A 113,030-nucleotide genomic window follows, 5' to 3' on the forward strand; every position below is an offset into this window, starting at 1 on the left:
AGGAGGCCGGGCGGCGCGCCGTGCCCGTCTCGTGCGACGTTCGGGAGGAGGAGAACTGCCGGGCGCTGATCGACCGTGCCGTCGCCGAGTTCGGCCGGATCGACGTCCTGGTGAACAACGCGGCGTACCAGATGTCGCAGCCCGACGGCATCGAGGCGATCTCCACCGAGCAGTTCGACCGGGTGCTGCGCACCAACCTGTACGGCATGTTCTGGCTGTGCAAACTGGCCCTGCCGCACATCCCGGAGGGCGGCAGCATCATCAACTCCGCGTCGGTGCAGGCCTACAAGCCCAGCCCTCACCTGCTGGACTACGCGACGACGAAGGGCGCGATCGTCACGTTCACGCAGGGGCTGGCACAGATGCTGATCGACCGGGGCGTCCGCGTCAACGCGGTGGCGCCGGGCCCGGTGTGGACACCGCTCATCCCGGCGACGCTGCCGGACACCCAGGAGTTCGGCAAGCAGGCGCCGATCGGACGACCCGCCCAGCCGGCCGAGATGGCTCCGGCGTACGTCTTCCTCGCCTCCCAGGAGGCGTCGTACATCACGGCCGAGATCGTCAACGCCACAGGCGGTACGCCGCTGCCGTAGCGCCCCATGGAAATTCCGGGCCCGGATCGCGCTCCATGGGGCAGACTCGGCGTCATGGAGACCGCCGAGTACCTGCACGCGCTGGAGTCAGAGGGCCTGCTGCTGGCCGCGGCCGCCGAAGAGGCCGGGACGGACGCGAAGGTGCCGACCTGCCCCGAGTGGCAGGTGCGCGACCTGGTGCGGCACACGGGCGCGGTGCACCGCTGGGCCGCGTCGTACGTCGCAGAGGGGCTCACCGAGCGCCGCCCGCTGGGTGAGGTCCCGGACCTCGACGGCGCGGACCTGGTGGCCTGGTACCGCGACAGCCACCGCCACCTCGTCGACACACTGGCTGGCGCCTCGCCCGACGTGGAGTGCTGGGCCTTCCTGCCCGCGCCGTCCCCGCTGGCCTTCTGGACCCGGCGGCAGGCCCACGAGACGGCCGTGCACCGGGTCGACGCCGAGTCCGCACGCGGAGACTCCCCGACCGCAGTCGCCCCGGACTTCGCGACCGACGGCATCGACGAACTGCTGCGCGGCTTCCACGCCCGCTCCAGGAGCAGGGTGCGCACCCCCGAGCCACGTGTCCTGCGTGTGCGCACGGAGGACACCGACGCGGTGTGGACCGTACGGCTGTCCCCGGAGCCGCCCGTGACCACGCGGGGCGCGACAGACGAGGCGGAGTGCGAACTGTCCGGCCCGGCGGAGCAGTTGTATCTGGCCCTGTGGAACCGGGTCCCCCTGCCCGCCGTCACGGGCGACCAGGCGCTCGCCGCGCTGTGGCGGGAGGCGTCCGGGGTCTGACCGCTCCGCTGCCCCGGGCGGCTCAGTCCTCCGGCAGCATCCGCGCCAGCACCGCGCGCTGCACCGGCAGTACCTCGCCGTGCAGCGCGCGTCCCTTGGCCGTGAGCGCGACCTGCACGCCCCGCCGGTCCTCGGAGCACATACAGCGCTCCACGAGTCCCTCCTTCTCCAGCCGGGCGATGAGCCGCGACAGCGCGCTCTGGCTCAGATGGACCCGCTCGGAGATCTCCTGCACGCGGTAGGACGGAGTGCCCTTCGGCGTCCGGCACCCGGCGAGGACGTCGAGCACCTCGAAGTCGCTGGCGCACAGGCCGTGGCCGTGCAGAGCACGGTCGAGTTCACACTGCGTTCGCGCGTGCAGCGCCAGAATGTCCCGCCACTGTTCCACGAGCGCCTGCTCGGCCTGCTTCGCCGCCATGGGCCGCACCGTAACAGAGAGCAGAGTTTGTTGCACCTGAATTAAATGCACTTGCATCTCATGCATGCGCATGTAGTGTCTCGGGCATGATCTCTCCGCTCACCACCCCCACGTCCGACGGACGTTGGACTCCGCGACTCTGGGGCACCCTGCTGGTGCTCTGCGCCGCGATGTTCCTGGACGCCCTGGACGTGTCCATGGTCGGCGTCGCACTGCCGTCCATCGGCGCCGACCTCGGCCTGTCGACCTCGGCACTGCAATGGATCGTCAGCGGCTACATCCTCGGCTACGGCGGTCTGCTGCTCCTCGGCGGACGGGCCGCCGACCTGCTGGGCCGGCGGCAGGTCTTCCTGGTGGCACTGGGCGTCTTCGCGCTGGCCTCGCTGCTCGGCGGTCTCGTCGACTCCGGGCCGCTGCTCATCGCCAGCCGCTTCATCAAGGGCCTGAGCGCGGCCTTCACGGCCCCCGCCGGCCTGTCGATCATCACCACGACGTTCCCCGAAGGCCCGCTGCGGAACCGGGCGTTGGCCATCTACACCACCTGCGGCGCCACCGGCTACTCGATGGGCCTGGTCTTCTCCGGCCTGCTCACGGAGGCCAGTTGGCGGCTCACCATGCTCCTGCCCGCCCCGATCGCGCTGATCGCCCTGCTCGTGGGCCTGAAGCTGCTGCCGCGCAGTGAGCGCGAGCGCGGCCAGGGCGGCTACGACATCCCCGGCGCCGTCCTCGGCACCGCCTCGATGCTGCTGCTCGTCTTCACCGTCGTCGAGGCGCCCGAGGTGGGCTGGGCCGCGGCCCGGACCATCCTGTCCTTCGTCGCCGTGGCCGTACTGCTGGTGGCCTTCGTCGCCGTCGAACGACGCAGCCCCAGCCCGCTGATCCGGCTCGGGGTGCTGCGCTCGGGGCCGCAGGTGCGGGCCCAGCTGGGAGCATTGACCTTCGTCGGCAGCTACATCGGTTTCCAGTTCCTGGTCACCCTGTACATGCAGCAACTGCTCGGCTGGTCGGCGCTGCACACGGCCCTGGCGTTCCTCCCGGCCGGTGCGCTGGTGGCACTGTCCGCGACGAAGGTGGGCGCCGTCATCGACCGGTTCGGCACGGCCCGGCTGATGGTGCTCGGCTTCGCCCTGATGGTGGCCGGCTACGTCCTGTTCCTGCGCATCGACCTGAACCCCGTGTACGCGTCGGTGATCCTGCCGACGATGCTGCTGGTCGGCTCGGGCTTCGCGCTGACCTTCCCGTCCTTCAACGTCCAGGCCACCAACGGCGTGGACGAGCACGAGCAGGGCATGGTCTCCGGGCTGCTCAACACCTCGGTCCAGGTGGGCGGCGCGATCTTCCTCGCGGTGGTGACGGCGGTGGTGACCGCGAACAGCCCGGAGAAGGGCTCCGCCACCCCGCAGGCCGTTCTCGACAGCTACCGGCCCGGCCTCGTGGTCGTGACCCTCATCGCCCTCGCCGGCCTGCTGATCACCCTCACGGGCCTGCGGACCGGCCGGGACCGGCCGTCCGTCGTGGTCGCCAAGTCCAACCCCCGGGAGGCGGAGCGCGTCGCCGTACGCGACTAGGGAGTGTCTCCAGTCGCGATCAAGACGCCCCGCGTGACCGCGGAGCACACGCGCAAGCAATCGAAAAAGTGTACGTTTTATGCTTTTCCGGACTCCGAATGAGTTCTACGCTCGTGTACAGATGGCGGGCGGAGGGCCGGCCAGTCGACCCTCCGCGGCCTGTAACGAGCGGAGGCGGAGATGAAAGCGTCGATACGGCGGTCCGCGATCTTCGCAAGCGCGGCTGCCCTTGTGATTGCCGTCTGCGGTTCGACCGGCACTGCCCGGGCGGATCCGGGCGATGGTGAGCTCCAGTTCGGCTACGTCCTGCCGGAGACAGGACAGCTGGCCTACCTCGGCCCGCCCCAGATCGAGTCGTTGAAGTTCGCGATAGAGAAGATCAACGACGCCGGAGGGGTCCTGGGCAAGCCCGTGCCTCCTGTGGTCTCCAGTGACGAGGCGGGCCAGGAGGCCGTTGCCGCGCAGTCGGCGGACCGGGTCCTCGCGGCAGGCGTGGACGCGATCGTCGGCGCCGCGGCTTCCGGCATGTCGCTGGCGTTCATCGACCGGGTGACCGGAGCGGGCGTCGTGCAGTGTTCGGGCTCGAACACCGCTCCCACCTTCACCGACTACGAGGACGACGGCTTCTACTTCCGTACCGTCCCGAGCGACGCGTTGCAGGGGCCCATTCTGGCTGATGTCGTCCGTGACGACGGCCACGACCGGGTGGCCCTGGTCGCACGGGCCGACGACTACGGGCGCGGCCTGATGGAGGCCACCCGGAAGACGCTGGAGGAACGTGGTGCGACGGTGACGCTCGCCGAGACCTACGACCCGAAGGCGACCAACTTCGACCAGGTCGTCCAGCAGATGGAGAACTCCAGGCCGGACGCCGCCGTGGTGATCGCCTTCGAGGAAGGCACCCAGATCCTGCAGGGCATGATCGAGTCCGGACTCGGGCCCGACCGGATCGGCGTCTACGGCGCCGACGGACTGCGCAGCGAGGAGCTGCCGTCTCTGGTCTCCCCGGGCCAGCCCGAGAAGCTCTCCGGGATGAAGGGGACCGCGCCGGCGTCGGCGTCGAACGAGCAGTACGTGAAGGACCTCATGGAATTCGCGCCGGACCTGAAGGAGCTGCAGTTCGCACCGCAGGTGTTCGACTGCGCGACGACGATCGCGCTCGCCGCCGAGAAGGCGGAGTCCGACGACCCCGGCGAGTACGTGAAGGAGATGAACGGGATCACCAAGGACGGCGAGAAGTGCAACTCGTTCGCCGCCTGCAAGGAGCTGCTCGCCGACGGCAGGGACATCGACTACAACGGTGTGAGCGGGCCGCTCGACTTCACCGACAACGGCGAACCCGGCCAGGCGACGATCGAGGTGTACGGCTACAACAACGAAGGAAAGCTGCAGACCCTGCGTACCGAGACCAGCACGGCCGAGGAGTGACGGGAGGACCGCCGGCGGGAGTCAACGGACGCGGGCGAGCGTGCCGAGGTAGAGCTCGATCACCTTCTCGTCGTGCAGCAGGGCCGTACCCGTGCCGGTGTACGCGTTGCGGCCCTGGTCGAGGACGTAGCCGCGGTCGCAGAGCTGCAGGCACCTGCGGGCGTTCTGCTCGACCATGAGCACGGCGACGCCCGCGCTGTTGATCATTCTGCACCGGTCGAAGACGTGGTCCTGATGGAGCGGTGACAGGCCGGCCGACGGCTCGTCGAGCAGCAGCAGCTGCGGCTCCATCATCAGCGCGCGGGCCATCGCGAGCATCTGGCGCTCGCCGCCGGACATCGCGCCGGCCTTCTGCTTGCGGCGGTCGGCCAGCACGGGGAAGAGCTCCTCGACCGCCGCGACCCGCCGCGCGTGGTCCTTGGGCCGCAGATACACGCCCATCCGCAGGTTCTCCTCGACGGTCAGCGTGGGGAACACGTTCTGCAGCTGCGGTACATAGCCCACGCCCCGCCGGACCAGCTCGTGCGCGGGCCGGCCGGTCACGTCCTCACCGCGCAGCCGCACGGTCCCGCCGCGCACCCGCAGCAGCCCGAAGACGGCCTTGACCAGCGTCGACTTGCCGGCGCCGTTGGGGCCGATCACGCCGACCACCTCGCCCGGCCGCACTTCGACGCTGCATCCGCGCAGCACGTCGACACCGGGGACGTAGCCGGCGACGATGTCGTCGGCCGCCAGCACCGGTGCCTGCTCCTCGGCGGACATCACTCCTCCTCCTTTCCCTTCTCCTTCTCCTTCTCCTCGGTCGCGTCCGGTTCGTCGTGCCGTTTGCCCAGGTAGGCGTCCACGACGGCGGCGTTGCGGCCGATCGTGTGCGGTGGGCCCTCGGCCACCAGGCGCCCGTCGGCCATGACGGCCACCCAGTCGCTGATGCCCATCACCACGTCCATGTCGTGCTCGACGAAGCACACCGTCAGCCCCTCGTCGCGCAGCTGGGTGATGTGTCCGAGCAGCGACTGGGTCAGCGCGGGGTTCACCCCGGCCATGGGCTCGTCGAGCAGGAGCATGACCGGCCGGGCCATCAACGCGCGGGCCAGCTCCAGCAGTTTGCGCTGACCGCCGGAGAGCGTGCCGGCGTGGTCGTCGCGCAGGGGCCCGAGCCGGAACCGGTCCAGCAGTTCGTCGGCCCGGCGCTCGATCTCCCGCTCCTGACCGCGCCACACCGGTCGCAGCAGCGCGGGCAGCACCCGCTCGCCGCGTTGCCCGGGCGCGGCGAGCAGCAGGTTCTCCAGCACCGTGAGCCGGGCGAGCGCCCTGGAGAGCTGGAACGTACGGACCAGTCCCCGCCGCGCCACCCGGTGAGCCGGGGAACCGGTGAGCGGCTGCCCTTCGAACGACCACCGGCCGCCGTCGGCCCGGTCGAACCCGCTCACCACGTTGAACAACGTGGTCTTGCCGGCGCCGTTGGGCCCGATGAGCGCCGTGATGGCCCCGCGCTGCACCTCCAGGTGCTCGACCCGCACGGCGACGAGGCCGCCGAAGGTGCGGGTCACCTGGTCCAGAACCAGCAGAGGGTCGGGCTTGCGCACGCCCGGCACGGGATCGATCGCGGAGAGCCGGCCCGGGTGGGACACGACACGGTCAGCGGCCACTGAGCAGCATCTCCTTCCGGCTGCCGAGGATGCCCTGTGGCCGGAACGCGACCAGCAGGATCAGGGCGATCCCGACCAGGGCGAAGCGCACCGCGCCGACCTCCGACGTGCTGATGAGGTCCGGCGAGATGTACTCGGCGTCGATGGCCTGGCGGAGCGCGCTGTCGAGGAAGCTGAGGACGAACCAGAACAGGATCGAGCCGACGACCGGCCCGAGGATCCGCCCGGCACCTCCGAGCACGAGGAGCGTGTACAGGAAGAACGTGACGGCCGGGTCGTAGTTGTCCGGGTTCACGGACTGCACCTGGATCGCCTGCATCATGCCCGCGACAGCCCCGATGACGCCGCCGAGCACCAGGCTCTGCATCTTGTACGCGTAGACGTTCTTGCCGAGGCTGCGCGCGGCGACCTCGTCCTCGCGGATCGACCGGATGACACGGCCCCACGGGCTGTGGATCAGCAGGGCGAGCAGAATTCCGACCACGAGCACCAGCGCCCATCCGACGATCATCACCCAGAGGTCGCGGGAGCTGAACCTCACGAGCCACACTCCGTAGGTGCCGGGCTCGATGGGGCTGAGCGCGTAGAAGTCGTTCGCGAACCTCTGCAGCCCGAACACCCCGCCGGTGACCGGCTCGGCCCAGCTGGAGCGGTAGAACAGCCGTAGCGTCTCCCCCGCCGCGATCGTGGTGATCGCGAGGTAGTCGGCGCGCAGCCGCAGGGTGGGCAGGCCGAGGAGCAGGGCCAGCACGATCGCGCAGGCGATTCCGCCCAGGACGCCGAGCCACATCGGGCCGTCGTACGTCGACACGGTGATGGCGAGTCCGTAGCCGCCGACCAGCATGAAGCCGACCTGGCCGAAGTTCAGCAGCCCCGTGTAACCGAAGTGCAGGTTCAGCCCCATCGCGGCGAGCGCGTAGACGGCGGCGATGGGGCCGATTCCCGAGCGCAGGGCGTCGGAGAGGATGGCCGAGAAGTCCATGGCGCACCCCTCATCCGACGCGTTCGGCCCGGCCGAGGATGCCCTGCGGCCGGACGAGGAGGACGAGGATGAGGACGAGCAGCGCCCAGGCGTACTGCAGGTCGACCGGGAACCACAGGGTGGACATCTGGGCGACGACGCCGATGACGAGGCTGCCGACCATCGCACCGTAGGCGGAGCCGAGGCCGCCCAGGATGATCCCCGCGAACATGAGCAGCAGGAGCTTGAAGCCCATGTCCCAGGTGACGATCTCCACCAGGCCGAAGAAGACCCCGCCGAGCGCGGCCAGTCCGCCGGCGAGCATCCACACGAACAGCACCACCCGCCGCACGTCGATGCCCGACGCCTCCGCGAGGTCCCGGTTGGCGGAGACGGCCCGGACGGCCGTTCCGATCCGCGTCTTCTGCAGGAGCGCGGCGATGCCGAGCAGCACCAGGACGGAGAGCAGGGTGACGGTGAGGTCCCGTGGGGTGATGCCGGCCGGCCCGAGGCCGATCGTGCTCTGGATGTCGTACTGGGCGTAGGAGGCGGGCCGGGTTCCGTACAGCACGAGCACGATGTGCCGCAGCAGCAGCGAGAGCCCGATGGTGACGATGAACATGTTGATCAGCCCGGTGCCCCGAGCCCGCAGCGGGCGCCAGATGCCGCGCTCGACCGCCCCGCCGAGCAGGGCGCCGAAGACCACCGCGGCGAGGGCGGCGGGGATCAGGTGCCAGCCCGGGCCGGCCGCGGAGGCGTTGAGGAAGAACGCGACGGTGGCGCCGATCGTGACGAACTCACCGTGCGCGAAGTTGATCAGGTGGATGGTGCCGAAGATCAGCGAGAGCCCGACCGCCGTGATCGCGATGATCACCCCGAACTGGATACCGTCGACCAGCGCCTGCAGAGCGCGCGCGGCGAACGTGGGCCCGCGCGGGACTTCCTCGCCCTGTGCACGCGTGGAGATCGCGGGCACCATCACAAGGACCAGGGCGAGGGCCGTCACGAGCATCCGCTGATAGCGCACGGTGGTTCCGGTACGTCACGAACGTCCCTTATGGGCTCAGTGTAAGCGCAGGTCGGGGCGGTGACACGGACAGTGCGCCCGGTGTGGGTGCCCACGGACAGCGGAGGATGCGGGATGGGTGACAGCGGGGACCTCGCGAGTGCGTACAACGACGACAGTGTGCTCTTCCGGGTCCTGCGCCACCTCGGCTGGGACAGCCTGGTCGACATCGGCTACTTCACGCTGCCCACCCTGCCGATCGTGGTCCTGGCCGGGCCGGTGCCCTTTCAGCGCCGCCTGGCTCGCCGGTCGCTGGCCTTGCTGGACGCCCGGCCCGGACAGCTCGTCCTGGACGCCGGATGCGGTCGCGGTGACACCACGGCACGGTTGGGCGCCGCGGGATGCCGGGCGCTGGGGGTGGACATCCAGCCCGCGCAGATCGACCAGGCACGTCGCCGCTTCGGCGACCGCGCGCGATTCGCCGTCGCCGACGCCACGGCTCTGCCGCGGGAGGCAGCGGAGATCCCGCTGACGGATGGTTCCTTCGATCGAGTGCACTGCCTGGAGGCCGCCTTCCACTTCGGCCATGAGGGCCGTAGGTCGTTCCTGAGCGAAAGCTTCCGGCTGCTCCGCCCGGGAGGCCGGCTCGTCCTCGTGGATGTCACGTCCCGTACGGATCAGCCGATCGAGACCCTCGACCCGAACGCCCTCGTACGCGGGACGTGGCGCTTCGACGACATCGAACCGTACGAGCGGTACCCGCTGACGGCTTCCGCCGCCGGCTTCACCACACGCCGGATCCTCGACTGGACCACCCCCGTACTCCACAGGGCAGCCCAACTCTGTGCCCTGTTCGCCGGCACCGCGTCCACCCGGGCCGGCCGACAGGCCCTGTGCCTGCGGTGGCCCGGCCTCAGAACACTCGACGCACAGGACTGGGACGAGGTCATCGCCGTCGTCCGAGCTCACCGGGCCATCGGGCGCGTCACTCGCTACACGGCGTACGTCCTCGACAAACCCGCGGACGGCTTCGCCGACGTTGCTGCCCCCGAGTAGGGCTCGACGCCCGCGCCCTCCGGGGGGGAACGCCTCCCGAGTGCGCCCGGCGGGACGCTTGCCGACCGGGCGCCCTCCTGTTTGACTCGCCGTTTGACGAGTCACGGGGGACGGCGCACTCAGGCCGAACGGGACGCGGTCACCGTCGAGATCGGGTACGCGCTGTGCAGGGCGGCGTTCGCGGCTGCGGTCGTCTTCGGGGCCGTGGCCGGTCCCGCGCTGCTCTTCGAGCTTCGGGACACGCAGGAGACCCTGCTGCTGCGCGCCGGACCGGTACTCGCGCCCGTGCTCTTCGTCGCCCGGGTCGTCAGTGTGCTGCTCCGGTTCCGGTCGGGGGCTCAGCCCAGCCAGCCCGGCCGCACCAGCCCCGACTCGTAGGCGAGCACGACCAGTTGGGCCCGGTCGCGGGCGCCGAGCTTCACCATGGTGCGGCTGACGTGGGTCTTCGCGGTGAGCGGGCTGACGACCAGACGGCGGGCGATCTCCTCGTTGGACAGGCCGATGCCGACCAGGGCCATCACCTCCCGCTCCCGATCGGTGAGCCCCGCCAGGGCGTCGGCCGCCGCGGGCTCCTTGGAGCGGGCCGCGAACTCTGCGATCAGCCGGCGCGTCACCCCCGGCGAGAGCAGTGCGTCGCCGGCGACCACCGCCCGTACCGCGCGCAGGAGTTCGTCCGGCTCGGTGTCCTTGACCAGGAAGCCGGAGGCACCCGAGCGGATCGCCTCGAAGACGTACTCGTCGAGTTCGAAGGTGGTGAGCATGACCACCTTGACGTCCTTCAGTCCCGCGTCCTCGGTGACCCTCCGGGTCGCGGCCAGGCCGTCCAGCGCGGGCATACGGATGTCCATCAGGACGACGTCGGGCCGCAGTTCGCGGATCCGGCGCACGGCCTCCTCGCCGTCGGCGGCCTCCGCGGCCACCTCGATGTCCGGCTGCGCGTCGAGCAGCGCCCGGAACCCTGCCCGGACCAGTGACTGGTCGTCGGCGAGCAGTACGCGAATCACCGGTCCTCCTTGCGTCGTCGTCCGGCCCGCTGTCGGCTCACTCGCCGGCGGACGCCGTCAGAGGCAGTACGGCGAGCACCCGGAAACCGCCGTCCGGGCGGGGCCCCGCCTCGATGGTGCCACCCAGTGCGGCGGCCCGCTCCCGCATACCGACCAGCCCGTTGCCGCTGCCGCCCGCGTCGGTACCGGTCGCGGGCCCGTCGTCGTCGACCCGCAGCCGCAGCACGTCCGCGTCGTGCGCGAGGCGCACGCGCGCGTGCCGCGAACCCGAGTGCCGTACGACGTTGGTCAGGGCCTCCTGGACGATCCGGAAGGCGGCGAGATCCGTGCCGGGCGCGAGGCGCGGCGGCTCTCCTTCCACCTCGACCGTGAGACCGGCGCTCGCCGCCTGCTCCACCAGCTCGGACAGCCGGTCGAGCCCGGGCGCCGGAGCGCGGGGCGCGGCACCGGGCGCACGGAGGGTGTCGAGCACCTGGCGCACCTCGCCGAGCGCTTCTTTGCTCTGGTCCTTGATCGTGGTGAGCGCAGTGCGGGCCTGCTCGGGGTCGGAGTCGAGGAGCGCGAGGCCGACCCCCGCCTGCACATTGATCACGGAGATGCTGTGCGCGAGGACGTCGTGCAGTTCCCGCGCGATCCGCAGCCGCTCCTCGTCGGCCCGCCGCCGCGCGGCCTCGGCACGCTCGGCCCGTTCCCGGACCCACTGCTCGCGCCGCACCCGGAACAGCTCCGACACCGCCGTGATCGCCACCACCCAGGTGGCGACGACGATCTCCTCGCCCCAGGAAGCGGCGGAGTCCCCCGACGGCGGCAGCCACTGATAGAGCCAGTGCGCCACCAGGACGTGCCCGGCCCAGAGCGTTCCCATCGCGGCCCACGCCGCCCAGCGGTGCCCGGCGACGATCGCGCTGAAGCACGCGAGAGCGACGGTGAGGAGCACCGGCCCGTACGGATATCCGGCCCCCAGGTAGAGCAACACGGCGCCCGCCGTGCCGAAGACCACGGCCACCGGATACCGCTTCCGCCACAGCAGCAGCCCCCCGGCCACCAGCAGCAGCACGCGCGCGAACGGGTCGAGCGCCGCCCGCTCGCCCTCCTGGCCGTGTGCGGCGAAGGTCGAGCCGACCAGCACGAAGACCGTGACCGCGACGGTGGACCGCCAGGGCCACCGGGGCGCACGGTCCCCCTCCCCCCACCGGTCCCACCACGGAGGCCCGTGGCGCCACCACTGCGGCGGGCCGCCCCGCGCGCGCTGCTCGTCCATACCGGCCACGCTAGACGCCGCCCGCCCGGGACGGCGTCACCCAGGCGTGGTGATCACGCGTACTCCCCGGGAAGTACACCATCGCCCGTTGTCAGGCTCCCTGACTTGCGTGGAGAGGATGCGAGATGACGTCGTCGGAGTCACCGGAGTTCGACCACCTCCTGCACTGCGTGCCCGACGTGGGGTCCGCCGTCGCCGCCTACGCGGCCGCCGGGCTTCCCGGGCACACCAATCCGGCGTATCTGGGCTTTCAGAACGGTGCGTGGCGCTTGGACGTGCGCTACGTCGAGATCCTCGGCATCGTCGACCGAGCCGTGTTCGCCGGGTCTCCGTACGGCAAGGCCATGACGCCGATGATGCCGTTCGTCGACGAGCTCCTCGCGGCCGGCGGCGGTGCGCTCAACTTCGCGATCGACGTCACCGATATCTGCGCGACCGCGGACCGTCTGCGGAGCGACGGCCATGAGGTCGAGCTGGTGACGTTCGCCCGGGAGGGCTCGCCCGTCTCCTTCCGGGAGGCGTTCATCGCGGACGCCCCGCGCTGGGCGCCGTTCTTCATCAGCTACACGCCCGACCGCCAGGTCATCCTGGACACGTACCGCGGCGGCGGAGGCAACCGCGGCGACCACGACCTCGCGGGTTTCGTGATCGAGACCCCGGACCCCGCCGCGTCGGCCGCCTGGCTGAGCCGGCTCACGGGTGTCCCGGCCGCCGAGCCGACCGTCGTGCCGCTGCCCGGAGCGCACGTGCACTTCACCTCCGGTCCTGCGGACCGGATCACCACGCTTCTCCTGAGCGAGGGCACCCCGCCCAGCGCCGACATCAGCGGCCTGGCGCTGCGCCCTCGGTAGGTCCGGGTACCAGCCCCACTCCCCGGGCGAGTCGCCCCACCGCGTGGCGGAAGAACGGCTCCCGGTCCTCCACCACCCGGTGGAACTGACCGAACAGCTCGAAGCCGACCAGGCCGTACAGCTGAGCCCAGGCCGCGACGAGAGCTGTCACCGCCTCCGGAGGGAGGTCGGGCGCGAGGTCGGCGGCGATCCGTTCGGCCTCCGGGCGCAGCTCGGACGGCAGTGAGGGTCCGGCCAGGCCGGAGCCGCGGTGGGCGTCGCGTGCGATGCCGATGAGCAGGAGGCCGACGCGGGCGGCAGCCGGGACGGTGGTGTCGGGGGCGGTGTAGCCGGGCACGGGCGATCCGTAGATCAGCGCGTACTCGTGGGGGTGGTCCAGCGCCCAGCCCCGCACCGCCTCACAGACCGCGATCCATCGGCGGAAGGGGTCGGCCGCCGGCTCATGGGCCGCCTCGGCCCGCTCGCCGAGGGAGTCGTAGGCGTCGATGATGAGTGCGGTCAGCAGGTCGTCACGGCTGGGGAAGTAGCGGTACAGCGCGGAGGAGACCATGCCGAGCTCACGGGCCACGGCCCGCAGGGAGAGCCTGGCGGCGCCCTCGGCCGCGAGCTGTCTGCGGGCCTCGTCCTTGATGGCCGCGGTGACTTCGATCCTGGCCCGGGCACGGGCGCCGTGTGCGGTGCTCATGCGGGGAAGTGTGCCACGAAAGCAGAGCAGTGCACACAAACGAGAGCAGTGCTCTTGCTCTGAAGCGCCGACCTCGGGCAGACTGACCCCAGCGAGAGAGCAGTGCTCACAAAAGAGAGCAGCGCTCCCTGGCCGACGACAACGAGAGCACCGCTCCATCACACAGAGACCAGGGGGACCCCATGTCCACACACGTCCAGAAGCCCGGATGGGTCACCGTCAACGTCCTCAACCGCTTCGTGGCGTGGATGACCCGCCGCGGCATCAGCGTCTGGGGCTCCCGTGTCCTCGCCGTCCGCGGCCGCAAGAGCGGCCAGTGGCGCACCACCCCGGTCAACCTGATGACCCTGGACGGCCGGCAGTACCTGGTGGCGCCCCGCGGCCATGTCCAGTGGACGCACAACATGCGCGCCGCGGGCGGCGGCGAGCTGCACCTCGGCAAGCACGTGGACACGTTCACCGCGGCCGAGGTGGCCGACGACGACAAGACCCCGATCCTGCGCGCCTACCTCAAGCGCTGGAAGGCGGAGGTCGGGGTCTTCTTCAACGGAGTGGGCCCGGACTCCCCGGACGACGAGCTGCGCCGGATCGCGCCCGACCACCCGGTCTTCGAGATCACGGTGACGAGCTGACCTCGCCGTCCGTCGTGGGACGGCGGTCCACCGCCGTCAGCGCCCGCTGGGCCATGGGATGGGTGCGGACGATCTCGCCCAGCGACGTCGCGCCCCGCGTGATGTCCTTGAAGCCCTTCCAGGCCGGGCGGAAGCTCATCAGTGCCGCGTGGAACAGACCGGGGCGACGCTCGAACGCGGTCAGCAGCCGCTTGCCGACGCTCATCTCCACACCGAGCCCGGCCTTGACCGCGAACGCGTAGTTGAGGGCCTGCCGGCGCGTGTCCACGGCGTCGTGCGCCTCGGCGATCCGCACCGCCCACTCCCCCGCGAGCCGGCCGGACCGCAGCGCGAAGGAGATGCCCTCGCGGGTCCACGGCTCCAGCAGCCCCGCCGCGTCGCCGCAGACCAGTACCCGGCCGCGCGAAAGCGGCGAGTCGTCGGCCCGGCAGCGGGTCAAGTGCCCGGAGGAGATGCTCGGTTCGAAGCCGGCGAGGCCCAGCCGGCCGATGAAGTCCTCCAAGTACCGCTTCGTCGCGGCGCCTTCGCCCCTGGCGGAGATCACTCCGACCGTCAGGGTGTCGCCCTTGGGGAAGACCCAGCCGTAACTGCCGGGAATCGGGCCCCAGTCGATGAGCACCCGCCCCTTCCAGTCCTCGGCGACGGTCTCCGGCACCGGGATCTCCGCCTCCAGGCCGAGATCCACCTGGTCGACCTTGACGCCGACATGCGCCCCTATGCGGCTGGCGCTGCCGTCCGCCCCGACCACGGCCCGCGCGAGCAGGACCTCGCCGCCCTGCAGGACGACGGCGACGGTGCGCCGGTCCGGCACCTCCGAGCCGTGCTGCTCGACCCGCTGGACGGTGACGCCCGTACGCAGTTCGGCGCCCGCCTTCTGCGCGTGCTCGACGAGCCGCTGGTCGAACTCGGGCCGGTTGATCAGCCCGAACAGCATCTGCTTGGACCGGCGGGTCCGCGTGAAGCGGCCGTTGTGCGAGAACGTCACCGCGTGCACCCGGTCCTTGAGCGGCAACTCGAAGCCGGGCGGGAGCGCGTCGCGCGAGGGGCCGATGATGCCGCCCCCGCACGTCTTGTACCGCGGCAACTCCGCCTTCTCCAGCAACAGCACGCGTCTCCCGGCGACCGCCGCCGCGTACGCGGCCGAAGCTCCCGCGGGTCCCGCACCCACCACGACGACGTCCCACACCTGCCGCGCGTCGTCCGCCGAAGAGTTCTCGCTGCTCACGATGGTCTACTGCTCCCGATCAAGCCGCCTGCCCTGCTGTCTCCCGCATCCTACGGCGGACCTGGTCACAGCCCGCTGTGGGAGGATCTACAGCACCCACTGCTTCAACGTCGCACCCACAAGGAGCGTGCCCATGTCGTCGAATCCGGTCGCCGAGACCGTCGCCTCGCTGATGCCGAGGGCGAAGGCGGAACTCACCGAACTGGTGGCCTTCCGGTCGGTGGCGGACTTCGGCCAGTTCCCGAGGAGTGAGAGCGAGGGCGCCGCCCGCTGGGTCGCGGACGCGCTCGCCGCCGAGGGTTTCCAGGACGTGGCCCTGCTCGACACCCCCGACGGCACGCAGTCGGTCTACGGCTACCTCCCCGGCCCGGAGGGTGCCAAGACCGTCCTGCTCTACGCCCACTACGACGTGCAGCCCCCGCTGGACGAGGCCGGCTGGACCACCCCGCCGTTCGAGCTGACCGAGCGGGACGGACGCTGGTACGGGCGTGGCTCCGCCGACTGCAAGGGCGGTGTGATCATGCATCTGCTGGCGCTGCGGGCGCTGAAGGCGAACGGCGGCGTGCCCGTCCACGTCAAGGTGATCGTCGAAGGCTCGGAGGAGCAGGGCACGGGCGGTCTGGAGCGGTACGCCGAGGAGCACCCGGGCCTGCTGGAGGCCGACACGATCGTCATCGGCGACGCGGGCAACTTCCGCGTCGGCATGCCGACGGTGACCTCCACGCTGCGCGGCATGACCCTCGTCCGCGTCGGCGTCGACACGCTCGCGGGCAATCTGCACTCCGGCCAGTTCGGCGGTGCCGCGCCCGACGCGCTCGCCGCCCTGATCCGCGTCCTGGACTCGCTGCGCGCCGAGGACGGTTCGACGACCGTCGAGGGGCTCTCGTCGGACACGTCCTGGGAGGGGTTGCAGTACGACGAGGAGCAGTTCCGGCAGGACGCCAAGGTGCTGGACGGCGTCGAGCTGATCGGGTCCGGCACGGTCGCCGACCGCATCTGGTCGCGCCCGGCCGTCACGGTCCTCGGCATCGACTGCCCGCCCGTCGTCGGCGCCACCCCGTCCGTGCAGGCGAGCGCCCGCGCGCTGATCAGCCTGCGGGTGCCGCCGGGCGTGGACGCGGGCGCGGCGACCAAGCTGCTCCAGGCCCACCTGGAGGCGCACACCCCGTGGGGCGCGCGCGTGAGCACCGAGCAGATCGGCGAGGGCCAGGCCTTCCGCGCCGACACCACCAGCCCCGCCTACCAGGCCATGGCCGCCGCGATGTCGGTGGCGTACCCGGGCCAGGAGATGCAGTACGCGGGCCAGGGCGGCTCCATCCCGCTGTGCAACACCCTCGCCGCCCTCTACCCGCGTGCGGAGATCCTGCTCATCGGGCTGAGCGAGCCGGAGGCCCAGATCCACGCGGTGAACGAGAGCGTGTCCCCCGAGGAACTGGAGCGGCTGTCGGTGGCGGAGGCACTGTTCCTGCGCACCTACGCGGCGAGCTGACCGCTCTGCCCTGCGGTCAGTACCCCTCCTTCGGCTCCGCCAGCGCCGGGTCCAGGACGATGTCCTCGGCGCGTGGCGCGACCGTCGGCTCCTCGGGGAAGTGGCAGGCGGTCAGATGGCCCGCGGGGCTGCCCTCGACGCGCACCAGCGGCGGTTCCTCGGTGGCGCACCTGTCCTGGGCCTTCCAGCAGCGGGTGCGGAAGCGGCAGCCGGAGGGCGGGTCGATCGGTGACGGCACGTCCCCGGCCAACCGGATGCGTTCGCGCCGCTCCGTGGCGTCCGGGTCGGCCTCGGGTACGGCGGACAGCAGCGCGTGCGTGTAGGGGTGCCGTGGGCGGGTGTAGAGGGACTCACGGTCGGCGACCTCGACGATCTTGCCGAGGTACATCACGGCGACCCGTTCGGAGAAGTGCCGTACGACGGCGAGGTCGTGGGCGATGAAGACGAAGGCGATGCCGAACTCCCGCTGGAGGTCCTGGAGCAGGTTGACGACCTGCGCCTGGATGGAGACGTCCAGCGCGGAGACGGGCTCGTCGGCGACGATCAGCTTCGGCCGCAGGGCGAGGGCGCGGGCGATGCCGATGCGCTGGCGCTGGCCTCCGGAGAACTCGTTGGGGTAGCGGTTGTAGTGCTCGGGGTTGAGGCCCACGGTCTCCAGGAGTTCCTGGACGCGCCGCTTGTGGCCCTGGGACGGGTTGATGCCGTTGAGCCGCATCGGCGTCTCGATGATGGTGCCCACGGTGTGCCGGGGGTTCAGCGACGAGTACGGGTCCTGGAAGATCATCTGGAGGTTGCGGCGGGCCTCCCGCATCCGGGCGGCGGGCCGGTGGGTGATGTCCTCACCGTCGAACAGGACGGACCCGCTGGTGGGTTCGAGCAGCCGGGTGATCAGGCGGCCCGTGGTCGACTTCCCGCAGCCGGACTCGCCGACCAGGCCGAGCGACTCGCCGGGTCCGACCGTGAAGTCGATGCCGTCGACGGCTCGGACGGCCCCGATCTGCCGCTGGAAGATGATGCCCTGCCGGAGGGGGAAGTGCTTCTGCAGACCGCGCACTTCGAGGAGGTTCTCGCCGGTGGGGCGGTCGGTCGTTGGCCCGGTGAGGGGCTGGGTGGTGCTCACGGCATGCTCCCTTTCGTCCGCCGCCGTCACTGCGCGGCCCGTGCGGCCGCGGCACCGAGGTCGTCCGGGCCGGCTCCGCCGCGGATCTCCTGCTTGGCCTCGTCGGTGAGATGACACGCGGCGAGGTGCCCCGCGGTGCCGGAGACGAGGCGCAGCTCGGGCCGTTCCACGGTGCACCGCCCCTCCGGCACCCAGCCCTTGTAGGCGCAGCGGGGGCTGAAGGAGCAGCCGTCCGGCAGGTTGATCAGGCTCGGCGGTGTGCCGGGGATCGGATTCAGCCGCTCGCCGACGTCGCCGGTGAGGTGCGGCATCGACTGCAACAGGCCCCAGGTGTAGGGGTGCTGAGGCTGTTTGAGCACCTCGCGGGTGGTGCCGTACTCGATCCGGCGGCCGCCGTACATCACCAGGATGTCGTCGGCGACGTCGGAGACCACGCCGAGGTCGTGCGTGATGATGACGACGGCGGAGCCGAACTCCTCCTGCAGGTCGCGGATCAGGTCGAGGATCTGCGCCTGGACGGTGACGTCCAGGGCGGTGGTGGGTTCGTCGGCGATGAGCAGGGCGGGGTCGCAGACCAGCGACATGGCGATCATGGCGCGCTGCCGCATACCGCCGGAGAACTGGTGCGGATAGTCCCTGACGCGGCGCTCGGGCTGCGGGATGCCGACCCGCTTCAGCATCTCCACCGCCCGCTCCCTGCTCTCCTTCCTGGAGACCTTGTGGTGCACGCGGTAGGCCTCGGCGATCTGGGCGCCGACGGTGAAGAAGGGGTGCAGCGCGGACAGCGGGTCCTGGAAGATCATGGAGACCGTACGGCCGCGCAGTTCGCGCATCTCGGCCTCGGGCAGGGCGACGAGTTCCCTGCCCTCGAGGCGGATCTCTCCGGAGACCCGGGCGCGGGTGCCCTTGTGCAGTCCGAGCAGGGCCAGCGAGGTCACCGACTTGCCGGAGCCGGACTCCCCGACGATGCCGAGGGTCCTGCCCTTCTCCAGGGTGAAGGAGACGCCGTCGACGGACTTGACGACGCCGTCCTCGGTCGGGAAGTGCACCCTCAGGTCGCGTACGTCGAGGAAGGGTGCGGGTGCGGGCGTGACGTCCGCGGGCTGCGGTGAGGTCTGAACGGACACGGGTGTTCCTAAGGACGAGGAAGGGCTCAGGCGAGGCGTACGCGCGGGTCGACGAGGCCGTACACCAGGTCGACGACGACGTTGGCGAGGACGACGAACGTCGCCGCGAAGAGCGTGGTGCCGAGGATGACCGGCAGGTCGGAGTTCTGGACGGAGTCGACGGCGAGCTTGCCGATGCCGTTGATGCCGAAGACCGACTCGGTGATGACCGCGGAGCCGCCGATCAGGGAGCCGACGTCCATGCCGAAGATGGTGATGATCGGGGTGATGGCGGCCCGCAGCCCGTGCTTGAGGACGACGGTGGCGGCCGGCAGGCCCTTGGCGCGGGCGGTGCGCATGTAGTCCTCGGCGAAGACCTCCAGCATGGAGGAGCGGGTGAGCCGGGTGTACATCGCGAGGTAGACGATGACCAGGGTGGTCCACGGCAGGATCAGCCCCTGGAACCAGCCGGCCGGGTCCTCGGTGATCGGTGTGTAGCCGGAGGTCGGCAGGATCTGGAACTTGTCGACGAAGAGGTACAGCAGGAGCAGGCCGATGAAGTAGATCTGCACCGACACGCCGAACAGGGCCAGTCCGACCGCCGCCTTGTCGGCGGCCCTGCCCCTGCGGACCGCGGCGACGGTGCCGAGGCCGACCCCCAGGATCAGGAACGCCACCGCGGCGCCGAGACCGAGGGAGAGGTCCGCCGGGAAGTCCTGGAGCAGTGTCGTCAGGACGGGTGTGTCGGTCTGGAAGGAGACGCCGAGGCAGGGCGCGCCGCAGTGGATGCGGACGCTCTGGTCGCCGAAGTCACGGCCGGCGACCAGCCCCTTGAGGAACTCCCAGTACTGCGTCAGGTAGCCCTGGTCCAGGCCCAGCGAGTGTTTGATCTCCGCGAGGCGAGAGGGGGAGCAGGTCTTTCCGCAGGCCAGGAGTGCGGGGTCGGACGGCAGCGCGAAGAAGATGAAGAAGGTGATCGTGGTGATCACCAGCATGATCACGGCCGCTGCCAGCAGGCGTCTGATGAGGTAACGAAACATGGGGTGCCGGGACCTGACGTGAGTGGGAGGCCCGCCGGCGGCCGGAACCGCCGGCGGGGTTCAGAGGAGATGCGTCAGTGCTTGACGTAGACGTGGACCAGGCTCGGCTCGGCCAGGATCGTGTCGGGGATGACACCGCCGACCTTGGAGCCGGACATGTCGCTGAAGTTCATGTACATCAGCGGGACCACGGCGGCGTCCTTCAGGACCTGCTGGTCCATCCGGCCGTAGGTGGCGTTGCGCTGCTCGACGTCCGTCATCGTGGCGGCCTTGTCGATCAGCGCGTTGACCTTCGGGTCGTTCAGGTACGACAGGTCCTGGTTGGCCTGCGGGTTCTTCTTGATGAGCCGGCCGTCGAAGAGGGTGGGCAGCACCGTGGAGGCGTTCGGCCAGTCGGCGATCCAGTCGCCCCAGGTCAGGTCGTACTGGTTCTTCGTGTTGTTGACGGTGCTGAAGTAGTTCGACGCGTCGATCGGGGAGATGTTGACGTGGATGCCGATGCGCTCCAGGGCGGTCTTCACCGCGTCGGCGAAGTGCTCCTGGGTGGGTGTGTTCTCGACGGCGATCGACATGCTGGGCTTCGGGTTGCCCGCCTGCTTCATCAGCGCCTTGGCCTTGGCGAGGTTGCCCGCCGGGTTCGCGCTGTACTGGTTGAACTTCTGGTAGCCGCCGATGCCCGGGCTCAGCATGGTGGTGGCGTAGTCGCCGTACGCGGAGCCGCCGAAGGCGCCGCGGACCGTGGTCTTGTCGACGGCGTACTCGATCGCCTGGCGGACCTTGAGGTCCTTGACGCGGGTGGTGTTGATGGCCAGGTAGTTGATGCCGGGCGCGGGAATCTTGTAGTAACGGCTCTTCAAGGAGGGGTCGTTGGCGAGCTGGGACAGGTCGGAGCCCGCTATCGGCCACTGCTGGATCGAGGTCTGGGCGGTTCCGGCGTCGGCCTTGATCTGCTGGTCGATGGCCGACTCGTCCTGGCCGAACCTGACGTCCATCTCGTCGACGTTCTGCTGCCGGATCGGGTCGGTCGCCTGGGACCAGTTCTTGTTCCGGGTGAGGACCAGTTCCTTGTTCTTGGTGTACGACTTGATCATGTACGGGCCGTCGGACCACACATGGGTGTCATAGGTCGAGCCGGTGTCATGGGCCTTGGGCACGGCCGCCCAGCCGGTCATCGTGGTGGTCTCGTTGAAGTCGGCCACCGGCTGGTTCAGATGGAAGACAATGGTGTACTTGTCCGGCGTCTGGATGGAGTCGAGCTCCTTGCCCTGGTACGGGCCCTTGTAGTCGGCGCCGCCGACGAGCCACTGGGCCGCGTAGGGCGGGCCGCCGTTGATGTCGGAGGAGAAGAACCGCTCGACGCCGTACTTGACGTCCGGTGCGGTGACCTCGGTGCCGTCCTGGTACTTGACGCCGTGCCGCAGGTGGAAGGTCCAGACGGTGGCGCCCTTGCTGGGCGTTCCGGTGTCGGTGGCCAGGTCGCCGACCAGTTTGGGCTTCGAACCCGTCTCGTCCCAGCCCGTCAGGTCCCGGACGATCTCCTGGTCCATGCTCGAGCCCTCGGTCGTGTAGACGCGCTGGGGGTCGAGGTGGTCGAAGTCCGCCTTGTTCAGGACGGTCAGCGTGCCGCCCTTGCCGGGGGCGCCACTGCCGCTGTTGCTGGAGGACCCTCCGCATGCGGTGGCCCCCAGGGCGATCACCACGGCGGAGGCCGTGAGAGCGACCGTGCGCGATCTGCGCGTGCTGCGCGTCATTGAGGAAACTCCTTCTTGCTACGGGCACGGCGGCCGTTCGTGGGACCGCCGGGCCGATACTCGGGGGGGGGTGGTTCGGTCAGCCGCGCCGGGCGCGGGGATCCAGGGCGTCCCGGACGCCGTCCCCGAGGAGGTTGAGCGCCAGGACCAGGAGGAAGAGCAGGACGCCGGGCACGAAGAGGTACATCGGGTCCTGGAGGAAGAACTGGGAGGCGTCCGAGAGCAGGGCTCCCCAGTCGGGGTTGGGCGGGATGACGCCGACGCCCAGGTACGACAGGGCCGCCTCGGTGGTGATGTTCTGCGGGACGGCCAGCGCGAAGGAGATCAGGATCGGTGCCCACAGGTTGGGCAGCAGCTGCCGGAAGAGGATGTGCCGCCGGCCGGCGCTCATCAGCCGCGCGGCGTCGACGAACTCCCGTTCGCGCAGGGACAGCACCTGTCCGCGCACCAGGCGGGCGGTGTAGGCCCAGGCGAAGACGGCGATGTTGAGGACCAGGACGAGGAGGCGGAGGTTCTCGTCGGTGCCGCCGTGGGTGTTGGTCTGCAGCGCGTTCTGGATCACCGGGGTGAGCGCGATGATGAAGAGCAGCTGAGGGAACGCCAGCATCACGTCCATGACCCGGGACAGCAGGGAGTCGACCCAGCCGCCGAAGTAGCCGGCCGCGAGCCCCGCGACGACACCGACCACGGTGGACAGCACGGCCGAGGCGAAGCCCACGTACAGGGAGGTGCGCAGGCCGTAGACGATGCGGGCGAACAGGTCGTAGCCCGTGCCCGGTTCGACGCCGAGCAGGTGCTGGGCGCTGATGCCGCCCAGCGACCCGTAGGGGAAGTTGCCCGTGTCCGGGTTGATCGCCTTGTTGTCGGGGGTGATCGGTCCCCAGCTGGTCAGCGCGGTGAGGACCGGCGCGAGCAGGGCGATCACGATGAACAGGACGGTGGCCGCGAGGGCGGCCGTGGTGACCTTGTCCCGCCTGATCCGCCGCCAGGCCATGCGGGCCGGTGAGCGGCCGGCGACGATCGGGCCGCCGGGTCTGCTGTCCTGCGTCGACGGCTCGGTCAGCAGCGCGGTGCCGCCGCCGGTGTCGACCGGCTGGTGTTGCGTGGTCATCGTACGGACATCCCGGATCTGCCCCTGAGGCAAGGAAATTGAGTGGCGGTCGTGAGCGCCGCCGTGAGACATTGCGGACTTTCGCAATGCCGTGCGAGGCCGGTCAAGCCGCGCAGGGGCCAGAAAAGGGATTGTTTGCGGTCATGGAAGAGTGTTGACGAGAGTGGGGAATGTGATTACCCGCCGCGTGAAGGAATGAGGGCGATTCCTTGGGCAGTGCTTAGCATTGCCTCCGGGTGCGTTTCCTCTTGCTTTTCCCTCGGAATCCCCCGCGCCGGGTAAAGGGCACGACCACAGACCCCGGCTCAGCCGACCGGCACCCCGGCCTCCAGGTAGAACGCCGCTCCGCGTTCGCGCGCCCTCAGGGCCCAGCGCAGTCGCTCGTAGCGCACCGGTGGCAGCAGGTCGGCGGCCTCCTCCTCGGTGACGAACCGCCACTCGCGCAGCTCCGGCCCGGGCAGCTGCAGCCGGCCGGCCTCCGCGGAGTCGAGGAGACCCCCGTCGAAGAGGAGGCGCAGGCCGCCGAAGCCGGGGGGCGCGGGGCGCTCCCAGTCGACGACGAGCAGGCTCGGCACCTCGTCGAGGTGGATGCCGGTCTCCTCGGCGACCTCCCGCACACCGGCCCGCGCGGGCGCCTCACCCGGCTCGACGACTCCGCCGGGGAACTCCCAGCCGGCCTTGTAGGTGGGGTCGACGAGCAGCACCCGGTCCTGTTCGTCGAAGAGGAGCACACCGGCGGCGAGCGTCTCGGCGGTGGGCTCGGGCGTCTGCACGATGTCGCAGACGGGCACGGAGCCGTTGTTCACGGCCTCGGCGATGCGGGCGGCGGTCTCGTACGGCGTGAGGTCGCTGGTGTCGACCGGGTGCGCGTCCGCGGTGAGCCAGGAGGCGAGCGCGGCCCGATACGGCTCGATGTGGTCGGAGGACCACTGGCGTATTCGTATCTCGCCGTCGGGGAGGTCCCGCGGAACCTCGCGGCCCGCTATGCGCTCCCGCAGTATCGTTTCGGCCGGAGCGAGCAGGACGTGGCTGACCGGAATCCTGCGCGCGGCCAGGCCGCCGAAGATCTCGTCGCGGTACTCCTGCCGCAGCAGCGTCATCGGGACGACCAGGGTTCCGCCGAGCTCTGCGAGCATCGCGGCCGCCGTGTCGATCACGAGCCGTCGCCAGATCGGCAGGTCCTGGAAGTCGCCGACCTCGGCGAGGCGCTTGGGCGGCAGCAGGTACCGGAGCGCTCCGCCGATGACCTCGGGGTCGAAGAGCATGCTGTTCGGGATCAGTTCGATCAGTTCCTGTGCGGTGGTGGTCTTCCCCGCACCGAACGCGCCGTTGATCCAGACGACGGTCACAGGTCCCCCTCTTCTGTTGGCCCCCTGAGGCTTGCCCGCTCCACCCTGCCACGGAAACCAGCCCCAGTTGAGGGCGCATGACGACGGCGCCGGCGCTCCCCTCGCACGGGGAGCGCCGGCGCCGTGGGCCGAGGCTGTAGCGGCTCGTCAGCCCTTCTTCTTCTGAACGCCCTTCTTCTGGACGCCCTTCTTCTGGGCGCCCTTCTTCTGGAGGCCGTCCTTCCCGGCCACGGACAGCCCGTCCTTGCCGACGGCCTGGTTGAGCGTGTTGAGAGTCTCGTCCACGTTGATCCCGGGGAGCTTCTCTCCGACAGCGTGCGACGGGGTGACCGCCGCGACGGCGAAGCCGGTGGCCAGGGAGGCGATGGCGAGCATGCTGCGCTTCTTCATGACCGACTCAACTGCCGAACCCGCTCCGGGGTCACGCCACTGGGCCGTTCGGGCGACGCCACGGCTTCACTCGGGACCGGTGTCCCAGGTCCCGGGCCCGCCGCCGCGCCATTCGATCAGCCCCGACGCCGCCGCGTACGCCTCGTCCGCGTCCTCGATCCCCGCCCGCCGCAGGAACTCGGCGATGTCCAGCAGTCCGTACGCGATGCCGAGGAACTGGTCGTCCACACGGACCCGCCTGCCACCGTCCACGGCGGGCGGGTAGACCACGACGGGTTTCACGGACGCCATGGCACCAGGGTGCGCGGGGACGGCGCCGGGCGCTCGCCGGGCTGGGCCGTTCAGTCGCCTCTCGCGTCCGCGTCAGGCGCCCACGTAGGCCGCGAGATGCTCCCCGGTCAGGGTGGAGCGGGCCTCGACGAGTTCGGCCGGGGTGCCCTCGAAGACGATCCGGCCGCCGTCGTGTCCGGCGCCCGGGCCGAGGTCGATGATCCAGTCGGCGTGCGCCATGACCGCCTGGTGGTGCTCGACGACGATGACCGACTTGCCGGCGTCGACGAGCCGGTCGAGCAGTCCGAGCAGCTGCTCCACGTCGGCGAGGTGGAGGCCGGTGGTCGGCTCGTCGAGTACGAAGACGGAACGGCCCCCGCCCTTGTCTCCCATGTGCGTGGCCAGCTTGAGCCGCTGCCGCTCGCCGCCGGACAGGGTGGTCAGCGGCTGGCCGAGGGTGAGGTAGCCGAGTCCGACGTCCGCCATCCGTTCGATGATCCGATGGGCCGCCGGGGTGCGCGCCTCACCTGCGCCGAAGAACTCCTCGGCCTCGGTCACCGACATCGCCAGCACCTCGCTGATGTCGCGGCCGCCGAGGCGGTACTCCAGCACCGACGCCTCGAACCGCTTGCCTTCGCACACCTCGCAGGTGGTGGCGACGCTCTGCATGATCGCCAGGTCGGTGTAGATGACACCGGCGCCGTTGCAGGTGGGGCAGGCCCCCTCGGAGTTGGCGCTGAAGAGCGCCGGCTTCACGCCGTTGGCCTTGGCGAAGGCCTTGCGGATCGGGTCGGCCAGCCCGGTGTACGTCGCCGGGTTGCTGCGCCGGGACCCGCGGATCGCGGTCTGGTCGATCGACACCACGCCTTCGTTGGTGGGCATCGAACCGTGCACGAGCGAACTCTTGCCGGAGCCGGCGACACCGGTGACGACGGTGAGCACGCCGAGCGGGAGGTCGACGTCGACGTCGTGCAGGTTGTTCGCTGTCGCGCCGCGGATCTCGAGCGTGCCGGTGGACTCGCGGACCGTCTTCTTCAGCGCTGCCCGGTCGCCGAGATGACGGCCGGTGACGGTGTCGCTCCTGCGCAGCCCTTCCAGGGTGCCCTCGAAGCAGACGGTGCCGCCCGCCGTGCCGGCGCCGGGGCCGAGGTCCACGACATGGTCGGCGATGGCGATCGTCTCCGGCTTGTGCTCCACGACGAGCACGGTGTTGCCCTTGTCGCGCAACCGCAGCAGCAGGTTGTTCATCCGCTGGATGTCATGGGGGTGCAGTCCGATGGTCGGCTCGTCGAAGACGTAGGTGACGTCGGTGAGCGAGGAACCGAGGTGCCGGATCATCTTGGTGCGCTGCGCCTCGCCGCCGGAGAGCGTGCCCGAGGCCCGGTCGAGCGAGAGATAGCCGAGCCCGATCTCCACGAACGAGTCCAGGGTGTGCCGGAGCTTGGCGAGCAGCGGCGCCACCGACGGATCCTCGATCCCGCGGGCCCATTCGGCCAGGTCTCGGATCTCCATCGCGCAGGCGTCGGCGATGTTGACCTTGCCGATCATCGAGGAGCGGACCAGCTCGCTGAGCCGGGTGCCGTCGCACTCGGGGCACTCGGTGAAGGTGACCGCCCGGTCCACGAAGGCCCGGATGTGCGGCTGCATCGACTCGCGGTCCTTGGCGAGGAAGGTCTTCTGGATCTTCGGGATCAGCCCCTCGTAGGTGAGGTTGACGCCGTTGATCTTCACCTTGGTCGGCTCGCGGTACAGGAAGTCGTGCCGCTCCTTCTTGGTGTACTTGCGGATGGGCTTCTCCTTGTCGAAGAAGCCCGACTCGGCGATGACCCGCACCACCCAGCCGTCCCCGGTGTAGGTGGGGATGGTGAAGGGGTCCTCGGAGAGCGACTTGGAATCGTCGAACAGCTGGGTGAGGTCGATGTCGGAGACCTTGCCCCGGCCCTCGCAGTGCGTGCACATGCCGCCGGTTCGGCTGAAGGTCACCTTCTGCGTCTTGGTCTTCTCGGTGCCCCGGTCGACCGTGATCCCGCCGCTCGCCGAGACCGAGGCGACATTGAAGGAGAACGCGCCGGGCGGGCCGATGTGCGGCGTGCCGAGCCGGCTGAAGAGGATGCGCAGCATCGCGTTGGCGTCGGTGGCGGTGCCGACGGTGGAGCGCGGGTCGGACCCCATGCGCTGCTGGTCGACGGTGATCGCGGTGGTCAGCCCGTCGAGCACGTCCACCTCGGGCCGGGCGAGGTTCGGCATGAAGCCCTGCAGGAAGGCGCTGTAGGTCTCGTTGATCAGCCGCTGCGACTCCGCGGCGATCGTGTCGAACACCAGCGAGCTCTTGCCCGAGCCGGAGACGCCCGTGAACACCGTGAGCCTGCGCTTCGGAATCTCGATGCTGACGTCCTTGAGGTTGTTCTCGCGCGCACCGTGCACGCGGATCACGTCATGGCTGTCGGCAGCGTGCGGCCCGGGCGACTGTCTGTCCGTCGTCGTGGCCTTGCTCATCGTGTCTCCATCTGTCGCTCGGACGTTCTGTCCCCCGCACCGAACCGGGGGGTGCGGAGCGGGGGATGGGGTCTGTGGGGCCGGCCGCCGCTACGGCGTCACGGCTTCAGCTGCTGGATGCGGATCATGTTGCCCGCGGGGTCGCGGAAGGCGCAGTCGCGGACGCCGTACGGCTGGTCCACCGGCTCCTGGACCACCTCGGCGTCGCCCGCCTGCAGCCGCTCGAAGGTGCCGTCGACGTCGGTGGTGGCCAGGACGATGCTCGCGTAGGTGCCCTTGGCCATCATCTCGGCGATGGTGCGGCCCTCGTCCTCGGTGATGCCCGGGTCGGCGGCCGGCGGATGCAGGACGATGCTGGTGCCGGGCTGGCCGACGGGCCCGACCGTGATCCAGCGCATGCCCTGGTACCCGACGTCGTTGCGCACTTCGAAGCCGAGGGTGTCGCGGTAGAACGCCAGCGCGGCGTCCGGGTCGTCGTGCGGCAGGAAACTGGCGTGAATGTTGAGGTCCATGGCCACCACGCTAGTTTCGGCCCGGGGTGGGCGCTTCTCGATTCCTGACCGGTCTGGTGACCTGCTTCGACACGCACGACGGGATCCCGGCGGTCGCGCGCGCCGCCTCACGCCGGTAGGCGCTGGGCGGCATGCCGACCAGCTCGGTGAAGCGGGTGCTGAAGGTGCCCAGCGACGAGCAGCCGACCTCGAAACACACCTCGGTGACACTGAGGTCGCCACGGCGCAGCAGGGCCATCGCGCGCTCGATGCGCCGCGTCATGAGATAGCTGTACGGCGACTCGCCGTACGCCTGCCGGAACTCGCGGCTGAGATGCCCGGCCGACATGTGCACACCCCGGGCCAGCGCCTCCACGTCCAGCGGCTGTGCGTACTCCCGGTCGATCCGGTCCTTGACCCGGCGCAGGAGGGCCAGGTCACGCAGGCGCTGCGCCGAGGTGGGTCTGCTGGTCACATGCGGGATCGTGCCACATCGCACGGACATTCGGTCGATTTCGGAAGGAGAAGCCGGTATCTCGGGCCGGCGCCTGTCAGGTGAAGTACGTGTCGAACGTTCCGATCCACCATGCCGCGAGCGGCAGGAGACACATCTGCACCCCCGCTGTGATCCAGCAGCGGCCGAGCACCGCGATCCCGAAGGTCCAGCACGCGGTGGTGCGCAGGGCGCTCACGACTCCGGCCTGGTATCCCTGCCCGGTGGAATCGACCATGCCGGGGTAGCCCATCCAGTCCTCGGTGAAGATGCCGTCCGACCCGAACACGAGGACCGCCGACACGAACCACAGGTCGGCCAGGAGGGCCGTCACGGCGAGCGCCACGTCGAAGCGCAGGAACGCGGGTGCCGGCAGCAGCAGCCGTGCCGCGGGGTGCCCTTGGCGGCGCGTCCAGTCCCGCCTCCGGACACGCACCAGCGTGACCACGGCAGCCACCAGCGCCCCGAGAGCCGCCGCCCACCCGCCCATGAAGACCAGCCCGAAGAACAGCATCCCGACACTCACGCCGGGCCAGATGCCGCGCCGGGCCGGAGCGGTTCCCTCCGCGTCAGGGGCGGGTGGGGCCCCGGAGGCGCCCCGGCCCCACCGCCTGAACGTTCCTGCCCGGACTCACACCCCCGCCGCGGCCGCGTCCGTCCGCTTCGCGAGTGCTGCCGCCGCGGCGCCCACCAGGCCGGCGTCGGTGCCCATCTGGGCCGGTGCCACGGTCAGCTGCCGGACGAAGGACAGGGTCGCGTAGGCGCTCAGGGCCTTGCGCAGCGGGGCGAAGAGGACGTCGCCCGCCTTGCCCACTCCCCCGCCGATCACCGCTATGTCGATCTCCACGAGGGTCGCGGTGGCGGCGATCCCGGCGGCCAGGGCCTGGGCGGCACGCTCGAAGGAGGCGACGGCGACCGGATCGCCGGACCGGGCGGCGGCGGCCACCGCGGCGGCGGACGTGTCACCGTCGGGGCCTGGCCGCCAGCCGTTCTCCAGGGCGCGCCGGGCGATGTTGGGACCGCTCGCGATGCGCTCGACGCAGCCGTGCGAGCCGCACGGGCACAGATCGCCGTCGAGGTCCACGCTGATGTGGCCGATATGGCCGGCGTTGCCGGTGGGCCCGGGGTGCAGCCGTCCGCCGAGCACCAGGCCGCCGCCGACACCCGTCGAGACGACCATGCACAGCGCGTTGTCGTGGCCGCGGGCGGCGCCCTGCCAGTGCTCGGCCGCCGTGATCGCCACACCGTCGCCGATCAGCTCGACGGGCAGGTCCCCGGCCGCGGCCCGGATGCGTCCGACGAGCGGGTAGCCGCGCCAGCCGGGCACGTTCACCGGGCTCACCGTGCCCGCCGAGGCGTCCACGGGGCCGGCGCTGCCGATGCCCACGGCCGTGGCACGCTCCCACAGCGGCGACGCGGTGAGCTCGCCGAGCACCTCCTCCACGGCCCCCATCACGGTGTCGCCGTCCTCCCGGGCGGGCGTGGGCCGCTGGGCGCGGACCAGGATCCGGCCGTGGCCGTCCACCAGAGCGCCGGCGATCTTGGTGCCGCCGATGTCGAGCGCGGCCACGAGGTCGGTGTGCATCAGTGTCGGATCTCCCCGTCAACCATGAGAAAGAACGCCAGGAAACAGTGAAAAATACTGTGAAATGCTAAGAATCAACGCCGAGAAAAACACCGGGCAGGGCAGCACCGGGCCGGTCCCGCACAGGTGCGCGGACCGGAGATTGCGGTGGACAGTCTCCCCTGAGCCTGACAACGTTGTCCAGGCTCTATGCTCGACGCCACATCCTCATACAAACCCAGGACCGCCGCATCCCCGTGGACGACAGGACAGGACACCGCACCGTGCCCCAGACCCCCCTCCGATCCGCAACGCGCTACGGCACCCGGCCGACCATGAAGGACGTCGCGGCACGCGCCGGAGTCGGGCTCAAGACGGTCTCCCGGGTGGTGAACGGGGAGCCGGGGGTCACCCCGGAGACGGAGCGGCGGGTCCAGGAGGCGATCGACGCCCTCGGTTTCCGCCGCAACGACAGCGCGCGGGTGCTGCGCAAGGGCCGTACGGCCAGCATCGGACTGGTCCTGGAGGACCTCGCGGACCCCTTCTACGGGCCGCTGAGCCGCTCGGTCGAGGAGGTGGCCCGCGCGCACGGCGCCCTACTGATCAACGGCTCCAGCGCCGAGGACCCGGAACGCGAGCAGGAGCTGGTGCTGGCCCTGTGCGCGCGGCGGGTGGACGGTCTTGTGGTGATCCCGGCCGGTGACGACCACCGGTATCTGGAACCGGAGCTCAAGGCGGGTGTCGCCACGGTGTTCGTGGACCGGCCCGCCGGGTACATCGACGCCGACGTGGTCCTGTCGGACAACTTCGGCGGCGCCCGGGGCGGCGTCGCCCATCTCATCGCGCACGGGCACCGCCGGATCGGCTTCATCGGCGACATGCCCCGCATCCACACCGCCGCCGAGCGGCTGCGCGGCTACCGGGCCGCGATGGAGGACGCGGGCATACCGGTGGCGGACTCCTGGATGTCCCTCGGCGTCACCGACCCCGAGCGGGTGCGCAGGGCGGCCGAGGAGATGCTGTCCGGCCCCGACCCGGTCACCGCGATCTTCACGGCCAACAACCGGGTGACGGTCACCGTGATCCGTGTGCTCGCCGGGCACACCCGCCGCGTCGCCCTGGTCGGCTTCGACGACATCGAGCTGGCCGACCTGCTCCAGCCGGGCGTCACGGTCGTCGCCCAGGACGCGGCGGACATCGGCCGCACCGCCGCCGAACGCCTGTTCCGGCAGCTGGACGGCACCCAGGTGCCCCCCGAGCGCATCGAGCTGCCGACCCGGCTGATCACCCGCGGCTCCGGCGAGCTGCCCCCGGCGGACTGAGCGGCCCATGGATCACCTCACCGATCGCACGCTGCGGGCACTCGGCCTGGCCGAGGCGCCGCGCGAGCATCCGCTGCTGTATCCGGGGGCGTGGCCGGCCGACTCCGGGCTCCTCGACGGGGACCTCTTCCTGCCGCTGGGGCAGCTGGTGTACGAGGACCGCACGCCGGTCCTCGCCATCGGCTCCAACGCCTGTCCGGGACAACTGCGGCACAAGATGGCCGAGTTCGGGATCATGTCCCCTCTCCCGATGGTGAAGACCCGGGTGCGGGGCGTCGACGCGGGCGTCTCGGCGCACGTGAGCCGCATGGGGTACATGTCCGCCTCGCCCGTCAGCGCCCCGGACACCGTGCGGGAGCTGTTCGTCCTCTGGCTCGACGACGAGCAGCTCGCGGTGATCGACGCGAGCGAGGGCGCGCCGTTGCCGAACGGCAATTTCAACCGTGCCTGGCTGCCCGCGCCCGACGTACGGATCGACCTCGCGGACGGCAGCCGTCTGCCCGGCGCGTACGCCTACGTCAACCGGCACGGGGTCCTGCACGACGGCACCGGCGCGCCGCGCACCCACCCGGGCCAGCGGGCGCTGCTCACCGAGCTGCTCTCCGGGCTGCCGCGGTTCAGGGAGCTCTTCGGCGTGGTGCCCGAGGAGTTCAGCGCGCGGGCCCGCGGCGACCGGCGGTTGTGCGAGCGGGGCACGCGGCTGTTCATCGAGGAGAAGCTGGTGACCGCCTCCGGCCTGGAGCGGTACGTCGGCTCCCGGCCGGCGGGGCCTCAGCAGACCGGGAGCCCGGGGACCGGCGCGTCGTTGTCCCCGCCCTTGACGTAGACGTCGCTGACCCAGACGTTCGTGTTGCCGCTGTCGTCGTCGGTCTTGGCCCACCAGACGTTGGTCCACCGGCCGTCGGTCTCGCGGCGGCCCAGGTTCTGCTGGCAGTAGAAGTAGTTGGTGCCCGCCTTGAGGATTCCGACCTTGGTGCCGGAGGCCGTGTAGGAATCGGCGGTCTTCCAGACCTGGCAGTTGTACTTGCCGCCGCCGATGGCGTGGCAGGCCGGTTCGGGGGCCGGGGTGGTCGGAGCGCCGCCCGTCCCGCCGTTGCCGGAACCGCCTCCGGTGTCGCTGCCGCCCGAGGACTCGGCGGGGGCCGGGGTGTTCGCCCCGCCGGTGGGCTCCGGGGCCTTCTTGTCGCCGGGCTTCTTGGAGGGGGCCTTGCCCTTCTCGTCGCCCTGCTGGGTGGGCCGGGGTGCGTTCGAGCCGTCGTCGGTGCGACCGGGTTCGGAGGAGGCCGCGGCATCCGCGCGGGCGGCGTCGGTCCGGGTGCCCGTTTCCTTGTCGCCGGAGTCGCCGAGCACGGCGGCTGTGACACCGGCTGCGGCGAGAACGACGGTGGCGGCCGCGGCGGCGAGCAGGACGCGGGACCTACGGCGGGGCGGGCGGCCGGAGTTGACCGGACTCGTGGGAGCGGAGGAGGCGGGGGCGGTACTGCCCGGCGGCACCTGCTGCGGTGGTCCGAACCCCGGCGGTACCGCCGGAACACTCCGCTCCGTCTCCGGGCGCGGGGGCGGGGGCGGGGGCGATGCCGCAGGGTCTCGCAGCGGAGATGTCGGCGTGTCCGTACCGCCCGAGTCCGCCACCGACTGGAGCAGCTCTCGGGCCTGGTCGGCCTCCGGGCGGGCCTCGGGGCGCTTGTCCATCAACCGCTGGAGGACGGGGCCGAGCGGGCCGGCCCGCAGGGACTCCGGCAGCGGCTCGGTGACGATCGCCGTGAGCGTCGAGAACGTGGACGTACGGCGGAAGGGCGAGGCCCCCTCGACGGCCGCGTACAGCGTGGCGCCCAGGGCCCAGATGTCGGAGGCGGGGCCCGGGTCGGCGCCCTGGGCCCGCTCGGGGGCCAGGTAGTCGAGGGAGCCGACGAGTTCTCCGCTGCGGGTGAGGTGGGTGGCCGAACCGTCGCCCGGGTCGTCCATGGTGGCGATGCCGAAGTCGGTGAGGACGACCCGGCCCGAGCGGTCGAGCAGGATGTTGCCCGGCTTCACGTCACGGTGCAGGACGCCCGCCCGGTGGGCGGCGGACAGCGCGTCCATGACCTTGGCGCCGATCCCGGCCGCCTCACGCGGGTCCAGCGTGCCGCGTTCGCGCAAAACGTCGTCCAGGGACGGCCCGTCGACCAGTTCCATGACGATGAGCGGCCGGCCGTCGACCTCCGCGATGTCGTGCACGGCGATGACACCGGGGTGGCGCACCCGGGCCGCCGCACGCGCCTCGCGCTGCATCCGCAGTCGCAGAGCGGCCAGTTCGGGGCCGGCCACGTCGGTGTAGGTGCGCAGTTCCTTGACGGCGACCTCACGGCCGAGGACCTCGTCGACGGCCTTCCAGACGATGCCCATGCCGCCGCGTCCCAGCTGGGCCGCGACGCGATAACGGCCTGCCAGCAGCCGACCGGCCCCCTCGGTCTGCCCGTACTCCCCCGTTGACACCGCTGCCCCGTTCCTGTGACACCACTGGATCCACCGACACGTCAGTACGTGGCGTACAGAGTACGGGGCGGCGATGACAACGACAGCCGGCGGTGACGGCTGTGACAGGGCCGGTACGCGTCGGCGACGCGAACGCCGGACGCCGTCGTAGGCCCGGGAGAGCGCGCCGTCAGGCGGACGCCGTCAGGTCCGCCCGCCGGGGCGTCGCGAAGCTCTCCAGGTCGGCGCGGGTCAGGCCGGTCAGCCGGGCGACCTCGCCGATGTCGAGGGCGCCGCAGTCCAGGCCCCGGAGCAGGTAGCCGCTGAGGGCCTTGGCCGTGGCGGGTTCGTCCATGACGTCGCCGCCGGTGCGGTTGGCGTAGCGGGCGAGACGGGCGGCGGCCTGCTCGTAGCCCTCGCGGTAGAAGGCGAAGACGGCCGCGTACCGGGTCGGGATGTGGCCGGGGTGCATGTCCCAGCCCTGGTAGTAGGCGCGGGCCAGGGCGCGGCGGGTGAGTCCGTAGTGCAGGCGCCAGGCGGCGTGCACCTTCTCGGTGGGGCCGACGGGCAGCACGTTGATGGAGCCGTCCGAGACGCGGACGCCGGTGCCGGCCGCCGCGACCTGCATGACGGCCTTGGCGTGGTCGGCGGCGGGGTGGTCGCCGGCCTGGTGGGCGGCGGAGACGCCGAGGCAGGCGCTGTAGTCGAAGGTGCCGTAGTGCAGGCCGGTGGCGCGGCCCTCGGCGGCCTGGATCATCCGGGCGACGGTGGCGGTGCCGTCGGCGGCCAGGATGGACTGGCTGGTCTCGATCTGGATCTCGAAGCCGATCCGGCCGGGCTCCAGGCCGTGGGTCTTCTCGAAGGCGTCCAGCAGCCGCGCCATGGCGGTGACCTGCTCGGCGTACGTCACCTTGGGCAGGGTGAGCACCAGCCCGGCGGGCAGGCCGCCGGCCTCCATCAGGCCGGTGAGGAAGATGTCGAGGGTGCGGATGCCCCGGTCGCGTACGGGCGCCTCCATGCACTTCATCCGGATGCCCATGTACGGGGCCGCGGTGCGGTCCTCGTACGCCTTTGCGATCAGCCGGGCGGCCCGGGCGGCGGCCTCGTCCTCCTCGGCGTCGGGGCGGTTGCCGTAGCCGTCCTCGAAGTCGACGCGCAGGTCCTCGATCGGCTCGCGCTCCAGCTTGGCGCGCACGCGCGCGTGGACGGGCTCGGCGAGTTCCTCGGCGAGCCCGAGGACGGCGGCGAAGGACGCGGCGTCCGGGGCGTGTTCGTCGAGGGCCGCCAGGGCACGGTCGCCCCAGGAGCGGACGGTGTCGGCGGCGAAGACGTCGCCGGGTACATAGACGGTGTGGACGGGCTGGCGAGTGCCGGGGTCTCCGGGGTAGCGGCGCTCCAGTTCGGCGTCGACCGCCGTGAGGGAGGCGCTGATCTCCTCGCTGACGGCGCCCGCGAGGCTCGTCGCCACCTTCTCCTGTCGGCCCTGCCCCATTCCAAGCCCTCCATTTTCCGTAGAGCGGAATCAATAATCCGCAGTACGAAGCTAACGGTCGATCTTCACCCTGGTCAACACCATCTTGAAGTGGGATTCCCCATCCTTCACCCTCGGTCACTGCCGACCCGCCCTCATCTTCCGTATTCAGAAGGCAAGCTTCATCCTGACGTGCAAGGGGAGGGAGACCACGTGCCGAACGAGGTCGGAGTGACGCGCCGCCACGGGCTCAAGGCGGCGGCCGCCGCCGTCGTCGCAGGACCGCTGCTCACCACCGCGGGCCCCACACAGCCCGCTTCCGCCGGCGAGCACCCGGGCGCCCTGGACGTCATGACGTTCAACGTCCGCTTCGGGACCGTCGTCGACACGACACCGCGCTGGGAGGTGCGCCGGCCGGTGATGCGAGAACTGCTGCGCCGCGAGCGACCGCACGTCATCGGCACCCAGGAAGGGCTCTACCGGCAGGTGCGCGCGATCGAGAAGGATCTCGGCGAGCACTACGACTGGATCGGCACCGGACGCGGGGGCGGCAGCAAGGACGAGTTCATGGCGATCTTCTACGACACGCGCAGACTGGACCCGATCGAGTTCGATCACTTCTGGCTGTCCGGCACCCCGTACGCGATCGCCTCGAACACCTGGGGCGCGGACTGGCTGCGCATGGTGACCTGGGTCCGTTTCGCCGACCTCGCCGACGGGGGACGGGAGTTCTACGTCCTCAACACCCATCTGGACAGCGTCAGCCAGTACGCCCGGGAACGCTCGGTGGGGCTCATCGGCAAGACGATCGCCGGGTGGGACCGGTCGTTACCGGTCATCGTCACCGGCGACTTCAACGCGGGCGCCCACGACAACCGGGTGTACGACCTCATGCTGGACATCGGACTGGTGGACGCCTGGGACGCGGCGGCCTCGCGGAGTCCGGCGTACGGGACGTACCACGGCTACCGGGAGCCCAGACCCGGCGGGCGGCGCATCGACTGGATCCTCACCACGCCCGGGGTGACCACGCACTGGGCCGGGATGAACACCTTCAGCGTGGACGGGACGTATCCGAGCGACCATCTGCCGGTGCAGGCCTCGATGACCCTGGGATGAGAAGAGGCCCCCGTGACCGTTCGCGCGGTCACGGGGGCCTTCCACAGCCGGGGTCGATCAGCCCTTGCGGGTCTTGATCTCCTCGGTCAGGGCCGGGACGACGTCGAAGAGGTCCCCGACGATGCCGTAGTCGACGAGGTCGAAGATCGGCGCCTCGGCGTCCTTGTTGATCGCGACGATGGTCTTCGAGGTCTGCATGCCGGCGCGGTGCTGGATCGCGCCGGAGATGCCGGAGGCGATGTACAGCTGCGGCGAGACGGACTTGCCGGTCTGGCCGACCTGGTTGGTGTGCGGGTACCAGCCGGCGTCCACCGCGGCACGCGAGGCACCGACGGCCGCGCCGAGGGAGTCGGCGAGGGCCTCGATGATCGCGAAGTTCTCCGCGCCGTTGACGCCACGGCCGCCGGAGACCACGATCGCGGCCTCGGTCAGGTCCGGACGGCCCGTCGACTCACGCGGCGTACGGCCGGTGACCTTGGTGCCGGTGGCCTGCGCGGAGAAGGACACGGACAGCGCCTCGACCGCACCGGCGGCCGGGGCCGCCTCGACTGCCGCGCTGTTGGGCTTGACCGTGATGACCGGGGTGCCCTTGGAGACACGGGACTTGGTGGTGAAGGACGCGGCGAACACCGACTGGGTGGCCACCGGGCCCTCGTCGCCGGCCTCCAGGTCGACGGCGTCGGTGATGATGCCGGAGCCCAGACGCAGCGCCAGACGGGCGGCGATCTCCTTGCCCTCGGCGGAGGACGGGACCAGCACGGCGGCCGGGGACACGGCCTCGTGGGCGGCCTGCAGGGCGTCCACCTTCGGTACGACCAGGTAGTCGGCGTACTCGGCGGCCTCGTGGGTGAGGACCTTGACCGCGCCGTGCTCGGCGAGCGCGGCGGCGGTGTCGGCGGCGCCGTTGCCCAGCGCGACGGCGACCGGCTCGCCGATGCGGCGGGCCAGGGTCAGCAGCTCCAGGGTGGGCTTGCGGACGGCGCCGTCCACGTGGTCGACGTAGACGAGAACTTCAGCCATGGGACTTCTTCTCTCCTGCTTGCGAAAGATGAGGGGCGGTCAGCGAATGCCGGGCTCAGATGAACTTCTGGCCCGCGAGGAACTCAGCGAGCTGCTTGCCGCCCTCGCCCTCGTCCTTGACGATCGTGCCCGCGGTACGGGCCGGGCGCTCGGCCGCGTTGTCGACCGTGGTGTAGGCACCCTCGAGGCCGACCTCCTCGGCCTCCAGGTCCAGGTCGGACAGGTCCCAGGACTCCACCGGCTTCTTCTTGGCCGCCATGATGCCCTTGAAGGAGGGGTAACGCGCCTCGCCCGACTGGTCGGTCACCGACACGACCGCCGGCAGGGACGCCTCCAGGCTCTCCGTGGCCGCGTCGCCGTCGCGGCGGCCCTTGACCGTGCCGTCCTCGACCGACACCTCGGACAGCAGGGTGACCTGCGGGACGCCCAGGCGCTCGGCGAGCAGCGCGGGGACGACGCCCATGGTGCCGTCGGTGGAGGCCATACCGGAGATGACCAGGTCGTAGCCGGCCTTCTCGACGGCCTTGGCCAGGACCAGGGAGGTGCCGATGGCGTCGGTGCCGTGGATGTCGTCGTCCTCGACGTGGATCGCCTTGTCGGCGCCCATGGACAGCGCCTTGCGCAGGGCGTCCTTGGCGTCCTCGGGGCCCACCGTCAGAACGGTGATCTCCACGTCGTCGTCGGAGTTCTCGGAGATCTGCAGCGCCTGCTCGACCGCGTACTCGTCGAGCTCGGAGAGCAGACCGTCCACGTCGTCCCGGTCGACGGTCAGGTCATCGGCGAAGTGCCGGTCGCCAGTGGCGTCGGGCACGTACTTCACAGTGACAACGATCCTCAAGCTCACGCCGGCTCTCCTACTGCAATCGTCATTTCTCGGCTGCCTACTTGCAGGCAGCATAGGCGCCTCAAGCGGCCGATTCCGGTCGGGGCGACCCACGCTCCGAGCGAAATATTACTCGTCAGTACACCTAGTTCGTTCCCGCTAAGCAAGCGCTTTGAACTGTGACCTTCGCAACGCAGCGTAACCGGAACTCGACGGTCCCGCAGCCCGGGGGGGCCTGCCCCTCAGTCGGGCAGTCTCCGGAAACGCCCCTGGTGGTAGAGGAGCGGACGGCCGGCGCCCGTGGGGTCCCCGTGCAGGACCTCGGCGAGTACGAGCCGGTGGTCTCCGGCGGGCACGCGGGCGACGACCCGGGCCACCAGCCAGGCCAGTACGCCGTCGAGCAGTGGGACGCCCTCGGGTCCCTCCCGCCAAGCGGTGGGCGGAGCGAAGCGGTCGGCTCCGTTGCGGGCGAAGGTGGCGGCCAGGTCCTGCTGGTGCTCGCCGAGGATGTGGACGCCGACATGATCGGTCGCCGCTATCGCGGGCCAGCTGGAGGAGCCGGTGCCGACACCGAAGGACAGCAGGGGCGGTTCGGCGGAGACGGAGGCGAGGGAGGTGGCGGTGAAGCCCACCGGACCGGTGTCGCCACGAGCGGTGATCACGGCGACCCCCGCCGCGTGCCGCCGGAAGACCGAGCGCAGGAGATCGGGCGTGGCGAGGAGGTCCGAAGGCATGGGGTCAGGCTGACGATAAATGGTGTGCACAGTCAAGTTCGTTTCGTGATGTGGGAGATGGCTCACTGCACGCGCTCACCGGCCGCGCCGGCGCCTCACACCGCCTCCCCCAGGGCGGCGATCACATCGGCCTTGCGCGGCTGTCCGGTGGCCCGCCGCACCACCCGGCCGTCGGCGTCGAGGACCAGCACGGTCGGGGTCTTGAGGATGTCCAGCCGTCGCACGAGGTCCAGATGGGCCTCGGCGTCGATCTCGACGTGGGTCACGCCCGGGACCACGCCGGCGACCTCTCCGAGGACCCGCCGGGTCGCCCGGCAGGGCGCGCAGAAGGCGCTGGAGAACTGCACGAGCGTGGCCCGCTCGCCGAGTTCCGCGCCCAGTTCCGCCGCATCGAGCCGCTTGCCGTCGTCCCGCCCGCGCACCCGTACTCTCCCGCTCCGCCGCCGTTGCAGCACTCCGTAGGCGCTCGCCGCCGCGAGCACCAGAACACACACCACCAGTCCGGTCATCGTCTGATTCAAGCGTTCACGAGACCGCAAAGATTCCCGCCCCCTCAATGGGGCCGCGTTGCGGAATGCTTGGTTCCCATGGACATCGATGCGAGAGGGCCGCGTTTCGGCGCGGCCGTGACGGCCGTCGTCCTGGCGGTCGTTCTGGTCACGGGGAGCGCGTGGCTGCTGGCCTGGCAGACGCTGGCGTTCCTGCTCGGCGCGGCGGGCGGGGTGAGCCGGTCGCCGTACGGTCTGCTGTTCCGGAAGGCCGTACGGCCGCGGCTCGGACCGCCGACCGGCTTCGAGGCGCCCGAACCACCGCGTTTCGCCCAGGCGGTGGGGCTGCTCTTCGCCGGACTCGGGCTCGTCGGCTACACCCTGGGGCCCGACTGGCTGGGACTCGCGGCGACCGGCGCGGCGCTCGCGGCGGCCTTCCTGAACGCGGCATTCGGGTACTGCCTGGGCTGCGAGTTGTACCTGCTCGTGCGGCGGGTGGCGGTGCGCGCGGAGTAATAGGGACGTAAAAGCACGAGGTGGGATCAGGGCGGCGACGTGACGAGAATCTCCTCGACGGCGGGCACGAGGACTGGCTACCCGGCCGTTCTTCGGGCACGATCTGCGACAAGCCGTAAACCTACGGCTGCGTAACTTTCCGCTGGGAATCCCTTCCCAGGCAGAGCAGGAAGGGTCCGACCCGCCCATGGCAGAGCTCGTCTACCGTCCCGTCGTCGGTTTCGCCCGCACGCTGTTCAAGGTGTGGGACCTCAAGATCGACTGCCAGGGTTCGGAGAACATCCCGCGCTCGGGCGGCGCCGTGCTGGTGAGCAATCACATCAGCTACCTGGACTTCGTCTTCGACGGCCTGGCAGCCCTGCCGCAGAAGCGACTCGTGCGTTTCATGGCGAAGGAGTCCGTCTTCCGGCACCGGGTCTCCGGCCCGCTGATGCGCGGCATGAAGCACATCCCCGTGGACCGCAAGCAGGGCGAGACGGCCTACGCGCACGCCCTGGACTCGCTGCGGTCGGGCGAGATCGTCGGGGTCTTCCCGGAGGCCACCATCTCGCAGTCGTTCACGCTGAAGAGCTTCAAGTCGGGCGCCGCGCGCATGGCGCAGGAGGCCGGCGTCCCGCTGATCCCGATGGCGGTGTGGGGCACGCAGCGGCTGTGGACGAAGGGCCACCCCCGGAACTTCAAGCGCAGCCACATCCCCATCACGATCCGGGTCGGCGAGGCGATCGAGGCCTCCCGCGACAAGTACGCGGGCGCGATCACGCGTCAGCTGCGCGAGCGCGTCCAGGAGCTCCTCGAGGCCGCCCAGCGCGCCTACCCCGTACGCCCGAGGGGCCCGGAGGACACCTGGTGGATGCCGGCCCACCTCGGCGGCACGGCACCGACGCCGGAGCAGGTGCGGGCGGCCGAGGCGCACTGACACATCGGGGCGGCCGGCCCGGGTCCGGATCCCGCCTCACAGTGCGGTGGGGAGTGTCTGCCACAAGTGGGGTCGGTCGCGGGCCGATGTGAGGGTGTCGAGCACGACCGGGTGAGGCGCGGCGTAGAGGACCGGGCAGTCCGTCTCACCGGACGCCGGGTCGGGCGTGAAGGCGAGCCGCTCACCGTCGAGGGAGAACCGCGCGTCCACACCGGGCTTGTTGCCCCGCGGGTCCTGCCGGTGCCAGGCGCCGTCGAACCGCACGGCGACCAAACCGTGCACCACCTCCAGCTCCTGGTAGCACAGAGCGGTCGGGATGTCCTCGGCCCGTAGCAGCGCCGCGAGCGCGTGGGCCTTGGCGTAGCAGATGCCGGTGCGCCGTTCCAGGACATCAGAGGCACGCCAGGTGACGCGGAGGTCGCCCGAGTCCTGCGAGTGCGGAATGGTGTCGCGCACGAATTCGAAGGCCGCCTGCGCATACTCATACGAGTTCATCACACCCTTGGCCAGCTTGGCCGCCGTCTCGCGAACGAGCGGATGATGATGGTCGATCACCTCGTCAGCGGCCAAGTAGGCGGAGAGGTCTGGGTTTTCCTGGATCAGCTGCATACAGGCAGAGCATAGGGACGAGATCACCCATGGGTCAATGCATTTTCAAGTGACCGTATATCTATGCATCGTCGGGGAGAACGGCTGAACACCGCCGCAACCACCTGCCCGGCCACAACCCTTCCCCCGCGCCACCGGTCTCGGCCTCCGCAGATCCGTCACTAGGGGGAAGACATGAAAGACCCACACCGCCTGCTCGGCGCCGCGCTGGTCTCCTGCGCCCTGGCGGCGGCCGGAGTCGGGGCCGTGCCCGCGTACGCCATGGACAACCAGCTGTGGATCAGCGCACCGTACGAGACGGTGCTGCCCGGCGCGGACGCGGACGGTGACGCGCGTGCGCGCGCCCTGGCCGTGCAGGTCAGCCGCGATGTCGCCGACGACCGCCTGCCGGCCGGGCAACTGACGGTCGACGTGAGCGAGATCGCCGCGTTCGCGCGGGTGTCGTGGCCCGCGAACTGCGCGCCCGAGTCGGAGGCCAAGGCGGTCTGCGCCGTCCCGGAGATGCCGGCGGGGACGGACAGCGTGCCGGCCGCCACGTTCGAACTGCGCGCGCTGCCGGGGGCGGACGTCAGCGCCTCGGGGTACGTGCGCTACGCGGCCGCCGCCGGAGAGGCGACGTCCCACCCGGGCGAGACCCGGGTGGGCGTGGGCAACGGGCCGGACCTCGGGCTCAGCGAGGCGGACCACCAGCGAGACCTCAGGCCGGGCTCGCAGACGAGTGTGCGGGCGACGCTGTCCAACAGCGGCAACCGCACCGCGGAGCGCACCCTGCTGTGGCTCAACGCCTCGTACGGGCTGCGATTCAAGGAGCGGCACGCGAACTGCGAGTACCGGGAGCACGAGACCGGCACGTCGGCCCTGTGCGTGCTGGACGAGGCGGTGGCGCCGGGGCAGCAGTACGCGCTGAAGACCGGACTGGGCGTCGGGCGCAAGGCGATGTACGAGCGGTTCGACCACTCCGTGCATCCCTACTCGGACGAGGCGCTCGCGGAGATGCGCGGCGAGTGGACGTGGACCCGGGGCACGGGGTCCGAGCTCGACCTGCGTCCGGTGGCCGCAGCCGGGGCCACGGTGTCGGATCCCGACATCGACCCTCAGGACAACTACGGGACCGTCATCCTCGACGCCCTGAACACCGCCGACCTGAAGCTCACCGGCAGCAGGGTGAGCGGTGGCGCCGGTGACACGGTGACCGCCCGTGTCATCGTGCACAACCGCGGCCCGGCCTGGGTGGCGTCGCTGGGCGCGGGCGCGTCCGTGGCCACGGTGAGGTTCCGGGCGCCGGAAGGCACCACGGCCGTGAACCTGCCGGAGGAGCGCTGCTGGACGCAGCCGGAGGAGCCGGAGGAGGGGTCCGCCACGACCTACTTCTGCCGGACTCCGATCCACCTGCACGACAAGGCGTCGTACACCTTCGAGATCCCCCTGCGGATCGACCGGGTGGTGCGCGGGGCACGCACCACGGTCGAGACCCTCAACGACGACCCGGAGCTGTCTATCAGGGAGTTCGACCCGAACCTGCGCAACAACAGGGCGGAGATCGTCGTCAACCGGTGAACGGCACGGGTCAGCGGGCCATCTCCTCCTTGAGTGCCGCCACGAACGTGTCCACGTCCTCCTCAGTCGTGTCGAAGGCGCACATCCAGCGGACGTCGCCCGCCGCCTCGTCCCAGAAGTAGAAGCGGAACCGCTTCTGCAGACGCTCGCTCACGTCGTGCGGCAGTCGGGCGAACACCGCGTTGGCCTGCACGGGGTAGAGGATCTCCACCCCGTGCACGGCGCGTACGCCCTCGGCGAGGCGCTGGGCCATCTCGTTGGAGTGACGGGCGTTGCGCAGCCACAGGTCCCGGGCGAGCAGGGCCTCCAGCTGCACCGACACGAAGCGCATCTTCGAGGCGAGCTGCATGGACAGCTTGCGCAGGTGCTTCATGTGGCGGACGGCGTCCTGGTTCAGGACCACGACGGCCTCGCCGAACAGGGCGCCGTTCTTCGTGCCGCCCAGGGAGAGGAGGTCGACGCCCGCGGCGTCGGTGAACGTCCGCATCGGGACGTTCAGGGTGGCGGCGGCGTTGGCCAGCCGGGAGCCGTCCACGTGCACCTTCATGCCGTGCGCGTGGGCGTGCTCGCAGATGGCGCGTATCTCGTCCGGCGTGTAGACCGTGCCCAGTTCGGTGGTCTGGGCGAGGGAGACGACCTGCGGCATCGCGCGGTGCTCGTCGTCCCAGCCGTACGCCTGCCGGTCGATCAGCTCGGGCGTGAGCTTGCCGTCGGGCGTCGGAACGGTGAGCAGCTTCAGGCCGCCGACCCGTTCGGGAGCCCCGCACTCGTCGACGTTGATGTGCGCGCTCTCGGCGCAGATCACCGCGCCCCAGCGGTCGGTGACCGCCTGGAGGGCGACGACGTTCGCGCCGGTGCCGTTGAAGACCGGGAACGCCTCGGCCGTGGCGCCGAAGTGGCTGCGGATGACGCTCTGCAGGTTCTCGGTGTACGCGTCCTCCCCGTACGCGACCTGGTGCCCGCCGTTGGCCAGGGCCAGGGCGGCGAGCACCTCCGGGTGGGCGCCGGCGTAGTTGTCGCTGGCGAAACCGCGGACTTCCGGGTCGTGATGGCGGCGCGCGTCGGTCTTCGGCGGGTTCACGGCTTCTCGGTGAGCCACAGACGGTTTCCGTTCACTTCGGCGGCGGGCTTGTCCCAGACACCCACGACGGCCTCGGCCAGGTCCTTGACGTCGGTGAAGCCCGCGAACTTCGCGTTGGGCCGCTCGGCGCGCATCGCGTCGTGCACCAGCGCCTTCACGACCAGGATGGCAGCGGCGGACGTCGGGCCCTCGGTGCCCCCCGCCTTGCGGAAGGCGTCGGCCAGCGCGAGCGTCCAGGCCTCGGCGGCGGCCTTGGCGGCGGCGTACGAGGCGTTGCCCGCGGTCGGCTTCGTGGCGCCGGCCGCGCTGATCAGCACATACCTGCCGCGCTCGCTGCGCTGCAGGGCCTCGAAGAAGGCCAGCGAGGTGTGCTGCACGGTGCGGATCAGCAGCAGCTCCAGAAAGTCCCAGTCGTCGAGACTCGTCTTGGTGAAGGTCTCGCTGCCGCGCCAGCCGCCCACGAGGTGGACCACGCCGTCGACGCGGCCGAAGTCCTTCTCGATGTGCGTGGCCCAGTCACGGGTGGACTGGAGATCCAGCAGGTCGACGGGCTCACCGGTGACGGTGGCGCCGCCCGACGCGTAGCGGGCCGCGTCCACGGCCTCCGCGAGCCGCTCGGGATCGTTGTCGGCGGCGGCGACGGTCGCCCCCGCCTCGGCCAGTCGCAGCAGTGCCGCCCGGCCCGCGGGCCCGCCCGCACCGGCCACCGCGATCACCGCACCGCTGAGAGCTCCGTTCCCCGCCATCTTCTTCGCCTCCTGAGCAGTGTTCTCGGTTCCGCGGAGGATTCCGCCGCTCACGCGGCGATCCGCTCGGCGCTGTCCGCCGTGATGCCCTTGGTGGAGGCGATCACGTTCTTCAGCTTCTTGGACAGTGCCTCATAGAACATGCTCAGCGGAAACTCGTCCGGAAGCACGTCATCGACGAGTTTCCGCGGCGGCTGTGTCACGTCCAGGGCCTCCGGGCCCTTGGCCCACTTCGAGCCCGGGTGCGGGGAGAGGTACGTGGAGACCAGCTCGTATCCGGCGAACCAGTGGACGAGCTTGGGGCGGTCGATGCCGTCGCGGTACAGCTGCTCGATCTCGGCGCACAGCTGGTTGGTGACCTGCGGGGCACGCTCCCAGTCGATGGTCAGCTTGTTGTCGGTCCAGCGGACGACGTCGTGTTTGTGCAGGTAGGCGAAGAGGAGCTGGCCGCCGAGGCCGTCGTAGTTGCGCACGCGCTCGCCGGTGACCGGGAAGCGGAACATCCGGTCGAGGAGCACCGCGACCTGCACGTCACGGGCCTGCGGGACGCCCTCGGCCGACAGCTTCACGGCCTCCCTGAAGGCGGTGAGGTCGCAGCGCAGCTCCTCCAGGCCGTACATCCAGAACGGCTGCCGCTGCTTGATCATGAACGGGTCGAACGGCAGGTCGCCGTGGCTGTGGGTGCGGTCGTGGACCATGTCCCACAGCACGAACGCCTCCTCGCAGCGCTTCTGGTCGTGGACCATCGCGGCGACGTGCTCGGGCAGCTCGAGGCCCAGGATGTCGACCGCGGCGTCGGTCACCCGGCGGAAGCGGGCCGCCTCGCGGTCGCAGAAGATGCCGCCCCAGGTGAACCGCTCGGGTGCCTCGCGCACGGCGATGGTCTCGGGGAACAGGACGGCGGAGTTGGTGTCGTAGCCGGCCGTGAAGTCCTCGAACTTGATCCCGCAGAACAGCGGGTTGTCGTAGCGCGTGCGCTCCAGTTCGGAGAGCCAGTCCGGCCAGACCATGCGCAGGACGACCGCTTCGAGATTGCGGTCCGGATTGCCGTTCTGCGTGTACATCGGGAAGACGACCAGGTGCTGGAGGCCGTCCGCGCGGCTCGCGGCGGGCTGGAAGGCCAGCAGGGAGTCGAGGAAGTCGGGCACCTCGAAGCCGCCGTCGCCCCATCGGCGCAGGTCCTTGACCAGAGCCTCGTGATAGGCGGCGTCATGCGGGAGCAGCGGAGAGAGCTCCAGTACGGCGTCGGCCGCCCGGCGGACGGCCAGCTCGGCGTCGGCGGGGTCCGGCGCGCCCTCGGCGTCGAAGTCGATCGACCCGTCCTTGGACTGCCATGGCCGGATCCGCTCCACGGCATCCTTGAGCACGGGCCATGCCGGGTGCTCCACCACCCTGGCCACGGGAGGAACCAGGTCCTCCGAACCCACCTGCACAAGAATTTCCGTCATGTCCCACCTTCCACGGGAGAATCTCTCGTACCCAGACCGTATACACACGAGGTTCCTCCCAGCAAGGGAATGTTCGGGAAATTATCCTGCCTCACCCTGGCCCTCGCCGCACTTTTTCCTGTCGGCCATGCTTGTGCCCGGATGTACGCCGACCATGCCCTCGCCCTCTGCACGGGGCGGGTGCAGGCGATACGGTCCAGGTGGGCCGTAAGGCCCCCAGTGCCGCCTGTCGACGGAAGAGAGTCGCGTCTTGAACTTCCTCACCATCGGTCACCGCGGAGTCATGGGTGTGGAACCCGAGAACACCCTCCGGTCCTTCGTCGCCGCCCAGGAGGCGGGTCTCGACGCCATAGAACTCGACCTGCACCTGAGCAAGGACGGCGCGCTCGTCGTCATGCATGACACGGACGTGGACCGCACGACCGACGGCAGCGGGCCCATCGCCGAGAAGACCCTGGCCGAGCTGCGCGCCCTGGACGCGGGCCGGGGCGAGCGGGTACCGGTCTTCGAGGAGGTCCTGGAGGCCGTCCAGACGCCGATCCAGGCGGAGATCAAGGACGCGCAGGCGGCGCGGGCCCTGGCCGAGGTGATGAACCGGCGTGGGCTGGCCGGCCGGGTGGAGGTGTCCTCGTTCCACGACGAGGCGATCGCCGAGATCAAGCCACTGGTGCCGGGGGTGCGTACCGCGCTGATCGCCAGCCGCTACGGCACCGACATCGTGGACCGCGCCGTGGCGGTCGGCGCGGAGACCGTCTGCCTGAACATCCGCCGGCTCACCCTGGAGATCGTCGAGCGGGCACGCAAGGCCGACCTGAAGATCATCGGCTGGGTGGTGAACACGCAGGACCATCTGCGGCTCGTCCGGGCGTTCGGTCTGGACGGCGCGACCACCGACCACCCGGACATCAAGCGCACGGGCCGTTTCACGGCCTAGCCGCTAGCCGAGCTCCTTGATCAGCAGCTCGAACGCCAGGTCGTCGCGCTGCGGGATGCCGAAGCGCTCGTCGCCGTACGGGAAGGGGGTCATCCGTCCCGTACGGCGGTAGCCGCGCCGCTCGTACCAGGCGATGAGGTCGTCGCGCACGGATATCACGGTCATGTGCATCTCCGTCACGCCCCACGTCGCGCGGGCCAGCCCCTCCGCCTCCGCGATGATCACCTTGCCGAGGCCCTCGCCCTGGAGCCGGGGGCTGACCGCGAACATCCCGAAGTAGGCGTGGTCCCCGCGGTGCTCGAGCTGGCAGCACGCGACGATCCGGCCCTCCCGCTCCACGGTCAGCAACCGGCTGTCGGGCGACTTGACGACGGCCAGCACGCCCTCCGGGTCGGTCCGCTGTCCTTCGAGAATGTCCGCCTCGGTGGTCCACCCGGCCCGGCTGTCGTCGCCCCGGTACGCCGACTCGATCAGCGCGACCAGCTCGTCCACGTCGGCGTCGGTGGCATCGCGGAAGGTCAGTCCGGTGGCGGCGGTGTCCATGCGTGCGTCTCCGTTTCGCGGCGTGATTCGGGCACGGATGAGAGTAGCGCCGCCACTAGGCTCTCGTGCATGGTGCATGTACTCAGCAGCCGGATCCTGCTCCGCCCGTCCGACCCCGAGCGGTCCCGTGCCTTCTACGGCGATCAGCTCGGCCTCGCCGTGTACCGGGAGTTCGGCACGGGTCCCGAGCGCGGCACGGTCTACTTCACGGGCGGTGGCTTCCTCGAGGTCGCGGGCCGGTCCGAGACTCCCCCGTCGCCCGCCGTACGGCTGTGGCTCCAGGTCGACGACGTGGCCGCGGCGGAGGAGGAGCTGCGGGCGAAGGGCGTCGAGATCGTGCGGCCGGCGGTGAAGGAGCCGTGGGGCCTGGTCGAGATGTGGATCGCGGACCCGGACGGGACGCCGATCGTGCTGGTCGAGGTCCCGGCGGACCACCCGATGCGGTACCGGCCCGGCATCTGAGGTCACCCGGGGCGGTGCTCCCAGCCCCGGTCGGTACGGGTCAGCTCACGGAAGCCCGCGCCCGCCAGGAGGTCGAGCCTGGTGCTGTCGGCGGCGGATTCATAGGCGACGAGCCGGTCGACGCCGCACAGGCGGAGCCAGTCGGCGGCCTGGGCCAGGAGCCAGTGCTCCAGGCCGGTGCCGTACTGCGCCGCGTCGATGTGGAGGTTGCCGATGTCGGCCAGGCCCGCCGCGCGGGCGTGCCGTTCCGGGCGGGCCAGGGCCGTGTCGACCTCGACGAAGCCGAGGGCGCGGGCGTCGGCGTAGGCCGTGAAGCGGGTGCCGCACTCCCCCAGCGTGCGTGCGACCGTGACGCCCGGCCGGGGTTCGCGCGCCGGCAGGTCGGCGACCCGGGCGATCAGGATGACCTCGGTGTCCCCGATGTGCTGGAACCCCGCGCGTTGGTAGACGGCCCGGATGTGGGGCCAGTTGCGAGGCAGGCCGTGGACGAGCGGGGCGGGCAGTGCGCCGTCGGCGTACCGGACGCGGACGTTCCACCGGGCGAGCTGTGCCAGGCACGCCCGCATCAGCAGGTCGGCGGCCCGGTCGGCGTCCGGCCAGTGCGACGCCGTCGGGCGGTGCACGAACCAGTTGATCTCCGCGGCGTCCCGGTAGGTCTCGCCGACCTCGGCATCGGCGCGGTAGCGCAGCAGATGGGCCGCGGCGACCACGCACCGGCGCTGCTCGGCGACGAGTGTCGTCCGCTCGGCCACCCACGGGTCGGTGATGAACTCGCCGGGCTGCCGCTCCAGGTCGCCGAGGACGGTGTTCACGGAGACGGAGACACCGGGGACGACGGCCGCCACGTGCAGGTTGACCAGGTCGGTGAGCTGGTCGCGGTCGGCGCGGCGGAAGGGGCGCACCTCGAGTGCGGGCATGGGGTACCTCCGGGCAGATGAAGGAGCTGGAGGCCGCCACACGGTGCGGTACGGGGTGAGGGTACGTCCGGGCCGTGCGGCACACCAGTGGGTTTTCCCGGATGGCAGGGAGCCCGGGGCGCGGCTTAGCGTGCTGGAAGGGGGCTGCCTCGCCGCTCGCGGAAGGAACGCCATGAAGCTCGACGCACCGGTGACCGGCGGGCCCTGCTGGACCGAGCTGGGGACCAGTGATCTGGAGGCGGCGCAGCGGTTCTACACGCGGCTGTTCGGCTGGCGGCCCGAGACGGATCCGCGTCAGGAGGCGGGCGGCTACACCGTCGCGCACCTCGGGGACGCGGCCGTCGCCGCGCTCACCCCGTTGTACCAGCCGTCGCAGCCGGTCGCGTGGAACGTGTCGTTCGCGGTGACCGACGCGGACGCCACCGCCCGTGCGGTGACGCAGGCGGGCGGGGCGGTGCTGTCCGGCCCGATGGACGTGTTCGACGTGGGCCGTTTCGTGGTGGCCGTCGACCCGGCCGGTGCCATGTTCCAGCTGTGGCAGGCGAGGGCCTTCCCGGGCGCCGGGCTGTTCAACGCGCCCGGTTCGCTGGGCTGGGTGGAGCTGTTCACGCGGGATCCCGAACAGGCCGTCGGCTTCTACACGCGGGTGTTCGGCTGGAGCGTCAACGCCTCGGAGCGGTACACGCAGTGGGGCGTCGGGGGTGCGGGCTTCGGCGGGATGGTGTTCATGGACGACACGTTCCCGCCCGAGGTGCCGGCGCACTGGCTGCCGTACTTCGCCGTGGCGGACGTGGACGCCACGACCGCCGTCGTCCAGCAGCACGGCACCGTCCTGATGGTGCCCACCTCCGTGCCCGACGGGCCGCGCATCGCGGTGCTGCGGGACCCGCAGGGGGCGATGTTCGGCGTGTACCGGGCCGGCGAGGACGGCTGAGGCGACGGTGGGTGAGACCGGGGGCGTGGTTGCGTTGAAGCGTGCTTCAGCTCCTAGCGTCGTGCGTGCGACCTGCTGCCCGGAGGGGAAGAGACCGTGCGTTACACACTGTTCGGCAAGACCGGCCTGCGCGTGAGCGAGCTGAGCCTCGGCGCGATGACCATCGGCGACGACTGGGGCTGGGGCGCCGGCAAGGAGGCCAGCGCCCGGATCGTCGACGCGTATGCGCAGGCGGGCGGCAACTTCATCGACACCGCCAACAACTACACCGACGGCAGCTCGGAACGGATCCTCGGCGAGCTGCTGGAGGGCCGGCGCGACAGGTTCGTACTGGCCAGCAAGTACACCTGCGGGATCCGCGACGGCGACGTCAACGCCGCGGGCAACCACCGCAAGAACCTGCTCCAGTCGGTGGAGGCGAGCCTGGAGCGGCTGCGTACCGACCGGCTCGACGTGCTGTGGGTGCACGCGCGGGACAACTTCACGCCGGTCGAGGAGGTCATGCGGGCGCTGGACGACCTGGTCCGCGCGGGCAAGGTGCTGTACGTCGGTGTCTCGGACTGGCCCGCGTGGGAGATCGCCCAGGCCAACACGCTGGCGGAGCTGCGGGGCTGGACCGCGTTCGCCGGATCGCAGTTGCGCTACAGCCTGCTGGAACGGACCGCCGAGCGCGAACTGCTGCCCCAGGCCCGGGCCTTCGACCTGGCCGTGCTGGCGTGGGCACCGCTGGCGGCCGGGAAGCTCACCGGCAAGTACCGCAGGGGTGAGGCGGGGCGGCTGGACACCACGGGCGGTGACATCGACCCGCGCGAGGAGGCGGTGATCAGCGCGGTCCTGGAGGTCGCCGAGCAGGGCGGCTGGAGTCCGGCCCAGGTGGCGCTGGCCTGGCTGCTGGCCCGGCCGGGCAACGTGGTCCCGATCATCGCGGCGACCAGGGAGAGCCAGCTCGCCGACAATCTGGGCAGTGTCGACGTCCGCCTCGACGAGGACGCCCTCGCCCGCCTCGACGAGGTGAGCGCGGTGCCGCTCGGCTTCCCGCACGACTTCGTCCGCGAACCGGCCATCACCGGGAACATCTACGGCGACCGCTGGCCGGCCATCGACGACCGCCGCTCCACGCACCGCCGCACGGCACACGAGATCCTCTGACCGCCGCGCCGGCCCGGCGTGTCACGTCGGCCCACGCCGACCGGGCGGGACACACCGGGCCATGCCGACCGGGCGGGACACACCGGATATGCCGATCGGGCGGATACGCCCCCACCCCCCACCGACCGGCCTCACTCCACCGACGGCTGCGCCCCGGGCCGCCGCCGCTGCCCCGGCGTGCCGTGACCCGGTGGGCCAGACCACGCCGACCGGGCCCGAAGCGCCCAGCCAACCCGCCGACCGGCCTTACTCCTCCGGCCCACCCGCACCCCACGACGCCGCCGGCGACCGGCTCAGGTCCGGAGCACGCCCAGGCGGCCCTCCAGTTGGCCGAGCAACTCCCCGAGCAGAGAAGCGAGTTCGCCCTGTTCGGGGGCGTCAAGGCCGGACAGGACGGCGGTCTCGTAGGCGAGCTGGGCGGGCAGGATGCCGTCGACGAGTTCGCGGCCCGCGTCGGTGAGGCGGAGGTGGGCGACGCGGCGGTCTCGGCTGTCGCTTCGGCGTTCCACCAGGCCGCGTTCGGACAGCTGCTTGAGGCGCTTGGTGACGGCGGCGCCCGAGGAGAAGGTCTCCCGGGCCAGCTCCCCGGGGGTCAGTTCGTGCCCGGTGCGGCGCAGCGCGCCCAGCAGGTCGAACTCCGGGCGGCTCAGACCCGCCCGGCGCAGCGGCGCGTCCTCGGCCTGCTGAAGGAGCGCGGCACAGCGGTTGATCCGGCCGATGACCTCCATCGGCCCGGTGTCGAGCCCGGGGTGCACGGCCCGCCACTGCCGGACGACACCGGCAACGGTGTCGCCCCGCCGGCCACCGGCCAGGTCGCCTTCGGCCGCGGGGGCCTCGTCGGCCGGCTCCCCTCCGGCCGTCCGCACCCGGTCAGCCGCGCGCCCCTCGGCGAGCTCGTCCCCCGCCCGACGGTCCCCGGCAGCCGGCCGCGGCCCGGGTCCCGAGTCGTCCCCCGTGGGCGATGGTCCTTCCGTCGCCGTCATGGCCGTGCGCCCTCCGTCTCTGTGCCCGTGCCCCGGTCCGGGAGCAGCCCCTGGCGTCGTGCCGTAGCGGCGAGCGTACGGTGTCCGGACTGCTCGGCGAGCACGACCCGCTCCTGGGGCAGGGCACGCTGCCACCATTCGCCGGCCGCGGCGTCGGCGGTGGCCCGCAGGTCCACCAGGGCGACGGCGAGACCGCGGCGGGCCGACTCCAGGGCTGCTGCGCCGGGGTCCGGCTCGGCCAGGAGGCGGGCGGCGTGCTCGCGGGCCCGGTCGGCGGTGGTCAGGGCCCGCTCGACCCGGTCGCCCGCGCGCCGGTTGGTGACGGCCACGGCGGCGACGAAGCCGACCAGGGCGCCGACGACGGTGTCCACGACGCGCTCCGTCATCAGCTCGCCGGGCTCCTGGAATCCCGCGAACTCGGTGATGAGCAGGGCCATGGGGGTCACGCAGACGCTGCCGAGCCAGTAGTTGCGGCTGATCAGCACCTCGGCACCGAAGCTGAACGCGAGGCAGCACAGCACGAGGACCGCCTGGTCCAGGTGCGCGAGCGGTGCGACGGCCGCGAAGACGAGCACGCCGACGACGTTGCCGACGACCCGCTGGACGGCCCGGCTCCAGGTCAGGGCGATATTGGCCTGGTAGAGCGAGGCGGCGGTGACCAGGGCCCAGTAGGGGCGGCCGATACCGAGGGCGAGGGAGGCGTATCCGGCGAGCGCGCAGCCGAGCGCGGTGCGCACCGCCAGCGGGGTCAGCGGGCCGAGCCGGGTCCAGAGGGAGCGGGCCGCGTCCACTCCGAGCAGTTCGTCGGCGGCCGCCCGCGGCAGACCGGCCTGCGGGACGGGGCCGGTACCGCGCAGCGCGCGGGCCCACGCACGCAGCCGGCCGGCATCCGACTCCGCCGGCGCCGCGAGGGCGACCTCGGCCCGCACGACGAGCCGTTCGAGTGCGCGCCGGGTCCTGGAGGGTGCTCCGGTGGACAGCAGTGACTGCCAGGCGGCCTGGACGGCGGCGTAGCCCGCGGCACGGGCCCGGGCATGATCCTCGCCCGTGGCGAACGCGTCCGCGTACGCGGCCGCGGCCTTCAGCGCGCCGGCGGTGGCACGGCGCTCCGGGCCGTGCGGCCGGACCAGCGCGGGCGCCATGCAGACCAGCCAGGCCCAGGCACCCGTCACGGCGGCCAGAGCCAGATGGCCGGGGACCTGGGCGAGGGTCTGCGGCGCGAACAGGGAGGCGGAGCTGACGAACGTGAGGACGACGTTGCCCGGCGGGCCGACGCGGGTGGCGTCGCACAGCACCTTCTGCGCGGCGGCCAGCAGGGCGCCGACCGTGACCAGCACGACGGCGCTGCCGGTGAGCGAGGCGGCGACCAGGGCGACGGCCAGCCCGCCGAGCATGCCGAGCACCACCCACACCAGGGTCACGGCCCGGGCGGCGTAGGGGCGGTTGTGGGCGTACAGCGCACACAGGGCCCCGGCCATCGTGTACATCGCCAGGTCGAGCCGGCCGAGCGCCAGGAGGGTGAGGTTGGGCGGGGCGATCGACGCGACCACGCTCAGCGCGGGCTTGAACCAGATCTCGGAGGGCCGGCCGACGCGCAGCACGCCTGCCAGCGGAAGACGCCGAACGGGCGGGGAGGCGGGTGGGGGGTTCGCGCTGCTCATTCCCACAACATTAGCAGGTGTTTTACTCGTAAAACATCATCACGAGGCCGAGCCGCTCACCTGCCGTGCTCCGTCGAATGCTCCCCGTGTACATCTCTGCGCTCGCGTGCGCGCCGCATGGCCGGGGCATCGAATGACCGACTGTCGAGCGGGGAGGTGCGCGTGCACGGACCGGCTTCGTCCGGCTGGCTGCTGGTGGCGCTCTGCGCGGTGACCGGCGCCTACTGCCTGGTGCGGATGCGCAGCGGCGGCGAGGCGCTGATGGGTTTCGGGATGGCGGCGATGGCGGTGCCGGCGGCGGTGTTCTCCCCGCCCTCGTGGGCCTGGCTCGCGTACGCGTCCGTGTTCGGGGCGGCAGCGGTGCACGCGCTGTGGGCGGCGCGGGCCGGGGCGCGCCACCTCCATCATCTGGCGGGCGCCGCGGCGATGGTCTACATGTCCGTCGTCATGGCGGGCTCCCCCGCACACGCGCACGGTCAGGGCGGATCGGGAGTGCCGCTCCTGACGGGGGCGTTGCTGCTCTACTTCGCCGGATACGTGCTGCTGACCGGCGTCCGGCTGGTGCCGGTGCCCGCCGTGGCCGGGAGCGTCGGGTCCGCCGGGTGGGGCGACCGGCCGGAGCTGGCGCGGGCGTGCCGGCTGTCCATGGGGATCGCGATGGTGGCCATGCTGCTGACGCTGTGAGCAGGACCGCCTCGTCGCACCGTACGGATCGCCGTACGGATCCGTTGCCTGCGTCACTTCGGCGCCACAAGTCGTACCCCTGGGCGGCGCCGCGCTCATAGGCTGCCTCCCATGATGCTCCCCGCGGCACTGTTGCTGCTCGGCGCCCTGACCGCCGTGGTGGCTCCCCGGCTGCTCGCCCGGGCGGACTGGCCGGATCGTGAGCCGGTGGTGGCGCTGTGGGTGTGGCAGTGCGCGGTGGCGGCCGTACTCGTGTGCTGTGCGCTGTCGATGACGCTCAGCGCGGCGGCAGCCTGGCACGCGGTCGGCGGGCATGTCTTCGCGACGGCGCCGAGCGCCGCCGTCGAGGCCTATGCCCTCGGTACGGCGGGCCCTTGGGCGGCGACCACGGCGGTGGCGCTGGCCTGCGGGGGCCTGTGGAGCGCGGCGATGCTGGTCCGCGAGGTCGGCCGGGCGCGTGCCCGGCGCCGCCGCCGGCGCGCCGACCTGCTGGTCCGGGCCCCGCTGCTGCCGGGCGAGGTGACCGTGTCCGGCCGGCTCGTCGTCCTGGAGAGCGAGCGGCCCGACGCCTGGTGGCTGCCCGGCGCCCCGCCGCAACTGGTCGTCACCACGGCCGCGTTGCGCCGGCTGAAGGGCCGGCAGCTGGATGCCGTGCTCGCCCATGAGCAGGGGCACGCACGGGCCCGGCACGACTGGCTCTTGAACTGTTCCTCCGCTCTGGCGGGCGGCTTTCCGCAGGTACCGGTGTTCGCCGCGTTCCGCGACGAGATGCACCGCCTGGTCGAACTCGCCGCCGACGACACGGCCTCCCGCCGCTTCGGCCGGCTGACCACGGCCCTCGCCCTGGTCGAACTGAACGAGCACCGCGGAGTGTTCGGCCCCTGCCCGACACCGCAGGCCCATGTCCCGGCGCGGGTGCACCGCTTGCTCACTCCCCCGGACCGGCTGACCGCGGCACGGCGCCTGCGGCTGACGGCGGCGGCCGCGCTGGTGCCCGTGGTGCCGGTGCTGCTGGCGTTCGTACCGGGGCTGCGGGCGCTGGGATAGACGGCGCATGTGACACGGGCGCCGGGGGCCTCGAAGTGGCCGAAGCCTGTGGTCCCCGGGTGCGAAGATCGCCACCGCACTGGATCCGGAGGCCCGGGTTCGGCGAGGATCGCATCATGCACTCCCCGTCCGTCGACTCCCCGCCCCGTCCCGAGCACCGCACCGCCGCCGGTTCCGCCGGTGTCCTGGCCCTGTGCTCGGCTCTGCTGCTGACCCTCGTCGCGGTCAGATGGAGCCCGTTGATCACCACGGACGGAGACATCTCCGGCACCACCCACCGCTGGGCGGTCGACGAACCCGGCATCACCCAGGCGTTCCGCGTCCTCACGGACTGGGTGTGGGATCCGTGGACGATGCGTCTGCTGTGCGCGGCCGTCGTCGTCTGGCTCGTCGTGCGGCTCGCGGCGCGCTGGACGGCGGTGTGGCTGGCACTGGCCGTCACGCTGGGCACGCTGCTGCAGCAGGCTCTCAAGGCGGCTGTGGACCGTCCACGCCCGGTCTGGCCCGACCCCGTCGACTCGGCCCACTATTCGGCCTATCCGTCGGGCCACGCCATGACCGCCACGGTCGTGTGCGGCCTCTTCCTGTGGCTCCTGCACCGCCACGGTGTGAGCCGTGCCGTGTGGCGTTCGGCCCTGACCGTGGCCGTCGTCTCGGTGATCGGGGTCGGGCTGACCCGCGTCTGGCTGGGCGTCCACTGGCCGTCGGACGTGCTGGGCGGCTGGCTGCTGGGCGCGCTGGTCGTGGCCCTGGCGGTGTGGGTGCACCAGCGCGCCGGCATCCGTGAACACCCGCGGGAGCCAGACGCGTCCTCGTAGGATCACGCCATGACCGCCGTGCTGTTCGACTTCTCCGGGACCCTTTTCCGTGTCGAGTCCACCGACTCCTGGCTGCGCGGCACCCTGGCCGCCTCCGCCATCCGGCTCGCGGAGGCGGAGGTGACCGCCGCGGCGCGGGCACTGGAGGCCGCGGGGGCGCTGCCGGGCGGTGGCGATCCCGCGCGGGTGCCGGCGGAACTGGCCGACGCCTGGCAGATCCGGGACCAGAGCGCCGAGCTGCACCGGGCCGCGTACACCGGCGTCTCCCGCCAAGTCACGCTGCCCGACCCGACGTTGCACGACGCGCTGTACGACCGCCACATGAACCCGGACGCCTGGGCCCCGTACCCGGACGCCGTCGAGGTGCTCCGCACCCTGCGCGAGCGGGGCATCCCGGTCGGGGTGGTCAGCAACATCGGCTGGGACCTGCGCCCGGTCTTCCGCGCACACGGCCTGGATCCCTACATCGACGTGTACGTCCTGTCGTACGAGCACGGCATCCAGAAGCCCGACCCGCGGCTGTTCGCCACCGCCTGCGAGGCGCTGGGCGCCGATCCGCGCCGGACGCTCATGGTCGGCGACGACCGCAGGGCGGACGGCGGCGCCACGGCCCTGGGCTGCGGGGTGCACTTCGTGGACCATCTGCCGGTGACCGACCGGCCGGACGGGCTGCGGCCGGTCCTGGATCTGGTGAGCTGAGGGTCGCACCGCCGGAACAAGCAGCCCGAGGCGACCATCTGGTCCTTTGCTCGCCCGCCTCGGACGATCCCCCGTGTCGCCCGAGGCAGACGGCATCCCCGGCTGGGACCGCGCGGCCCCGGCCGGACGCTCCGAGTATAGTTGGCTGGCAGCCAGTCAACGCAGGAGTTACAGCATGTCCCCGCGCAGCGCCTCGGTCAATGAAGAGTTGCGGAGACGTTCGAAGGAGCGGCTTCTGCAGGCGGCGGTCGAGCTGGTCGACGAGCGCGGATTCGAGGCGACGACGCTCGGCGACATCGCCGACCGGGCGGGTTCGGCGCGTGGCCTGGTCTCTTACTACTTCCCCGGCAAGCGCCAGCTCGTACAGTCCGCCGTGCACCGGCTGATGCACCGCACGCTGGAGGAGGCGCTGGAGCGCGAGCCGCGCACCGAGGACGGCCGGGAGCGGATGGCGCGGGCCATCGACGCGATCCTGGCTCTGGCCGGGGACCGGCCCGTGCTGATGCGCCAGCACATGGCCGGGCTGCTGCAGGCCGAGGGCTTCGTGCCCTGCCCGGAGCAGCGGCGGCTTGCCGAACTGCTGCGGGACACCGTCGCCGGGCTCGGGTCGCGGGACGTCGACAGCGACTATCCGATGCTGCGCGCCCTGCTGATGGGCGCCGTGTACGCGGCGCTGGTGCCGGGGGCGCCGATGCCGGTCCCGGTGCTGCGGGCCGAGTTGTTCCAGCGCTACCGGCTCGACTGGGAGCTGGGCGTCCCGCCGGAGACCGGAGCCTCCGACGGGACGGGTGACAGGGATCTGTCGCGGTTCTTCGCGACCGGGGCCGCCCCGGGGTACGGCCCGGAGGGTCAGTCGAAGTAGTCCGGCTGCGTCTGGACGTTGAGTTCGCGCAGGTGGACCGAGCGGGCCGGGGCCGTGCGCCGGTCGTCGATCTTCAGGACGTCGAAGCCCCTGGCGTACTCGTTCGAGTAGATGTAGCCGTTGTAGTAGTAGGCCGACCACGAGCCGCCCGACTTGATCGTGTCCGTGGTCAGCGGGCCGCGGTCGAAGTAGGCGATCTCCTTCGGGTTGGCCGAGTCGGTGAAGTCCCAGACGGAGACGCCGCCCTGGTACCAGGCCTGGACCATCAGGTCCTTGCCCTTCACCGGGATCAGCGAGCCGTTGTGGGCCACGCAGTTCTCGGTGTCCGCCTGGTGGCGGGGGATCTTGAAGTAGCTGCGGAAGACGAGCTTGCGCTTGTCCCCCTTGCCGACGATGTCGTAGATGCCGTCGGCGCCACGGGTCGGGCCGATCTCCGCGTTGCAGGTGGCCGCTCCGCCGCCGCCCAGCTCATCGGTGTAGACGACCTTGTTCGCCTTCTGGTTGAAGGTCGCCGAGTGCCAGAACGCGAAGTTGACGTTGTCCTGGACGCGGTCGATGACCTTCGGGCGCTCCGGGTCCTTGATGGAGAACAGGATGCCGTCGCCCATGCAGGCACCCGCGGCCAGGTCCTCCGACGGCAGCACGGTGATGTCGTGGCAGCCGGTGGTCTTGGAGACGCCCGGGTTGGTGGGCCCGCCCGGGTTGCCGCCGCCGTCCGGCCCCTCACCGGGGAACAGCACGGGGAAGCCCACGACCTTCGCCTTCTCGGGGGCGTTGCGCGGCACCTTGATGACGGAGATGCCGTCGTGCGGCGGCCGGCAGTCGGGGTAGGCGGCGTTCGGCGAGTACGAGGAGACGTAGACGTAGACGTTGCGGCGCTCGGGCACCAGCGTGTGGGTGTGCGAGCCGCAGGCGGTCTCGACGGCGGCGACGTACCTCGGGTTGCGCTTGTCGCTGATGTCGAAGACCTTCATGCCCTCCCACGAGGACTTCTCGGTCGCCGGCTGGGTGGTGCTGGTGCAACTGCTGTCGCTGCGCGAGGAGTCGGTGGACAGGAACAGCAGGTTGCCGGAGACGGAGATGTCGTTCTGCGAGCCGGGGCACAGCACCTGGGAGACGGTCTTCGGCGCCTTGGGGTCGCTGATGTCGAAGATGCGGAAGCCGTCGTAGTTGCCCGCGAACGCGTACCTGCCCTGGAAGGCGAGGTCCGAGTTCGTGCCCTGCAGCACGTCCTTGGGGACGTGGGCCAGGTGCTGGATGTTGTCGGAGTGGACGATCTCGTCCTGGCCGGGTATCTCGCCGTTCTCGATGGCCTCACGGACCTCGGCCTGGGCGCTCTTGGAGACCTTCTTCGGCGCGGGCGGCGCGTCCCCCGGGTCGGGGGTGGCCCCTGCCGGTGCCGCTGTGAGGAGCGCGGCCAGCAGCCCACCGGCGGCAGCGGCAACTCCGAGGCGTCTGCGGCGTGTTCTGGGGTCGTTCAACAGGATCACTGTTTTCCTCCCTGGTTCCGTTCGCTGCGGAACGGTTCACGCACCACGCAGTATCGTCTTCGCCATGCACATACCAATAGAGGGCAACAGAATCGCAATGAAGTTTTCCGATCAATGACCCGCGGAAGCGTGCCAGTACGTCGTCCGTAACACGAGGTGCGTCCCAACCCGCCCGCCACAGGAGGTCGTTGTGCTCTTCCGCCGCGTGTCTCGTGCGTCCGTCGTCACGACGGGGCTGGTCGCCCTGGCCGTGCTCGCGGCCGGGGGCTGTGACTCCGGTCCGGACCGGAAGCCTGCCGCCGCCGACGGGCCCGCCGTGATCGCGCCGGGTGAGCCCGGCGAGGCGAACCGCACCCTGTCCGCCGAGGAAGCCGCCGACCAGCGCCCGGAGAACGACTCCCCCAACTCGGCCGACGTCTCCTACGTCCGCATGATGATCGAGCACCACACCCAGGCCCTGGTGATGACCGAACTCGTCCCCAGGCGTGCCGAGTCGAGCAAGGTGAAGCGCATCGCCGAGCGCGTCTCAGCCGGCCAGAAACCCGAGATCGAGGCCATGAAGGGCTGGCTGAAGTCGTACGGCAAGCCGCTGAGGGCCGGGCGGCACGAACACGCCACGATGCCCGGCATGGCGACCGAGGCCCAGCTGAAGAAGCTCCGCGCGGCCGACGGCAAGGCCTTCGACCACCTCTTCCTGACCCTGATGACGACCCATCACCAGGGCGCGATCACCATGGCCACGGATGTGAAGGGGCAGGGCAACAACATCCGCGTCGAGGAGATGGCCGACGAGGTGATCGCCCAGCAGACCAGCGAGATCACGCGGATGCGGGACATGCTCTGAACCAGTGGACGCTGACAGGCCCAAGGCCCCCGCACGGACGTCGACGTCGGCGATGAGGAAGATGGAACCGGACTTCCCTCAGGCGGTAAGGACTTCCAGCGCGGCGGCGTGCACACCCGGCGCGGCGGCGAGGTAGCTCTCGCCGGCCAGTTCCCACGGTTTGCCCTCGAGGTCGGTCACGACGCCTCCGGCCTCCTGGACCAGCAGCACGCCCGCCGCGTGGGACCGGACGTTGTCGAACTGCCAGTGCACATCCATCCGGCCCGCGGCGACCTGGGCGAGCTGATGGGTCACCGGTACGGAGATCCGCACGTATAGGGCGGAGTTCGTCATCGCGGGGAAGGCGGAGCCCATCCGCTTCGCGAGCTCGGGGTCGTGACCCGGCTGAGCCTGGCCGGTCCCGGCCAGTGCGCCGTCCAACGACGTCTTGGCCGAAACCCGCAGCCGTACACCGTCGAGGAACGCCCCGCCGCCCTCGGTCGCGGTGAACATCTCGTCGAGGACCGGGACGTAGACCACCGCCAGCACCGGGCGGCCGTCGCGGACGAGGCTCACGCCGATGTTCCAGTCGGGCATGCCGTGCACGGCGTTGACGTTGCCACCGACCGGGTCGATGAGCCACCACTCGCCCGTGGCCAGCGGTCCCGATCCGTGTTCGTCGTTGAGCCAGCCCGCGCTCGGCAGGGCCTCGGTCAACGCCGGTCGCAACGTGTCGACGACAGCCGCGTCATTGGCCTGGAGGTTCGCGAGCAGTACGCCTGGCCGCGAGAACGGTGTTGTCGGCTTCGACCTTGTCCGCGAGCCGGTCACCCAGCACCTTGGCGAGCACGCCCGCACCCTCCCCCGCCGCTTCGGCCGACGGGCCCGTGCCGTAGGCACCGAGCCAGATGACGCGCCGTGGGCCGGCGGCGACGACGGCCCGGGCGCCGGTCAGGAGAATCCCGGCCCGGTCCGTGCCGAGCGCGGAAAGGACCACGGAATCCCCGTCCACGACGGCGGCGATACTGGCCGCGTCGTTCACGTCGCCCGCCACTTTGCGCAGGTTGGGGGAGTCGGGCAGGGCGAAGCACATTGCATTTGATGCAGGCGGCGGCTGCTCGTAGCGTCGAGACGTACCACTGAGTACTCACTGACGATCTGAGTGAACCCCTCGTGATCCTCGCAGGAATCGCCGGGGCAACCGGGCAGACGAACATCATGCTTGTCATCGCCGCTACGACGGTCGGCGCCTTTCTATTCCGGTTGGACGCTATCTCGCCACAGGAACGGCGGTGGTGGTGAGATACCCGCTGCGCAAGTTCATCCTGTACGTCGCGATTTCCACCTCCACATGGAGTGCCTATACCGCACTCTCGGGATACCTCGATGGCGCCTTCTTCCAGAAGAATACATATTCGGCGCCGCAAGAATCCTTTCAAGCCAGACGATGTCGTTGCCGAACATCATTGAGGCCGTGCGCGGCGGGGCGCGAGCAGGCCCGCGTCCCGGGCCTGGCCGATCAGCCTCAGCGACTTGCGGCGGCTGTGCCCGGTCGCGCACATCACGGCGAGCACCGGGTCGGCGCCGTCCTGCTGGGCCGCGCGGTACTCCTGTGCCACCAGCCACCGCCCCTCAGCGCCGCCCGGCCAGACCGGCCGGGCCCGGCGCCCCGGGCTCGCACAGCCCTCGGGAGCCGGGCCCGCACCGGCGCCGCACGCCTCGGCCAGCGATTCCTCGAACCAGTCGGCGAGCACCGCCAGGTCGTCGAGGGACAGCGCGGGCTGGGCGCGTACGTCCTCGACACCGACGCAACCGCCGGACACGACCGCCAGCGCGTCGACGTGGGCGCCGTCCGTGAAGGCGATCCGGACGTCGAACCACCGCGTGGCGTCCTCGTTCTCCCGCACTTCCCACGCGGGCCGCACGGACACCGCGCCGTCCACCGGAGAGCGATCAGAAAGATTAAGAAAGGATGCTTCCAGCACACACGGAACGTAACCGCATGATCACATTCGCTATAGATCCGACACGCGCCCCGGTCGGAGCACAGCACCCTGTCAGCGGAGCCCGGCCGGTGCGATGCTGGAGACATCAGCGCTCTCCGGAGATCCCCCGGGATCCCACGGGTAAGGAGTTCCGCCGTGCTGCGAGTCGCCGTCGTAGGCTCCGGGCCGAGCGGGTGCTACACCGCCCAGAGCCTCGTCCAGCTTGACTCCGGGGTGTGCGTCGACGTCCTGGACCGGCTGCCGTGCCCGTACGGCCTGGTCCGCTACGGCGTGGCACCCGACCACGAGAAGATCAAGTCGCTGCAGAACAACCTGCGCGCCGTCCTGGAGCACGACCGGGTCCGGTTCATCGGAGGGGTGCAGGTGGGCCCCGGCGGGGTGCCGGCCGCCCGGCTGCGGGAGCTCTACCACGCGGTGGTGTACTGCGTGGGCGCCGCCACGGACCGGCATCTGGGCATCCCCGGGGAGGACCTGCCGGGGAGCTGGTCGGCGACCCAGTTCGTGTCCTGGTACAGCGCCCACCCGGACGCCGTGGACGGCGGTTTCCTGCGGGACGCGCGGTCGGCCGTGGTCATCGGCGTGGGGAACGTCGCCGTGGACGTCACCCGGATGCTGGCCCGGGGGCTGGCCGAGCTCAGCCCGACCGACATGCCGCAGGCGGCCCTGACCGCGCTGGCGGCGAGCCGGGTGACCGAGATCCACATGGTGGGCCGGCGCGGCCCGTCCCAGGCCCGGTTCACCACCAAGGAGCTGCGCGAGCTGGGCACCCTGCCGGGGGCCGGCGTCGTCGCGGACCCGGCGGAGCTGGCGCCGGACCCGGGGTACACGGACCCCTCCGCGCTGCCCGCCCCGCAGCGGCGCAACGTGGAGGTGCTGCGCGGCTGGGCCGAGTCACCGCCGGCAGACGCCCCGCACCGGATCCACCTCCGCTTCTTCCTCCGCCCGGTCGAACTGCTCGCCGAGCAGGGCCACGTGGGCGCGGTGCGGTTCGAGCGGACGGCACCGGACGGGCACGGCGGCGTGACGGGCACGGGCCGGTACGAGGACATCGAGGCGCAGTTGGTGCTGCGCTCGGTGGGCTACCTCGGAGTGCCGATGGAGGGTCTGCCGTTCGACGCGAAGACCGGCACCGTGCCGAACCTGGCCGGACGGGTCCTGCGCGAGGGCGTCGTCACGCCGGGCGAGTATGTGGCCGGCTGGATCAAGCGCGGCCCGACGGGTGTGATCGGCACGAACCGCCCCTGCGCGAAGGAAACGGCGATGTCCCTCCTGGAGGACGCCCCGCTCCTCGCCGCCAGGGACGTCCCCCAGGACACGCTCACAGCCCTGCGCGCAGCGGGCGCGGACCCGGTCGAGTGGACGGGCTGGCAGTCGATCGAACGGGCGGAGGCGGAGCTGGGAGCGTCGCTGGGCAGGGGCGTGGTGAAGCTGCCCGACTGGCAGTCCCTGATGAACGCCGCACACAGCAAGGTTCCTTAAGGGGCAAGCCGCCCGGCCTGCCTCCCCGCCGCATCGAGCAGCGCATCCAACAGCCCCGGAAACAATTCCTCCAGATCATCCCGCCGCAGCCCGTTCATCTTCGCCGTCCCCCGGTAGACCTGCCGGATCACCCCACTCTCCCGCAGCACCCGGAAGTGATGCGTGGTCGTGGACTTCGTCACCGGCAGGTCGAAGTGCGAACAGGACAACTCCCCGCTCGCCGCGGCAAGCTCCCGCACGATCCGCAGCCGCATCGGTTCGGAGAGCGCGTGCAGCACGTCCTCCAGCCGGATCTCGTCATGCTCGGGATGGGGCAGGGCGCGGCTGCTCACGGCGGGGGACGTCACGGGGACTCCACTTCCTCGGGGACCTCCATAGTACGAGAACCCTCGTAGTTTGACATCCACCGTACTACGATGCCTATCGTACGAGTCGACACCGGCCCCGCACTGAATGGAGTCCGCCGTGACCGCGCTCTTCGAGCCCTGCACCCTGCGCGATGTGACGATCCCGAACCGGGTGTGGATGCCCCCGATGTGCCAGTACTCGGCGGCACCGGATGGCCCGGAGGCCGGCGCCCCGAACGACTGGCACTTCGCGCACTACGCCGCCCGCGCGGCCGGGGGCACGGGCCTGATCATCGTCGAGGCCACCGCCGTGTCCCCGGAGGGCCGCATCTCGCCCTACGACCTCGGCATCTGGAACGATACGCAGGTGGAGGCGTTCCGCCGCATCACCCGTTTCCTCGCCGCGCAGGGCACCGTGCCGGCCGTCCAGCTGGCCCACGCCGGCCGCAAGGCCTCGACGGAGCGCCCCTGGAAGGGTGGCGCCCCGGTCGGCCCGGACGCGTACGGGTGGGACTCCGTGGCGCCGAGCCCTCTCGCGTTCGACGAGCGGCACCCGGCCCCGGCCGAGCTGACCGTCGACCAGATCAAGGACATCGTCGGGCAGTTCGCGGCCGCGGCCCGCCGCGCGCTCGCCGCCGGTTTCGAGATCGCCGAGATCCACGGCGCCCACGGCTACCTGATCAACGAGTTCCTCTCCCCGTATTCCAACCACCGCACCGACGCCTACGGCGGCTCGTACGAGAACCGCGTCCGCTTCGCCCTCGAAGTGGTGGACGCCGTACGGGAGGTGTGGCCGCAGGACAAGCCGCTGTTCTTCCGCATCTCGGCGACCGACTGGCTCGAGGACGGCGGCTGGACCGCGGACGACACCGTCCGTTTCGCCGCCAGACTGCGGGCCCACGGCGTCGACCTGCTGGATGTCTCCAGCGGTGGCAACGCCTCCGGGGCCCGGATCCCCACCGGCCCCGGCTACCAGGTGCCCTTCGCCGCCCGGGTGAAGGCCGAGACGACCCTGCCGGTCGCCGCGGTGGGGCTGATCACCGACGCCGAGCAGGCCGAGAAGATCCTGGCCAACGGCGAGGCGGACGCCGTCCTGCTGGGCCGGGAACTGCTGCGCAACCCCTCGTGGGCCCGGCACGCGGCGCGGGAACTCGGCGGTGAGGTCCGGGTGCCGGACCAGTACCACCGGTCGGTCTGACCGGCACCCGGACCTCGGAGCGCCTGGTGCGTCAACCGGCCGTGCACGCCGCCCCGTTGAGCGTGAACGCGGCCGGAGCGGCGCTGTTGCCGCCGTGGCTCGCCTGATAGCCGATGCTGACGCTCGCGCCCGGCGCGATCGTGCCGTTGTACGTCACGTTGGTGGCGGTGACCACCCCGGACGACGGCGCGTACGTGGCGCCCCATCCGCCCGTGACGGTCTGGCCGGCGGGGAGCGTGAAGCCGAGTTTCCAGCCGTTGACCGTCGTCGTACCGGTGTTGGTGAGGGTCACGGACGCGGTCAGGCCGGTGTTCCAGGCGTTGACCGTGGACGTCACCTTGCAGGCGCCCGGCTGGGGCTGCGGCGCCGGGCCCGAGCTGTCCAGGCCGAAGAAGGTGAGCACGCGGGACGCCATGCCCTGGGCGTACAGGTTGTGGCCGACGCCCTGGAGGCTGATGGCTTCCACGGGCGCCCGGTCACCCGTGCCGCCGTAGCGGGTGCGGGTCCAGCCGGACTGGGGCGTGTCCGTGGCGGTCGGCGCCTGGCTCACCCCGTGCACGTTCGTCCACTGCTTGATCTGTTCCCCGAAGTTGGGGTAGCGCAGGACGTCGTCCTGGGTGCCGTGCCAGATCTGCATCCGCGGGCGGGGACCGGTGTAGCCGGGGTACGCGCCCCGGACCAGATCGCCCCACTCCTTGGGGGTGCGGGTGAGCGTGCCGCCCGAGCAGTCGCTGTTCCACTCGGAGCCGTCGGTGGTGGCGAAGCAGGCGAACGGGACGCCCGAGAAGGCGGCGCCCGCCGCGAACACGTCGGGGTAGTCGCCGAGCAGGACGTTCGTCATCATCGCGCCGGAGGAGATGCCGGTGGCGAACACCCGGCCGGTGTCGGCGTCGTAGGTGCGGGTGACCCAGTCGATCATCGACTTGATGCCGACCGGGTCGCTGCCGCCGCCGCGGCGCAGCGCCTGGGGCGAGGAGACGTCGAAGCACTTGCTGCTGCGGGTGACGGACGGGTAGAGCACGATGAACCCGTACTGGTCGGCCAGCGTGTCGTACTCGGTGCCGTTGTACATGTCCGGGCCCGAGCCGGTGCACCAATGCACGGCGACCACGACCGCCGGATTCGGCGTGACGCTCTCCGGTACATACAGGTACATCCGCAGGTTGCTGGGGTTCGTACCGAAGTTCGTGACCTCGGTGAGGGCCGCGGCGGGTACGGCCTCCTCGCGGGCGGACCCGCCGGCCGGCTCGCGGGCGGCGGCCGAGGGCGCGGTGAGCACCGTGGCCGCGAGCATCGGCAGCAGCGCGGCGACGAGCGCGAGGAGGATCGACCGCAGCGGTCTCCTCGCCGTGGGACGGGGGGTGGCGGGCACGTCCGTGTCCTTCCGTTGTGGGGTGCGGCTCGCAGGACGTCGTACGGCGGTTCAGCAGGTGGAGTTCGTCTGGGTCAGCAGGGCCGGCCGCCAGGGCAGCCGGTAGTACTCGCCGCTCGCGGCGGGGTCCATCCCCTGATAGAGGAACCGCAGGCGGCACGGGTCGATCGTGAGGGTCTGGTCGACACCGGCGCGGATCATCTCGCCATGGCTGAAGTCCCTGGTCCAGGCCGGCTGTCCGGCCTCGAAGGTGACGTTGCTGGAGCGGGCGAACGGGTTGGCCTCGGTGTCGGCGAGCGGTGTCCAGGCGCCGCCCAGGCTGTCGGCCCGCCAGGCCCGGAACCAGCGCCGCCAGTCGGATCCGGTCGCGAGCGCCTCGACGAGCATGAGGTAGCCGGAGCCGTCGCCCAGCCGGTAGACGTTGCCCGCCTCGAAGAGGTCGAAGCGGTTGGGCTCGGACAGCACGATGGCGGTGTCGCGGAAGCCGTTCGGGAACGCGGCGAGGCTGGTGCGCGAGCGGTACTGGTGGCCGTTGCCGTCCGAGAAGAACAGGTAGCAGTCCGTCCGGTCGCAGATCGTCCAGAAGTCCAGCCAGGCGCCGTCGCCCTTGTTCTCGGTGACGATCGGCGGCTCACTGCCGAAGAAGTCGCGCGGCGCGCTCCAACTGAGCGGATCCGAGGGGTCCTTGGTCGTGGAGTAGGACGGGGGCCCGGTCTGGTACACCATGTACCAGGTCCGCTGGGGCGCGAAGTAGAACACCTGGGGCGCGGCGGCGTACCGGTCGCCGATGTTCGGGTTGGCGTCCAGGAACGTCTGGGGTGCCGAGGCGGCCTCGGACCACTCGGTGAAGCTCGTGTGTCCCAGGCTCCAGCGTCCGGCGGTGTCGGCGGTCGTGAAGTAGACGTGCCAGCGGTCGCGGTAGCGGAAGACCGTCGGATCCTTGACCGAGAGGATCGGGTGGGCCGCGTCCGGCTTGGGGCTGATCAGCGGGCCGCTCGACGACCATGTGAACGAACCCGGCAGCGAGCCCTCGTGGCCGGGCCGCGAGGTGCCGGCGGCGGCCGGTCCCGGCGGCACGGCAAGGGCGCCGACGGCCACCAGCATGAACACGAGTCCACTGACGAACGTACGCATGCGCGGAGTCCTCATCGACCCGCCCTCTCGTGAAGGGAAGCGTTCGTCGGCATGGTGACATGCACATGGCTTTCATGGAAGCGCTCCCACACCGCCCTCGCGACGCCCCCCGCCCTGACCAGGAGCGGCCGAATGTGTTCTGCGCGAGGCGTTGACTAGAAAGCGCTTGCCCCCTACGTTCCGTTCAGCAGTGTGACCGCGACCTCCGGGTCGGTCGTACACAGCACGCGCGGTGAACAACATGGCGAACGTCATTCATGTACATGACCGATCTGCACCATGACGGCACCACGAAGGGACGCACCCCACATGCGTACTCCCCCACGCACACGCGTACACAGATCCACCCTGGCTGTCGCCGCCGCGTCCGCGTTGGCGACCGTGGCGGTCCTGGCCGTTCCCCAGCCGGCCGGGGCCGCCGAGACCTCGCCGATCGGGTTCGGCGCGGGGACGACCGGCGGCGGCAGCGCCTCGGCGGTCACCGTCTCCACGCTGAGCGCCTTCAAGTCGGCGGTGACCGGCGACTCGGCCAAGGTCGTCCGGGTCAACGGCCTGATCTCGCTGAGCGGTCAGGTCGACATCGGGTCCAACACGACCGTCCTGGGCGTGGGTTCGGCGTCCGGGTTCACCGGTGGCGGACTGCGGCTGAAGAAGGTCTCGAACGTCGTCGTCCGCAACCTGAACATCAGCAAGCCGGTCGCGCCCGCCGACGGCATCACCGTCGAGGCGTCCACCAAGGTCTGGATCGACCACAACTCCTTCTCGGCCGACCGTGATCACGACAAGGACTTCTACGACGGTCTGCTGGACGTCAACCACGGCGCGGACAACGTCACGGTGTCCTGGAACACATTCAAGAACCACTTCAAGGGCTCGCTCGTCGGCCACAGCGACAACAACGCGAGCCAGGACACCGGCAAGCTGAAGGTGACGTACCACCACAACCACTTCGCCAACGTGTACTCGCGCATCCCCAGCCTGCGCTTCGGCACCGGGCACTTCTACAACAACTACGTCGAGGGCGCCGACACCGCCTGCCACTCGCGCATGGGCGCCCAGATGCTGGTCGAGAACAACGTCTTCCGCTCGACGAAGGTCGCTGTCACGACGAACCGCAGCAGCGACGTCGACGGATACGCCAACCTGCGCGGCAACGATCTCGGTGGAGCCGCGACCGAGGTCTCGCGCGTCGGCAGCTTCACCAGCCCGCCGTACGGCTATGCGGCGGAGCCGGCCTCGTCCGTCGTCACCTCGGTGACGTCGGGTGCGGGCGCCGGAAAGCTCTGACACCCCGTCCGCACGGACACCCCACCTCCCCACCCACTCACTCATTCGACAGAAGGAATCGGGACATGACTTCTGCGACACGTCCGCGCGCCCGCAGGCGCGCGCTGACCGGCGCACTGGCCACCCTCGGCCTCTCGGTTGGCATGATCATGACTACCAATGCGCCCACGGCGAGCGCCGCGACCTGGCCGACCCCCAACGGCAGCCAGGGGACCTCCTCCACCATCTCCGTGTCCGGCACCAAGGACTACGGGATGAAGCGGTACTACGGCACCGGAGACCTGGCCGGTGACGGCCAGGAGGAGGGCCAGGACCCGATCTTCAAGCTCGCGGACGGCGCGGTGCTGAAGAACGTCATCCTCGGCGCCCCCGCGGCCGACGGCATCCACTGCGAGGGCAGCTGCACGCTGCAGAACGTCTGGTGGGAGGACGTCGGCGAGGACGCCGCCACCTTCCGCGGCGGCAACGGCGCCACCTACCAGGTGATCGGCGGCGGCGCGAAGAAGGCGGCGGACAAGGTCTTCCAGCACAACGGCGGCGGCACGCTGAACATCTCCAACTTCGCGGTGCAGGAGTTCAAGACGCTCTACCGCTCCTGCGGCGACTGCTCCACGCAGTACACGCGCAAGGTCAACCTCAACACCATCGACGTGACCGGCACGGGCTCCACCGCGCGGATCGTCGGCATCAACGTCAACCGCAACGACGCGGCGACGCTGCGCAACATCACGATCCGCAACGACTCCGGCCGCAAGGTCGTCCCCTGCCAGAAGTACAACAACAACACCGCTGTGGGGTCGGGACCCGACAGCAAGAACTGCCTGTACTCCACCTCGGACGTCACCTACAGGTAGACCCCCCACGGTGAAGGCGGCCGTGCGTGGCGTCCCGACGGGCGCTGCGCACGGCCGTCCGCGTCATGCGCCCCGCACGCGCGCGCGGACCTCCCCGATCAGCTCCCGCTGGTAGTCGGTGTAGGCCACGCGCAGCTCGGCGCCGGGCCAGTCGGGGGGCAGGAGCCCGGGCGGCAGGACCGGATCGGCCAGCAGATGGCGTACGACGGCGGCGAAGGCGGCCAGGCGATCGGCCGGGCGGTGCGCGTCGGCGATGTGGGCGAGCAGCGCGCGGGCCGTGGCAGGCCAGGTGTTCAGCGGCCACAGGGACGCGGCCAGGTCGCGCGGGGGCCGGTCGGGGCGGGCCGTGTAGCGCTGGGACACCTGGTCCAGATCGCCGGGGAGGGCACGGTCCAGGTTGGCGGGCCGGAGCCAGACCCCCTCGCGGAGTTCGGCGAGACGGAGGGCGGTCAGCCGGGCCCGCAGCTCGGCGCGTTCGGCGGGTCCGCGCCCCGTGGCGGTGATCACGACCATCTCCCAGTCGCCGTCCCACGCGCGCGTGCACGGGTGCACGGCGTCGTCCTGGCGGCGCTGGCGTTCCAGCAGCCGGTCGCTGAGGCGGTAGCCGGTGTCCGTGCGCCGCAGGTCACCGGCGGCCACCATCCGGCTGAGCGCCGCCCGCAGCGTGGAGCCGCCGACGTCGAAGCCCTCCACGAGCCGCACGAGCTCCCTGACCGGCACCTCGGGGGGATGCGTCCCGAGCAGCAGGCTCAGTACGACCGACCGCGCGGACAGGGGACGCAGGTCGAGCGCGCCGGGCCGCGCCGGAACGTTCATCGGCATGGTCACGTACTGTACGCGGCGGCATTCGGTGTTGCACTATTGCTGCGGTCGTAGACAGAGTGCAACACTCGGTGCATGGTCTCGACACTCGACGAACAGCAGGCGTACGGCGGACCCGCCACGCACGACGTCACCAACCAGGCCCCTCCCCTCACCCCGTACGACGCCTCCGACGACACGGCTCTGCTGGAAGGGCTGCGGCGGGAGGGCGCCGGGTGGGCCGAGGAGGAACTGCGCCGGCTCGGCAGGCAGGCCGGCAGCGCCCAGGCGCAGGAGTGGGCCGATCTGGCCAATCGTCACGAGCCGGAGCTGCGCACGCACGACCGGTACGGCAACCGCGTGGACGAGGTCGAGTTCCACCCGAGCTGGCACCACCTGATGCGCACCGCGATCACGGAGGGACTGGCCGCTTCACCCTGGGCGGACGACAGGCCCGGCGCGCATGTCGCCCGGTCCGCCGGCGGACTCGTCTGGGGGCACACCGAGGCCGGCCACGGCTGTCCGACGTCGATGACCTACGCGGCGGTCCCCGCGCTGCGCAGGCAGCCGGAGCTGGCGAAGGTCTACGAGCCGCTGCTGACGAGCCGGGAGTACGAGCCCGGCCTCCGGGTGCCCACGGAGAAGCGGGGCCTGCTGGCGGGCATGGGGATGACCGAGAAGCAGGGCGGTTCCGACGTCCGGACGAACACCACGACGGCCACGCCCACGACCGAGCCCGGGGTGTACACCCTGCGCGGGCACAAGTGGTTCACCTCGGCGCCGATGTGCGACGTGTTCCTCGTGCTGGCGCAGGCCCCGGGCGGCCTGTCCTGCTTCCTGGTACCGCGCGTGCTGCCCGACGGCACCCGCAACACCTTCCGCATCCAGCGGCTGAAGGACAAGCTGGGCAACCGCTCCAACGCCTCCTCCGAGCCCGAGTTCGACGGGACCGTGGCCTGGCTGGTCGGGCCCGAGGGCCACGGCGTCAAGACCATCATCGAGATGGTCAACTGCACACGTCTTGACTGCGTGATGATGTCGGCCGCGCTGATGCGCAAGTCCCTCGTCGAGGCGGGGCACCACGCGCGCCACCGCAGCGCGTTCGGCGCCCGGCTGGTGGACCAGCCGCTGATGCGCAATGTGCTGGCCGATCTGGCGCTGGAGTCCGAGGCCGCCACCACGCTCACCCTGCGCCTGGCCGGGGCGGCCGACCGGGCGATCCGCGGAGACGACGCGGACGGGGCGGAGGCCGCGTTCCGCCGGATCGCCACCGCCGTCGGCAAGTACTGGGTGACCAAGCGGGGCCCGGCCTTCACAGCGGAGGCACTGGAGTGCCTCGGCGGCAACGGCTACGTCGAGGACTCGGGCATGCCCCGGCACTACCGCGAGGCTCCCTTGCTGTCGATCTGGGAGGGCTCGGGGAACGTCAACGCCCTCGACGTGTTGCGGGCGCTGAGCCGTGAACCGGGCACCGCCGAGGCGCTGTTCGGCGAGCTGGCCCTCGCCCGGGGCGCGGACGCCCGGCTGGACGCGGCCGTGGCCCGGCTCAAGAACGGGCTGTCCGAGGCGTCGCAGACGACGGCCCGCCGGCTCGTGGAGCAGATGGCCCTGACGCTCCAGGCCTCCCTCCTCGTCCGGCACGCCCCGCCGGCGGTCGCGGACGCGTTCTGCGCGACCCGGCTCGGGGGCGACTGGGGGCAGGCGTTCGGGACGCTGCCGGAGACGGCCGGCCTGGACGCGATCCTGGAGCGCGCGTTGCCCGACGGGGACTGAGCGGAGGCTGAACCACCGCTTCCCGGCGCGGGACTGAGCTGTCGTCAGCCAACGGGCGCTCAGTTCGCGCACCGTCATCTCCCGATTCCGCTTCGTTGTCAGTGCCGTGGTGCAGACTCCCCGTCAGTTGGTACTTCGCCTGGGGAGGACAACGTGTTCAGGGGGATCGACGAGGTCGACTGGGCCTCGCTGCGGCATGCGGACGGCAGCGCGGAGGACGTGCCCGGACTCCTGCGGGGACTGGCCTCCGCCGACCCGGTCGAGCGGGAGAGCGCGCTCGACGGGATGTACGGCGCCGTGCACCACCAGGGAGGCGTGTACGACGCGACGCTCGCCTGTGTTCCGTTTCTCCTCGCGCTCGCCGTCCGCGAGGAGGTGCGGGACCGGGCAGGGGTCGTGGAACTCCTCGTCAGCATCGGTGACATCGCAGGTCACGAGGGCGCCGCGGAGGACATCGCCGCGAGATCTCTTGCCGCCCTGCACGCGGGTGCCGATGTCTTCGTCCGGCTCGCGGGGGACGCGGATGCCGAGGTTCGCCGGGCGGCTGCGGGTGCGCTCGTGCGGTTCCTCGGCCCACCGGACCGTGTGCTCGCCCTGTTGCGGGAGCGGATCACCGTGGAGCGGGACGACCGGGTGCTGCTCGCCCTGGCCGTGAGCCTGGGCCTGTTCGTCGAGCGGCACCGGGGGCACGCCTCCGAGGCAGTGGACCTGCTGGCGGAGTTGAGCGGGCCACCGTACGGGCCCGGGCTGCGGCTCGCCGCGCTCGGCCAGCTGGCGGGGTGCGCGCCGGAGCTACTTCCCGCCAATCTCGTACCGGCCGTCGTCCGGTTGCTCCGGGACAGATCCGGGGAGCACACCCGCACCGGCCGCGCGGGCGACCGTCCCGGCACGGACACGCTCGCCGACCGGCTGCGGCGCCTGCGCCCCTCGGACGAGGAGGGTTCCCAGCTGATGCGGACGCTGCACTCCGCGCTCGGCAGCCGGGTCACCGACCGGGTCGCCCTGCTGTGCGGGCAGTTGACCAGCCCGGATCCCCTCGACCGGTGCAACGCCGTGTGGATGTCGGCCGGGCTGTTCCGCGAGTGGCGTACGAGCGGCGCGGAACCGGTCGGCCTCATCGGTGCCCAACTGGGCGCCGATGAGGGCCGGTTGCATGATGCGGCGGTCGCCGTCCTGGTGGAGCTCTTCGAGCTGGCCGCTCCGGCGGCGGACCACCTCCACGCGCTGGTGACCTGCCGTCCCGAGTTTCGCGTACGGCACGGGGAGCGGGGTGCGCCGACGCTGGGCGGTCCGCTCAAGGCCCTGGCCGGGACGGGGGATCCTCGGGCCACGCCGGTGCTGGCCGAAGTGCTGGCCGGTCCGGTCGTGCCGGACGACCTGGGTTACGCGATACCCCACCTGGGGCCGGCCGCCTTGCCGCTCGCTCCCGCTCTGCGGCGCCGGCTCGCCCGCGTTCCGCTCGACGGCCCCGGCACATACGACCGGGCCGCCCCCCTGCTGTCGGCACTCACCGCACTGGGCGACGCCGAGTCCATACCGGCAGTGGTACGCCTGCTGCGCGGCATGCCGGACGGGCTGCGGCTGCGCGACGCCGCCACGAGGGCGGCGGTCCGTGCCCTCGGCGCGTTCGGCGGCGCCGCGTACGAGGCGATACCGGATCTGCGCGGCCTGCTGGAGACGGACCACGCCGTCGTGGCAGCGGAAGCGCTGTGGTCGATCACGGGCGGGTCGGATGCCGTGGTGCCCGTGCTGCTCCGGGAGTTGACGGACACCGGCGGCGACCGGCGGCGCCGCGCGGCCGCCGCGGACGCACTCGCACGACTGGGACCGGCGGCCCGTCCTGCCCTGCCCGGGCTGCGGCGGATGGCCGGCTCCGGCGCCGTACGGGAGCGGGCCACGGCGGCGTGCGCGGTGTGGCGGATCGCCGGGGAGCCGGAGCAGTTCCTCCCCGTCCTCCGCTCCGCGTGGGCGGAGGACCCGCGCACCCGCACGACGGTCGCCGGGTGCGTGGCGGCCCTGGGGCCCGCGGGAGCATCCCTTCACGACCTGCTCCGGGCGGAGCTCGCGTCCCCACGGCGGCACCGGGCCGGCGCCCGCGGCTACGGCAGCCACGACATCCACGAGGACGAGGGGTTGCTGCGGGTGTGCCGGGGGGCGCTGGCCGGGGTGGGGCACGGGTAGGTGAGATCCCCGGGTGTGCCGGGGGCTCTGACCAGGGTGGGACACGGGTAGGTGAGATCCGTCAGCGGCCCCCGAAGGCCTCACCCCGTCGTACGTCCCCACATCGGCCCGAAGCGGGACCACTCGGCGTCCCACTGGTCCATGCGCAGGCGTTCCAGCCGTCGGCGCAGCGCACGGCCGCCGACCAGCGGCAGGGCCGCGGCGCCGATGCCCGCCACGCTGCCGATCAGGAAGGCCCGTACCTGGGCCTGCGACTCGGTGACGGGGCGGGTCACCTGGCGGCCCTCGGGGTCCGTCCACACCGTGACCGGTGTCCCGGCGGCGCTGCCCGCCGGGACCCGGAGCTGTCCGGAGTGAGTGGAGCCGTCCTCGGCGGTCCATGTCGCCTTCGCCCACACCTGCTCGGTACGGGACACGCCGCCGCTCTCGGAGGCCCGCCCGGGAGCCCGCTCGTCGAGCCGGGCCACGAGGGGCCGCCACTCCACGCGCTCCCGGGCCAGCCCGTCCTCGACGGACCGGCTCACCGTCGTGCCGGCCAGCATCCCGACGAACGCGGTGAGCGTCCACACCCCCAGCACGACCCAGGCCTCGACCCTGTCGGCGCGGCGCTTGAGCGGATTGCGCCGCCAGCGCCACAGCCACACCTTCGAACCTCGTAACGCCATCGAAGGCATCCTCCTCATGAGCGCATGACCATCCCGCCGCCCTCTGCATACGGAAGACGGCCCCTGGATGCTCACTGCACGTACTCCGACGTGACGGCCCCCACGTCGCCCGGGTCCCTGCGGGGGCCCTCCGGATCATGGTCCGCCGAACCCCGCGGCGGCCCCCGACACCCGCCTGACCTGCACCGGAGCCGGTTCCGGAGGTGACTGTCAGTGGTGGGGTGCAGACTGGCCGGTGTCAGAGACGAGGGCGTCAAAGGCGACGCCGCGGAGGTGATCGGCATGGCCGAGGTACTGCTGGCCGTGGGCACGCGCAAAGGCCTGTTCATCGGGCGCCGGCGGGGTGGTGACGCCTGGGAGTTCGACGAGAGCCCCTACTTCAACGCGCAGGCCGTGTACTCGGTCGCCGTCGACACCCGGGGCTCGACCCCTCGTCTGCTGGCCGGCGGCGACAGCGCGCACTGGGGCCCGTCCGTGTTCCACTCCGACGATCTCGGCCGCACCTGGACCGAACCGGCGCACCCCGCCGTCAAGTTCCCCAAGGACACGGGGGCGTCCCTGGAGCGGGTGTGGCAACTGCACCCGGCCGCCGCCGAGCCGGACGTGGTGTACGCGGGTACGGAACCGGCCGCGCTGTACCGCTCGGAGGACCGCGGGGAGACGTTCGAGCTGGTCCGGCCCCTGTGGGAGCACCCCACGCGGTCGAAGTGGGTGCCGGGCGGCGGCGGTGAGGGCCTGCACACCGTGCTCACCGACACGCGCGACCCGAAGGCCGTGACGGTCGCCGTCTCGACGGCCGGCGTGTTCCGCACGCTGGACGGCGGCGCGAGCTGGGCTCCCTCCAACTCGGGTGTCTCGGCGGTGTTCCTGCCCGACCCGAACCCGGAGTTCGGCCAGTGCGTGCACAAGGTCGCGCGCGACGCGGCGGCCCCGGACCGGCTGTACCTGCAGAACCACTGGGGTGTGTACCGCAGCGACGACGCGGGCGCGCACTGGACGGACATCGGCGAGGGCCTGCCGTCCACGTTCGGCTTCGCTGCGGCCGCGCACCCGCACAGAGGCGACACGGCGTATGTGTTCCCGATCAACGCCGACGCCGACCGGGTCCCGGCCGACCACCGGTGCCGCGTCTACCGGACGGCGGACGCGGGCAAGAGCTGGGAGCCGCTCTCCGCGGGGCTGCCCCAGGAGGACCACTACGGCACGGTGCTGCGCGACGCGCTGTGCACGGACGACGGCGATCCGGCGGGCGTCTACTTCGGCAACCGCAACGGCGAGGTGTTCGCGTCCGCGGACGACGGCGACACCTGGCACCAACTCGCCTCACATCTGCCGGACGTGCTGTGCGTGCGGGCCGCGATCGTCGGATGAGGCGAGAAGGAAGACCGCGCACAGGCCCGCCTCGGCCCGCCCCCGGTTGGCGTCCCCACACGCCGAACTGACGCGGCACTTCGACGTGCCGCACTGAGCGCGGGCATGACGGGCGCTCAGGTCTTCGCAGCCCGCCCTTCGGCCCGGACCGTGCGGCCGGGGGCGATGGCTCAGGGGTGTGGTGCCGTGGCACGGATGCCGGCGAGCACCACGCCGACGATGCGTTCCGCGTCCGCTCGGGTGAACGGGCGCATGCCGCGGTTGACGATGAGGTGCACCGGGCCGGAGATCATCTCGCCGAGGAAGGAGCTGTCGACCGGGGGGAGTTCGCCCCGGTCGACGGCGGTGTCCACCCGCCGCTGCAGGGCGGCCACGCGCTGGTCGAGGATCTTGGTCAGCGCCTCGACGGTGGCGCTTTGGCGGGCGGGCTGGATGGCCTGTTCGAGCGTCCGGCCGAACGGCGTTTCCAGGCCACCGGCGAGGGCCAGCAGGAAGTCCGCCAGGTCCCGGTCGATGTCGCCGGTGTCGGCGACCGAGGCGAGATCCTCGGCGTAGCGCAGCAGGGCTTCGACCACCAGTTCCTCGCGGTCGGGCCAGTTGCGGTAGACGCTGGTCTTGTGCACGCCGGCGAACTCGGCGACCTCCTCGTACCGGAACCCCGCGATGCCGTCGCGCGCCACGAGCTCGACCGTCGCGGCGAGGATCTGCGCCCTCACCCGCGCGTTGCGGCCACCGGGGCGCCGCGCGGGCGACCGGTCAGCGGTCCCGTCGGCCATCGCCGCGCTCACCTCCTGTTTCTCTGCTCGGGTGCCGATTGTCGTCAGGTGCGGCGTTGCGGTGCAAGCCGGTCGCCAGTAGGCTCGCTAAAAGCGACAGCTTGTTTCTTTAAGGGATCGGTAAGTCACACACCCACCTCAGCGAAACCTGGAGCGCACACGTGAACATCCTTGTCTCCGGAGCCGGTATCGCCGGGCTCGCCTGCGCACGTGAGCTGGGCACCCGCGGCCACGCCGTCACCGTTGTCGAGTACGCCCGCCACCTCCGGCTCACCGGCACACCCATCGACATCCGCGGTGACGCGATCGAGGCCGTGGACAGAATGGGATTACTCGCGAGAATCCAGAATCAACGGGTCCGGATGTCCGAGCTGACCCAGTTCGTCGACAGCGCGGGCGAGCCGGTGGCCCGGATCCCCCTGGCGGAGATCAGCGACTCCGACGACGACATCGAACTCCTCCGTGAGGACCTCGTCCGTATCCTCGCCGAGGCACTCCCGGACACCGCGGCGATCCGCTTCGGCGACTCGATCGAGACACTGACCGACAACGGCGTGAACGGCGGCGTCGACGTACGTTTCGCATCGGGCCGCACCGGGCGCTACGACCTGGTGCTCGGTGCCGACGGCCAGCACTCCGCCGTACGCAGGCTGGTGTTCGGACCCGAGGAGGACCACCTCCGGCACCTCGGTGTCTACTTCGCCCTCGCCGACCACCCCGGTGAGGCGCGATTCGAGGGCGCCAACTCGATATACAACGTCCCCGGCCGGATGACAGGCATCTTCCGGTACAGCGGAAAGGCCGTCGCGGTCTTCCAGTTCCGCTCGGAACCGATCGACTACGACCACCGCGACCTGGACGCCCAGAAGAAGATCCTCATCGACGCCTTCGCGGGCCACCGGTCGTGGCGGATCCCGGAGTTGCTCGACGCGGCCCGCGCCGATCCTGGCTTCTTCTTCACCTCGGCGAGCCAGATCCACCTGCCCTCCTGGCACCGCGGCCGCGTCGCCCTCGTCGGGGACGCCGGGTACAGCCCGGCCTTCCTCTCCGGCCGGGGCACCTCACTCGCGCTCACCGGCGCGCGCTTCCTCGCCGAGGAACTCGAACGGTGCGGCAACGACCACACCGCCGCGTTCGCACGGTACGAGGAGCGGCAGCGCCCCTATGTCACGTTCGCCCAGGACCGTGTCTACAGCGGTCGCGACCGCATGCTGCCGACCACTTGGGCCGCCATCGCCGCCCGCAACGAGGCACTGCAGGCCGTGCGGACGACGCCCGACGGCCCTCGGCAGACCACCCCTCAACGCGCTGGAGAGAACGCAGAGTGAAAGACACACTGGAAAAGTCCGCCCTCGGCTCCCAGGAGCAACGCTGGAGCAAGCGGCTCATCCTCTGGGCGGCCGTGCTCACCCTCGCCAACGTCCTGGCCGACGTGGCCATCAGCTCGCCCATGATGGTCCTGCCCCAGTTAATGGAGCATTTCGACACCGACCAGGCCGCGTGGCTGAACGCGAGCGCGATGCTGGCCGGGGCCATCTGGTCGCCGCTGCTCGCGAAGAGTTCCGACCTCTTCGGCAAGCGCCGGATACTCATCGGCACGCTGCTCCTCGCCTGTACGGGAGCGCTGGTCTGCCTCGTCGCCCCCAACGTCTGGATCTTCCTGGTGGGGCGCTTCCTCCAAGGCGCCGCGTTTGCCGCGATCTTCATCACGGTGGCCCTCGCACGTCAGATCTGCACCCCTCGGGTGGCGATGGCCCTGGTCGGGCTCGTGACGTCCGGCTCGTCGATCGTCGGAATCGTCGAGCCGTTCCTGATGCAGCCGGTCATCGATGTGTTCGGCTACCGGAGCGTGTTCTTCGTGGCGGCGCTGCTCGCCGCCGCGGCCGCGCTCTGTGTGCGTTCCTTCATCCCGGAGTCGCCGGTTCGCGGCACCGGCCGGATCGACCTGGCCGGGGCGCTCCTGCTCGGCGGCGGCCTTGCCGCGGTGCTCGCCTACACCAGCCTGGGAAGCGACCTCGGTTGGCTGTCCGGGGGCATGGTCGCGCTGCTGGCGGCCGGTGCCGCCGGGTTGGCCGGCTGGGCGTTCCTCGCGCTGCGGGTCGACGAACCCATCATCGACATCCGGGCCCTCAGCCGACCGATCCTGCTGACGCTGCTGGCCCTGGTACTGGCGGCAGGCTCCTTCCGGAGCATGCTGCAACTGACGGGCATCATCGCCCAGGTGTCCCCCGACCTGGGGCTCGGTTACGGGCTGGGCGACGGAGAGGCGGTGGCGGTGCTGCTCGCCGCGCCCAATCTCGGCATCGTCATCGGCGGCACCTGCGCCGGATGGCTCGCGGGGCGGTTCGGTCCCGCCCTGCCCCTCCTCGGCGGCATCGCCGTCGGGGCAGCGGCGACGTTCGCGATGCTGGCGGGCGTATCCGTGCTCCCGCTGGCGATCGCCTGCGGCACCATGCTCGGCATGGCCGCCGGTGCGATCGGCGCCTCCGGCTACAACCTGGCGACCAGCATCGAAGCACCCGAGCGGCAGGGCACGATCGCCGGTCTGGTGTCGGTCGTACTCGCCCTCGGCTCGGTCGTCTTCAACATCGCCGGCGGCGAGGTTCTCAAAGCGACCCTCATTCCAGGGACCTCCGCCGACGGCGCCGCGGTGAGCACGGCGACCGGCGTGTACCTGTACGTCGCGATGGCGGGAGTGCTCTTCGCCCTCGCCGCGGTGCCCGCGATCATGCTGGCACGCAAGCGGCCCGCCGCGCCGGCGCCACGACGACCCGGGTGGGTGTGACGGACCCTCCCCGACCCTCGCCCGCCGCCCTAGCGTCGAGTCGCCACGGACATGCGCACCACGACCTCGCTGGTCTGGCGGGCAACGCCCGACGGCTGGCGGATCGTCCGCGAACACAACTCGACCAAGGTCCTGTCCGCGGGCGCCCTCGACGGCATGCTGCCGATCGATCAGCGCGGGCCGCACCGCCGTTCCGCACAGGCGTGAACCACCCCGGCAGGTGCCCCGTAGAGCCCGGTGTACGCGGTCCGACGGCCCGCGGCGATACGGAGCGACGGAAGGAATCGGCATGGCCGGCGGCAACATCCAGATCAGCCCGGACGAGATGCGGGAGGCCTCGACCTGGCTGCAGAACCAGAAGGAGCAGATGCAGCAGAGCCTCCACGAGGCCAACACCAAGATGGAGGAGATGGTCGAGGCGGCCTACGCGACGCCGGGCTCCGAGACCAAGTTCCGTCCGTTCTGGGAGGAGTACAAGAACGGCACCCAGGAGGCGATCGAGGGGCTGCAGGGCGTCAGCGAGTTCATCAAGCAGGTCGCCGACGCGTTCGTCGACACGGACGACCAGACGGCCGGCGGCATCGGCTGAACATCGCCCGCACGGCCGGTTTCCGCGCGCTGAAAGAGCGGCGCGGACCGGCCGTGAGCGGTGCGAGGAGAGGAAGGGAAGGTTTCGATGTCGCGTATCCGCGTTCCGGTGGACGATCTCACCGACACGATGGAAGCGCTCAAGGACATCCGGGAACGGATCGACAACACCGCCAGGCTCTACCAGGTCGGGTCACCGGAGGACGTGGGCGACTCCGACCTCGCCACGGGCGTCGACAACTTCGACAAGGCCTGGGTGGCCGGCCACGAACGCGTCCAGGACAACGTGGACACGTTCAAGGAGACCACGCAGGGCATCGTCGACAACTTCACACAGGCGGACCAGGACACGTCGAAGGGGCTCGATGACCCCGCTTGAGACAGACGAGGACAAGGGGCACGGGCACATGACGGATACGGCCGCCGAGCGGCCGGCCGGCTCGCCGACGGGATACAGGATCAACTTCCCGAAGAGCTGGTGGCACCTCGACCTCGACCCGAGCACCCGGGACGCGTCCATCCGCCGGCGGGTCGAGAAGGTCGCGGCCGGCCGGGACGACATCGGCCGCGAGCAACTGGACTCCCTCGTCCGTGAACTGCGCAGGACGACCCGGGAGGCGCATGCCCGGGGCGCCCTCCAGGCGGCGGGGATGCTCGCCTTCCTGACCGACGGCAGCACACTGACGGCCACGACGGTCGTGCTGCGCACCGAGATCCCCGAGGGCGAGCCGACCGACCTGCACCGGCTGATGGTGTCGGCCGGCGTCCACAACAACAGGAACTCGGTCGGCCGGGGCACGGGCGCCAACACCGTGGAGATCATGGAGGTTCCCGGGCTGGGCAGCGTCGGCCGGATGACCTCGGTCGAGGACGTGGACTACGCCGGCAGGGCCACCGTACGCACGGGGATGCACCACGTCGTGGTGCCGGTGCCGGGCAGCCGGACGCTTTTGATCATCTCCAGCTCCACGCCCAACATCACGATGCTGGACGAGTTCTTCGAGGTCTTCGACGCCATCGCGGGAACCTTCCGGTTCCGCGAGGGCGCGGGCCCCGAAGGCGTGGACTTCGAGAACGGGAAGTGAGGTCGGGACATGGCGCGGCCACCGCTGTCCGAATGGGAGGACGTGTTCGGCTTCACGGAGGATCCGACACCCGGCGACCCGGAGATACTCGAACAGCTGGCGTCCGAGTACCGGAAGGTCTCCCACGACGCGGACGACGCCGGATCCGTGGTCTCCCGGCTCGACTCCAAGGACCTGGGCGAGGGCAAGTCCATGGAGGAGCTCCGGAACAAGCTCGGCGAACTGCCGGACCAGGTGGGCCGTCTGCAGTCCTCGTACGAGAAGGCGGCCGCCGCGGTGAAGGAGTACGCCACTCGGCTGCGGGAGTCGCAGGAACAGGCGGACAAGGCCCTGCGGGACGGCCGTGAGGCCAAGGACCGGCTCGCCTCGGCTGTGGAGGTGGCGACCGCCGCCGGTGCCAAGGTGACCGGCCTGGACAACGCCGAAGCGCCGCCGCCCGACGACGAGGCGGCCAAGAGCAGCGCCCGGCGTGCCATGGCGGACGCGAAAGCGGAGCAGGACGAGGCCGCGAGGTCCGTCGAGTCGGCCGAGGCTGATCTCGAGGCTGCCCGGCGGCTCGCGCTCGACGCGCAGGAACTGCGGGTCTCGGACGCCGGCCTCGCCCGTCGTCAGCTGGACGAGGCCGAGGCGGAGGCGGTCGAGGGGAAGAGCACCTGGGACAAGATCTGGGACATCGTCGGAGCCGTTCTGGGCTTCGTCGCCGGCGTGCTCGGAGTGCTGGCGCTGTTCATCCCCGGCCTCCAGGCGCTCGGGGCCACCCTGCTGATCGTCGGCCTGGGAGCCGCCTCCCTGGGCATCACCATCGCCAAGGCGGTGTTGACCGGCGAAGTGGACATCGTCGGGATCGTCCTGGGCGTCGTCGGCCTGGCGTTCGGCGGAGCCGCGATCTTCAACAGCGCCAAGGCGGCGATCACAGCGGGGACAAGCCTGGGCAAGGCGCTTTCCGGGATCGGCCGCGCGTTCAAGGGCGCGGGGACCTATGTGAGCAACGTCTTCAAGGGGCTCGGCAAGCCGCCGCCCGTCGTGCAGGACATCCCGCTCAACACGCTGGGGCCGCTCGGCAACGTCGGGGGCGGCGTCCTGGGCGCCGGCCTCGGGCGGTTCGCCACCGGGTGGAGATACGTCCTGCCCGGGATGACGGGCCAGATCCCGGGAGGGGATCTCCTCCTCAAACTGGGCCAAGGGCTCAAGGGCTTGATGATCCTGGACGCCGGTCTGGGCTTCAAGACCATCTGGTACGGCCAGTCCTTCGCCCTCCCCGTCCTGTCCGGCCTGAACGACAGCGTCGGAGCGGTGTACGGGTTGATCACCGGAGTCCCGAGTGGGCCCGACGGCGCCACCGTGCAGGCGAAGGGCGACTTCCCGCTGGAGGCGGACTGAGAGGGAAGGTGCGCGAGGGCTCCCACACCGGCCGACGCCGGCGCGGGAGCCCTCCGCTCATACGGGGATCCTCAGTTACCCGGCCGGCGGCAGCACCGTCTCCGGGACCTGGATGGTGCGCAGCACGCCGTCGCCCAGATGCAGGATCGCCCGGCCCGGACGGGCCGCGCCCAGCCGGCTGCGCGGCACCCTGACGCCGATCAGTTCGCCGTCGCTCATGTTCTGCGGCTTCAGCAGCAGTCCGCACCGGTTCCGGCGGGCCTCGGTGTGCCAGCCGGAGAAGCCGGAGGAGAGCCGGTCGGTCTGCCCGGCGACGACCAGTCCCCGGCCGGTCTCCGCACCGGACTTGGAGATCCGCGTGAGCACCGGCTCGGCCTTCGTCTTCAGCAGCAGGTCGGCGTCGTCCAGGAGCACCACCGCACCGTCCGGGGCCGTGGAGAGCGCCTCCTCCAGCTGCGTCGGGTCGATGTCGGACTCGTCGAACACCGCGAGCACGCCCGGCCGCCCGGCCAGGTCACGCAGCGGCGAGCGGGCGGGGGCCCCGATCACGACCGGGGTGCCGGACGCGAGCAGCGACAGCGCGACCGTCGACAGCACCGTGCTGCGCCCGGACCGGGCCGGGCCCGCCACCAGGAAGGTCGGCGTCATCGAGAAGTCCGGTCCGAAGGCGGTCAGTTCGTCGCCGCCGACACCGGCCACCGCCCAGCGCGGGTGCGGCCACGGCTGCGGCGCGTACCCGGCCGCCTCCTCCCAGGTGAGCCGGTCCGGCAGGGTGTCGACGCGGAACGGCCGGGTGGCGGCGGGCAGGTGAGCCGACCGTTCACGGCACTGCCCGGCGATCCGCTGGAGCGCCGCGGCCTGCGCCTGGCCCCCGGGGTCGTCCGTGAGGAGCGCGATCTGCACCTCGGCCTTGTCGGCGGCGCGCAGGGCCCGGCCCGGCGGGATCTCGTCGGGCACCTTCCGCTGGGTCACGCCGATCATGCCGTACTCGGACTTGTCGTTCAGCTTCAGGACGAGCTTGTCCTCGGTGGAGTTGCCGACCCGGCTGGAGAACAGCGCCCGGTCGCCGGTCATCACCAGGTGGATGCCGACGCTCGCGCCGTCCCGGAGCAGGGTCTGCACCCCGGACAGCAGGTTCCCGGAGTCGTACTCGCCGAGCTGCTTGTCGAAGACCTCCCACCGGTCGATGAACAGCACGATGTGCGGCGGCCGTTCGTCCTCGGGCAGCGCGCGCCTCAGTTCCGTCAGGTCGGCGCTGCCGCGGGCGGCGAGCATCTCCTGCCGCCGGGCGAGCTCCGCCGTCAGCCGGGCGAGCAGCCGGGCCACCCGGTCCGGCTGGGTGCGCTGGGTGACGGCGCCGACGTGCGGCAGCCCTTCCATGGCCAGCAGTGCGCCGTTGCCGCAGTCGATGCCGTACATGTGCAGCTGGGCCGGGGTGTGGGCCAGGGCCAGCATGCCGCCGAGCGTGCGCAGCGTCTGCGAGCGGCCCTGCCGGGGCGAGCCGACGACATGCAGGTGTCCGAGCGTCGCCGGGTCGATCACCAGGGGCAGCCGGGCCTGTTGGGCGGGCAGGTCCACCACGCCGTACGCGACGGGCGTGAGGTCGTAGTCCGAGCGCGGGGCGGGCGGCAGTTCGCCGGTGACCAGCTTCTCGGGCAGCGGCTGGAGCCAGGGGCTGTGCTGTGCGGGGATGCCCATCTCCCGGTCCGCGTCGCGGATCGCCTTGACGAGTCCGGTGAGGTCGGTCTCGGCTTCGGCGGGGGCGGCCGCGCCCCGGGGCCGCGGCGGGAGCGGCTCGCCGAGCCGCTCCCAGCCGACCGTCACCGCCCAGGGTGCAGGCAGCGAGGTCGCCGCGGCGCCGGGCCGGCGGCCGCCGACCCGTCCGGTCTGGAACGGCACGAGGGAGTTCTGGCCGAAGCGCACATAGGCGCGGCCGGGTGTGCTCTGCGAGATCCCGGCGGCCTCAGGGGAGTTGAGGACGTCCTGGCTCTCGCCGGAGTCCGTCACCCGCAGCGCGATGCGCAGGTTGGTGTTGGCGCGGATCTCCGAGGAGACGACGCCGCTGGGGCGCTGTGTCGCCAGGATCAGGTGGATGCCGAGGCTGCGGCCCCGCTGCGCGATGTTGACGAGGCCCTTCACGAAGTCCGGCAGGTCGCGCACCATCGAGGCGAACTCGTCGATGACGATGAGCAGCCGGGGCATCGGGGTGTGGCCCGCGGGGTTCCGCTCCAGCGCGTCGACGTAGTCCTCGATGTCCTTGGCGCCGGCCGCGGCGAGGATGTGCTCGCGCCGGGTGAGTTCCGCCGTCAGGGACACCAGGGCCCGCTCGACGAGGTGGGCGTCGAGGTCGGTGACCATGCCGACGGTGTGCGGCAGGTCCACGCAGTCCTTGAACGCGGAGCCGCCCTTGTAGTCGACGAGGACGAACGTCATCGCGTCCGGACGGTTCGCCACCGCGAGCGAGGCGACGAGCGTCTGGAGGAGTTCGGACTTGCCGGAGCCGGTGGTACCGGCGACCAGCCCGTGCGGGCCGTCGCGCCGCAGGTCCAGGTGGAACGGGCCGTCCAGGGAGACGCCTACGGCCGCCCTGGTCGAGCGGCCCCCGGCGTTCCAGCGGGCCCGGATGCCACCGGCCTGCGGCGGGTCGAGGGCGAGTACGTCGAGCAGCCGCGCGGAGCCGGGGAGCACCGCGGCCTCCTCGTCGGCCCCGCCCGGGTCGCGCAGCGGGCCCATCGCGCGGGCCAGCGAGCGGCACCAGTCCTGGGACACCTCGTCGGGCCGGATGCCCCCGACCGTGCCCCTCCCGGAGCGTCCCACCCGCAGGGTTCCGCCGGGCTCCTCGACGGCGACGGCGTGGCACTCCTCGGGCAGCAGCCGTTCCTCGGCGTCCAGACAGACCGCGCGGACGCCGACGGACGGTCCGTCGCGCAGGATCTGCGCCACGCCGGGCAGCGAACGCAGCCTGCGGGCCCCGTCGAGGACGACGAGCACGTCGGGTCCGGCGGGCCGGCGGCGCCGGTCCTCCCGTCCGGCGCGCTCGGCGATCAGCGCGGTCAGTTCGGCGACCCGGCGGGCGCAGCTCTCCGTGCCGTAGCCGATGCTGGCCGGGGTGTCGCCGGACTTCTTCCGCACGTGCGGCAGCCAGCGCAGCCAGGACCAGCCGTCCCGGCCAGGGCCGCCGGTCGTCAGCAGGTGGATCTGGAGGTCACGGGGGCTGTGCAGGACGGCGGCCTGGGCGACCGCCCACCGTGCCGCGGAGCGCGCGGCCGGGCCCTCGCCTGCGATGCCCAGGACGTCGTGCTCACGCAGCGGAACGGTCACCGGGACGTCGTACGCGGTCCACGGGTCCTGGCGGCGGTGTTCGTCCTTGGTCGGGTCCTGGAGCACCACGTCGGAGGGCAGGTCGGCGGTCCCGATGCGCAGTTCCAGGAAGTCGGCGTCCGAGGTGCGGCGTTCCCACAGCCGGTGCCGGGGGCCGACGGCGGTCAGGACGACCTCGGCCGGGTCCGGGAAGCCACGGCGCCGGGCGGTGCGTTCGGCCGCCAGTGCCTGCTCCGCGTCGCCCTCGATGCGCGCCTTCTTCTCCTCGTAGGCGGTGACCGCTTCGGAGTGGGACTGGCGGCCGGTGCGCCGGCTCATCATGTAGTTGCCGACGATCACGACCGGGGAGAGCAGCCCGAACAGCAGCATCGTCCAGCGGCCGAGAATCAGTGCCCCGGCCACCGCCATCACCAGCGGGGCGGCCGCGGCGAGCCACGGGAGCGGCCGGGCCGCGGGCGACGCGGGCGGGGAGGGCAGAGTGAAGCGGGTGGCGTTCTCGGCCGGCCGCAGCCGCGGCGGCCGGTTGTAGTCCCAGCCGGTGCCGTCCTCCGACGGCTCCACCGCCGCGTCCGGCTTCTGCGGGAGGGCGAGTTCGAGCAGGCAGCCGCCGACGAGGAGTTGCGCTCCGGCCGGCCACGCGGTGGCCTCGGCGAGGTCCTCACGGTCCAGTTGGAGGGTGCCGCCGACCGGTGCGGAGGCGTCGGGTGCCACGCGGCAGCGTCCTCCGGGACCCACCGTCAGGACGGCGACCGGTCGCTCCGGTACGGTGCGCAGCACCTGGGCGGCCCCGTCGCGCGCCAGCCCGATCCGGTACTCGCCGATGTCGAGCCGGTGCACCGCGCCCGCTCCGGTCCCGCCGACCGCGCGGACCTCCGCCAGCCCGTCCGGTTCGGCCGAGGAGGTACCGGCCGGGCGGCCCAGGCCCACGACGGCCGCGTGATGGAGCGGTGCGTCCCGCAGCCGCATGTCCGCGGGCAGCAGCCGGTCGCCTACGTACAGGCCGAGGCCTTCCGGGGGCCGGACGCCTCCGGCACCGGCCAGCGCCTCCGCGACGCCGCCCACGGGCGTGTCGGGGTCGGCGTCGAGGTGGACGTCGAACGCATCACTCTCCCCATCGACCACGGTCAACATCAACGACACGAAACGTCCTCCAGCCAGCGTGTTTGCGGGGGCGCGGGAGCCGTGCTCGGCAGCTCTCGCGCCACTGACGGGACCTACGGGGCCCGCCCGCAGACGGTTCACGGGCGCGTGCGTGAACCGTCTGCGGGCGGGCCCCGTAGACGCCTTCGGGTGCTCGGCTCCGCGACTCCGCCGCTGTGCCGCCCCCTCCCCCGCTTTCGACCGCCCCGGCTCCGCCGCCGGGGTCCCGACAAGGAGTCAGAAGATGATCTGGTACGTCCTGGCCGTGGTGCTGGGGCTGGCGCTGATCGGAGCGGTGGCCGCGCTGGTCGTCACCGAGCGGCAGCCGCGCCCGCCGAAGCCCGTCGCCCCCTCGGCCGCCGTCGAGGGGCGTGAGGCCCTGGACGTGGTCGACGCGGGCCTGCGCCGGCTGACGGGCGAGTGCCTGCGCTCGGGCCGGTCGCTGCCCGACCTGTACGCCGTCGTCTACTCCGAGGAGCGGCTCGGACTGCTGCTGGCCGGCGCGGAGGAGGACGCCCCGGCGCCCTGGACCGCCGAGGCGGACGGCGAGCGCTGGACGGTCTCGTCCGACGCCCTGCGCCGCCCCGGCCCGGAGGGCGAACCGGCTCTGCCGTACGCGCTGACGGTGACGGTGGGGCTGGACGGCGCCGACCGGGTGCTGGTCGACCTCTCCCGGGCGTCGGGGCCCGTCTCCGTGGCGGGACCCGACGAGGAGGTGCGCAGTCTGGCGCGGGCCGTCGTTGCCGAGGCGCTCACCGGCCCGGTGGGGGCTCTCGCCGAGGTCACCCTGGTGGGATCCGTGGCCGGCGAGGGGCTCGTCGCCGACGACGTGCCGCAGGCCTCGCGTCTGCACACCGCGGCCAGTCTGGAGGAGGCGTTCGCCGTGGCGGCTTCGGCGGGCCCGGTACAGCCGGAGCCCGGATCGACCGACGTCACCCAGATCTTCCGGCTGATCGAAGGCAGCAGCCGGATCGCCGTCCAGGGCGAGGCGCCGCACCTGTTCGTCGTGGACGCCTCACAGCTCCCGCGGCGGGAGGGCGCGTTGGACGGCCTGCGGCGCGGGGACGCACTGCTGGTGCTCGGCGACGCGCCCGCGGGGTGGCGCTGGCGGGCCGGTGCGGGCGGATCGCTCGACACCGGACCGCTCGGCCTGGAGATCACCCGGCACGTGGGGCGTCTCGCCGAGTCTCACCCGGCGTCGCGGTAACGGCCGTCCGTGTACAGCCCTCGGCTGTACAGCGCCTCCCGCAGGGCGCGGGAGGCGTAGAACGTCCGCGACTTGACGGTGCCCGGCGGCACGCCGAGGACCCGGGCCGTCTGGTTGACGCTGCGCCCCAGGTAGTGCACGTGCATCAGAACCTCGCGCTGCGGCGGCCGCAGGTCCCACAACGCCTCTAAGAGCACCTGGGAGGTGAGCATGTGGTCAACGTCGTCGGACACCTGCGGGTGGGCGAGTTCCGGGTCGCCGTTCTCCGCCGGTCTGGCCTGGCGGGCCCGGAGATCGTCGATGACGAGGTTGCGCAGCACGGTGAACAGCCACGGCCGCGCCGCGTCCGTGGTCGGGTCGAGCTGCCCGGCGTGGCGCCAGGCGCGGATCGCGACCTCTTGGAGGACATCCTCGGCGCGGTGCCAGTCGCCCTGCAGACGCCGTGCGGCGAACTGCAGCAGCGCGCGGCCGTGGACTTGGTAGAAGGCTCTGAGGAACTCCTCGGGGCGGAGTTCCGCGGTGGGGGGACGGGTGTTGCGGTCTTCGGTCGAGGTTTCGGTGGAAGTGCTGGCCGACAAAGGCCTGTTCCTCTCCTGTCGCCTGTGGGGGTGGCGACGGTGAACGCGCCCCGGTACCGCCGTCGTTCCGGCGGCCGGGGCGCGTCAGTCCGGTTCGCGGGTGTCAGTCCGGTTCGCGGGCGGACAGCGAATCCACCTCACCGGGCGTCAGTTCCCGGTCGTAGACGTGCACGTCGGAGATGTCGCCGTTCCAGTGGTCGGCCGCCTTCCCCCCGAGCTTGCCGCGTCCGATCACCACATCGCCGGTGGGCGTCTCCTTGCTGGAGGCCTCTCTGCTTCCCGCGAGTCTGCCGTCCACGTAAACCCGCATCCGGTGATCCTTGTGGCTGTACGTGCCGGTGAGGTGGTACCAGCGGTCGGCCTGCGGCCGCTCGGCCTTCTCCGCGACGGTACGGGCACCGGGGAAGCTGAACGCGAAGTTCTCGTCCTGGCCGGAGTACTGGAGGAAGAAGGTGCTGATCCCGTAGCCGTCCTGGGAGACGGCGGTGTGGAAGCCCTCCGTGGAGGTGAGCCGCACGCGTGCGGCGACCGAGTAGTCCGCGCCGGTGGTGTCGACCGGGGAGCCGGCGTCCACGTATCCGCTGCCGTCCAGTCGCAGGGCGCCGCCCTCGGGACCGTCGTCGGTCCACTCCACGTCGCCGCTGACGACGGCGTCGTGCTCACCGGCCTTCGCGGTGCCGGACCGGTGGAGGGGCCACCACCCGACACCGCGCAGCGACTCGGCGCTCGTGCCCTTCGAGGCGCTCGTACCCTTCGAGGCCTGTTGTTCCCCGGACTCCCCGGATTCCTGACCGCGCACCAGTTGGGCGATGACGAAGGCCAGGGCGACGGCCAGTACGGCGATGGTGGTGATGAGCGACCATCTGCGCGTCATGATGCGCCCCGGGCCACGCGGCGGAGGAATGTCACTGATGATCAAGTGTCCGTTCCGGAAGTAGTTTTACGTACCACCGAAGTGTGACAGGCCGATGTGAACACACATGTGGGCGCCCTTGAATGTCCTGTGTGTGCGCCGTGACATGCGGCAACACCCCGGACGGGCTACGGCAGGCGCCACTCCACCGGCGCGCTCCCCTGGCGCACCAGCAGGTCGTTGGCCCGGCTGAACGGGCGCGATCCGAAGAAACCGCGGTCCGCCGACATCGGCGAGGGATGGGCGGATTCGATCGCCGGCAGATCTCCCAGCAGCGGCCGCAGATTGCGCGCGTCACGGCCCCACAGGATCGACACCAGCGGCTTGCCGCGCCCCACCAGGGCCCGGATGGCCTGCTCGGTGACCTCCTCCCAGCCCTGGCCCCGGTGGGCGCCGGGCTTGCGCGGGGCGGTGGTGAGCGCCCTGTTGAGCAGCAGCACCCCCTGCTCCGACCACGGCGTCAGATCTCCGTTGGACGGCCGGGGCAGCCCCAGGTCCGTGTGCAGTTCCCGGAAGATGTTCTCCAGACTGCCCGGCAGCGAACGCACCTCGGGCGCCACCGCGAAGCTGAGCCCGATGGCCATCCCCGGCGTGGGATAGGGGTCCTGACCGACGATGAGGACGCGGACGTCGTCGAACGGCTGCTGGAAGGCCCGCAGGACGTTAGCCCCAGCCGGGAGGTAGGTCCGGCCGGCCGCTATCTCGGCCCGCAGGAAGTCCCCCATCGCGGCGATACGTTCGGCCACAGGTTCCAGAGCCTTAGCCCAGCCTGCTTCGACAAGTTCATGCAAGGGTCGTGGTGCCACAGCGCGTCACCCTACTGGCACACAACCGGTCCCCGCACAGACACATAGCCCCTCACGTGCGGACGCCGCCCTCGGGGCTACTCTTCCTTCCGAGAAGGAGGGGAGCCCGTTGCGTCCAGTGACCGTGACCGCGGCGTCGGAGGGATCCGGGTTTCTCGCCGTGGACTCCGGTGGGTCCGGACTCCGGGCGGTGGTGGGAACCGCCGAGCGCGGGCCGCTGGCCCGTCGGGAGTCGGCGGAGCCGGTCCGCACGGGCGACCGGGGCATCGACCCCGAACACTTCATGACGCGGCTCATGCCCTTGGTGCGTGCGTTGACCGCGGAGGCCGGGCCGGTGCGGTTGACCGCCGTCGTCGTCGGCGCCACCGGACTCGCCTCCCTGGGTGACGCGCTGCGCGCCGAACTGCCGGGTGCCCTGACCCGGGAGCTGGGCGTACGGAGGGTCGCGCTGGCCGCCGACGCCGTGACCGCGTACATGGGCGCCCTCGGGCCGCGTCCCGGTGTCGTGATCGCCGGCGGTACGGGTCTGATCGCGATCGGCACCGACCTGACCGGCTGGCGTCGCGCGGACGGCTGGGGGCATCTGCTCGGCGACTGCGGGGGCGGTGCCTGGATCGGGCGAGCCGGTCTCGAGGCCGCGCTGCGCGTCCATGACGGGCGCGAGGGCGGCTCGGCCCGATTGCTGGCGAGCGCCGAGGAGATGTTCGGGCCCGTGGCCGGACTGCCCAACGCGCTGTATCCGCGGCCGGACCGGCCCGCCGTCCTCGCCTCCTTCGCACCCCGGGTGGCCGCCTGCGCGGAGGGGGACCCCGTCGCGGCGGACATCCTGCGCATGGCCGCACGGCACATGGCCGACTCCGCGGCAGCCGTGTGCCCCTCCGGCGGCGAGCCCGGTGTCGCCGTCACCGGCGGCCTGTTCAAGCTGGGCGACGCGCTCCTCGGGCCGGTGGACGAGGAACTGGCACAGCGTCTCCCGCACGCGCGGCGGGTGCCGGCCGAGGGCGACCCGTTGCACGGCTCCGTGCGCCTGGCGACCCAGCTGAGCACCGGTTCCCTCACACTGCCGGGTGACGGGACGATGCTGTCCGTGACAACCCTGTCGGGTGAATAATCCGACCCGCATGATCCGTACGTAACTCATCAGACAAAACCGGACGTATACCGCTCACCTGCACCCTCCCCGAACAGGAGAGCCCAGGAAACCAGTAACATGCGGCGCCATGAGTTCCCCCACTGGACCCGAGTCCGGCCTCCCAGTACGAATGCCGCGACCCCGCCAGCCGGGACGGCACCGCCGCCCCGAGCCGCTGGTGGCTCCCGAGGGCGCGCCCGCGCTCGTCCTCGCCGTGCCGGGCACGCCCAGTAGCGCCACGCGCAGCCTCGCCGAGGAGGTCGTGAGCATCGCCCGCTCCGAGCTGCCCGGCCTCGACGCCCGCATCGGGTACCTCGACGGGGACAACGCGGAGTTCTTCACGCTCCAGGCCGTGCTCGCGCACGCCGCCGAGGAGCGCACCGCCCGCTTCGAGCAGGCGCGTGCCGCCGGCATGGACGTCAGGGAGCCCGACGGGCCCGTCGCCGTCGTCGTGCCGCTGCTCGCCGGCCCGGACAGCGCGCTGCTGCGCCGGGTCCGTCAGGCCGTCATGGAGAGCCACATCGCCGCGGAGCTGACCGATGTCCTCGGCCCGCACCCGCTGCTCGCCGAGGCGCTGCACGTGCGGCTCTCCGAGGCCGGTCTGGCCCGCGCGGACCGTGCCCGGCTGTTCACCGTGGCGACCGCCGCCGACGGCATCGTCCTGGCCTCCGTGGGCGGTGACGAGGCCGTGCAGGCGGCCGGGATCACCGGCATGCTGCTGGCCGCGCGCCTGGCGGTGCCGGTGATGGCGGCGGCTCTGGACCAGGAGGGCTCCATCGCGTCCGTCGCCGAGCAGCTCCGCTCCTCGGGCTCGCAGCAGCTGGCCCTCGCGCCGTATCTGATCGGCCCGGAGATCGAGCCGGGGCTGGTCGAGGAGGCGGCCAAGGAGGCGGGTTGCTCCGCGGCGGAGTCGCTCGGGCCGTACCCGGCGATCGGGAAGCTGGCGCTGGCGAAGTACACGACGGCGCTGGGTATCACGCCGCAGCAGGTTCAGCAGACGCCGGTTCGCTGACGCGCCCTGCGCATGGCAGAGAAGGCCCGCTCCGGTTCGGGGCGGGTCTTCGCCGTTGATGGTGCGGGGTGTCAGGCCGGGGGCAGGTGCGTTGTGGCTTGTCGCGCGCACGCGGCAGAGCCGCATATCAGCACAGCCCCGCGCCCCTGGGGGTCAGCCGATGACCACGCATGATGCCGCCGCCACCTTGATGGCCCCCTCTCGCCTCGGGATGCCCGTGCGCCGGTCTGCAGTGAACCAGGTCACATCACCGGAGCGTTCGTTGGCTACATACAGGAAGCCATCGGACACGGTCAGGGCGCGTGGCCAGTGACCGCCGCAGGGGACCGTGGTGACCAGGTGCAGTTCCTCCCCCTCGACGGCGAACACGGACAGGACGTCCTCGCCGCGGGTGGCGGTCCACACGAAGCGGCCGTCGGGTGAGGTGACGATCCCCGAGGGGTAGGCGTCACGCGCCGGGGCGCCCCGCAGGACCGGGGTCTCGGTGAGCGGTGTCAGGGCGCCTTCCGCCGCGCCCCAGCGGCAGACGGTGACGGAGGGGCTGAGTTCGTTGACGACGTAGGCGTACGCGCCGTCCGGGTGGAAGGCCAGGTGGCGCGGCCCCGATCCGGGCCGCAGGGCGGTCTCCCGGTGCAGGGCCGGGGTGCCGTCGGTCAGCGTGCACACCCGCACCGAGTCGGTGCCGAGGTCGACGCTGACGGCCCAGCGCCCGCTCGGGTCGGGCTGCACCTGGTGGGCGTGCGGCCCCTGCTGGCGCGGGGTGTGCGGGCCCCCGCCGGTGTGCTGGAGCACGCCGGAGGCGGACCGCGCGAGAGTGCCGTCGGGGCGGACGGGGACGGCGGTGACACTGCCCGAGCCGTAGTTGGCGGTCAGGACGTGTCCGGCGTACAGGCTGAGGTGGGTCGGCCCGCCGGCGTCGAGCGGGACGGGCGGTCCGGCCGGCTCGGGCTTGTCCCCGGTCACCCGGTACGCGGCCACCGCGCCCGCGGCCGTCTCACTGACCGCGTACAGCGTCTCCCCGTCGGACGAGAGGGCGAGGTAGGCCGGGTCGGGGACGACGTTCACGCCGCTCAGGAAGGTCAGCGCGCCGCTGCCGGCGTCGACCTCCGCCGTCACGACACCGGGGCCGCCGGCGGCCGTGAACGACCCGATGAACGCCCGCCGCCTGCTGCCGTCCGCCATCACTGTGCCCTTTCGTCCCTGAGCCGTCCGGAATGACCGCGCGGTCGATCATGCGCGGTCTAGACCAAAGGGTCAAGGGGGTGTGGCAGCCGACCAGTCGCTCAGGCGCCGACCAACGGGGAGCCCGATGACGTCCGCAGCGGCCGGGCGAGCTCCGCGAGGGCCCGTTCCAGGCCGTGCAGGTGAGCCGCCGGGCGGCGGTGGCCAGGCGGGCGCCGGGGAGGCCTCCGGGTCGGCGGCGACGGCGACCAGGCCGCGGAAATCCCGGGAGCAGTCGTCGAGGAGGGCGAGCACGTGCCGGGCCCGCCGCTCGCGGCCCGGCATCGGGTTCAGCGGGTGCACCAGCGGGTCGACCGAGAGCCGTACCCGGGCGAGCAGCCGCTCCAGCTCGGCCACCCGCGGGGCCGGGTCGGTGTCCGCGGCGTCCGCCAGCCGCCGGGCGGTCTCACCTCGTTCCGGGATCCATCACGAGAGCAGCCAAGATCCTCAACGAACGGCTATGAGCCGTCGGGCGGAGAGCGCCGCACCGCAGGTCGAGGCTCTTCCTCCCGTTCAGGGACGGACCAGTGGAGGGTTCGGAGACGACCCGAGCGGCATCGCCAGCTCCGACAGAGCCTTCTCCAGGCCGCGCAGATGCACGAGGGCCGACTCCCCCTCGTCCTGCTGAGGCATCTCGCCACTGGCGGACGCCACTCGCCTGCGCCCCAGATCACTGACGGTGAGTGCTTCCACCGCCGCCTCGACGCGCCAGCAGGCAGCCGCCAGACGGGCGTCGTGCGACGCGACAGGGTCGGCGGCAACGGACACCAGACCCCGCACTTCGCGGGCGCAGTCGTCGAGCAGCTCAATGACCTGGCGGGCACGGGCTTTCCGAGCACGGAAGGGAGTCAAAGGGTGCATCAAGGGGGCGAGTGCCATCCGTACCCGGCCGAGCAGCAGTTCCAGTTCGGCGGCGTGCGGGGCAGGGTCGCCCTTCGGGTCTCCAGCGAGGCGAGCGGTCGCCTCGGCCGTGGCGGCGTGGACGCAGTGCAGTGCCCGCTGGATCCAGGCATCGTTCGTGGCGTGCGTGGTGACCGGCAGGACGAGGGCCACGGCCAGCGCGGCACACAGCGCGCCCACACCGGTCTCCGCGAGGCGGAGCTCGAGCAGGCTGGGGTCCAGCACGCCCAGCAGGCCGTACAGCAAGCTGACCATGACCGTCACGGCCAGCATCATCCAGGAGTAAGAGACGGCGGCCGTGTAGAAGATGCCGAAGACACAGACGGCAACCAGCGCGGCTGTCGGCGCGGGCGCGCCATGCAGCGGGATGGCGACCAGCAGGCCGACGGCGATACCGATCACAGTTCCGAAGACCCGGCGGAAACCGCGGACCAGGGTTTCGCCGCGAGAAGCCGTGTTGACGAAGATCCACCAGACAGTACCGACGGCCCAGTACCAGCGCTCTTCGGAGAGCAGCTGCCCGACCAGAAGCGCGAGTGCCGAGGCGGCAGTGGCCTGGAAGGCTTGCCGGGTGGTGGGCCGCGCCAACCCGCTGCCGGGCAGGGCCGGCGGGGCTGCCGCGGGTGGGGTGTGACGCTCGATGGGCCAGAGCGCGAAGCGCGTGGCGCCGGCCGTGAAGAGGGCCAGGCCCACAGCGGTGTACAGCTCGGGCAGCTGAGCGGGAACCGCGTGCAGGAACTGCGTGATGAAGAAGTTCATGAACGCGAAGATCCCGAGCGCGTGCCCCCGCGGGCCCCAGCGGCGGGCATAGACCCCACAGAAGACGACGGCCAGGAACGCGGCGTCACGGGCCGGGGTGATGCCATGCAGTGTGGTGGCAAGCGCCAGCACGGGGAATCCCGCGATGGGAAGCAGGACGGTGGTGATGCGCTGGTCACGGACGGTCGCATCGGTGACCGTGAAGAGGGCGAGCAGTGCCGCGAGCCCTGCGGTGATCGATGCGGTGAGCGATAGCCCGCAGAGTTCGGAAACGGCGACGGCGGCAGCGACACCGATGACAGCGCGGGTCGCGTTCCGCAGCCTCAAGCGCCCCGGGTCCGGAGCCACGAACATCCTCTTCACGGCGGTGCGCCGCCCCCCTCGTGGTGGTACGCGTCCTGCCCACGGTCGTCCCGGGTGGCGGACGACAAGCAGGCACGACTGAGGCACCGCGGTCCGGACCCGGCCTCGTCGCCGTCCGGCGCTACGCGGCGCCACAAGTACATGGATACAACAAAGACAACCACCTCCGGCCCCACTGGCTCAACTGTCGCGCCATTGACTGTGCCAATGGCACAGTGAGTCAGCCCTGATGTCGACCGATGGACTGCCAATGGATCAGAGTCCGCCCATCCGCCGGTCCGCGTGTGGCCTACTGCACCGGGCTCTGGACGCCGCCCGCCTTCCATCGGCCGTGAACCGACCACCCATGGACACCGACCTGACTGGCGGACCGACTGCTTACCCTCCCGCGGGCGCGGGGAGCAGCCACGGCACTGACCGACTCCGGACCTCGCCCCCGCAGCACAACCACCCGCTGCCCACGGTCACGGGGAACTTCAGCCGTGCCACTCCACCTTGAACACCCACACGTACCGTCCCGCGGTGCGGGCCGCCTCGGGAACGTCGATCACGAGGGAGCCGTTGCTGACGGTCCAGGTCAGCGGGCGGTCGTGGCCGAGCATCGTCACCTTGTCGCCGTTGCGGATCGGCACCGGGGCCTCGACGGTGAGCTTCGCGCCCGGCCGGGCCAGCGAGTGGATGTAGAACGCTTCGTTCTGCCGGACCGTGAACCGCAGGTCCTCGCCCAGCTGCGCCATGCGCGACCAGTACGTCGTGTCGTAGATCGCCTCTCCGTTGGTCCGCAGCCAGCGGCCCGTCTCGCGCAGCCGTGTCTGCATGATCTCCGGGATGGTGCCGTCGGCGCGTGGCCCGATGTCGAGCAGGAAGTTGCCGTTCTTGGAGACGATGTCGACGAGGCTGTGCACGACCTCCTCGGTCGTCATGTAGGCGTCGTCGGGCGTCGCCTGGTTGTAGCCGTAGCTGAAGGGGTCGAGGCCGCGGCTGGACTCCCACTTCGCGACGACCGTGTTCTCGTACGTCGTGTATTCGGGGGTCGTGAAGTCGCGGAAGCCGATGCCCGAGCGGTCGTTGACGGTCACCTCGATGGGCCGGCGGCGGTTCTTGGCGTGGTTGAAGTACTCCGCGAGCACATGGAGACTGTCGTTGGCACCGCCGATGTCGCACCAGATGAGCTGCGGGTCGTAGCCGTGGATCAGCTCCAGCATCTGCGGGGCCTGATAGTCCCGCACAAAATCCTTGCCCGAGGTGTAGCCGTTGTACGTCTCCGGCTGAAGGGTGTACGGGTTGCGCGGGGCGTGGCCCATCCACGGGTTGTCGGGGTTGAACCACTCGGGCATGGAGAAGTACAGGCCGCGGTGGAGTTCGGGCGTGTAGCGCCTGGAGGCGTCGAAGAGTTCCTTGATCAGGTCCCGCCGCGGCCCCATCTTCACGGAGTTGCGGTCGGAGACCTTCGTGTCCCACAGGGCGAAGCCCTCATGGTGTTTCGACGTCAGCACGTGGTACTGCGCGCCCGCGTCCCGGAACAACTCCACCCACGCCCTGGGGTCGAACCTCTCCGCGGTGAACCGGGGAATGAAGTCGTCGTACGCGAAGTCCTCGCCGTACTTCTCCCGGTGGTAGGCGTACACGGCGTTCGCCGGGTCCTGCATGTGGTTCCAGTACCACTCGGCGTACTGCTTGCCGACGGGCGACCAGGCGGGCACCGAGTAGACGCCCCAGTGGATGAAGATGCCGAACTTGGCGCCCTGGAACCAGTACGGCGCCTGATGACCGGTGAGCGAAGCGTCGGTGGGCTGGTAGTCGGCGACGCCGAGGGTCAACTTGCCCTCCCTGGAGGTGATTTGCCCGCCCCGTCCGCTGACGGTCACCGTGCCGTCCCGCGTGGTGCCGGGCGTGGTGCCGGTGCGGTTGCGGATGCCGACGCGGACGCGGGCCTGCTCACCGGGGTCGAGGCGGCGGACGCGGGCGGGCTCGACGGTGCGGGCGCCGGGCACGTCTACGCCCACGGCCACGCCGTCGGCCGCCAGGACGGCGACCGTGCCCGCGTTGACGACGGTGGCCTCGACGCTCTGCGCGCCCGTGGACTCCAGCAGCGAGTTCGTGGAGTGCGCGTCCCGCAGGGCCAGCGCCCGCCCCTGGGCGACCGGCTGGAGGGAGAGCGCGAAGACGTGCAGGGACGACTTGCCGGCCTCCGCCGGGTTGGTCTTCGGCAGCGTGAGAGCTATCGCCTCCCGCCGAGGGTCGATCCAGACCTCCGACGTGCCGATCCCGACGCGATGCTCGTCCTTGGTGCCGTCCGGCTTGTAGCGGTACGCGGCCGACAGTGAGCCGCCCGCCGAGAACCAGTCGGAGCCGCCGAGTCCGGCGGTCGTGGTCGAACCGTCCGCATAGTGCACGGTGGCCGCACCGGAGGCGTTGCCGTAGCTGCCCGCCGCGAGGAACAGGGCGGACAGATAGCGGCCCTTGGGCAGCTCGATGCGCTGGCCGAGCGCGACCACGTTGTTCTTGGTGCCCGCGGCGGACGAAGAGAAGAGGAAGAGGACGCCGTCGACCTTGACCCGGCCGGAGGGGAGTTCCTCACCCGGGAACGTGTAGCCCGAGCCGTCGAAGTCGCCGCCGCGTGCGGTGGCGGTGTCGATGCCGTCGTTGTCGAAGAGGGCGTCGAGCGGGACGGGTACCGGGTCGGGGACGGGGACCCACTGCCCCGCCTGCCCGGCGGCCGGCTCCGCGGCCTGCGCCTGGGTGCCCAGGGCGAGGGGAAGAGCGGCCACGGCTGTCACACCCGCCGCGGCACCCAGAACCTGACGTCTTGCATACGTACTCACGAGCGGCTCCCATTCATCGGATGTCTGATGGTCCAGTTGGCCGCCAAAGGCTGTCAACGGGGCGTCAAGTAAAGGACGTTGAGCCAGTGATCGGATGACCCGACGCTCAGTGGGCAGCGGCAGGGTCACCGCGCGACAAGTCCAAGCGGGCCGGGCGGCCGCGGGGTGGCAGCCGCTCGGGCGGTCGACCGGCCCGGCATCGCGCCGGTGACCACGGCGCCCGAGCGGGCGAGATCTGACGGCGAACCATCCCGTTCGGCCGGCGTCTGCTTCACGTCTTGCCACCTGTCGTGGCGATGCCCTGGACGAAGAACTTCTGCGCGATCAGGAACAGCAGGATCACCGGAGCGACGGTGACACAGCTGACGGCCAGCAACCTGCCGTAGTCGGCGGCGTACAGACTCTGGAAGAAGTTGATGGCCACAGGCAGGGTGAATTTCGAGGCGTCGGTGAGGAAGATCAGAGGTCCGAAGAAGTCGTTCCAGGAGGCGACGAACTGGAAGAGGCCGACAGTGACCAGGGCGGGCCTGGACAGGGGCAGCGCGATGGCGACGAACTGGCGCAGCCGTCCCGCGCCGTCGATGCGGGCCGCCTCGAAGAGCTCCTTGGGGATGCCGAGGAAGAACTGGCGCAGCAGGAAGATGTAGAAGGCGCAGCCCACCCCCAGGAAGCTCGGCACGGTCAGCGGGAGATAGCTGTCGAGCCAGCCGAGCTCCTGGTAGATCGCGTAGGACGGGATGAGGGTGATGAACGGCGGCAGCATCATCGTGGCGAGCAGCGTCGCGAAGAGCGGGCGGCGGGCGCGTGAACGCAGGTGGGCGAAGGCGAAGGCGGCCATGGAGGAGCACACCAGGGTCCCGACGGTGGAGACGACGGCCACGAACAGCGAGTTGCCGAAGTACCGCCACATGGACACCCCGGCGGCGGAGGCGGAGAAGTTCCGGCCGTCGAGGTTGTCCGGCAACAGCCGCGGGGGGTAGGCGGCGATCTCACTGGCGTCCTTGAAGGCACCGGAGAGCATCCACAGGAAGGGCAGGATGAAGAAGAAGGCAGCGATGCACAGGGGGACATAGAGCGGGACGAGCGCCACGCGGCCACGGGTGACGGCCAGCCGGAGGGTGGTGGAGGGTGCGTGTGTGTCGGGCACGGGCCGGTCGCCTTTCAGGAGCCGAGGTAGTGGACGTGGCGGCGGGCGAACCGCAGCACGACGACCGTGAGCACCAGGACGATCAGGAACTGCACCCAGGCGAGCGCGGAGGCGTAGCCGACGTTCGAGTAGGAGAACGCTTCGTTGAAGAGGTACAGGCCGAGGAAGTAGGTGGTGTGCTCCGGTCCGCCGGCGGTCATCACATAGGGCTCCGCGAACACCTGGAGCGAGGAGATCAGGCCCATGATCACGTTGAACAGGATGACCGGGGACAGCAGCGGCACGGTGATCCGGATGAACCGCTGCCACCAGCCGGCGCCGTCCACGAGGGCCGCATCACGCAGCTCCACGGGGACGTCCTGAAGCCCCGCGAGAAAGATGATCATCGCGCCCCCGGTCGCGGTGAGGCTCATGAAGACCAGGGCGGGTATCGCCCACGTGCTGCTCCCGAGCCAGTCGGGGCCGTCGATGCCCACCGTGCCCAGCAGGTAGTTGAGGATCCCGGCCTGGGGATCGAACATCCACTGCCAGACCACGAACAGCGGCACGCCGGTGACGATGGCCGGCAGGAAGAACGCCGTCCTGAAGAACGTACGGCCGATGATGGGGGTGTTGACCATGGCCGCGAGAGCCAGAGCCACCACGGTGCCCAGGACCACTCGGGCCCCGGCGTAGAGGAAGGTGTGCCCTAGCGAGGGCCAGAAGTCCAGGTCTGTGGTGAACAGCACCCGGAAGTTCTGCAACCCGATCCACTCCGGCGCGGCGACCCCGTTCCACCGGGTGAAGGCCGCGTACAGCGAGAACAGCATGGGCCCGAGGGTGAGGCCGAGCAAGCCCACGAACCAGGGCGTCAGGAACAGCCAGAAAGCGGCGGACTCCGAGTGCCGCAGCCTCCGCCAGTGTCTCGTCACGATCATCTCTCCGCTCACTCCACCGGTACTCAGGCACGCAGGATCTGTGTGCCCCGTTCCTGCAGCACCCGAAGTACCTCGTCGACCGGGACCCCCCGCGCCTCCATGGCCTCCACCTGTTGCTTCAGCAGGTCCCAGACCTTGTTGAACAGGCCGCCCTGGAAGGCCACGACCTGCTGCCCCATGCCCTCGATCATGTGGTCCCAGGGCAGCGCCCGGTCGGAGGCGGACAGGCTCCGTCGCCATCCTTTGAAGGCTGTCCGCAGCGCGGGGGTGCCGAGCGGTCCCAGGAGACGCTGGGCGTCGGGGTCGGTGGCCATGAAGCGGGCGAAGTGCCAGGCCTCCTGCTTGCGCTTCGACCCCTCGAAGATCGCCACGTTGTTGCTCTGAAAGGTGCCTCTCCATTCCTTCGGGTACGGCGCGACGCCCCACTCGAACCGGTCGCCGATCTGCTGGTTGAGGCTGGTGAGGGAGTACCCGAGGAATGTGTCCATCGCGAACAGGCCGCTGGAGAATCCCGCCGCGTACTGGGCGCGTCCGGCCGCGGGCATCACACGGCGGGTGCGGACCAGGTCGTACATGAGCCGGAACGAGGAGGCCATGCGGTCGTCCGTGGCGGTCATCTTCCTGGTGACCGGGTCGAAGGGAAGACCGCCGTGGACGGTGGGGACGTCGTAGATCAGCGGGTCGGCGAACCCGTTGCGCATGCCCCAGGTGCGGCTGGTGCCGGAGCCGGATGTCGCCTCCGTGGCCATCTCCACGAAGTCGCGCTCGCGCCAGCCGTCCTGCGGCGGGCCGATACCGAGCTTGTCCAGCAGGGTCTTGTTGTACGTGACGCCCTTGGGGTAGACGACCAACGGCAGGCAGAGCACCTGGTCGCCGATCCGGGCCGGGTTCAGCGCACCGGGCACCCACTGCCCCTCGTCGACACCGTCGCGCCGGATGAACGACGCGAGGTCGGCGTAGGCGTTCAGCTCACTCAGTCCGGACACCCAGCTCTCGGCCACGATCATCACGTCGGGCGCGGTACCGGCACGGAACATCAGCGGCAGCCGCCGGAAGAAGCCCGAGGGGTCGGCGTAGGTGTAGCTGATCCGGCTGCCGGGGTTCTTCCGGCGGTAGAGGGCGACGATCTGCCGGAATATGCCGATGGAGACGGTGTCGCCGTGGAAGCCGAAGACCAGCTCGTCCCTGCGCCGGGAGGCACCGCAGGCGGCAGTGCTCCCGGCGATCGCCGCCGACGCCCCGAGCGCGGCACCCGCGCGCAGCACTCTTCTTCGCGTGAGAGGGCGCATGGTCATCGCACCTCGATCGCCAGGCAGTTGACGTAGGGCGTCGGAGGGCGCTCGGGAAGTTCGACCACCAGCTCACCTCCCGGGTAGATCTGGTGGTACTCGACGGGTCCCGCGCCCAGGAGCCGGACGGAGGTGATCGCGGTCTGCGGACCGAGACTGTGGATGATCGACCGCCGGTCCTCGGGCCAGGCCATCTGGAAGACGTAGACCGTGTCGTCACGCCGGGTGAGACGGTAGTCGGCGTCGGTCCAGGCGACCCGCTCCTCGCGGAAGCCGTCCACGACGACACCACTGGGACCTTCGACGCCCGGTCCGAAAGGCCGGGAGCCGTGAATCCCCTTCCCGCACACGTCCATCCAGCCGGCCAGTTCCTTCAGCACATGGCGACACTCCTCGTCGAGGGTCCCGTCGGGCAGTTGGGGGACGTTCAGCAGCAGGCTGCCGTTCTTCGCGACGACGTCGACGAGCAGTTCGACCACGTGGGCAGGGCTCTTGTAGACGGCGCGCACGTCGTAGAACCAGCCGCCCAGACAGGTGTCGGTCTGCCACGGCACGGGCGAGAGCGCCGGTTCCTGACTGCGTTCCACGTCCAGCACGCCGATCCGGCGGACTTCCGACCACCGTTCCTTCTGGGTGTAGACGGCCTGGTTGCGGCCACCGTGGCGGGCCGCGCTGGTGTTGTACAGGTGCGCGGCCGCTCGCAGACCAGCCCGCATGCCGTGGACGCCGAAGGGCGGTGCCCCGTCGGAGTAGAGCAGGTCGGGCTGGTACCGGTCGATCATCTCGGTGACCAGGTCCAGCCACCGTCCGTGCCAGCCGGGGTTGGCGGTGTACCAGGGCGCAACCGGGTCGGTGCGCCGCCCCGGGACGAAGTGCTCGGCGTTGGACAGGTAGAGGTCCTCGAAGGACGGATCCGTGCCGTCGTAGGGAACACCCGCGTAGGGTCCGGTGGCGTCCGCGCCCTTGTTCACCGACCACCAGCTGAACGCGGCCCCGAGGTGTTCGGACAACCCGAAGCGCAACCCCCGCGCCTGCGCCGCCGCGCTCCACAGTCCGACGACGTCCTTGCCCGGCCCGACCTCCGCCGAGTTCCAACGGTGCAGTCGGGAGGGATAGTTGAGGAAGTTGTCGTGGTGGGAGGCAAGGGCGACGAGGTAGCGGGCGCCGGCCCGGACATACAGGTCAGACAGCTCGTCCGGATCGAACCTCTCCGCCTTCCACCGCGCGACCAGGTCCTTGTAGCCGAACTTCGACGGATGACCGTAGGTCCGTACGTGGTAGCGGTACTGGTCGGTCCCCTCGATGTACATGTTGCGGGCGTACCAGTCGCCGTAGCGCGGCACGGACTGCGGTCCCCAGTGCGACCAGATTCCCAGCTTGGCGTCGCGGAACCACTCCGGGCACTCGAACGTCGACAGCGATTCCACGGTGGGCAGGAAAGGGCCCGTCGTTTCCGGTCTTTGGGTCATGGCGACATCACCTCGGCTGGGCCGTCCTGGTCGGTTCCGGGTGAACGTAGATCTCTCGGGAGACAGGAACCAATGGTCAGGAGTGGATATCGCTGGTCCGTTCTCACCCTCTGGATCTACCGGTGGCGCTGGTCTGGCCGAGCGCCCACGCCCCGATGTACGGTCCCGGCATGCCGGACCGGAATTCGACGATCACCTGGAGGGTGCCGCTCACGCAACCGCCGGTCATCGCGGACCTGGGCATCGGTCTGCACGGCGTCGACCGCCAGGTCGACGACTGGTGCCTGCCCGACCTGTGGTCACTCCACCTCTACGGATACACGGGCGAACTGGAGGTGTGCGGCACCGTCATTCCGATCGCTCCGGGGCGCGTCAGCCTGGTGCCCCCGGGCGTCGCCACGCGCTACCGCTACCAGGGGGAGTCCCGCCACCTTTTCGCTCATGTCCGGCTGTCTGCCCAAGCCGGCGAGGACTGTCCGAAGCTCCCCGCCATGCTGGACTGCGGCGCCGACCTGCCCCGCATTCGCGACCGGTTCCAGACCGCCCTGGAAGCCAGGTCCCGTCTGCCTCAGCTCGCACGCGCCGAACTGTGGAGCATGCTCTCCCTCCTGTCGGCCCGACAGTCCTCGCGCTACGACGACGCCTCCGGTCTTCACCCCTCGGTGCGCGCAGCTCTCTCCCACATCGAGGCGCACCTCAGCGAGCCCATGAGCGTCGCGTCGCTCGCCCGGGGGGTCGGCCTGTCCCACAACCACCTCACGCGACTCTTTCGCGCGCAACTCGGCACCACCGTTGTGGCCCACATCAGAAACCGCCGCATGCACCGAGCCCACCACCTGCTGACGCGTACGGCGCTGTCGGTCAAGTCCGTCGCCCCCATGGTGGGTTTCACCGACCTGCAGACCTTCAACAAGGCGTTCCGCAAGGTGTACGGCGTCGGGCCTCGCTCCATCCGTGACAGGGTCGCGAACCATCCGTTCGAGGAGGACGCGGCACCGGCGGTCGCGCTCGACTGGTCGTACTCACAAGGGCGTTGAGCAGGGGGACTGGCGCGGTGGCGGATGCGTCGCAGCGCAGTCCCGCCCGGTCGTGGCGGGCGCCGGCCGTACCCGGCTGCCGCGCCGGCCGGCGGTCTCGATGACCCCGCGCAGGCCGGCATGGGAAAGCATGAAAAAGGCACCGCGGGGTCCGCGGCGCCATCGATGCCTCCATATGAGCATCCCGGACACCACTGGCTCGACTGACTCCTTCTAGACTGAGCCATTGGTACAGCGCACAGCGGTCAGAACGCGGCCGCGGCAGAGCCCGACGGACGAGGAGGGCGCGGCATGCCCGTGGACGAGCTCGACACCCGCATCCTGCGGCTGCTGCTGGAGCAGCCGCGCACGAGCGTGCGCGAATACGCCCGTATCCTCGGCGTCGCGCGGGGCACGCTCCAGGCCCGGCTCGACCGGCTGGAGCGAGACGGCGTGATCACCGGCACGGCACCGGGCCTCTCCCCCGCCGCGCTCGGACATCCGGTGCTCGCGTTCGTGCACATCGAGGTCACCCAGGGCCATCTCGACGAGGTGGGCGACGCGCTGGCCGCGGTGCCGGAGATCGTCGAGGCGTTCTCCATCACGGGCGGCGGGGATCTGCTGACCCGGGTCGTGGCGCGGGACAACGCGCATCTGGAGGACGTCGTGCAGAAGCTGATCAGCCTGCCCGGGGTCGTCCGCACCCGCACCGAGATCGCCCTGCGGGAGCGCGTCTCCCACCGGCTGCTGCCGCTGGTGGAGTCGATCGGTCGCGCGGCCCGGGCCTGACCCCCTCGGGATCCCTGGATCATGGTCTTTGACATGCTGACACCATGAGCAATCTCGGCGGCATATCGGTCATCTTCGATCTCGACGGAACTCTCGTGGACAGCGAGCCCAACTACTACGAGGCGGGCCGGCAGACCCTCGCCGAGCACGGCGTCCCCGACTTCAGCTGGGCGGACCACGAGCGGTACGTGGGCATCAGCACGCAGGAGACGGTCGCGGACTGGAGGGAGCGGTACGGTCTGCGGGCTTCCGTGGAGGAGCTGTTCACCGTCAAGAACCGCCGCTATCTCGAGCTCGCCCGCAGCTCCACGCGCGCCTACCCCGAAATGCGCAGGTTCGTCGAGCGGCTGGCGGCCGAGGACGTGCCCATGGCGGTGGCCTCGGGGTCCTCCCCCGAGGCCATCGAGGCGGTCCTGAGCGGCACGGGCCTGGACGCCAGCCTGCGGACCGTCGTCTCGGCGGACGAGGTCGCGCACGGCAAGCCCGCTCCCGACGTCTTCCTGGAAGCGGCCCGCCGGCTCGGGGCGGACCCGGCCGGCTGCGTGGTGCTGGAGGACGCCGCCCCCGGCGCCGCCGCCGCGCACGCGGCGGGGATGCGGTGCATCGCGATCCCGTACGTCCCGACGCAGGCGGACGCCCCGGAGTTCGCCACCGCCGGACTGCTCCTGCGGGGCGGCCAGGAGGAGTTCACGGCACAGGCGGCGTTCGACTGGCTGGTCCGCTCGGCAGGCCTGTCCTGAACTCACCTCTCCCGACCCGTTGACGCTCCCCCGTCCCCTCCCTAGGGTCTGGTCGATCACTCGTACGACGTTCGATATGTCGAATACGTCGAGTCCCTGGACCCGTTGGCCCCGTGGAGGAGCACACATGGCACGGCCCCTCTCCAGACGAACCCTTCTCCAGGCAGCGACCCTCGCCGCGGCCGTACCCGCGCTCTCCGAGGCGGCGACAGGCCGGGCCGTCGCCGCCCCCACGGCCGCCGCCGACACCCCGGCCGCCTGGACCGTACGGCCGTTCGGGCTGGAGGACGTCAGCCTCGGCCGGGGCGTCTTCGCCGACAAACGGCAGTTGATGCTGGACCACGCACGCGGCTACGACGTGAACCGGCTGCTCCAGGTGTTCCGCGCCAACGCCGGTCTGGCCACGGGCGGCGCGGTCGCCCCGGGGGGCTGGGAGGGCCTGGACGGCGAGGCCAACGGCAATCTGCGCGGGCACTACACCGGTCACTTCCTGACCATGCTGGCGCAGGCGTACCGGAGCACGAAGGAGCAGGTGTTCGCCGACCGGATCGGCACCATGGTCGGGGCGCTGACCGAGGTGCGGGCGGCGCTGCGCCGTGAGCCGGCGGTGCTGAGCGTCGCCGGGAAGTTCGGGACCGCAGCGGACCAGGTACGGGGCTCCTACCAGTACGTGGATCTGCCGGCCGCCGCGCTCGGCGGGACCTCGGCCGTCACCCTCTCCGTCTGGGTGCGGCCCACGCACGACGCCAACTGGACCCGCGTCTTCGACTTCGGCAACGACACCACGCGCTATCTGTACCTGGCCGCCCGCAACCAGACCGGGGTACCGCGCTTCGCCGTCACCACGTCAGGAGCGGGAGGCGAGCAGAGCCTCGACGGCACGGCCGCGCTGCCGCTGAACCAGTGGAGTCATCTGGCGGTGACGATCGCGGGCGGCACCGGCACCCTCTACGTCAACGGCACCGCCGTCGCCCGGAACACCGCGATGAGCCTCACCCCGGCGGCTCTCGGCACGCTGAAGAACAACTGGCTCGGCCGCTCGAACTACTCCGCCGACCCCGTCTTCGCGGGCGCCTTCGAGGAGTTCAACGTCTTCTCGCGCGCGCTGACGGCCGCCGAGATCACCGAGTTGCAGGGCCGCCGGGCCGCCGACGCCTCGACGGGCCGGGGCGACCTGGCGTCGTACGCCTTCGACGAGACGGCCGGCGGGACCTTCGCGGACGCCTCCGGCCGCGGCCTGACCGCCACCCTGCGCCGCACCTGGGGCGGGCCCAGCCACCCCGGGTTCCTCGCGGCGTACCCGGAGACGCAGTTCATCGACCTGGAGTCGCGGACCTCTCCCGACTACACGAAGGTGTGGGCGCCGTACTACACCGCGCACAAGATCCTCAAGGGTCTGCTCGACGCGTACACCGCCACGGACGACGACCGGGCGCTGGACCTCGCGTCCGGCATGTGCGACTGGATGCACTCCCGGCTGTCCAGGCTGCCGGAGGCCACACTCCAGCGGATGTGGGGGATCTTCTCCAGCGGGGAGTTCGGCGGCATCGTGGAGGCGATCTGCGATCTGCACACGATCACCGGCAAGGCCGAACACCTCGCGCTGGCCAAGCTGTTCGACCTGGACCGGCTGATCGACGCCTGCGCCGCGAACACCGACATCCTCGACGGGCTGCACGCCAACCAGCACATCCCGATCTTCACCGGGTACGTCCGGCTGTACGACGAGACGGGCGAGGAGCGCTATCTCACCTCGGCGAAGAACTTCTGGGACATGGTCGTCCCGCACCGGATGTACGGCATCGGCGGCACCAGCACCGCGGAGTTCTGGAAGGCCCGGGACGTGATCGCGGGCACCCTGAGCGCGACCACCGCCGAGAGCTGCTGCGCGTACAACATGCTCAAGCTGAGCCGGACCCTGTTCTTCCACGCGCAGGACCCGAAGTACATGGACTACTACGAGCGGGCCCTGTACAACCAGGTGCTCGGCTCCAAGCAGGACAAGCCGGACGCGGAGAAGCCGCTCGTCACGTACTTCATCGGGCTGACGCCCGGTCATGTCCGTGACTACACACCCAAGCAGGGCACGACCTGCTGCGAGGGCACCGGCATGGAGAGCGCCACGAAGTACCAGGACTCGGTGTACTTCGCGAAGTCCGACGGCAGCGCCCTGTACGTCAATCTGTACAGCCCGTCCACGCTGACCTGGGCCGAGAAGGGCGTGACGGTCACACAGACCACCGGCTATCCCCGGGAGCAGGGCAGCACCCTCACCTTCGGCGGTGCCCGCGCCTCCTTCACGCTGCGGCTGCGCGTGCCGTCCTGGGCGAGGGCCGGGTTCCGGGTGACCGTCAACGGGAGTGCGGTGCCTGGCACTCCGACGCCGGGGAGCTACTTCGCCGTGACCCGGACCTGGCGGGCGGGCGACACCGTCCGGGTCACCCTGCCGTTCCGGACGAGGGTGGAGAAGGCCCTCGACGACCCGTCCCTGCAGACCCTGTTCCACGGCCCGGTCAACCTGGTCGCCCGCGCATCCGCGACGGAGTTCCTGAAGGTCGGGCTGTACCGCAACGCCGGACTGTCGGGCGACCTGACCGCCTCCCTCACGCCGGTGCCGGGCAAGCCGCTCCACTTCACGCTGGGCGGGACCGAGTGGGCGCCGTTCTCCGAGGGGACGGAGGATCCGACGCACGCCTACTTCCGGCGCCAGGAGCCGAGGGTCGTCTTCGGCGGCCGGGACTCGGGCGTCGCCAACCCGGCGAAGGCCGACGGCACCACGCTGCTGGACGAGGTCTGGGCCGGGGCGCCCTTCCGGAACAAGGGGGCACTGGTGGCGCGGGTGCGGTCCACGGTGGACGCGTGGGTCACGGCCGGGCCGCTGAGCAGGGCCGACGGGGACAAGGTGGTGAGCACGGCGGGAGCGGCCTCCTACCAACCCTGAGCGGACCGAGCAACGTTCGGGTGGGCCCGGTGCTGTGCGGTTCCGGCACCGGGCCCCGTCACATCCGGAACTTTTTTGCGGTAGGGGTGATTGTTTCGCGTCCGGCATCCGTACTTCTCGGTGTTGGGCCGTTCATATCCCAGGAGGCACGATGCGCATCTCGCGCAGCACGGCAGGAACCGCGTTCGTGGGCGGTGCGATGATCCTTACGCTCACCGCGCTCGCTTACCCGAGCATGCTGGGCGTGCAGAACACCGCTTCCGGCCAGGACCGCATCATCGCCAACACCCAGTGGGGTCCGCTGACCGAGTCGGACCGCGACTTCGTGGTGAAGGTGCGCGCGGCCGGCCTGTGGGAGTACCCGCTGGGGCAGATGATCATGGAGCGGAGCACGGAGCCGGAGATGAAGGAGGTCGCGGAGCACCTGCTGGTGGGGCACGGCCGCCTCGACGCGGGCTGCCGCAAGGTCTCCACGGACCTGGGCATCACCCTGCCGAACGAGGCGTCGCCGCAGCAGCAGAACTTCGTGGCGACGGCGGAAGGCAGCTCCGGCAAGGAGTTCGACTCCACGGCCGTGACCCTCATGCGCATCGCGCACGGGGGCATCTTCCCGACGATCGCCAAGATCCGGGCGACCACCCGGAACAGCCTCGTGCGGGAGCTCGCCGACACAACCAACGACACCGTGCTCGACCACATCACCGTCCTGGAGAAGACCGGACTGATCAACCACGAGCAGGTCAGCTTCCAGATCACCGCCCCGCCCAAACTGCCCCAGGACCAGACGACGCCCCCGCCTCCGCAGGGGGGTGCGCCGGTCCGGGTCCTGCCGATTCCCGAGAACCTGAAGGACCTGCAGACGGTCGCCCCCAACCCGTCCTACGGGGCGCCGCAGCCGACTCCGACGGCCGGCTGAGCCGACGGCGGTCCGGGGTTCGCACTCCTGCGGCGGGCCCCTGGACTAGGAGCGGCGGCGGGGCTTGCCGCGCCTGTCGCCGCCCTTGGGGGCGCCGCGCCCGCTCTTGCCGCTGCGCTTCGCACCCGCGGACCTCCCGGCCGCCGACTTCCCTGGCACCGGCTTACGCCGGGCGCCGCCCCGGTCGGTGGCCGCGGACTCGTCCGGCTGCTTGCGGCCCCGGGTGCTGTTGACCGTGCGGCCTCGGACGATGCCGATGAAGTCCTCGACCTGGTCCGTCGTCGTGTCCTGGGGCCAGGCCAGTGCCACGCTCGACTCGGGGGCGTCCTTGAGGGGGCGGTGCGTGAGGTCCTTGCGGTGGTGGAGACGGGCGAGCGACAGGGGCACGACGAGAACGCCGATCCCTGCAGCGACGAGTTCGATGGCGTCGGCCGTGGTGGCGGGGCGTTCGACGGCGGGCCGTCCGGGGAGGGTGTCCCAGTCGAGGACGTCGTCGAGGGGGTGCAGCACGATGTCGTCGGCCAGGTCCTCCGGGGACACCTCGTCGACCGCCGTGACCAGGTGGTCCTTGGGCACCACGACGACCGTCTGCTCGGTGTAGAGAGGGATCGCGCTGAAGACCGTCCGGTCCACGGGCAGCCGGACCAGACCCGCGTCGGCGTCCCCGTCCAGCAGCCGCTCGGCCACCGCCCCGGCGGCCACCTGCGTCAGGGCCAGCGGGACATCGGGCTGCCGCTCGTTCCAGATACGCACCCACTTGTCGGGCATCACCCCGTGGACGTATACGAGCCGGAACGAGGGAGAAACATCCGAGCCTGTCACCGGGCCAGGTTACCGGGCGTGGTCAGGGGTCGTGCACATGGTCGATACCCTGGACGCCATGACGTCGCACCAGAGCACCCAGACGATGAAGCCCGCCACCGCGGCGAAGAAGCTGGGTGTGTACCTCGAGGCCACACCCGCCGAGTTCCAGGAGGGTGTCGTCTCGCGCGCCGAGCTGAACGAGCTCCAGGCGAACCCGCCGCAGTGGCTTCAGGACCTGCGGCACAACGGCCCGCACCCGCGCCCGGTGGTCGCGGCGAAGCTCGGGGTCTCCATCGCGGGGCTCGCCCGCGCCGGTGTCACCGAGCCCCTCACCACCGAGCAGATCGAGACACTGAAGCAGGAAGGCCCCGAGTGGCTGGAGCGGGAGCGCGCCACCCAGGCGGAGGTCCGCAAGGAATCGGCCCGCATCAAGAAGAAGAACGCCGAGCAGGCAGAACGCCAGGCCTGACACCCCCTGCCCCGAAGGCCCCGACCGGATCATCCGGTCGGGGCCTTCGTCGTTCTCCGGCCGCACATCCCGCACCGTATGGCCTCGGTGAAATCTTTCGGCCATGTATTGACATGGCGATGAAACGATCCGTAGCTTGGCCGATCATTTAGATTCGTGAAGTGAGTTCACGGATATGAACGGAGAACCACCCATGCGGGATCGCCGACGCTGCATCGACATGCGGCTCCGCCGCGGGCGCCGCCTGGCTGCCGCGCTCGCCGTCTCGGGGCTCCTGTTCGGAACGGCCGCCTGCGGCTCCGGTTCCGGCAGCGCCCGGGCCGGCGATCCGAACACGCTGGAGGTGTGGACCCGGAGCGATCCGGAGTCCGCCCAGACCTATCAGAGGGTGTTCGCCGCCTTCACCAAGAAGACCGGCATCAAGATCGACTACCAGCCGGTCATGAACTTCGACCAGCAACTCCAGAGCCGCGCGTCCACCAAGGACCTGCCGGACGTCATGATCAACGACACGGCCCTGATGGGCAGCTACCAGGCCCAGGGCCTGCTCAAGCCCGTCACCCCGGACTCGATCGCCGGACATGACGAGATCACCGCCAAGTCCTGGTCCTCCACCGTGGGCCGCGACGGCCGGCACTACGGCATCCCGTACTCCCGTCAGGCGATGACGCTGTTCGTCCGCAAGGACTGGCGGGAGAAGCTCGGCCTGCCGCAGCCGAAGACCTGGCAGGACACCCTCGCCCTCGCCAAGGCCTTCGCCACCCGCGACCCGGACGGGGACGGCAAGAAGGACACGTACGGCATGGTGGTCCCCGGCAGCGCCCAGAACGGCTATGCCGCCTGGTGGGGCTCCAGCTGGCTGTGGCAGGGCGGCGTGCGGATCCTCGAGAAGGAGGGCACGGGCTACCGGCCCGCCATGGACTCGGCGGCGGCCCTGCGCACCGTCACCTGGATGAAGAAGAACCTCTTCTGCGGCGACAGCGGTGTCATCCAGCCCAGCGCCCTGACCTCCGTCACCGCGAACACCACCAACTTCCAGGACGGCAACGCCGGGATGTACCTCACCGGCCCGTACAACATCTCCACGTTCGACCAGGCGCTCGGCAAGGACAAGTACGAGGTCCTGCCCGCGCCCACCGGCCCGGCCGGAAACAACAACGTGCTGGCCGACGGC

General features: G+C 71.1%; 107 protein-coding genes and 1 pseudogene (2 of these 108 running past the window's edge). 49 read left to right on the plus strand and 59 right to left on the minus strand.

Going from position 1 to position 113,030, the window contains the following annotated elements; all coding sequences use genetic code 11:
- Both OHU35_RS04415 and OHU35_RS04420 read left to right on the plus strand, forming a co-directional pair.
- A protein-coding gene (locus OHU35_RS04415; RefSeq protein ID WP_189724081.1) for an SDR family oxidoreductase crosses the window boundary here: on the plus strand, positions 1–593 show its 3' portion. It extends 286 nt beyond the left edge of the window; 593 of the gene's 879 nt are visible here — the last part of the coding sequence; the start codon falls outside the window, past its left edge; the stop codon is at positions 591–593.
- Between the two features lie 54 nt (positions 594–647).
- The gene (locus tag OHU35_RS04420; RefSeq protein ID WP_405504742.1) at positions 648–1,376 is read left to right on the plus strand and encodes a maleylpyruvate isomerase family mycothiol-dependent enzyme; all 729 of its coding nucleotides are present in this window, start codon (positions 648–650) and stop codon (positions 1,374–1,376) included.
- Between the two features lie 22 nt (positions 1,377–1,398).
- Here the strand turns inward: OHU35_RS04420 and OHU35_RS04425 are convergent, their stop codons facing one another.
- On the minus strand, positions 1,399–1,794 hold the full coding sequence (locus tag OHU35_RS04425; RefSeq protein ID WP_189724083.1) for a MarR family winged helix-turn-helix transcriptional regulator: 396 nt from the start codon (positions 1,792–1,794) through the stop codon (positions 1,399–1,401).
- Between the two features lie 86 nt (positions 1,795–1,880).
- On the opposite strand from OHU35_RS04425, the gene OHU35_RS04430 reads away from it, so the two are divergent.
- Together OHU35_RS04430 and OHU35_RS04435 are read left to right on the plus strand one after the other, a co-directional pair.
- Entirely contained in the window at positions 1,881–3,362 is a 1,482-nt protein-coding gene (locus OHU35_RS04430) for an MFS transporter (RefSeq protein WP_405504744.1), read from the plus strand.
- A 180-nt stretch (positions 3,363–3,542) separates the two neighbouring features.
- Positions 3,543–4,790 carry an ABC transporter substrate-binding protein gene (locus OHU35_RS04435; RefSeq protein ID WP_189724085.1) on the plus strand — a complete coding sequence of 416 codons (1,248 nt, stop codon included), beginning with the start codon at positions 3,543–3,545 and terminating at the stop codon, positions 4,788–4,790.
- A gap of 21 nt (positions 4,791–4,811) precedes the next feature.
- Here OHU35_RS04435 and OHU35_RS04440 read toward each other — a convergent pair whose 3' ends face one another.
- From OHU35_RS04440 to OHU35_RS04455, 4 genes are read right to left on the minus strand one after another with little or no spacing between them, the layout of a single operon-like run.
- On the minus strand, positions 4,812–5,552 hold the full coding sequence (locus OHU35_RS04440; RefSeq protein ID WP_189724086.1) for an ABC transporter ATP-binding protein: 741 nt from the start codon (positions 5,550–5,552) through the stop codon (positions 4,812–4,814).
- Positions 5,552–6,439, minus strand: coding sequence for an ABC transporter ATP-binding protein (locus OHU35_RS04445; RefSeq protein ID WP_405504747.1), 888 nt, complete (start codon positions 6,437–6,439; stop codon positions 5,552–5,554). The genes OHU35_RS04440 and OHU35_RS04445 overlap by 1 nt, the downstream gene beginning before the upstream one ends.
- Positions 6,429–7,421: a branched-chain amino acid ABC transporter permease gene (locus tag OHU35_RS04450; protein WP_405504749.1), complete on the minus strand. Its 993-nt coding sequence runs from the start codon at positions 7,419–7,421 to the stop codon at positions 6,429–6,431. Before OHU35_RS04450 ends, OHU35_RS04445 begins: the two co-directional genes overlap by 11 nt.
- 10 nt (positions 7,422–7,431) lie before the next feature.
- Entirely contained in the window at positions 7,432–8,427 is a 996-nt protein-coding gene (locus OHU35_RS04455; RefSeq protein WP_405504751.1) for a branched-chain amino acid ABC transporter permease, read from the minus strand.
- A 114-nt stretch (positions 8,428–8,541) separates the two neighbouring features.
- Between OHU35_RS04455 and OHU35_RS04460 the strand changes: the two genes are divergently transcribed.
- Positions 8,542–9,462, plus strand: coding sequence for an SAM-dependent methyltransferase (locus tag OHU35_RS04460; protein ID WP_405504753.1), 921 nt, complete (start codon positions 8,542–8,544; stop codon positions 9,460–9,462).
- A 93-nt stretch (positions 9,463–9,555) separates the two neighbouring features.
- Entirely contained in the window at positions 9,556–9,840 is a 285-nt protein-coding gene (locus tag OHU35_RS04465) for a DUF6332 family protein (protein WP_405504754.1), read from the plus strand.
- Here the strand turns inward: OHU35_RS04465 and OHU35_RS04470 are convergent.
- Both OHU35_RS04470 and OHU35_RS04475 read right to left on the minus strand, forming a co-directional pair.
- Complete coding sequence (locus tag OHU35_RS04470) at positions 9,801–10,466, minus strand: response regulator (RefSeq protein ID WP_405504756.1); 666 nt, start codon at positions 10,464–10,466, stop codon at positions 9,801–9,803. The two genes, OHU35_RS04465 and OHU35_RS04470, sit on opposite strands and share 40 nt — an antisense overlap.
- A gap of 37 nt (positions 10,467–10,503) precedes the next feature.
- Positions 10,504–11,727 (minus strand): sensor histidine kinase, encoded by a 1,224-nt coding sequence (locus OHU35_RS04475; RefSeq protein WP_405504758.1) that lies wholly within the window; start codon positions 11,725–11,727, stop codon positions 10,504–10,506.
- A gap of 125 nt (positions 11,728–11,852) precedes the next feature.
- On the opposite strand from OHU35_RS04475, the gene OHU35_RS04480 reads away from it, so the two are divergent.
- Entirely contained in the window at positions 11,853–12,578 is a 726-nt protein-coding gene (locus OHU35_RS04480; RefSeq protein WP_405504760.1) for a VOC family protein, read from the plus strand.
- On the opposite strand, the gene OHU35_RS04485 is transcribed toward OHU35_RS04480, so the two are convergent.
- Positions 12,550–13,263, minus strand: a complete 714-nt coding sequence (locus tag OHU35_RS04485; RefSeq protein ID WP_189724094.1) for a TetR/AcrR family transcriptional regulator — start codon at positions 13,261–13,263, stop codon at positions 12,550–12,552. The genes OHU35_RS04480 and OHU35_RS04485 overlap by 29 nt on opposite strands.
- Before the next feature lie 182 nt (positions 13,264–13,445).
- On the opposite strand from OHU35_RS04485, the gene OHU35_RS04490 reads away from it, so the two are divergent.
- Positions 13,446–13,895 carry a nitroreductase family deazaflavin-dependent oxidoreductase gene (locus OHU35_RS04490; RefSeq protein ID WP_189724095.1) on the plus strand — a complete coding sequence of 150 codons (450 nt, stop codon included), beginning with the start codon at positions 13,446–13,448 and terminating at the stop codon, positions 13,893–13,895.
- Here the strand turns inward: OHU35_RS04490 and OHU35_RS04495 are convergent.
- Positions 13,879–15,120 carry a geranylgeranyl reductase family protein gene (locus OHU35_RS04495; protein ID WP_359895568.1) on the minus strand — a complete coding sequence of 414 codons (1,242 nt, stop codon included), beginning with the start codon at positions 15,118–15,120 and terminating at the stop codon, positions 13,879–13,881. The two genes, OHU35_RS04490 and OHU35_RS04495, sit on opposite strands and share 17 nt — an antisense overlap.
- A 133-nt stretch (positions 15,121–15,253) precedes the next feature.
- Here OHU35_RS04495 and OHU35_RS04500 point away from each other — a divergent pair, with 133 nt between their 5' ends.
- Positions 15,254–16,609: a dipeptidase gene (locus tag OHU35_RS04500; protein ID WP_405504763.1), complete on the plus strand. Its 1,356-nt coding sequence runs from the start codon at positions 15,254–15,256 to the stop codon at positions 16,607–16,609.
- A 16-nt stretch (positions 16,610–16,625) separates the two neighbouring features.
- Here OHU35_RS04500 and OHU35_RS04505 read toward each other — a convergent pair whose 3' ends face one another.
- The 13 genes from OHU35_RS04505 to OHU35_RS04565 form a co-directional block, all read right to left on the minus strand.
- The gene (locus OHU35_RS04505) at positions 16,626–17,729 is read right to left on the minus strand and encodes a dipeptide ABC transporter ATP-binding protein (RefSeq protein WP_359895566.1); all 1,104 of its coding nucleotides are present in this window, start codon (positions 17,727–17,729) and stop codon (positions 16,626–16,628) included.
- A 26-nt stretch (positions 17,730–17,755) separates the two neighbouring features.
- Entirely contained in the window at positions 17,756–18,856 is a 1,101-nt protein-coding gene (locus tag OHU35_RS04510; RefSeq protein ID WP_405504765.1) for an ABC transporter ATP-binding protein, read from the minus strand.
- 26 nt (positions 18,857–18,882) lie between these two features.
- Positions 18,883–19,875, minus strand: a complete 993-nt coding sequence (locus OHU35_RS04515) for an ABC transporter permease (protein ID WP_189724100.1) — start codon at positions 19,873–19,875, stop codon at positions 18,883–18,885.
- Positions 19,876–19,949: 74 nt separating this feature from the next.
- Positions 19,950–21,626, minus strand: a complete 1,677-nt coding sequence (locus tag OHU35_RS04520) for an ABC transporter substrate-binding protein (RefSeq protein WP_405504767.1) — start codon at positions 21,624–21,626, stop codon at positions 19,950–19,952.
- Positions 21,627–21,705: 79 nt separating this feature from the next.
- Entirely contained in the window at positions 21,706–22,737 is a 1,032-nt protein-coding gene (locus OHU35_RS04525) for an ABC transporter permease (RefSeq protein WP_189724102.1), read from the minus strand.
- A 305-nt stretch (positions 22,738–23,042) separates the two neighbouring features.
- The gene (locus OHU35_RS04530) at positions 23,043–24,086 is read right to left on the minus strand and encodes an NUDIX domain-containing protein (RefSeq protein ID WP_405504769.1); all 1,044 of its coding nucleotides are present in this window, start codon (positions 24,084–24,086) and stop codon (positions 23,043–23,045) included.
- A gap of 147 nt (positions 24,087–24,233) precedes the next feature.
- Complete coding sequence (locus tag OHU35_RS04535; protein WP_189724104.1) at positions 24,234–24,476, minus strand: hypothetical protein; 243 nt, start codon at positions 24,474–24,476, stop codon at positions 24,234–24,236.
- Between the two features lie 66 nt (positions 24,477–24,542).
- Complete coding sequence (locus tag OHU35_RS04540) at positions 24,543–24,767, minus strand: hypothetical protein (RefSeq protein ID WP_405504771.1); 225 nt, start codon at positions 24,765–24,767, stop codon at positions 24,543–24,545.
- Between the two features lie 72 nt (positions 24,768–24,839).
- Positions 24,840–27,242 (minus strand): excinuclease ABC subunit UvrA, encoded by a 2,403-nt coding sequence (locus OHU35_RS04545; protein ID WP_359895563.1) that lies wholly within the window; start codon positions 27,240–27,242, stop codon positions 24,840–24,842.
- Between the two features lie 98 nt (positions 27,243–27,340).
- The gene (locus OHU35_RS04550; RefSeq protein WP_359895562.1) at positions 27,341–27,754 is read right to left on the minus strand and encodes a VOC family protein; all 414 of its coding nucleotides are present in this window, start codon (positions 27,752–27,754) and stop codon (positions 27,341–27,343) included.
- Between the two features lie 10 nt (positions 27,755–27,764).
- Positions 27,765–28,238, minus strand: coding sequence for a helix-turn-helix transcriptional regulator (locus OHU35_RS04555; RefSeq protein ID WP_267943494.1), 474 nt, complete (start codon positions 28,236–28,238; stop codon positions 27,765–27,767).
- Between the two features lie 46 nt (positions 28,239–28,284).
- The gene (locus OHU35_RS04560) at positions 28,285–28,752 is read right to left on the minus strand and encodes a hypothetical protein (protein ID WP_405504774.1); all 468 of its coding nucleotides are present in this window, start codon (positions 28,750–28,752) and stop codon (positions 28,285–28,287) included.
- Positions 28,753–28,857: 105 nt separating this feature from the next.
- The gene (locus tag OHU35_RS04565) at positions 28,858–29,811 is read right to left on the minus strand and encodes an ROK family protein (RefSeq protein ID WP_405504776.1); all 954 of its coding nucleotides are present in this window, start codon (positions 29,809–29,811) and stop codon (positions 28,858–28,860) included.
- Positions 29,812–30,047: 236 nt separating this feature from the next.
- Between OHU35_RS04565 and OHU35_RS04570 the strand changes: the two genes are divergently transcribed.
- Positions 30,048–31,112 (plus strand): LacI family DNA-binding transcriptional regulator, encoded by a 1,065-nt coding sequence (locus tag OHU35_RS04570; RefSeq protein WP_189724110.1) that lies wholly within the window; start codon positions 30,048–30,050, stop codon positions 31,110–31,112.
- Positions 31,113–31,119: 7 nt separating this feature from the next.
- A complete protein-coding gene (locus OHU35_RS04575) occupies positions 31,120–31,938 on the plus strand; it encodes a hypothetical protein (RefSeq protein ID WP_405504778.1) in 819 nt (272 codons plus the stop codon).
- Here OHU35_RS04575 and OHU35_RS04580 read toward each other — a convergent pair.
- Both OHU35_RS04580 and OHU35_RS04585 read right to left on the minus strand, forming a co-directional pair.
- Complete coding sequence (locus tag OHU35_RS04580) at positions 31,884–33,587, minus strand: protein kinase domain-containing protein (RefSeq protein WP_405504780.1); 1,704 nt, start codon at positions 33,585–33,587, stop codon at positions 31,884–31,886. The genes OHU35_RS04575 and OHU35_RS04580 overlap by 55 nt on opposite strands.
- A 169-nt stretch (positions 33,588–33,756) precedes the next feature.
- Positions 33,757–35,058 carry a DUF6986 family protein gene (locus OHU35_RS04585; RefSeq protein ID WP_405504782.1) on the minus strand — a complete coding sequence of 434 codons (1,302 nt, stop codon included), beginning with the start codon at positions 35,056–35,058 and terminating at the stop codon, positions 33,757–33,759.
- 192 nt (positions 35,059–35,250) lie between these two features.
- Between OHU35_RS04585 and OHU35_RS04590 the strand changes: the two genes are divergently transcribed.
- On the plus strand, positions 35,251–36,156 hold the full coding sequence (locus OHU35_RS04590; RefSeq protein WP_359895556.1) for an endonuclease/exonuclease/phosphatase family protein: 906 nt from the start codon (positions 35,251–35,253) through the stop codon (positions 36,154–36,156).
- A 57-nt stretch (positions 36,157–36,213) separates the two neighbouring features.
- On the opposite strand, the gene OHU35_RS04595 is transcribed toward OHU35_RS04590, so the two are convergent.
- From OHU35_RS04595 to OHU35_RS04610, 4 genes are all read right to left on the minus strand, one after another.
- Positions 36,214–37,176: an electron transfer flavoprotein subunit alpha/FixB family protein gene (locus tag OHU35_RS04595; RefSeq protein ID WP_189724115.1), complete on the minus strand. Its 963-nt coding sequence runs from the start codon at positions 37,174–37,176 to the stop codon at positions 36,214–36,216.
- Positions 37,177–37,231: 55 nt separating this feature from the next.
- A complete protein-coding gene (locus OHU35_RS04600; RefSeq protein ID WP_184595137.1) occupies positions 37,232–38,020 on the minus strand; it encodes an electron transfer flavoprotein subunit beta/FixA family protein in 789 nt (262 codons plus the stop codon).
- A gap of 221 nt (positions 38,021–38,241) precedes the next feature.
- A complete protein-coding gene (locus OHU35_RS04605) occupies positions 38,242–38,733 on the minus strand; it encodes a flavin reductase family protein (RefSeq protein ID WP_359895555.1) in 492 nt (163 codons plus the stop codon).
- A 95-nt stretch (positions 38,734–38,828) separates the two neighbouring features.
- Complete coding sequence (locus tag OHU35_RS04610) at positions 38,829–39,242, minus strand: thioredoxin family protein (protein ID WP_189724117.1); 414 nt, start codon at positions 39,240–39,242, stop codon at positions 38,829–38,831.
- A gap of 78 nt (positions 39,243–39,320) precedes the next feature.
- Between OHU35_RS04610 and OHU35_RS04615 the strand changes: the two genes are divergently transcribed.
- On the plus strand, positions 39,321–39,737 hold the full coding sequence (locus OHU35_RS04615) for a DUF4395 domain-containing protein (protein WP_189724118.1): 417 nt from the start codon (positions 39,321–39,323) through the stop codon (positions 39,735–39,737).
- Between the two features lie 187 nt (positions 39,738–39,924).
- Positions 39,925–40,653: a 1-acyl-sn-glycerol-3-phosphate acyltransferase gene (locus OHU35_RS04620; RefSeq protein WP_189724119.1), complete on the plus strand. Its 729-nt coding sequence runs from the start codon at positions 39,925–39,927 to the stop codon at positions 40,651–40,653.
- Between the two features lie 36 nt (positions 40,654–40,689).
- Here the strand turns inward: OHU35_RS04620 and OHU35_RS04625 are convergent, their stop codons facing one another.
- Entirely contained in the window at positions 40,690–41,262 is a 573-nt protein-coding gene (locus OHU35_RS04625) for a transglutaminase domain-containing protein (RefSeq protein ID WP_405504785.1), read from the minus strand.
- Positions 41,263–41,436: 174 nt separating this feature from the next.
- Between OHU35_RS04625 and OHU35_RS04630 the strand changes: the two genes are divergently transcribed.
- Positions 41,437–42,819, plus strand: coding sequence for a hypothetical protein (locus OHU35_RS04630; protein ID WP_405504787.1), 1,383 nt, complete (start codon positions 41,437–41,439; stop codon positions 42,817–42,819).
- A gap of 10 nt (positions 42,820–42,829) precedes the next feature.
- On the opposite strand, the gene OHU35_RS04635 is transcribed toward OHU35_RS04630, so the two are convergent.
- From OHU35_RS04635 to OHU35_RS04645, 3 genes are read right to left on the minus strand one after another with little or no spacing between them, the layout of a single operon-like run.
- Entirely contained in the window at positions 42,830–43,900 is a 1,071-nt protein-coding gene (locus OHU35_RS04635; RefSeq protein WP_189724122.1) for a low specificity L-threonine aldolase, read from the minus strand.
- Positions 43,897–44,646, minus strand: a complete 750-nt coding sequence (locus tag OHU35_RS04640; protein ID WP_405504789.1) for an SDR family NAD(P)-dependent oxidoreductase — start codon at positions 44,644–44,646, stop codon at positions 43,897–43,899. The genes OHU35_RS04635 and OHU35_RS04640 overlap by 4 nt, the downstream gene beginning before the upstream one ends.
- 50 nt (positions 44,647–44,696) lie before the next feature.
- Positions 44,697–46,094: a DUF6421 family protein gene (locus OHU35_RS04645; protein WP_189724124.1), complete on the minus strand. Its 1,398-nt coding sequence runs from the start codon at positions 46,092–46,094 to the stop codon at positions 44,697–44,699.
- Between the two features lie 250 nt (positions 46,095–46,344).
- On the opposite strand from OHU35_RS04645, the gene OHU35_RS04650 reads away from it, so the two are divergent.
- The gene (locus OHU35_RS04650; RefSeq protein WP_184595121.1) at positions 46,345–47,028 is read left to right on the plus strand and encodes a glycerophosphodiester phosphodiesterase family protein; all 684 of its coding nucleotides are present in this window, start codon (positions 46,345–46,347) and stop codon (positions 47,026–47,028) included.
- A 3-nt stretch (positions 47,029–47,031) separates the two neighbouring features.
- Here OHU35_RS04650 and OHU35_RS04655 read toward each other — a convergent pair whose 3' ends face one another.
- Positions 47,032–47,571 carry a GNAT family N-acetyltransferase gene (locus tag OHU35_RS04655; RefSeq protein WP_405504792.1) on the minus strand — a complete coding sequence of 180 codons (540 nt, stop codon included), beginning with the start codon at positions 47,569–47,571 and terminating at the stop codon, positions 47,032–47,034.
- Positions 47,572–47,640: 69 nt separating this feature from the next.
- Between OHU35_RS04655 and OHU35_RS04660 the strand changes: the two genes are divergently transcribed.
- Positions 47,641–48,033: a VOC family protein gene (locus tag OHU35_RS04660; RefSeq protein WP_184595117.1), complete on the plus strand. Its 393-nt coding sequence runs from the start codon at positions 47,641–47,643 to the stop codon at positions 48,031–48,033.
- A 2-nt stretch (positions 48,034–48,035) separates the two neighbouring features.
- On the opposite strand, the gene OHU35_RS04665 is transcribed toward OHU35_RS04660, so the two are convergent.
- Complete coding sequence (locus OHU35_RS04665; RefSeq protein ID WP_189724127.1) at positions 48,036–48,950, minus strand: N-acetyltransferase; 915 nt, start codon at positions 48,948–48,950, stop codon at positions 48,036–48,038.
- Positions 48,951–49,122: 172 nt separating this feature from the next.
- Here OHU35_RS04665 and OHU35_RS04670 point away from each other — a divergent pair, with 172 nt between their 5' ends.
- The gene (locus OHU35_RS04670; RefSeq protein ID WP_405504794.1) at positions 49,123–49,884 is read left to right on the plus strand and encodes a VOC family protein; all 762 of its coding nucleotides are present in this window, start codon (positions 49,123–49,125) and stop codon (positions 49,882–49,884) included.
- Between the two features lie 96 nt (positions 49,885–49,980).
- Complete coding sequence (locus OHU35_RS04675; protein ID WP_405504795.1) at positions 49,981–51,033, plus strand: aldo/keto reductase; 1,053 nt, start codon at positions 49,981–49,983, stop codon at positions 51,031–51,033.
- 293 nt (positions 51,034–51,326) lie between these two features.
- Here the strand turns inward: OHU35_RS04675 and OHU35_RS04680 are convergent, their stop codons facing one another.
- Positions 51,327–51,845 carry a MarR family winged helix-turn-helix transcriptional regulator gene (locus OHU35_RS04680; protein ID WP_229872956.1) on the minus strand — a complete coding sequence of 173 codons (519 nt, stop codon included), beginning with the start codon at positions 51,843–51,845 and terminating at the stop codon, positions 51,327–51,329.
- Between the two features lie 167 nt (positions 51,846–52,012).
- On the minus strand, positions 52,013–53,677 hold the full coding sequence (locus OHU35_RS04685) for an FUSC family protein (protein ID WP_405504797.1): 1,665 nt from the start codon (positions 53,675–53,677) through the stop codon (positions 52,013–52,015).
- Between the two features lie 162 nt (positions 53,678–53,839).
- Here OHU35_RS04685 and OHU35_RS04690 point away from each other — a divergent pair, with 162 nt between their 5' ends.
- The 5 genes from OHU35_RS04690 to OHU35_RS04710 all read left to right on the plus strand — a co-directional run bounded on the left by OHU35_RS04690 (position 53,840) and on the right by OHU35_RS04710 (position 57,787).
- Entirely contained in the window at positions 53,840–54,361 is a 522-nt protein-coding gene (locus OHU35_RS04690) for a DUF5134 domain-containing protein (protein ID WP_189724131.1), read from the plus strand.
- A 111-nt stretch (positions 54,362–54,472) separates the two neighbouring features.
- Positions 54,473–55,408 (plus strand): M56 family metallopeptidase, encoded by a 936-nt coding sequence (locus OHU35_RS04695; protein ID WP_189724132.1) that lies wholly within the window; start codon positions 54,473–54,475, stop codon positions 55,406–55,408.
- A gap of 116 nt (positions 55,409–55,524) precedes the next feature.
- On the plus strand, positions 55,525–56,226 hold the full coding sequence (locus tag OHU35_RS04700) for a phosphatase PAP2 family protein (protein ID WP_359895549.1): 702 nt from the start codon (positions 55,525–55,527) through the stop codon (positions 56,224–56,226).
- Positions 56,227–56,235: 9 nt separating this feature from the next.
- Positions 56,236–56,925, plus strand: a complete 690-nt coding sequence (locus tag OHU35_RS04705; protein ID WP_189724134.1) for an HAD family hydrolase — start codon at positions 56,236–56,238, stop codon at positions 56,923–56,925.
- Between the two features lie 175 nt (positions 56,926–57,100).
- Complete coding sequence (locus tag OHU35_RS04710) at positions 57,101–57,787, plus strand: helix-turn-helix domain-containing protein (RefSeq protein ID WP_359895548.1); 687 nt, start codon at positions 57,101–57,103, stop codon at positions 57,785–57,787.
- Here OHU35_RS04710 and OHU35_RS04715 read toward each other — a convergent pair.
- Positions 57,775–59,277, minus strand: coding sequence for an LVIVD repeat-containing protein (locus tag OHU35_RS04715; protein ID WP_189724136.1), 1,503 nt, complete (start codon positions 59,275–59,277; stop codon positions 57,775–57,777). The two genes, OHU35_RS04710 and OHU35_RS04715, sit on opposite strands and share 13 nt — an antisense overlap.
- Positions 59,278–59,467: 190 nt before the next feature.
- Between OHU35_RS04715 and OHU35_RS04720 the strand changes: the two genes are divergently transcribed.
- Positions 59,468–60,121 (plus strand): DUF305 domain-containing protein, encoded by a 654-nt coding sequence (locus OHU35_RS04720; RefSeq protein ID WP_189724137.1) that lies wholly within the window; start codon positions 59,468–59,470, stop codon positions 60,119–60,121.
- 78 nt (positions 60,122–60,199) lie between these two features.
- On the opposite strand, the gene OHU35_RS04725 is transcribed toward OHU35_RS04720, so the two are convergent.
- The 3 genes from OHU35_RS04725 to OHU35_RS04735 form a co-directional block, all read right to left on the minus strand.
- The gene (locus OHU35_RS04725) at positions 60,200–60,817 is read right to left on the minus strand and encodes an inositol monophosphatase family protein (protein ID WP_405504801.1); all 618 of its coding nucleotides are present in this window, start codon (positions 60,815–60,817) and stop codon (positions 60,200–60,202) included.
- Between the two features lie 31 nt (positions 60,818–60,848).
- A complete protein-coding gene (locus OHU35_RS04730) occupies positions 60,849–61,193 on the minus strand; it encodes an NAD(P)H-binding protein (RefSeq protein ID WP_405504803.1) in 345 nt (114 codons plus the stop codon).
- A 370-nt stretch (positions 61,194–61,563) separates the two neighbouring features.
- Positions 61,564–62,031, minus strand: a complete 468-nt coding sequence (locus OHU35_RS04735; protein ID WP_189724141.1) for a DUF6214 family protein — start codon at positions 62,029–62,031, stop codon at positions 61,564–61,566.
- A 210-nt stretch (positions 62,032–62,241) separates the two neighbouring features.
- Here OHU35_RS04735 and OHU35_RS04740 point away from each other — a divergent pair, with 210 nt between their 5' ends.
- Positions 62,242–63,585 (plus strand): FAD-dependent oxidoreductase, encoded by a 1,344-nt coding sequence (locus tag OHU35_RS04740; RefSeq protein WP_405504805.1) that lies wholly within the window; start codon positions 62,242–62,244, stop codon positions 63,583–63,585.
- Here OHU35_RS04740 and OHU35_RS04745 read toward each other — a convergent pair.
- The gene (locus tag OHU35_RS04745; RefSeq protein ID WP_189724143.1) at positions 63,582–63,932 is read right to left on the minus strand and encodes a helix-turn-helix transcriptional regulator; all 351 of its coding nucleotides are present in this window, start codon (positions 63,930–63,932) and stop codon (positions 63,582–63,584) included. The two genes, OHU35_RS04740 and OHU35_RS04745, sit on opposite strands and share 4 nt — an antisense overlap.
- 118 nt (positions 63,933–64,050) lie before the next feature.
- Here OHU35_RS04745 and OHU35_RS04750 point away from each other — a divergent pair, with 118 nt between their 5' ends.
- A complete protein-coding gene (locus OHU35_RS04750) occupies positions 64,051–65,130 on the plus strand; it encodes an NADH:flavin oxidoreductase/NADH oxidase (protein WP_405504807.1) in 1,080 nt (359 codons plus the stop codon).
- A 31-nt stretch (positions 65,131–65,161) separates the two neighbouring features.
- Here OHU35_RS04750 and OHU35_RS04755 read toward each other — a convergent pair whose 3' ends face one another.
- Both OHU35_RS04755 and OHU35_RS04760 read right to left on the minus strand, forming a co-directional pair.
- Positions 65,162–66,457: a PHB depolymerase family esterase gene (locus tag OHU35_RS04755; RefSeq protein ID WP_405509174.1), complete on the minus strand. Its 1,296-nt coding sequence runs from the start codon at positions 66,455–66,457 to the stop codon at positions 65,162–65,164.
- Between the two features lie 96 nt (positions 66,458–66,553).
- Entirely contained in the window at positions 66,554–67,636 is a 1,083-nt protein-coding gene (locus tag OHU35_RS04760) for a non-reducing end alpha-L-arabinofuranosidase family hydrolase (protein ID WP_189724145.1), read from the minus strand.
- A 309-nt stretch (positions 67,637–67,945) separates the two neighbouring features.
- Here OHU35_RS04760 and OHU35_RS04765 point away from each other — a divergent pair, with 309 nt between their 5' ends.
- Positions 67,946–68,923 (plus strand): polysaccharide lyase family 1 protein, encoded by a 978-nt coding sequence (locus tag OHU35_RS04765; RefSeq protein ID WP_189724146.1) that lies wholly within the window; start codon positions 67,946–67,948, stop codon positions 68,921–68,923.
- Between the two features lie 65 nt (positions 68,924–68,988).
- Entirely contained in the window at positions 68,989–69,777 is a 789-nt protein-coding gene (locus tag OHU35_RS04770) for a pectate lyase (protein ID WP_189724147.1), read from the plus strand.
- A gap of 63 nt (positions 69,778–69,840) precedes the next feature.
- Here the strand turns inward: OHU35_RS04770 and OHU35_RS04775 are convergent, their stop codons facing one another.
- Complete coding sequence (locus OHU35_RS04775; RefSeq protein WP_405504809.1) at positions 69,841–70,599, minus strand: PaaX family transcriptional regulator C-terminal domain-containing protein; 759 nt, start codon at positions 70,597–70,599, stop codon at positions 69,841–69,843.
- A 75-nt stretch (positions 70,600–70,674) separates the two neighbouring features.
- On the opposite strand from OHU35_RS04775, the gene OHU35_RS04780 reads away from it, so the two are divergent.
- Entirely contained in the window at positions 70,675–72,351 is a 1,677-nt protein-coding gene (locus OHU35_RS04780) for an acyl-CoA dehydrogenase family protein (RefSeq protein ID WP_189724149.1), read from the plus strand.
- Positions 72,352–72,504: 153 nt separating this feature from the next.
- Complete coding sequence (locus OHU35_RS04785; protein WP_405504811.1) at positions 72,505–74,532, plus strand: HEAT repeat domain-containing protein; 2,028 nt, start codon at positions 72,505–72,507, stop codon at positions 74,530–74,532.
- Between the two features lie 80 nt (positions 74,533–74,612).
- On the opposite strand, the gene OHU35_RS04790 is transcribed toward OHU35_RS04785, so the two are convergent.
- On the minus strand, positions 74,613–75,197 hold the full coding sequence (locus OHU35_RS04790; protein WP_189724151.1) for a hypothetical protein: 585 nt from the start codon (positions 75,195–75,197) through the stop codon (positions 74,613–74,615).
- Between the two features lie 213 nt (positions 75,198–75,410).
- Here OHU35_RS04790 and OHU35_RS04795 point away from each other — a divergent pair, with 213 nt between their 5' ends.
- On the plus strand, positions 75,411–76,568 hold the full coding sequence (locus OHU35_RS04795; RefSeq protein ID WP_405504813.1) for a WD40/YVTN/BNR-like repeat-containing protein: 1,158 nt from the start codon (positions 75,411–75,413) through the stop codon (positions 76,566–76,568).
- A gap of 170 nt (positions 76,569–76,738) precedes the next feature.
- Here the strand turns inward: OHU35_RS04795 and OHU35_RS04800 are convergent, their stop codons facing one another.
- Positions 76,739–77,344, minus strand: a complete 606-nt coding sequence (locus tag OHU35_RS04800; protein ID WP_405504815.1) for a TetR/AcrR family transcriptional regulator — start codon at positions 77,342–77,344, stop codon at positions 76,739–76,741.
- A gap of 161 nt (positions 77,345–77,505) precedes the next feature.
- On the opposite strand from OHU35_RS04800, the gene OHU35_RS04805 reads away from it, so the two are divergent.
- The 7 genes from OHU35_RS04805 to OHU35_RS04835 all read left to right on the plus strand — a co-directional run bounded on the left by OHU35_RS04805 (position 77,506) and on the right by OHU35_RS04835 (position 83,182).
- On the plus strand, positions 77,506–78,672 hold the full coding sequence (locus OHU35_RS04805) for an FAD-dependent monooxygenase (RefSeq protein WP_405504817.1): 1,167 nt from the start codon (positions 77,506–77,508) through the stop codon (positions 78,670–78,672).
- A complete protein-coding gene (locus OHU35_RS04810) occupies positions 78,669–80,129 on the plus strand; it encodes an MFS transporter (protein WP_405504819.1) in 1,461 nt (486 codons plus the stop codon). Before OHU35_RS04805 ends, OHU35_RS04810 begins: the two co-directional genes overlap by 4 nt.
- A 51-nt stretch (positions 80,130–80,180) precedes the next feature.
- Positions 80,181–80,336, plus strand: a complete 156-nt coding sequence (locus OHU35_RS04815) for a hypothetical protein (RefSeq protein ID WP_405504821.1) — start codon at positions 80,181–80,183, stop codon at positions 80,334–80,336.
- Between the two features lie 82 nt (positions 80,337–80,418).
- Positions 80,419–80,718: a WXG100 family type VII secretion target gene (locus tag OHU35_RS04820; protein WP_405504823.1), complete on the plus strand. Its 300-nt coding sequence runs from the start codon at positions 80,419–80,421 to the stop codon at positions 80,716–80,718.
- A gap of 87 nt (positions 80,719–80,805) precedes the next feature.
- Entirely contained in the window at positions 80,806–81,096 is a 291-nt protein-coding gene (locus OHU35_RS04825) for a hypothetical protein (RefSeq protein ID WP_189724156.1), read from the plus strand.
- Complete coding sequence (locus OHU35_RS04830; protein ID WP_405504825.1) at positions 81,083–81,802, plus strand: hypothetical protein; 720 nt, start codon at positions 81,083–81,085, stop codon at positions 81,800–81,802. Before OHU35_RS04825 ends, OHU35_RS04830 begins: the two co-directional genes overlap by 14 nt.
- Positions 81,803–81,811: 9 nt before the next feature.
- Positions 81,812–83,182, plus strand: a complete 1,371-nt coding sequence (locus OHU35_RS04835) for a putative T7SS-secreted protein (RefSeq protein ID WP_405504827.1) — start codon at positions 81,812–81,814, stop codon at positions 83,180–83,182.
- Between the two features lie 75 nt (positions 83,183–83,257).
- Here OHU35_RS04835 and OHU35_RS04840 read toward each other — a convergent pair whose 3' ends face one another.
- Positions 83,258–87,634 (minus strand): FtsK/SpoIIIE domain-containing protein, encoded by a 4,377-nt coding sequence (locus OHU35_RS04840; protein WP_405509175.1) that lies wholly within the window; start codon positions 87,632–87,634, stop codon positions 83,258–83,260.
- 253 nt (positions 87,635–87,887) lie between these two features.
- On the opposite strand from OHU35_RS04840, the gene OHU35_RS04845 reads away from it, so the two are divergent.
- Positions 87,888–88,850, plus strand: a complete 963-nt coding sequence (locus OHU35_RS04845) for a hypothetical protein (RefSeq protein WP_189724160.1) — start codon at positions 87,888–87,890, stop codon at positions 88,848–88,850.
- On the opposite strand, the gene OHU35_RS04850 is transcribed toward OHU35_RS04845, so the two are convergent.
- The 3 genes from OHU35_RS04850 to OHU35_RS04860 all read right to left on the minus strand — a co-directional run bounded on the left by OHU35_RS04850 (position 88,832) and on the right by OHU35_RS04860 (position 91,147).
- Positions 88,832–89,428: a sigma-70 family RNA polymerase sigma factor gene (locus OHU35_RS04850; protein WP_359897053.1), complete on the minus strand. Its 597-nt coding sequence runs from the start codon at positions 89,426–89,428 to the stop codon at positions 88,832–88,834. The genes OHU35_RS04845 and OHU35_RS04850 overlap by 19 nt on opposite strands.
- A 103-nt stretch (positions 89,429–89,531) precedes the next feature.
- Positions 89,532–90,302: a LamG domain-containing protein gene (locus tag OHU35_RS04855; protein WP_359897055.1), complete on the minus strand. Its 771-nt coding sequence runs from the start codon at positions 90,300–90,302 to the stop codon at positions 89,532–89,534.
- A 167-nt stretch (positions 90,303–90,469) separates the two neighbouring features.
- On the minus strand, positions 90,470–91,147 hold the full coding sequence (locus OHU35_RS04860) for a uracil-DNA glycosylase (RefSeq protein ID WP_189724163.1): 678 nt from the start codon (positions 91,145–91,147) through the stop codon (positions 90,470–90,472).
- A gap of 118 nt (positions 91,148–91,265) precedes the next feature.
- On the opposite strand from OHU35_RS04860, the gene OHU35_RS04865 reads away from it, so the two are divergent.
- Complete coding sequence (locus tag OHU35_RS04865) at positions 91,266–92,258, plus strand: N-acetylglucosamine kinase (protein ID WP_229872959.1); 993 nt, start codon at positions 91,266–91,268, stop codon at positions 92,256–92,258.
- 109 nt (positions 92,259–92,367) lie between these two features.
- Entirely contained in the window at positions 92,368–93,291 is a 924-nt protein-coding gene (locus OHU35_RS04870; protein ID WP_189724164.1) for a sirohydrochlorin chelatase, read from the plus strand.
- Positions 93,292–93,444: 153 nt separating this feature from the next.
- Here the strand turns inward: OHU35_RS04870 and OHU35_RS04875 are convergent, their stop codons facing one another.
- The 8 genes and pseudogenes from OHU35_RS04875 to OHU35_RS04910 all read right to left on the minus strand — a co-directional run bounded on the left by OHU35_RS04875 (position 93,445) and on the right by OHU35_RS04910 (position 104,181).
- Positions 93,445–94,473, minus strand: coding sequence for a lactonase family protein (locus OHU35_RS04875; protein WP_405504830.1), 1,029 nt, complete (start codon positions 94,471–94,473; stop codon positions 93,445–93,447).
- A 101-nt stretch (positions 94,474–94,574) separates the two neighbouring features.
- A pseudogene (locus OHU35_RS04880) lies at positions 94,575–94,920 on the minus strand (FUSC family protein); the annotation flags it as partial.
- A 105-nt stretch (positions 94,921–95,025) separates the two neighbouring features.
- Entirely contained in the window at positions 95,026–96,525 is a 1,500-nt protein-coding gene (locus OHU35_RS04885) for an FUSC family protein (RefSeq protein WP_189724166.1), read from the minus strand.
- A 485-nt stretch (positions 96,526–97,010) separates the two neighbouring features.
- Positions 97,011–99,359 carry an alpha-L-fucosidase gene (locus tag OHU35_RS04890; protein WP_405504832.1) on the minus strand — a complete coding sequence of 783 codons (2,349 nt, stop codon included), beginning with the start codon at positions 99,357–99,359 and terminating at the stop codon, positions 97,011–97,013.
- 271 nt (positions 99,360–99,630) lie between these two features.
- Positions 99,631–100,506 (minus strand): carbohydrate ABC transporter permease, encoded by an 876-nt coding sequence (locus OHU35_RS04895; protein ID WP_189724168.1) that lies wholly within the window; start codon positions 100,504–100,506, stop codon positions 99,631–99,633.
- 14 nt (positions 100,507–100,520) lie between these two features.
- Positions 100,521–101,423, minus strand: a complete 903-nt coding sequence (locus OHU35_RS04900; RefSeq protein ID WP_189724169.1) for a carbohydrate ABC transporter permease — start codon at positions 101,421–101,423, stop codon at positions 100,521–100,523.
- 23 nt (positions 101,424–101,446) lie between these two features.
- Positions 101,447–102,712 (minus strand): ABC transporter substrate-binding protein, encoded by a 1,266-nt coding sequence (locus OHU35_RS04905; RefSeq protein ID WP_189724170.1) that lies wholly within the window; start codon positions 102,710–102,712, stop codon positions 101,447–101,449.
- A gap of 2 nt (positions 102,713–102,714) precedes the next feature.
- Positions 102,715–104,181 (minus strand): alpha-L-fucosidase, encoded by a 1,467-nt coding sequence (locus OHU35_RS04910; RefSeq protein WP_405504835.1) that lies wholly within the window; start codon positions 104,179–104,181, stop codon positions 102,715–102,717.
- Positions 104,182–104,351: 170 nt separating this feature from the next.
- On the opposite strand from OHU35_RS04910, the gene OHU35_RS04915 reads away from it, so the two are divergent.
- The 5 genes from OHU35_RS04915 to OHU35_RS04935 all read left to right on the plus strand — a co-directional run bounded on the left by OHU35_RS04915 (position 104,352) and on the right by OHU35_RS04935 (position 110,583).
- Entirely contained in the window at positions 104,352–105,218 is an 867-nt protein-coding gene (locus OHU35_RS04915) for an AraC family transcriptional regulator (protein ID WP_189724172.1), read from the plus strand.
- A 291-nt stretch (positions 105,219–105,509) separates the two neighbouring features.
- Positions 105,510–105,986: an Lrp/AsnC family transcriptional regulator gene (locus OHU35_RS04920; protein WP_189724173.1), complete on the plus strand. Its 477-nt coding sequence runs from the start codon at positions 105,510–105,512 to the stop codon at positions 105,984–105,986.
- 44 nt (positions 105,987–106,030) lie between these two features.
- Positions 106,031–106,726, plus strand: a complete 696-nt coding sequence (locus OHU35_RS04925; RefSeq protein WP_405504837.1) for an HAD family hydrolase — start codon at positions 106,031–106,033, stop codon at positions 106,724–106,726.
- Positions 106,727–106,853: 127 nt separating this feature from the next.
- Positions 106,854–109,667: a beta-L-arabinofuranosidase domain-containing protein gene (locus OHU35_RS04930; RefSeq protein ID WP_405504839.1), complete on the plus strand. Its 2,814-nt coding sequence runs from the start codon at positions 106,854–106,856 to the stop codon at positions 109,665–109,667.
- Between the two features lie 151 nt (positions 109,668–109,818).
- The gene (locus OHU35_RS04935; RefSeq protein WP_189724176.1) at positions 109,819–110,583 is read left to right on the plus strand and encodes a DUF4142 domain-containing protein; all 765 of its coding nucleotides are present in this window, start codon (positions 109,819–109,821) and stop codon (positions 110,581–110,583) included.
- 45 nt (positions 110,584–110,628) lie between these two features.
- Here OHU35_RS04935 and OHU35_RS04940 read toward each other — a convergent pair whose 3' ends face one another.
- Positions 110,629–111,405, minus strand: coding sequence for a LysR family substrate-binding domain-containing protein (locus OHU35_RS04940; protein ID WP_405504841.1), 777 nt, complete (start codon positions 111,403–111,405; stop codon positions 110,629–110,631).
- A 58-nt stretch (positions 111,406–111,463) separates the two neighbouring features.
- Here OHU35_RS04940 and OHU35_RS04945 point away from each other — a divergent pair, with 58 nt between their 5' ends.
- The gene (locus tag OHU35_RS04945) at positions 111,464–111,856 is read left to right on the plus strand and encodes a DUF5997 family protein (RefSeq protein ID WP_229872930.1); all 393 of its coding nucleotides are present in this window, start codon (positions 111,464–111,466) and stop codon (positions 111,854–111,856) included.
- 193 nt (positions 111,857–112,049) lie between these two features.
- Positions 112,050–113,030 carry the 5' portion of a sugar ABC transporter substrate-binding protein gene (locus OHU35_RS04950; RefSeq protein WP_229872931.1) on the plus strand. 372 nt of this gene lie beyond the right edge of the window, so only the first 981 of its 1,353 coding nucleotides appear in the window; its start codon is at positions 112,050–112,052; the stop codon falls past the right edge of the window.

It is taken from the genome of Streptomyces purpurascens (assembly GCF_045040895.1).
Classification (GTDB): Bacteria; Actinomycetota; Actinomycetes; order Streptomycetales; family Streptomycetaceae; genus Streptomyces; species Streptomyces purpurascens.

Bases quoted from the DNA above. Each gene is read 5' to 3' on its own strand.
- OHU35_RS04480 (WP_405504760.1), top strand. From the start codon at position 11,853: ATGACGTCGTCGGAGTCACCGGAGTTCGACCACCTCCTGCACTGCGTG.
- OHU35_RS04440 (WP_189724086.1), bottom strand. From the start codon at position 5,552: ATGTCCGCCGAGGAGCAGGCACCGGTGCTGGCGGCCGACGACATCGTC.
- OHU35_RS04490 (WP_189724095.1), top strand. From the start codon at position 13,446: ATGTCCACACACGTCCAGAAGCCCGGATGGGTCACCGTCAACGTCCTC.
- OHU35_RS04870 (WP_189724164.1), top strand. From the start codon at position 92,368: ATGAGTTCCCCCACTGGACCCGAGTCCGGCCTCCCAGTACGAATGCCG.
- OHU35_RS04550 (WP_359895562.1), bottom strand. From the start codon at position 27,754: ATGGACCTCAACATTCACGCCAGTTTCCTGCCGCACGACGACCCGGAC.
- OHU35_RS04615 (WP_189724118.1), top strand. From the start codon at position 39,321: ATGGACATCGATGCGAGAGGGCCGCGTTTCGGCGCGGCCGTGACGGCC.
- OHU35_RS04425 (WP_189724083.1), bottom strand. From the start codon at position 1,794: ATGGCGGCGAAGCAGGCCGAGCAGGCGCTCGTGGAACAGTGGCGGGAC.
- OHU35_RS04695 (WP_189724132.1), top strand. From the start codon at position 54,473: ATGATGCTCCCCGCGGCACTGTTGCTGCTCGGCGCCCTGACCGCCGTG.
- OHU35_RS04485 (WP_189724094.1), bottom strand. From the start codon at position 13,263: ATGAGCACCGCACACGGCGCCCGTGCCCGGGCCAGGATCGAAGTCACC.
- OHU35_RS04915 (WP_189724172.1), top strand. From the start codon at position 104,352: ATGCCGGACCGGAATTCGACGATCACCTGGAGGGTGCCGCTCACGCAA.
- OHU35_RS04945 (WP_229872930.1), top strand. From the start codon at position 111,464: ATGACGTCGCACCAGAGCACCCAGACGATGAAGCCCGCCACCGCGGCG.
- OHU35_RS04435 (WP_189724085.1), top strand. From the start codon at position 3,543: ATGAAAGCGTCGATACGGCGGTCCGCGATCTTCGCAAGCGCGGCTGCC.
- OHU35_RS04665 (WP_189724127.1), bottom strand. From the start codon at position 48,950: ATGCCCGCACTCGAGGTGCGCCCCTTCCGCCGCGCCGACCGCGACCAG.
- OHU35_RS04575 (WP_405504778.1), top strand. From the start codon at position 31,120: ATGGATCACCTCACCGATCGCACGCTGCGGGCACTCGGCCTGGCCGAG.
- OHU35_RS04605 (WP_359895555.1), bottom strand. From the start codon at position 38,733: ATGCCTTCGGACCTCCTCGCCACGCCCGATCTCCTGCGCTCGGTCTTC.
- OHU35_RS04545 (WP_359895563.1), bottom strand. From the start codon at position 27,242: ATGAGCAAGGCCACGACGACGGACAGACAGTCGCCCGGGCCGCACGCT.
- OHU35_RS04705 (WP_189724134.1), top strand. From the start codon at position 56,236: ATGACCGCCGTGCTGTTCGACTTCTCCGGGACCCTTTTCCGTGTCGAG.
- OHU35_RS04885 (WP_189724166.1), bottom strand. From the start codon at position 96,525: ATGTTCGTGGCTCCGGACCCGGGGCGCTTGAGGCTGCGGAACGCGACC.
- OHU35_RS04910 (WP_405504835.1), bottom strand. From the start codon at position 104,181: ATGACCCAAAGACCGGAAACGACGGGCCCTTTCCTGCCCACCGTGGAA.
- OHU35_RS04420 (WP_405504742.1), top strand. From the start codon at position 648: ATGGAGACCGCCGAGTACCTGCACGCGCTGGAGTCAGAGGGCCTGCTG.
- OHU35_RS04920 (WP_189724173.1), top strand. From the start codon at position 105,510: ATGCCCGTGGACGAGCTCGACACCCGCATCCTGCGGCTGCTGCTGGAG.
- OHU35_RS04840 (WP_405509175.1), bottom strand. From the start codon at position 87,634: ATGTTGACCGTGGTCGATGGGGAGAGTGATGCGTTCGACGTCCACCTC.
- OHU35_RS04935 (WP_189724176.1), top strand. From the start codon at position 109,819: ATGCGCATCTCGCGCAGCACGGCAGGAACCGCGTTCGTGGGCGGTGCG.
- OHU35_RS04625 (WP_405504785.1), bottom strand. From the start codon at position 41,262: ATGCAGCTGATCCAGGAAAACCCAGACCTCTCCGCCTACTTGGCCGCT.
- OHU35_RS04905 (WP_189724170.1), bottom strand. From the start codon at position 102,712: ATGCGCCCTCTCACGCGAAGAAGAGTGCTGCGCGCGGGTGCCGCGCTC.
- OHU35_RS04640 (WP_405504789.1), bottom strand. From the start codon at position 44,646: ATGGCGGGGAACGGAGCTCTCAGCGGTGCGGTGATCGCGGTGGCCGGT.
- OHU35_RS04855 (WP_359897055.1), bottom strand. From the start codon at position 90,302: ATGACGCGCAGATGGTCGCTCATCACCACCATCGCCGTACTGGCCGTC.
- OHU35_RS04875 (WP_405504830.1), bottom strand. From the start codon at position 94,473: ATGGCGGACGGCAGCAGGCGGCGGGCGTTCATCGGGTCGTTCACGGCC.
- OHU35_RS04565 (WP_405504776.1), bottom strand. From the start codon at position 29,811: ATGCACACCGACCTCGTGGCCGCGCTCGACATCGGCGGCACCAAGATC.
- OHU35_RS04815 (WP_405504821.1), top strand. From the start codon at position 80,181: ATGCGCACCACGACCTCGCTGGTCTGGCGGGCAACGCCCGACGGCTGG.
- OHU35_RS04845 (WP_189724160.1), top strand. From the start codon at position 87,888: ATGATCTGGTACGTCCTGGCCGTGGTGCTGGGGCTGGCGCTGATCGGA.
- OHU35_RS04825 (WP_189724156.1), top strand. From the start codon at position 80,806: ATGTCGCGTATCCGCGTTCCGGTGGACGATCTCACCGACACGATGGAA.
- OHU35_RS04670 (WP_405504794.1), top strand. From the start codon at position 49,123: ATGAAGCTCGACGCACCGGTGACCGGCGGGCCCTGCTGGACCGAGCTG.
- OHU35_RS04630 (WP_405504787.1), top strand. From the start codon at position 41,437: ATGAAAGACCCACACCGCCTGCTCGGCGCCGCGCTGGTCTCCTGCGCC.
- OHU35_RS04710 (WP_359895548.1), top strand. From the start codon at position 57,101: ATGTCCCCGCGCAGCGCCTCGGTCAATGAAGAGTTGCGGAGACGTTCG.
- OHU35_RS04765 (WP_189724146.1), top strand. From the start codon at position 67,946: ATGCGTACTCCCCCACGCACACGCGTACACAGATCCACCCTGGCTGTC.
- OHU35_RS04660 (WP_184595117.1), top strand. From the start codon at position 47,641: ATGGTGCATGTACTCAGCAGCCGGATCCTGCTCCGCCCGTCCGACCCC.
- OHU35_RS04925 (WP_405504837.1), top strand. From the start codon at position 106,031: ATGAGCAATCTCGGCGGCATATCGGTCATCTTCGATCTCGACGGAACT.
- OHU35_RS04500 (WP_405504763.1), top strand. From the start codon at position 15,254: ATGTCGTCGAATCCGGTCGCCGAGACCGTCGCCTCGCTGATGCCGAGG.
- OHU35_RS04775 (WP_405504809.1), bottom strand. From the start codon at position 70,599: ATGCCGATGAACGTTCCGGCGCGGCCCGGCGCGCTCGACCTGCGTCCC.
- OHU35_RS04525 (WP_189724102.1), bottom strand. From the start codon at position 22,737: ATGACCACGCAACACCAGCCGGTCGACACCGGCGGCGGCACCGCGCTG.
- OHU35_RS04515 (WP_189724100.1), bottom strand. From the start codon at position 19,875: ATGTTTCGTTACCTCATCAGACGCCTGCTGGCAGCGGCCGTGATCATG.
- OHU35_RS04930 (WP_405504839.1), top strand. From the start codon at position 106,854: ATGGCACGGCCCCTCTCCAGACGAACCCTTCTCCAGGCAGCGACCCTC.
- OHU35_RS04460 (WP_405504753.1), top strand. From the start codon at position 8,542: ATGGGTGACAGCGGGGACCTCGCGAGTGCGTACAACGACGACAGTGTG.
- OHU35_RS04685 (WP_405504797.1), bottom strand. From the start codon at position 53,677: ATGAGCAGCGCGAACCCCCCACCCGCCTCCCCGCCCGTTCGGCGTCTT.
- OHU35_RS04830 (WP_405504825.1), top strand. From the start codon at position 81,083: ATGACCCCGCTTGAGACAGACGAGGACAAGGGGCACGGGCACATGACG.
- OHU35_RS04620 (WP_189724119.1), top strand. From the start codon at position 39,925: ATGGCAGAGCTCGTCTACCGTCCCGTCGTCGGTTTCGCCCGCACGCTG.
- OHU35_RS04645 (WP_189724124.1), bottom strand. From the start codon at position 46,094: ATGACGGAAATTCTTGTGCAGGTGGGTTCGGAGGACCTGGTTCCTCCC.
- OHU35_RS04540 (WP_405504771.1), bottom strand. From the start codon at position 24,767: ATGGCGTCCGTGAAACCCGTCGTGGTCTACCCGCCCGCCGTGGACGGT.
- OHU35_RS04770 (WP_189724147.1), top strand. From the start codon at position 68,989: ATGACTTCTGCGACACGTCCGCGCGCCCGCAGGCGCGCGCTGACCGGC.
- OHU35_RS04450 (WP_405504749.1), bottom strand. From the start codon at position 7,421: ATGGACTTCTCGGCCATCCTCTCCGACGCCCTGCGCTCGGGAATCGGC.
- OHU35_RS04900 (WP_189724169.1), bottom strand. From the start codon at position 101,423: ATGATCGTGACGAGACACTGGCGGAGGCTGCGGCACTCGGAGTCCGCC.
- OHU35_RS04610 (WP_189724117.1), bottom strand. From the start codon at position 39,242: ATGACCGGACTGGTGGTGTGTGTTCTGGTGCTCGCGGCGGCGAGCGCC.
- OHU35_RS04820 (WP_405504823.1), top strand. From the start codon at position 80,419: ATGGCCGGCGGCAACATCCAGATCAGCCCGGACGAGATGCGGGAGGCC.
- OHU35_RS04835 (WP_405504827.1), top strand. From the start codon at position 81,812: ATGGCGCGGCCACCGCTGTCCGAATGGGAGGACGTGTTCGGCTTCACG.
- OHU35_RS04595 (WP_189724115.1), bottom strand. From the start codon at position 37,176: ATGGCTGAAGTTCTCGTCTACGTCGACCACGTGGACGGCGCCGTCCGC.
- OHU35_RS04730 (WP_405504803.1), bottom strand. From the start codon at position 61,193: ATGTGCTTCGCCCTGCCCGACTCCCCCAACCTGCGCAAAGTGGCGGGC.
- OHU35_RS04430 (WP_405504744.1), top strand. From the start codon at position 1,881: ATGATCTCTCCGCTCACCACCCCCACGTCCGACGGACGTTGGACTCCG.
- OHU35_RS04535 (WP_189724104.1), bottom strand. From the start codon at position 24,476: ATGAAGAAGCGCAGCATGCTCGCCATCGCCTCCCTGGCCACCGGCTTC.
- OHU35_RS04475 (WP_405504758.1), bottom strand. From the start codon at position 11,727: ATGGACGAGCAGCGCGCGCGGGGCGGCCCGCCGCAGTGGTGGCGCCAC.
- OHU35_RS04700 (WP_359895549.1), top strand. From the start codon at position 55,525: ATGCACTCCCCGTCCGTCGACTCCCCGCCCCGTCCCGAGCACCGCACC.
- OHU35_RS04555 (WP_267943494.1), bottom strand. From the start codon at position 28,238: ATGTCCGTGCGATGTGGCACGATCCCGCATGTGACCAGCAGACCCACC.
- OHU35_RS04760 (WP_189724145.1), bottom strand. From the start codon at position 67,636: ATGCGTACGTTCGTCAGTGGACTCGTGTTCATGCTGGTGGCCGTCGGC.
- OHU35_RS04520 (WP_405504767.1), bottom strand. From the start codon at position 21,626: ATGACGCGCAGCACGCGCAGATCGCGCACGGTCGCTCTCACGGCCTCC.
- OHU35_RS04790 (WP_189724151.1), bottom strand. From the start codon at position 75,197: ATGGCGTTACGAGGTTCGAAGGTGTGGCTGTGGCGCTGGCGGCGCAAT.
- OHU35_RS04655 (WP_405504792.1), bottom strand. From the start codon at position 47,571: ATGGACACCGCCGCCACCGGACTGACCTTCCGCGATGCCACCGACGCC.
- OHU35_RS04800 (WP_405504815.1), bottom strand. From the start codon at position 77,344: ATGGCCGACGGGACCGCTGACCGGTCGCCCGCGCGGCGCCCCGGTGGC.
- OHU35_RS04780 (WP_189724149.1), top strand. From the start codon at position 70,675: ATGGTCTCGACACTCGACGAACAGCAGGCGTACGGCGGACCCGCCACG.
- OHU35_RS04585 (WP_405504782.1), bottom strand. From the start codon at position 35,058: ATGGGGCAGGGCCGACAGGAGAAGGTGGCGACGAGCCTCGCGGGCGCC.